Source organism: Streptomyces sp. NPDC045287 (assembly GCF_056432325.1).
Window position 1 is genome coordinate 1 of sequence record NZ_JBWKJG010000003.1, and the last position, 113,698, is coordinate 113,698.

The 113,698-nt window shown below is 73.1% G+C and carries 105 protein-coding genes, 1 rRNA gene and 1 pseudogene (1 of these 107 cut by a window edge); 69 read left to right on the forward strand and 38 right to left on the reverse strand.

The features are described 5' to 3' along the window. The first annotated feature begins 148 nt into the window (after positions 1 to 148). The 9 genes from rrf to AC07D6_RS05845 all read left to right on the forward strand — a co-directional run bounded on the left by rrf (position 149) and on the right by AC07D6_RS05845 (position 7,305). A 5S ribosomal RNA gene (rrf, locus tag AC07D6_RS05805) occupies positions 149 to 265 on the forward strand. 70 nt (positions 266 to 335) lie between these two features. Beyond that, positions 336 to 980: an HAD family hydrolase gene (locus AC07D6_RS05810; protein ID WP_479042359.1), complete on the forward strand. Its 645-nt coding sequence runs from the start codon at positions 336 to 338 to the stop codon at positions 978 to 980. Between the two features lie 43 nt (positions 981 to 1,023). After that, positions 1,024 to 2,274, forward strand: coding sequence for an MFS transporter (locus AC07D6_RS05815; RefSeq protein WP_479042361.1), 1,251 nt, complete (start codon positions 1,024 to 1,026; stop codon positions 2,272 to 2,274). Next, complete coding sequence (locus tag AC07D6_RS05820; RefSeq protein ID WP_315876635.1) at positions 2,243 to 3,424, forward strand: acetoin utilization protein AcuC; 1,182 nt, start codon at positions 2,243 to 2,245, stop codon at positions 3,422 to 3,424. The genes AC07D6_RS05815 and AC07D6_RS05820 overlap by 32 nt, the downstream gene beginning before the upstream one ends. Positions 3,425 to 3,510: 86 nt before the next feature. Beyond that, positions 3,511 to 4,326: a phosphatase gene (locus AC07D6_RS05825; protein ID WP_315876636.1), complete on the forward strand. Its 816-nt coding sequence runs from the start codon at positions 3,511 to 3,513 to the stop codon at positions 4,324 to 4,326. A gap of 127 nt (positions 4,327 to 4,453) precedes the next feature. Beyond that, entirely contained in the window at positions 4,454 to 4,666 is a 213-nt protein-coding gene (locus AC07D6_RS05830; protein WP_058944276.1) for a helix-turn-helix domain-containing protein, read from the forward strand. Between the two features lie 144 nt (positions 4,667 to 4,810). Next, complete coding sequence (locus AC07D6_RS05835) at positions 4,811 to 4,909, forward strand: 30S ribosomal protein bS22 (protein ID WP_003948845.1); 99 nt, start codon at positions 4,811 to 4,813, stop codon at positions 4,907 to 4,909. 186 nt (positions 4,910 to 5,095) lie between these two features. Then, a complete protein-coding gene (locus tag AC07D6_RS05840) occupies positions 5,096 to 6,193 on the forward strand; it encodes an NAD-dependent epimerase/dehydratase family protein (protein WP_479042959.1) in 1,098 nt (365 codons plus the stop codon). A 2-nt stretch (positions 6,194 to 6,195) separates the two neighbouring features. Beyond that, the gene (locus AC07D6_RS05845; protein ID WP_479042364.1) at positions 6,196 to 7,305 is read left to right on the forward strand and encodes a lysophospholipid acyltransferase family protein; all 1,110 of its coding nucleotides are present in this window, start codon (positions 6,196 to 6,198) and stop codon (positions 7,303 to 7,305) included. Positions 7,306 to 7,378: 73 nt separating this feature from the next. On the opposite strand, the gene AC07D6_RS05850 is transcribed toward AC07D6_RS05845, so the two are convergent. The 3 genes from AC07D6_RS05850 to AC07D6_RS05860 form a co-directional block, all read right to left on the reverse strand. After that, entirely contained in the window at positions 7,379 to 8,590 is a 1,212-nt protein-coding gene (locus AC07D6_RS05850; RefSeq protein ID WP_479042366.1) for a DUF5667 domain-containing protein, read from the reverse strand. 318 nt (positions 8,591 to 8,908) lie between these two features. Further along, positions 8,909 to 9,691, reverse strand: coding sequence for an ECF subfamily RNA polymerase sigma factor, BldN family (locus tag AC07D6_RS05855; protein ID WP_315876642.1), 783 nt, complete (start codon positions 9,689 to 9,691; stop codon positions 8,909 to 8,911). Positions 9,692 to 10,036: 345 nt separating this feature from the next. After that, positions 10,037 to 10,975, reverse strand: a complete 939-nt coding sequence (locus AC07D6_RS05860) for an HAD family hydrolase (RefSeq protein ID WP_315876643.1) — start codon at positions 10,973 to 10,975, stop codon at positions 10,037 to 10,039. A gap of 111 nt (positions 10,976 to 11,086) precedes the next feature. Between AC07D6_RS05860 and AC07D6_RS05865 the strand changes: the two genes are divergently transcribed. The 5 genes from AC07D6_RS05865 to AC07D6_RS05885 all read left to right on the forward strand — a co-directional run bounded on the left by AC07D6_RS05865 (position 11,087) and on the right by AC07D6_RS05885 (position 16,480). Further along, on the forward strand, positions 11,087 to 11,356 hold the full coding sequence (locus AC07D6_RS05865) for a glutaredoxin family protein (RefSeq protein WP_479042369.1): 270 nt from the start codon (positions 11,087 to 11,089) through the stop codon (positions 11,354 to 11,356). 327 nt (positions 11,357 to 11,683) lie between these two features. Continuing rightward, positions 11,684 to 12,478 (forward strand): redox-sensing transcriptional repressor Rex, encoded by a 795-nt coding sequence (locus AC07D6_RS05870; RefSeq protein ID WP_315876646.1) that lies wholly within the window; start codon positions 11,684 to 11,686, stop codon positions 12,476 to 12,478. After that, positions 12,475 to 13,830 carry a glutamyl-tRNA reductase gene (locus AC07D6_RS05875; RefSeq protein ID WP_479042372.1) on the forward strand — a complete coding sequence of 452 codons (1,356 nt, stop codon included), beginning with the start codon at positions 12,475 to 12,477 and terminating at the stop codon, positions 13,828 to 13,830. Before AC07D6_RS05870 ends, AC07D6_RS05875 begins: the two co-directional genes overlap by 4 nt. Then, the gene (hemC, locus tag AC07D6_RS05880; protein ID WP_479042375.1) at positions 13,827 to 14,819 is read left to right on the forward strand and encodes a hydroxymethylbilane synthase; all 993 of its coding nucleotides are present in this window, start codon (positions 13,827 to 13,829) and stop codon (positions 14,817 to 14,819) included. The genes AC07D6_RS05875 and hemC overlap by 4 nt, the downstream gene beginning before the upstream one ends. Then, on the forward strand, positions 14,816 to 16,480 hold the full coding sequence (locus AC07D6_RS05885; RefSeq protein WP_479042377.1) for a bifunctional uroporphyrinogen-III C-methyltransferase/uroporphyrinogen-III synthase: 1,665 nt from the start codon (positions 14,816 to 14,818) through the stop codon (positions 16,478 to 16,480). The genes hemC and AC07D6_RS05885 overlap by 4 nt, the downstream gene beginning before the upstream one ends. An 88-nt stretch (positions 16,481 to 16,568) precedes the next feature. On the opposite strand, the gene AC07D6_RS05890 is transcribed toward AC07D6_RS05885, so the two are convergent. Beyond that, positions 16,569 to 16,829, reverse strand: coding sequence for a DUF397 domain-containing protein (locus AC07D6_RS05890; RefSeq protein WP_479042379.1), 261 nt, complete (start codon positions 16,827 to 16,829; stop codon positions 16,569 to 16,571). Further along, positions 16,826 to 17,659 carry a helix-turn-helix domain-containing protein gene (locus AC07D6_RS05895; protein ID WP_479042381.1) on the reverse strand — a complete coding sequence of 278 codons (834 nt, stop codon included), beginning with the start codon at positions 17,657 to 17,659 and terminating at the stop codon, positions 16,826 to 16,828. The genes AC07D6_RS05890 and AC07D6_RS05895 overlap by 4 nt, the downstream gene beginning before the upstream one ends. A gap of 158 nt (positions 17,660 to 17,817) precedes the next feature. Here AC07D6_RS05895 and AC07D6_RS05900 point away from each other — a divergent pair, with 158 nt between their 5' ends. The 4 genes from AC07D6_RS05900 to AC07D6_RS05915 all read left to right on the forward strand — a co-directional run bounded on the left by AC07D6_RS05900 (position 17,818) and on the right by AC07D6_RS05915 (position 21,609). Further along, on the forward strand, positions 17,818 to 18,312 hold the full coding sequence (locus AC07D6_RS05900) for an ATP-binding protein (protein ID WP_479042385.1): 495 nt from the start codon (positions 17,818 to 17,820) through the stop codon (positions 18,310 to 18,312). 341 nt (positions 18,313 to 18,653) lie between these two features. Continuing rightward, complete coding sequence (locus tag AC07D6_RS05905) at positions 18,654 to 19,748, forward strand: helix-turn-helix domain-containing protein (protein ID WP_479042388.1); 1,095 nt, start codon at positions 18,654 to 18,656, stop codon at positions 19,746 to 19,748. A gap of 140 nt (positions 19,749 to 19,888) precedes the next feature. Further along, positions 19,889 to 20,887 carry a porphobilinogen synthase gene (hemB, locus tag AC07D6_RS05910; RefSeq protein WP_479042391.1) on the forward strand — a complete coding sequence of 333 codons (999 nt, stop codon included), beginning with the start codon at positions 19,889 to 19,891 and terminating at the stop codon, positions 20,885 to 20,887. Between the two features lie 95 nt (positions 20,888 to 20,982). Further along, the gene (locus AC07D6_RS05915) at positions 20,983 to 21,609 is read left to right on the forward strand and encodes a restriction endonuclease (RefSeq protein WP_479042393.1); all 627 of its coding nucleotides are present in this window, start codon (positions 20,983 to 20,985) and stop codon (positions 21,607 to 21,609) included. On the opposite strand, the gene AC07D6_RS05920 is transcribed toward AC07D6_RS05915, so the two are convergent. The 6 genes from AC07D6_RS05920 to AC07D6_RS05945 all read right to left on the reverse strand — a co-directional run bounded on the left by AC07D6_RS05920 (position 21,593) and on the right by AC07D6_RS05945 (position 26,037). Beyond that, the gene (locus AC07D6_RS05920) at positions 21,593 to 22,339 is read right to left on the reverse strand and encodes a hypothetical protein (RefSeq protein WP_479042396.1); all 747 of its coding nucleotides are present in this window, start codon (positions 22,337 to 22,339) and stop codon (positions 21,593 to 21,595) included. The genes AC07D6_RS05915 and AC07D6_RS05920 overlap by 17 nt on opposite strands. Next, positions 22,336 to 22,872 carry a SigE family RNA polymerase sigma factor gene (locus AC07D6_RS05925; protein WP_315876669.1) on the reverse strand — a complete coding sequence of 179 codons (537 nt, stop codon included), beginning with the start codon at positions 22,870 to 22,872 and terminating at the stop codon, positions 22,336 to 22,338. The genes AC07D6_RS05920 and AC07D6_RS05925 overlap by 4 nt, the downstream gene beginning before the upstream one ends. 112 nt (positions 22,873 to 22,984) lie before the next feature. Then, entirely contained in the window at positions 22,985 to 23,608 is a 624-nt protein-coding gene (locus AC07D6_RS05930) for a hypothetical protein (RefSeq protein WP_479042399.1), read from the reverse strand. Between the two features lie 108 nt (positions 23,609 to 23,716). Then, positions 23,717 to 24,256, reverse strand: coding sequence for an SRPBCC family protein (locus tag AC07D6_RS05935; protein WP_479042401.1), 540 nt, complete (start codon positions 24,254 to 24,256; stop codon positions 23,717 to 23,719). Positions 24,257 to 24,571: 315 nt separating this feature from the next. Then, on the reverse strand, positions 24,572 to 25,504 hold the full coding sequence (locus AC07D6_RS05940) for a M64 family metallopeptidase (protein WP_479042960.1): 933 nt from the start codon (positions 25,502 to 25,504) through the stop codon (positions 24,572 to 24,574). Between the two features lie 2 nt (positions 25,505 to 25,506). Continuing rightward, the gene (locus AC07D6_RS05945) at positions 25,507 to 26,037 is read right to left on the reverse strand and encodes a hypothetical protein (protein ID WP_479042404.1); all 531 of its coding nucleotides are present in this window, start codon (positions 26,035 to 26,037) and stop codon (positions 25,507 to 25,509) included. A 363-nt stretch (positions 26,038 to 26,400) separates the two neighbouring features. Between AC07D6_RS05945 and AC07D6_RS05950 the strand changes: the two genes are divergently transcribed. Next, a complete protein-coding gene (locus AC07D6_RS05950; RefSeq protein WP_315876675.1) occupies positions 26,401 to 26,670 on the forward strand; it encodes a DUF1876 domain-containing protein in 270 nt (89 codons plus the stop codon). Positions 26,671 to 26,943: 273 nt separating this feature from the next. On the opposite strand, the gene AC07D6_RS05955 is transcribed toward AC07D6_RS05950, so the two are convergent. Then, positions 26,944 to 27,687, reverse strand: coding sequence for a DUF4232 domain-containing protein (locus AC07D6_RS05955; protein ID WP_479042406.1), 744 nt, complete (start codon positions 27,685 to 27,687; stop codon positions 26,944 to 26,946). 310 nt (positions 27,688 to 27,997) lie between these two features. On the opposite strand from AC07D6_RS05955, the gene AC07D6_RS05960 reads away from it, so the two are divergent. Beyond that, positions 27,998 to 29,674, forward strand: a complete 1,677-nt coding sequence (locus AC07D6_RS05960; RefSeq protein WP_479042408.1) for a helix-turn-helix domain-containing protein — start codon at positions 27,998 to 28,000, stop codon at positions 29,672 to 29,674. Between the two features lie 194 nt (positions 29,675 to 29,868). On the opposite strand, the gene argS is transcribed toward AC07D6_RS05960, so the two are convergent. Then, positions 29,869 to 31,656 carry an arginine--tRNA ligase gene (gene argS / locus AC07D6_RS05965; protein WP_479042409.1) on the reverse strand — a complete coding sequence of 596 codons (1,788 nt, stop codon included), beginning with the start codon at positions 31,654 to 31,656 and terminating at the stop codon, positions 29,869 to 29,871. A 249-nt stretch (positions 31,657 to 31,905) separates the two neighbouring features. Between argS and lysS the strand changes: the two genes are divergently transcribed. Next, positions 31,906 to 33,660, forward strand: a complete 1,755-nt coding sequence (gene lysS, locus AC07D6_RS05970; RefSeq protein WP_315876679.1) for a lysine--tRNA ligase — start codon at positions 31,906 to 31,908, stop codon at positions 33,658 to 33,660. 592 nt (positions 33,661 to 34,252) lie between these two features. Here lysS and AC07D6_RS05975 read toward each other — a convergent pair. The 3 genes from AC07D6_RS05975 to AC07D6_RS05985 form a co-directional block, all read right to left on the reverse strand. Further along, entirely contained in the window at positions 34,253 to 35,716 is a 1,464-nt protein-coding gene (locus AC07D6_RS05975; protein ID WP_479042412.1) for a DUF2637 domain-containing protein, read from the reverse strand. Between the two features lie 123 nt (positions 35,717 to 35,839). Continuing rightward, positions 35,840 to 36,583, reverse strand: a complete 744-nt coding sequence (locus AC07D6_RS05980) for a DUF3558 family protein (protein ID WP_315876681.1) — start codon at positions 36,581 to 36,583, stop codon at positions 35,840 to 35,842. Positions 36,584 to 36,765: 182 nt separating this feature from the next. Further along, complete coding sequence (locus AC07D6_RS05985; RefSeq protein ID WP_479042415.1) at positions 36,766 to 37,713, reverse strand: DUF3558 domain-containing protein; 948 nt, start codon at positions 37,711 to 37,713, stop codon at positions 36,766 to 36,768. A 171-nt stretch (positions 37,714 to 37,884) separates the two neighbouring features. Between AC07D6_RS05985 and AC07D6_RS05990 the strand changes: the two genes are divergently transcribed. Continuing rightward, positions 37,885 to 39,078, forward strand: a complete 1,194-nt coding sequence (locus AC07D6_RS05990; RefSeq protein ID WP_479042417.1) for an RtcB family protein — start codon at positions 37,885 to 37,887, stop codon at positions 39,076 to 39,078. Between the two features lie 283 nt (positions 39,079 to 39,361). Here AC07D6_RS05990 and AC07D6_RS05995 read toward each other — a convergent pair whose 3' ends face one another. Then, a complete protein-coding gene (locus AC07D6_RS05995; protein WP_315876684.1) occupies positions 39,362 to 40,123 on the reverse strand; it encodes an SDR family NAD(P)-dependent oxidoreductase in 762 nt (253 codons plus the stop codon). A gap of 165 nt (positions 40,124 to 40,288) precedes the next feature. On the opposite strand from AC07D6_RS05995, the gene AC07D6_RS06000 reads away from it, so the two are divergent. After that, positions 40,289 to 40,762, forward strand: coding sequence for a hypothetical protein (locus AC07D6_RS06000; protein WP_315876685.1), 474 nt, complete (start codon positions 40,289 to 40,291; stop codon positions 40,760 to 40,762). Between the two features lie 105 nt (positions 40,763 to 40,867). Here AC07D6_RS06000 and AC07D6_RS06005 read toward each other — a convergent pair whose 3' ends face one another. Further along, positions 40,868 to 42,352 (reverse strand): FAD-dependent oxidoreductase, encoded by a 1,485-nt coding sequence (locus AC07D6_RS06005; protein ID WP_479042420.1) that lies wholly within the window; start codon positions 42,350 to 42,352, stop codon positions 40,868 to 40,870. 128 nt (positions 42,353 to 42,480) lie between these two features. Here AC07D6_RS06005 and AC07D6_RS06010 point away from each other — a divergent pair, with 128 nt between their 5' ends. Continuing rightward, positions 42,481 to 43,143: a TetR/AcrR family transcriptional regulator gene (locus AC07D6_RS06010; RefSeq protein WP_479042423.1), complete on the forward strand. Its 663-nt coding sequence runs from the start codon at positions 42,481 to 42,483 to the stop codon at positions 43,141 to 43,143. A gap of 40 nt (positions 43,144 to 43,183) precedes the next feature. On the opposite strand, the gene AC07D6_RS06015 is transcribed toward AC07D6_RS06010, so the two are convergent. The 4 genes from AC07D6_RS06015 to AC07D6_RS06030 all read right to left on the reverse strand — a co-directional run bounded on the left by AC07D6_RS06015 (position 43,184) and on the right by AC07D6_RS06030 (position 46,114). Then, complete coding sequence (locus tag AC07D6_RS06015) at positions 43,184 to 43,918, reverse strand: Mut7-C RNAse domain-containing protein (protein WP_479042425.1); 735 nt, start codon at positions 43,916 to 43,918, stop codon at positions 43,184 to 43,186. Positions 43,919 to 44,144: 226 nt separating this feature from the next. Continuing rightward, positions 44,145 to 44,894: a phosphodiesterase gene (locus tag AC07D6_RS06020; protein ID WP_479042427.1), complete on the reverse strand. Its 750-nt coding sequence runs from the start codon at positions 44,892 to 44,894 to the stop codon at positions 44,145 to 44,147. Positions 44,895 to 44,963: 69 nt separating this feature from the next. Then, positions 44,964 to 45,482 (reverse strand): GNAT family N-acetyltransferase, encoded by a 519-nt coding sequence (locus AC07D6_RS06025; protein ID WP_315876690.1) that lies wholly within the window; start codon positions 45,480 to 45,482, stop codon positions 44,964 to 44,966. After that, positions 45,482 to 46,114 (reverse strand): hypothetical protein, encoded by a 633-nt coding sequence (locus tag AC07D6_RS06030; protein WP_479042428.1) that lies wholly within the window; start codon positions 46,112 to 46,114, stop codon positions 45,482 to 45,484. Before AC07D6_RS06030 ends, AC07D6_RS06025 begins: the two co-directional genes overlap by 1 nt. A 436-nt stretch (positions 46,115 to 46,550) precedes the next feature. On the opposite strand from AC07D6_RS06030, the gene hemL reads away from it, so the two are divergent. The 7 genes from hemL (at position 46,551) to ccsB (ending at position 54,360) form a co-directional block, all read left to right on the forward strand. Further along, positions 46,551 to 47,867, forward strand: coding sequence for a glutamate-1-semialdehyde 2,1-aminomutase (hemL, locus tag AC07D6_RS06035; RefSeq protein WP_315876692.1), 1,317 nt, complete (start codon positions 46,551 to 46,553; stop codon positions 47,865 to 47,867). Next, a complete protein-coding gene (locus AC07D6_RS06040) occupies positions 47,864 to 48,553 on the forward strand; it encodes a histidine phosphatase family protein (protein ID WP_315876693.1) in 690 nt (229 codons plus the stop codon). Before hemL ends, AC07D6_RS06040 begins: the two co-directional genes overlap by 4 nt. A 153-nt stretch (positions 48,554 to 48,706) precedes the next feature. Beyond that, entirely contained in the window at positions 48,707 to 49,978 is a 1,272-nt protein-coding gene (locus AC07D6_RS06045) for a polysaccharide deacetylase family protein (RefSeq protein WP_315876694.1), read from the forward strand. Positions 49,979 to 50,055: 77 nt separating this feature from the next. Then, a complete protein-coding gene (locus AC07D6_RS06050) occupies positions 50,056 to 50,670 on the forward strand; it encodes a TlpA family protein disulfide reductase (protein WP_479042431.1) in 615 nt (204 codons plus the stop codon). Between the two features lie 3 nt (positions 50,671 to 50,673). Next, positions 50,674 to 51,411, forward strand: coding sequence for a cytochrome c biogenesis CcdA family protein (locus tag AC07D6_RS06055; protein WP_479042434.1), 738 nt, complete (start codon positions 50,674 to 50,676; stop codon positions 51,409 to 51,411). Between the two features lie 7 nt (positions 51,412 to 51,418). Beyond that, on the forward strand, positions 51,419 to 53,269 hold the full coding sequence (gene resB / locus AC07D6_RS06060) for a cytochrome c biogenesis protein ResB (protein WP_479042436.1): 1,851 nt from the start codon (positions 51,419 to 51,421) through the stop codon (positions 53,267 to 53,269). Continuing rightward, entirely contained in the window at positions 53,266 to 54,360 is a 1,095-nt protein-coding gene (ccsB, locus tag AC07D6_RS06065; RefSeq protein ID WP_479042438.1) for a c-type cytochrome biogenesis protein CcsB, read from the forward strand. Before resB ends, ccsB begins: the two co-directional genes overlap by 4 nt. 322 nt (positions 54,361 to 54,682) lie before the next feature. Here the strand turns inward: ccsB and AC07D6_RS06070 are convergent, their stop codons facing one another. The 3 genes from AC07D6_RS06070 to AC07D6_RS06080 all read right to left on the reverse strand — a co-directional run bounded on the left by AC07D6_RS06070 (position 54,683) and on the right by AC07D6_RS06080 (position 58,965). After that, positions 54,683 to 56,254 carry a type 1 periplasmic-binding domain-containing protein gene (locus AC07D6_RS06070; protein ID WP_479042440.1) on the reverse strand — a complete coding sequence of 524 codons (1,572 nt, stop codon included), beginning with the start codon at positions 56,252 to 56,254 and terminating at the stop codon, positions 54,683 to 54,685. A gap of 5 nt (positions 56,255 to 56,259) precedes the next feature. After that, a complete protein-coding gene (locus tag AC07D6_RS06075) occupies positions 56,260 to 58,401 on the reverse strand; it encodes a hypothetical protein (protein ID WP_479042442.1) in 2,142 nt (713 codons plus the stop codon). Between the two features lie 150 nt (positions 58,402 to 58,551). Continuing rightward, on the reverse strand, positions 58,552 to 58,965 hold the full coding sequence (locus AC07D6_RS06080) for a PLD nuclease N-terminal domain-containing protein (RefSeq protein ID WP_479042444.1): 414 nt from the start codon (positions 58,963 to 58,965) through the stop codon (positions 58,552 to 58,554). A gap of 217 nt (positions 58,966 to 59,182) precedes the next feature. Here AC07D6_RS06080 and AC07D6_RS06085 point away from each other — a divergent pair, with 217 nt between their 5' ends. From AC07D6_RS06085 to AC07D6_RS06105, 5 genes are all read left to right on the forward strand, one after another. Beyond that, positions 59,183 to 60,634: a menaquinone biosynthesis decarboxylase gene (locus AC07D6_RS06085; protein ID WP_315876702.1), complete on the forward strand. Its 1,452-nt coding sequence runs from the start codon at positions 59,183 to 59,185 to the stop codon at positions 60,632 to 60,634. Next, on the forward strand, positions 60,631 to 61,125 hold the full coding sequence (locus AC07D6_RS06090; RefSeq protein ID WP_479042447.1) for a hypothetical protein: 495 nt from the start codon (positions 60,631 to 60,633) through the stop codon (positions 61,123 to 61,125). Before AC07D6_RS06085 ends, AC07D6_RS06090 begins: the two co-directional genes overlap by 4 nt. Beyond that, on the forward strand, positions 61,122 to 62,042 hold the full coding sequence (gene mqnP / locus AC07D6_RS06095) for a menaquinone biosynthesis prenyltransferase MqnP (RefSeq protein ID WP_479042449.1): 921 nt from the start codon (positions 61,122 to 61,124) through the stop codon (positions 62,040 to 62,042). Before AC07D6_RS06090 ends, mqnP begins: the two co-directional genes overlap by 4 nt. Before the next feature lie 43 nt (positions 62,043 to 62,085). Further along, positions 62,086 to 62,646, forward strand: a complete 561-nt coding sequence (locus AC07D6_RS06100; RefSeq protein WP_479042451.1) for a Uma2 family endonuclease — start codon at positions 62,086 to 62,088, stop codon at positions 62,644 to 62,646. A gap of 225 nt (positions 62,647 to 62,871) precedes the next feature. Further along, the gene (locus AC07D6_RS06105; RefSeq protein ID WP_479042453.1) at positions 62,872 to 63,552 is read left to right on the forward strand and encodes a UbiX family flavin prenyltransferase; all 681 of its coding nucleotides are present in this window, start codon (positions 62,872 to 62,874) and stop codon (positions 63,550 to 63,552) included. Between the two features lie 19 nt (positions 63,553 to 63,571). Here AC07D6_RS06105 and AC07D6_RS06110 read toward each other — a convergent pair whose 3' ends face one another. After that, positions 63,572 to 63,730, reverse strand: a complete 159-nt coding sequence (locus AC07D6_RS06110) for a hypothetical protein (RefSeq protein ID WP_315876707.1) — start codon at positions 63,728 to 63,730, stop codon at positions 63,572 to 63,574. A gap of 114 nt (positions 63,731 to 63,844) precedes the next feature. Between AC07D6_RS06110 and AC07D6_RS06115 the strand changes: the two genes are divergently transcribed. The 9 genes from AC07D6_RS06115 to AC07D6_RS06155 all read left to right on the forward strand — a co-directional run bounded on the left by AC07D6_RS06115 (position 63,845) and on the right by AC07D6_RS06155 (position 72,801). Continuing rightward, positions 63,845 to 64,300: an Lrp/AsnC family transcriptional regulator gene (locus AC07D6_RS06115; RefSeq protein WP_315876708.1), complete on the forward strand. Its 456-nt coding sequence runs from the start codon at positions 63,845 to 63,847 to the stop codon at positions 64,298 to 64,300. Between the two features lie 108 nt (positions 64,301 to 64,408). After that, positions 64,409 to 65,572 carry an aminofutalosine synthase MqnE gene (gene mqnE / locus AC07D6_RS06120; RefSeq protein WP_479042455.1) on the forward strand — a complete coding sequence of 388 codons (1,164 nt, stop codon included), beginning with the start codon at positions 64,409 to 64,411 and terminating at the stop codon, positions 65,570 to 65,572. 309 nt (positions 65,573 to 65,881) lie between these two features. Next, positions 65,882 to 66,409: a GNAT family N-acetyltransferase gene (locus AC07D6_RS06125; RefSeq protein ID WP_315876710.1), complete on the forward strand. Its 528-nt coding sequence runs from the start codon at positions 65,882 to 65,884 to the stop codon at positions 66,407 to 66,409. A gap of 71 nt (positions 66,410 to 66,480) precedes the next feature. Then, entirely contained in the window at positions 66,481 to 66,774 is a 294-nt protein-coding gene (locus AC07D6_RS06130) for a DUF4229 domain-containing protein (protein ID WP_315876711.1), read from the forward strand. 361 nt (positions 66,775 to 67,135) lie between these two features. Continuing rightward, entirely contained in the window at positions 67,136 to 68,452 is a 1,317-nt protein-coding gene (locus AC07D6_RS06135; RefSeq protein WP_315876712.1) for a dicarboxylate/amino acid:cation symporter, read from the forward strand. Between the two features lie 364 nt (positions 68,453 to 68,816). Continuing rightward, positions 68,817 to 69,416 carry a TetR/AcrR family transcriptional regulator gene (locus AC07D6_RS06140; RefSeq protein WP_479042458.1) on the forward strand — a complete coding sequence of 200 codons (600 nt, stop codon included), beginning with the start codon at positions 68,817 to 68,819 and terminating at the stop codon, positions 69,414 to 69,416. Positions 69,417 to 69,554: 138 nt separating this feature from the next. Continuing rightward, positions 69,555 to 71,432, forward strand: a complete 1,878-nt coding sequence (locus tag AC07D6_RS06145; protein ID WP_479042460.1) for an AMP-dependent synthetase/ligase — start codon at positions 69,555 to 69,557, stop codon at positions 71,430 to 71,432. A gap of 125 nt (positions 71,433 to 71,557) precedes the next feature. After that, the gene (locus tag AC07D6_RS06150) at positions 71,558 to 72,109 is read left to right on the forward strand and encodes a flavodoxin family protein (protein WP_479042462.1); all 552 of its coding nucleotides are present in this window, start codon (positions 71,558 to 71,560) and stop codon (positions 72,107 to 72,109) included. A 227-nt stretch (positions 72,110 to 72,336) separates the two neighbouring features. Further along, complete coding sequence (locus tag AC07D6_RS06155; RefSeq protein ID WP_479042465.1) at positions 72,337 to 72,801, forward strand: hypothetical protein; 465 nt, start codon at positions 72,337 to 72,339, stop codon at positions 72,799 to 72,801. Between the two features lie 165 nt (positions 72,802 to 72,966). Here the strand turns inward: AC07D6_RS06155 and AC07D6_RS06160 are convergent, their stop codons facing one another. Both AC07D6_RS06160 and AC07D6_RS06165 read right to left on the reverse strand, forming a co-directional pair. After that, positions 72,967 to 73,377 (reverse strand): DnaJ family domain-containing protein, encoded by a 411-nt coding sequence (locus AC07D6_RS06160; protein ID WP_315876715.1) that lies wholly within the window; start codon positions 73,375 to 73,377, stop codon positions 72,967 to 72,969. A 408-nt stretch (positions 73,378 to 73,785) separates the two neighbouring features. Then, positions 73,786 to 73,989: a cold-shock protein gene (locus tag AC07D6_RS06165; RefSeq protein WP_003967102.1), complete on the reverse strand. Its 204-nt coding sequence runs from the start codon at positions 73,987 to 73,989 to the stop codon at positions 73,786 to 73,788. Positions 73,990 to 74,272: 283 nt separating this feature from the next. Here AC07D6_RS06165 and AC07D6_RS06170 point away from each other — a divergent pair, with 283 nt between their 5' ends. After that, positions 74,273 to 75,133, forward strand: coding sequence for a menaquinone biosynthetic enzyme MqnA/MqnD family protein (locus AC07D6_RS06170; protein ID WP_479042468.1), 861 nt, complete (start codon positions 74,273 to 74,275; stop codon positions 75,131 to 75,133). Between the two features lies 1 nt (position 75,134). Here AC07D6_RS06170 and AC07D6_RS06175 read toward each other — a convergent pair whose 3' ends face one another. Beyond that, entirely contained in the window at positions 75,135 to 76,208 is a 1,074-nt protein-coding gene (locus tag AC07D6_RS06175; protein ID WP_479042471.1) for an alpha/beta hydrolase, read from the reverse strand. Between the two features lie 207 nt (positions 76,209 to 76,415). Here AC07D6_RS06175 and AC07D6_RS06180 point away from each other — a divergent pair, with 207 nt between their 5' ends. The 4 genes from AC07D6_RS06180 to AC07D6_RS06195 all read left to right on the forward strand — a co-directional run bounded on the left by AC07D6_RS06180 (position 76,416) and on the right by AC07D6_RS06195 (position 81,040). Continuing rightward, positions 76,416 to 78,335: a serine/threonine-protein kinase gene (locus tag AC07D6_RS06180; protein ID WP_479042473.1), complete on the forward strand. Its 1,920-nt coding sequence runs from the start codon at positions 76,416 to 76,418 to the stop codon at positions 78,333 to 78,335. Positions 78,336 to 78,398: 63 nt separating this feature from the next. Further along, positions 78,399 to 79,598 carry a cyclic dehypoxanthinyl futalosine synthase gene (mqnC, locus tag AC07D6_RS06185; RefSeq protein WP_479042475.1) on the forward strand — a complete coding sequence of 400 codons (1,200 nt, stop codon included), beginning with the start codon at positions 78,399 to 78,401 and terminating at the stop codon, positions 79,596 to 79,598. Positions 79,599 to 79,608: 10 nt separating this feature from the next. Next, entirely contained in the window at positions 79,609 to 80,220 is a 612-nt protein-coding gene (locus tag AC07D6_RS06190) for an imidazolonepropionase-like domain-containing protein (protein ID WP_479042477.1), read from the forward strand. 118 nt (positions 80,221 to 80,338) lie between these two features. Continuing rightward, the gene (locus AC07D6_RS06195) at positions 80,339 to 81,040 is read left to right on the forward strand and encodes a demethylmenaquinone methyltransferase (protein ID WP_315876722.1); all 702 of its coding nucleotides are present in this window, start codon (positions 80,339 to 80,341) and stop codon (positions 81,038 to 81,040) included. Positions 81,041 to 81,274: 234 nt separating this feature from the next. Here the strand turns inward: AC07D6_RS06195 and AC07D6_RS06200 are convergent, their stop codons facing one another. Beyond that, positions 81,275 to 81,835 (reverse strand): GNAT family N-acetyltransferase, encoded by a 561-nt coding sequence (locus AC07D6_RS06200; protein ID WP_479042479.1) that lies wholly within the window; start codon positions 81,833 to 81,835, stop codon positions 81,275 to 81,277. Positions 81,836 to 81,931: 96 nt separating this feature from the next. On the opposite strand from AC07D6_RS06200, the gene AC07D6_RS06205 reads away from it, so the two are divergent. Then, positions 81,932 to 83,218: a geranylgeranyl reductase family protein gene (locus tag AC07D6_RS06205; RefSeq protein ID WP_479042482.1), complete on the forward strand. Its 1,287-nt coding sequence runs from the start codon at positions 81,932 to 81,934 to the stop codon at positions 83,216 to 83,218. A 416-nt stretch (positions 83,219 to 83,634) separates the two neighbouring features. Here AC07D6_RS06205 and AC07D6_RS06210 read toward each other — a convergent pair whose 3' ends face one another. Beyond that, entirely contained in the window at positions 83,635 to 84,486 is an 852-nt protein-coding gene (locus AC07D6_RS06210; protein ID WP_479042484.1) for a C40 family peptidase, read from the reverse strand. Between the two features lie 718 nt (positions 84,487 to 85,204). Here AC07D6_RS06210 and AC07D6_RS06215 point away from each other — a divergent pair. Genes AC07D6_RS06215 through nuoN form a run of 14 tightly spaced genes read left to right on the forward strand, consistent with a single transcriptional unit; the run spans position 85,205 to position 101,215 of the window. After that, a complete protein-coding gene (locus AC07D6_RS06215; RefSeq protein ID WP_010470881.1) occupies positions 85,205 to 85,564 on the forward strand; it encodes an NADH-quinone oxidoreductase subunit A in 360 nt (119 codons plus the stop codon). Between the two features lie 19 nt (positions 85,565 to 85,583). Then, complete coding sequence (locus AC07D6_RS06220) at positions 85,584 to 86,138, forward strand: NuoB/complex I 20 kDa subunit family protein (RefSeq protein ID WP_315876726.1); 555 nt, start codon at positions 85,584 to 85,586, stop codon at positions 86,136 to 86,138. Next, positions 86,135 to 86,872: an NADH-quinone oxidoreductase subunit C gene (locus AC07D6_RS06225; protein ID WP_479042487.1), complete on the forward strand. Its 738-nt coding sequence runs from the start codon at positions 86,135 to 86,137 to the stop codon at positions 86,870 to 86,872. The genes AC07D6_RS06220 and AC07D6_RS06225 overlap by 4 nt, the downstream gene beginning before the upstream one ends. Beyond that, positions 86,869 to 88,203, forward strand: a complete 1,335-nt coding sequence (locus AC07D6_RS06230; RefSeq protein ID WP_315876729.1) for an NADH-quinone oxidoreductase subunit D — start codon at positions 86,869 to 86,871, stop codon at positions 88,201 to 88,203. Before AC07D6_RS06225 ends, AC07D6_RS06230 begins: the two co-directional genes overlap by 4 nt. Positions 88,204 to 88,220: 17 nt before the next feature. Then, complete coding sequence (gene nuoE, locus AC07D6_RS06235) at positions 88,221 to 89,060, forward strand: NADH-quinone oxidoreductase subunit NuoE (protein ID WP_479042961.1); 840 nt, start codon at positions 88,221 to 88,223, stop codon at positions 89,058 to 89,060. Continuing rightward, a complete protein-coding gene (gene nuoF, locus AC07D6_RS06240; protein WP_479042490.1) occupies positions 89,060 to 90,409 on the forward strand; it encodes an NADH-quinone oxidoreductase subunit NuoF in 1,350 nt (449 codons plus the stop codon). The genes nuoE and nuoF overlap by 1 nt, the downstream gene beginning before the upstream one ends. After that, entirely contained in the window at positions 90,406 to 92,910 is a 2,505-nt protein-coding gene (locus AC07D6_RS06245) for an NADH-quinone oxidoreductase subunit G (protein WP_479042492.1), read from the forward strand. Before nuoF ends, AC07D6_RS06245 begins: the two co-directional genes overlap by 4 nt. Further along, entirely contained in the window at positions 92,907 to 94,274 is a 1,368-nt protein-coding gene (gene nuoH / locus AC07D6_RS06250; RefSeq protein ID WP_315876733.1) for an NADH-quinone oxidoreductase subunit NuoH, read from the forward strand. The genes AC07D6_RS06245 and nuoH overlap by 4 nt, the downstream gene beginning before the upstream one ends. Then, entirely contained in the window at positions 94,264 to 94,917 is a 654-nt protein-coding gene (gene nuoI, locus AC07D6_RS06255; protein ID WP_315876734.1) for an NADH-quinone oxidoreductase subunit NuoI, read from the forward strand. The genes nuoH and nuoI overlap by 11 nt, the downstream gene beginning before the upstream one ends. Further along, positions 94,914 to 95,741 carry an NADH-quinone oxidoreductase subunit J gene (locus AC07D6_RS06260; protein WP_315876735.1) on the forward strand — a complete coding sequence of 276 codons (828 nt, stop codon included), beginning with the start codon at positions 94,914 to 94,916 and terminating at the stop codon, positions 95,739 to 95,741. Before nuoI ends, AC07D6_RS06260 begins: the two co-directional genes overlap by 4 nt. Then, positions 95,738 to 96,037 (forward strand): NADH-quinone oxidoreductase subunit NuoK, encoded by a 300-nt coding sequence (gene nuoK / locus AC07D6_RS06265; RefSeq protein WP_315876736.1) that lies wholly within the window; start codon positions 95,738 to 95,740, stop codon positions 96,035 to 96,037. Before AC07D6_RS06260 ends, nuoK begins: the two co-directional genes overlap by 4 nt. Before the next feature lie 14 nt (positions 96,038 to 96,051). After that, positions 96,052 to 97,992 carry an NADH-quinone oxidoreductase subunit L gene (gene nuoL, locus AC07D6_RS06270; RefSeq protein ID WP_479042495.1) on the forward strand — a complete coding sequence of 647 codons (1,941 nt, stop codon included), beginning with the start codon at positions 96,052 to 96,054 and terminating at the stop codon, positions 97,990 to 97,992. A 5-nt stretch (positions 97,993 to 97,997) separates the two neighbouring features. Beyond that, entirely contained in the window at positions 97,998 to 99,569 is a 1,572-nt protein-coding gene (locus AC07D6_RS06275) for an NADH-quinone oxidoreductase subunit M (RefSeq protein ID WP_315876738.1), read from the forward strand. Then, a complete protein-coding gene (gene nuoN / locus AC07D6_RS06280; protein WP_315876739.1) occupies positions 99,566 to 101,215 on the forward strand; it encodes an NADH-quinone oxidoreductase subunit NuoN in 1,650 nt (549 codons plus the stop codon). Before AC07D6_RS06275 ends, nuoN begins: the two co-directional genes overlap by 4 nt. A 150-nt stretch (positions 101,216 to 101,365) precedes the next feature. On the opposite strand, the gene AC07D6_RS06285 is transcribed toward nuoN, so the two are convergent. Then, positions 101,366 to 101,911, reverse strand: a complete 546-nt coding sequence (locus tag AC07D6_RS06285; protein WP_315876740.1) for a hypothetical protein — start codon at positions 101,909 to 101,911, stop codon at positions 101,366 to 101,368. Between the two features lie 287 nt (positions 101,912 to 102,198). On the opposite strand from AC07D6_RS06285, the gene AC07D6_RS06290 reads away from it, so the two are divergent. Next, positions 102,199 to 103,197: a helix-turn-helix transcriptional regulator gene (locus AC07D6_RS06290; RefSeq protein ID WP_479042499.1), complete on the forward strand. Its 999-nt coding sequence runs from the start codon at positions 102,199 to 102,201 to the stop codon at positions 103,195 to 103,197. Positions 103,198 to 103,254: 57 nt separating this feature from the next. Continuing rightward, positions 103,255 to 104,085 (forward strand): dioxygenase family protein, encoded by an 831-nt coding sequence (locus AC07D6_RS06295; RefSeq protein WP_315876743.1) that lies wholly within the window; start codon positions 103,255 to 103,257, stop codon positions 104,083 to 104,085. A gap of 89 nt (positions 104,086 to 104,174) precedes the next feature. On the opposite strand, the gene fahA is transcribed toward AC07D6_RS06295, so the two are convergent. Further along, positions 104,175 to 105,410, reverse strand: a complete 1,236-nt coding sequence (fahA, locus tag AC07D6_RS06300; protein WP_479042502.1) for a fumarylacetoacetase — start codon at positions 105,408 to 105,410, stop codon at positions 104,175 to 104,177. Positions 105,411 to 106,301: 891 nt separating this feature from the next. Here fahA and AC07D6_RS06305 point away from each other — a divergent pair. Beyond that, complete coding sequence (locus tag AC07D6_RS06305) at positions 106,302 to 107,312, forward strand: polyprenyl synthetase family protein (RefSeq protein WP_315876745.1); 1,011 nt, start codon at positions 106,302 to 106,304, stop codon at positions 107,310 to 107,312. Between the two features lie 163 nt (positions 107,313 to 107,475). After that, positions 107,476 to 108,723, forward strand: a complete 1,248-nt coding sequence (locus AC07D6_RS06310) for a DUF2092 domain-containing protein (RefSeq protein WP_479042504.1) — start codon at positions 107,476 to 107,478, stop codon at positions 108,721 to 108,723. Between the two features lie 294 nt (positions 108,724 to 109,017). Here the strand turns inward: AC07D6_RS06310 and AC07D6_RS06315 are convergent, their stop codons facing one another. The 5 genes and pseudogenes from AC07D6_RS06315 to AC07D6_RS06335 form a co-directional block, all read right to left on the reverse strand. Then, positions 109,018 to 110,343 (reverse strand): M28 family peptidase, encoded by a 1,326-nt coding sequence (locus tag AC07D6_RS06315; protein WP_479042507.1) that lies wholly within the window; start codon positions 110,341 to 110,343, stop codon positions 109,018 to 109,020. Between the two features lie 219 nt (positions 110,344 to 110,562). Further along, positions 110,563 to 111,002 (reverse strand): annotated as a pseudogene (locus AC07D6_RS06320) (VOC family protein). Positions 111,003 to 111,238: 236 nt separating this feature from the next. After that, a complete protein-coding gene (locus tag AC07D6_RS06325) occupies positions 111,239 to 111,823 on the reverse strand; it encodes a hypothetical protein (RefSeq protein WP_479042509.1) in 585 nt (194 codons plus the stop codon). Between the two features lie 344 nt (positions 111,824 to 112,167). Continuing rightward, positions 112,168 to 113,151: an EamA family transporter RarD gene (rarD, locus tag AC07D6_RS06330; RefSeq protein ID WP_315876750.1), complete on the reverse strand. Its 984-nt coding sequence runs from the start codon at positions 113,149 to 113,151 to the stop codon at positions 112,168 to 112,170. Positions 113,152 to 113,308: 157 nt separating this feature from the next. Continuing rightward, positions 113,309 to 113,698, reverse strand: the final stretch of a protein-coding gene (locus AC07D6_RS06335) for an SDR family oxidoreductase (protein ID WP_479042511.1). The gene runs 474 nt beyond the window's last position; only the last 390 of its 864 coding nucleotides appear in the window; its start codon lies beyond the right edge, outside the window — the gene reads right to left on this strand; the stop codon is at positions 113,309 to 113,311.

Below are 113,698 nucleotides of genomic sequence, written 5' to 3' on the forward strand. Positions count from 1 at the left end.
GTTGATAGGCCGGATATGGAAGCCCAGTGATGGGTGGAGTTGACCGGTACTAATAGGCCGAGGGCTTGTCCTCAGTTGCTCGCGTCCACTGTGTTAGTTCTGAAGTAACGAACTCCCGTGCTGGTTGAGTTCGATATCTTCATAGTGTTTCGGTGGTCATAGCGTTAGGGAAACGCCCGGTTACATTCCGAACCCGGAAGCTAAGCCTTTCAGCGCCGATGGTACTGCAGGGGGGACCCTGTGGGAGAGTAGGACACCGCCGAACAATTCTTCAGCCTCGGTCCAGGGAACCTCGTTCCCCGGACCGAGGCTTTTTTTGTGCTTAGGGTGGGTTCATGCGCTACGACCTGGTCATATTCGACAACGACGGTGTCCTCGTGGACAGCGAGCCCCTCTCCAACGCCATCCTGGCCGGTTACCTGACCGAACTGGGCCACCCCACCACGTACGAGGAATCCCTCCGCGACTACATGGGGGGCGCCACGCACCGCATCCACGACACCATCCTCGAACGGACCGGGCAGCGACTGCCCGACGATTTCGACGAGACCTTCCACGCCCGGGTCTTCGCCGCCTTCGAACGCGACCTCATCGCCGTCGCCGGAGTGACCGACGTCCTCGGCAAGCTCGTCGCCGACGGCGTGCCCTACTGCGTCGCCTCCTCCGGCAGCCACGAACGGATCCGCGTCGGGCACCGCAAGACCGGCCTCGACCTGTGGTTCACGCCCGGCACCGTGTTCAGCGCCCAGGACGTCGGCCGTGGCAAGCCCGCCCCCGACCTGTTCCTCCACGCGGCCGAACGGATGGGGGCCGCCCCCCAGCGGTGCGCCGTCGTCGAGGACAGCCCCCTCGGCGTCCAGGCCGCCCGCGCCGCCGGCATGGACGTGTACGCCTTCACCGCCATGAGCACCCCCGACGAACTCCCCGGTGCCCACGGCTACTTCGACGACATGACCCGGCTGCCCGCGCTCCTCCTGTGACACCCCTGTCCGGCGGACCGTCACCGCCGTACCCTCTCCGGCCATGACCGAAGCGCGGCTGCGGCGCGCGCGGCGCGCGCTGGCCCTCTCCTTCCTCGCGCAGGGCACCGCCTTCGCGCTGCTCGTCACCCGCGTCCCCGCCGTCCAGCAGCAGTACGGCATCCCCGACGCCCACCTGCCCGTCCACCTCGCCGGCGTGCCCCTGCTCGCCGGGCTCGGCAGCGTCGCCACCGGTGCCCTCGTCACCCGCGTCCCCGCCCGTACCGTCCTGCGGTGGGCGCAGCCCGTCGTGCTCCTCGCGCTCGCCGGGATCGGCGTCGGCGGGCGGGCGTGGCAGCTGGGCGTCGCCCTCGGCGTGTTCGGACTCGCCGCCGGCGCGCTCGACGCGTCCATGAACATGCTCGGCGTCAGCCTCCAGCGGGAGTACGGGCGGAGCATCATGCTCGGCCTCCACGCCGCGTACAGCCTCGGCGGGATCGCCGGCGCGGGCCTCGCCTGGGGCGGCGCCCGGCTCGGATTGCCGCTCGACCGGTTCTACCCGCCCCTCGTCCTGCCGCTGCTGGCCGTCGTCCTCCTCGCCGGCCGCCGGTACGGCGACCGGCGGATCGACGGCACCCAGCCCGGCACCCCGCTCCGTACCCCGTCCCGTACCCCGCCCCGCGCCGGGGGCGGGCGGCGCCCGGCCGGGCGGACCCTGCTGCCGCTGTGCCTCGTCGCGGCGTTCGCGTACGTCGGGGACGCCACCGTCTCCCACTGGAGCGCCACCTACCTCCGGGACGTCCTCGGCGGCTCCGAGGCGTTCGCCACCCTGCCGTACAGCGCGTACATGGCCACCACCCTGCTCGGGAGGGCCGTGGGCGACCTCGTCGTGCGGCGGTACGGGGCCGTCGCCGTCGTGCGGGGCGGCGCCCTCCTCGCGTCCGGCGGGTTCGCCGCCGTCGCCGCGGCGCCCGGGCCGTGGACCGGGCTCGCCGGGTTCGCCGTCCTCGGGCTCGGGCTGAGCGTCATCGTCCCGCAGACCTTCGCCGCCGCCGGGCGGCACGCCACCGCCGCCGGGCACGGCCCACCGGCCGCCGACGCGGCCGTCGCGCGGCTCAACGCCTCCACCTACGCCGGCCTCCTCGTCGGGGCGCCGCTCGTCGGTGCCCTCGGCGAGGCGTGGAGCCCGCGCTGGGCCATGGTGGTGCCGCTCGTGCTCGTGCTGGCGGCGCTCCCGTACGCCGGTTCCTTCGCCGGGCGCACCGACCGATACGGTGGCGGTCATGAGCGGCCGCGCACTGTTGATGTGGGATGACGCAGTAACCGGGTACGACTTCGGCCCCGGCCACCCCATGGACCCCGTACGGCTCGCGCTGACCATGGAGTTGGTGCGGGCCCTCGACGTCGACCGGGCCGTCGACATCAGGTCCGCCAGGCCCGCCGGGGACTCCACGCTGCGGCTCGTCCACCGCGAGGACTACGTCGCCGCCGTGCGCGCCGCGTCCGCCGACCCGGCCCGCGCCGACCAGGCGTACGGGCTGGGCACCGCCGACGACCCGGCGTTCCCCGGCATGCACGAGGCGTCCGCCCGCATCGCCGGGCTGTCCGTCGGCGCCGCCGAGGCCGTGTGGCGCGGGGACGCCGCCCGCGCCGTCAACTTCACCGGCGGCCTCCACCACGCCATGCCCGGGGCCGCCGCCGGGTTCTGCGTCTACAACGACGCCGCCCTCGCCATCGCCCGGCTCCTCGAACTCGGGGCCGAACGCGTCGCCTACCTCGACGTGGACGTCCACCACGGCGACGGCGTGCAGGCCGTGTTCCAGGACGACCCGCGGGTCCTCACGATCTCCCTCCACGAACACCCCCGCACGCTCTTCCCCGGCACCGGATGGCCCGAGGAGACCGGCCGGGGCCCCGGCGAAGGCAGCGCCGTCAACATCGCCCTGCCCGCCGGGACCGGCGACGCCGGCTGGCTGCGGGCGTTCCACGCCGTCGTCCCCGAACTGCTCGCCGACTTCCGGCCGCAGGTCCTCGTCACCCAGCACGGCGCCGACACCCACTTCGAGGACCCGCTCGCCCACCTCGCCGTCTCCCTCGACGCCCAGCGGGCCGTCCAACTGGCCTGCCGGGGCCTGGCCGACGAACACGTCGAAGGCGGTCGCTGGGTGGCCCTCGGCGGTGGCGGCTACGCGGTCGTCGACGTCGTACCGCGGTCCTGGGCGCACCTCGTGGGCATCGCCGCCGGGGCCGACGTGCCGCCCGAGACGGCCGTCCCGCAGTCCTGGCGGGACGTCGTGTACGCGCGGACCCGGCTGCCCGGGCCGCGGCGCATGACCGACGGGCGGTGGCCCGTCACCTGGCGGCCCTGGGAGGACGGCTACGATCCCGAGGACCGGCTCGACCAGGCCGTCCTGGCGACCCGCAAGGCCGTGTTCCCGCTGCGCGGGCTCCTCGTCCAGCCGTGACGGGGGGCAGGGCGCCGTTAGGCCGACCGTGCGGTGCCCGGCCGTTCCCGGCGCGGCGCCCGGTCCCGTGCGGCACCATCGACGGAGTGCTGAGTACCGGGGCGCTGCGCGCGCACCTGCTGGCGGCCGGACTGGCCGGGCCCGTCGCCACCGCGCGCGAGAAGAGCCTGCGAAACTACCGGCTGTTCGCCGCCCGCGACCCGCGGGTCACGCTCGGGCTCGCCCCCGAACGGCGGTGGGACGAACGGGACCTGCTGCGGCTCATGGCCGACAGGTGCGGGGTGTCCGAGGACCCCGGGCACCGCACCGGGCAGGATGTCATCGATCCCGAGCGGACCCTCGACGCGCTGGACGCGTTCGCGGGGCGGCTCGCCGCCGCCGCCCGGCGCCGCGCCCCCGTGCTGTTCGGGACCGGGCACCCCCACCGGCTGCTGGGCTTCTACGCCACGTTGGCAGACGCCCTGTCGTCGGCAGGCTGTCCCGTTCTCACCCCCGCGCAGGGGAGATGTATCGACATAACGACCCGATTCGGCGTACGTACCCACCGTCTCGACTACGCCCGGGGAGTCGCGCTCGTACGGGAACCGCGGGGCGAAGGCGCCGGTTGTGAGCCCGGCGTGCACACCCACTCGCCCCTGCCGGTCAGGGTCGCTCTCGGGGCCGCGGCCGAGGCCGGTGGGCCCCTTCCGGAGCTGGTGGTGGGGGACCACGGATGGGTCTGCGGGGCAGGTCAGCTAGGCATCGAGGCCATCGGGCTGGCCGACACGGACGACCCCGCGCTGTTCGTCGGGGAGGCCGAGGGGCAGGTGGCGGTCGCCGTGCCGCTCGACGACGCGGTGCGGTCCGATTACTACCGCCCGCTTACTCGCTATGTACTCAATCGGGCGTGTCTGTCACCGTAGGCGGCGGGTGGCTGCTCCTCTTCCCCACCCGTATCAACCGCCCCTAGTCTGGGGAGTGAGCGCACGGCGACGAAGAGTCACCGGAGGGGAAGCCGGTGACGTCATGTGCGGAAGGTACAGGTGGGTCATGGTTGCTGCTGGCGAGACTCCTCTCAACGAGGTCAAGTTCCTCACCGTGGCGGAAGTCGCCTCGGTGATGCGCGTGTCGAAGATGACGGTGTACCGGCTGGTGCACAGCGGTCATTTGCCGGCGATTCGGGTGGGGAGGTCCTTCCGGGTGCCAGAGCAGGCGGTGCACGAATACCTCCGCGAGTCCTTCGTGGGGGTGGAGACCGCGTAGTCCGGAGTCCTTTCACCGCCCTCGGATTACGAGCTCGGCGCTCTGGCGGGTAGGCTAGGCCGACGTAGGTCGTGTGGGCCCAGACGCCCCGCACCGAGATCCCCGCTCATGCGGGGGTGTTCCGAGAAGTGAGCGAGGGTAGTCGTGGGCTCTGTTATCAAGAAGCGGCGCAAGCGGATGGCGAAGAAGAAGCACCGCAAGCTTCTGAAGCGCACCCGTGTTCAGCGCCGTAACAAGAAGTAAGCGGCGGCTGTACGTGCGCCTCGCGGCCCTCCCACCGGTTCCGGTGGGAGGGCCGCGGTCATGTTCCGGCCGTTTCCGGGGGCTCCGGTTCCGGACGTTCCGGGGGCCGTGGCCGTCGTGGAGCGGCACGGACCGGTTACGGTGGCAGCCACACGCGTCGCGGGGACCGAACGGAAGGCGCTGAACGTGGGCAGGGTCGTGCTCGTCACCGGGGTGGCCAGGCAGCTCGCCGGCCGTTTCGTACGGCGCGTCGTGCGCGATCCCGGTGTCGACCGGGTCGTCGCGGTGGACGCGGTCGCCCCCGAGCACCCGCTGGACGGCGCCGTTTTCGTCCGCGCCGACATCAGGCAGTTCGCCATCGGCCGCGTCCTGGCCGAGCACGGCGTCGACACCGTCGTCCACATGGACGTCTCCGCGTCCCCGCCGGCGGGCGGGGGCGGCCGGGCCGCGGCCAAGGAGACCAACGTCATCGGCACGATGCAGTTGCTCGGCGCCTGCCAGAAGTGCCCCACCGTCGGGCGCGTCGTCGTCCGCTCCAGTACCGGCGTGTACGGCTCCGCCCCGCGCGACCCGGCGGTCTTCACCGAGACGACCCCGCCCAAGTCGCTGCCCGGCGGCGGCTTCGCGAAGGACGTCGCCGAGGTCGAGGGGTACGTACGGGGCTTCGCCCGGCGCCGCCCCGACGTCGCCGTGTGCGTGCTGCGCTTCGCGAACATCCTCGGTCCCGGCGCCGACTCCCCGCTGGCCCAGTACTTCTCGCTGCCGGTGCTGCCCACGGTCCTCGGGTACGACCCGCGGCTCCAGTTCGTCCACGAGGACGACGTGCTCGACGTGCTGCGCATCGCCTCGTCGGAGCCGCGCCGCGGCACGCTCAACAGCGGGACGTTCAACATCGCCGGGGACGGGGTGCTGACCCTGTCGCAGTGCGCCCGGCGCCTGGGCCGGCCGACGCTCCCGCTGCTGCCGCCGGCCGTCACCTGGGCCGGTACGGCCCTGCGGACGTTCGGGGTGAGCGACTTCTCACCCGAGCAGATCCGCCTCCTCACGCACGGCCGGGTCGTCAGCACGGTCCAGATGCGCGAGACCCTCGGGTTCGACCCCACCTACACGACGGCGGAGACCTTCGCGGACTTCGTACGGCACCGGGGGCCCGGCCTGCTGCCGCCGGCCGCGCTGGCGGCGGCCGTCGACGGGGTGGCGGCCAGGCTCGGCGACGGTGTGGCCGCGCGGACGGCGCGGACGGCGAAGCGGCGTGGAACCGCCGGGACAAGGAGCGCGGGCTAACGATGGCGGACGCCAAGGTCATCCCCTTCGACGAGGACCGGCCGCGCGGCGGTGCGCCCCGCACGGGCCGCAGGAGGGCCTCCCCGGGCGCTCCGGCCCGCCCGGTGACCCCGCTGCCGGGACAGGCCGCTCCGGAGGCGCCCGGGCCGCGGGGCGACGGGCACGCCCCGCACCCGCCGGAGGCCGGGGACGCCGGGGCCGGACAGGACGCCAGGGCCGGACAGGACGCCAGGGCCGGGCGGGAAGCCGAGGTGGGGCGGGACGCCGGGGGCGGTGGCTGGGAGCGGCGGATCGCGGGCGGTCTGGCGTTCCTGCGGCGCCGCGTCACCGGCGCCTACGAGGTCGACGAGTTCGGCTTCGACGAGGAGCTCACCGACCAGGTCCTGATGTCGCTGCTGCGGCCCCTGTACGAGAAGTACTTCCGGGTGGAGGTGCGGGGCGTCGAGAACATCCCGGCCGAGGGCGGCGCCCTGGTCGTGGCGAACCACTCGGGGACGCTGCCGCTGGACGGGCTGATGATGCAGGTCGCCGTCCACGACCACCATCCGGCAGGCCGTCACCTGCGGCTGCTCGCCGCGGACCTGGTGTTCATGCTGCCCGTCGTCAGCGAACTGGCCCGGAAGGCCGGGCACACGCTGGCGTGCGCGGAGGACGCGGAGCGGCTGCTCCAGCGCGGTGAGGTCGTCGGGGTGATGCCGGAGGGCTTCAAGGGGATCGGGAAGCCGTTCGGCGAGCGGTACAAGCTGCAGCGGTTCGGGCGGGGCGGCTTCGTGTCGACGGCGCTGCGCGCGGGCGTGCCGATCGTGCCGTGCTCGATCGTCGGCGCGGAGGAGATCTACCCCATGGTCGGCAACGCCAAGACGCTGGCGCGGCTGCTGGGCCTCCCGTACTTCCCGATCACGCCGACGTTCCCGTGGCTGGGTCCGCTGGGCGCGCTGCCGCTGCCCACGAAGTGGACGATCCAGTTCGGCGAGCCGATCCCGACGGACGGGTACGCGCCGGAGGCGGCGGAGGACCCGATGCTGATGTTCAACCTGACGGACCAGGTGCGGGAGCAGATCCAGCACACGCTGTACAAGCTGCTGGTGCGCCGCCGGTCGGTGTTCTTCTGACCGTACGGGTACGGGTACGGCGTCGGGCGCCGCTCCGTGGGGAGCGGCGCCCGGTTCCGTGCCGTACGCGTCGCTAGCGGACGTCCTCGCCGTCGATGCCGAGGCCCGGGAGGATGCCGGGGAGCAGCGGCGGGAGGGTCACGTCGGGCTCGGTCGCCGGGGACTCCTGGAGGCCGTCCTGGGCGGGCGGTGCCGATGTGCTCGGACCGTCCGGGTCGAGGAGGCCGCCCGTGCCGCCGCCGAGGAGGCCCTCGTCCGTGGCCCTGCTCGAACTGTCGGACGGGCCGGGCGTGCCGTCCGTGCCGTCGGTGCCGCCCGAGGGCTGGGCGTGCGGGCTGGACGGGACCTGGCTGGAGGGGCCGGGGCCGGTCGAGCCGTCGGTGGCGCCGGGCCGGCCGGGGCCGCGACCGTTCTTCTCCGGGGTGTCGGGAAGCTGTGACTTGAGCGGGGCGACCTGTTGGTCTATGGCGTCGAAGACGGACGTCACCTGGTCGCGCACGTCGGTCAGCTGGGGCGGGAGCTTGGCGCGCAGGCCGTCCCACGTGCCGCGGTGGCTGCGGGCGAACGAGTCGAGGGTGGCCATGGGGGCGATGCGGCCGTCCCGCTCGTAGGCGAGGCGGAGCAGGCGGTGGCCTTCGGACACGTGGTGCTGCATGCCGCTGAGCGTGCGGCGGATCTCGTTCAGCGACTCGTGGTCCAGTTCGCCGGACCGGACGCGTTCCAGCAGGCGGCGGGCCTCGCTGAGCCGGGTGGAGGCGTGGTCGAGGTGGATCTCGCCGCGGTCGGCGTCGTCGTCGGCGAGGCCGAGCTTCAGGTCTTCCATGCCCCGCTTCAGCCCGTACAGGGAGTCACCGGGGAGGGCGTCGGAACTGGCGGCGGCGACTCCGCCGAACGCGCCCGCCGCCACGCCCACGGTGAGGCCGCCGGCGGCCAGGCCCTTCGACCAGCGGCTGCGGGGCCGCAGTCTGCGGAGGGCACCGGCGCGGTGCGCGCCGCGACCGCTCGACGTCCGCTGCTCGGGGACCGTGGGGTCCGCGGGCGCGTCGCCAAGGGCCGTGCCCTCCTGGAACATCGCTTCCATGGCGGCGACGAGCTGGGCCCGCTGCACCGCCTTCACTTCGGGGTCCATGGTGGGCTTCGGCAGTTCGCCGAGGCCGTTCGCCAGGGCCAGGAGCCGACTCTGCTCGCTGGGTTGGGCCGACGCCTCGGGCTGCTGGGCCGCCTGTTCTTCCAGGGCCTGGGCGAAGGCGTTCGCCCGCCGGTGCGCCGATACGTTCGCGATCACTGGCGGCACCTCCTCTCGTCATGACGGTCGACTCCCCAGGGGGTCCGGAAGGTTGCACGCGTCGAACACATCCACACGGACGGGTGGACGGCTGTGGACGGGGTGCGACCAGAGGGAGCCTGCGTCCCGCACAACGAGTGTCGCGGCACTTGGGTTACGGACGGAAGATGATCGGACCAGCGCGTCATGAGGCGGTCACCAGGGGTGAGTTGGCGGGGAGGGGGGCCGGTCGGGGCGGCGGCGGGACGGGGGACGCAAGACGGGGACGGGATGGGGGACGGGGCGGGGCGGGGACGGGTGGGGACGGGGCCCGGTGGGTCAGCGGGCGTCTTCGGGGAGCAGCCGGGCGAGCGTGCGCACGGCGCGGTACTGGAGGGTCTTGATCGCGCCCTCGTTCTTGCCCATCACGCGCGCGGTCTCGGCGACGGACAGGCCGTGCAGGAAGCGGAGCGTGACGCACTCCTGCTGCTGGGGATTGAGCTTGCGGACGGCTTCGAGCAGGGCGGCGTTGGAGAGGGACTCCAGGACGGAGTCCTCGGGGCTGCGCTCGACCTCGTTGGCGTCGAGCATCTCACCCGTGGTCACTTCCAGCCGGAACCGGCTCGATTTGAAGTGGTCGGCGACCAGGTTGCGCGCGATCGTGACCAGCCAGGCGCCGAAGTCGCGGCCCTGCCAGGTGAAGGTGGAGATCCGGCGGAGGGCGCGCAGGAAGGTCTCGCTGGTCAGGTCCTCGGCGGTCGCCCTGCCGCCGACGCGGTAGTAGATGTAGCGGTAGACGGTGTCGCTGTACTGGTCGTAGAGACGGCCGAAGGCCTCGGCCTCGCCGGCCTGGGCGCGTTCGACCAGCTCCATCATGCGGCCGCTGTCGCTGTCGGCGGTGGGTCGGCGGGCGGTGGTCGAGGCGCCCGCGCCGCTCCGGGCGCTCCTTCTTCCGACGGCCGCGGCACCGCCGTCGGCCAGGGCGTAGCAGGGACCGGCGGGGACTGGTACGGCGAATGCGGGGACGGCGTACGCGGTGGGGACGAAGCCGCGCAAGTGGTCGAGGACCGTCGCGCGCAGCGTAGCCAGGCCCGAGGCGTCAACCCCGACGTGTGGGTACACGGGACTCCCAGAGGCAGAGCTTCCATCACGTGCAGTGCGGGACCTTTCACTCGTCGTGGCGACGTGTGGGGGGTTCCGTATGCGTCTGAGGAGAATAACGCTTCGTACAGGGAGTGCTACGCCGAGTTGCTCAAATCGCCGTTTCGGTCGTTTCTGTTGCGTTTAAAGAGCGCAGCGTGTCGCGCTTGACCGCCGCTTTTTGAGCGAATTTATTCGACTTCTGTCTGTCCAGGGGGCGTGTTCTGGCCGAATGCGTCGGGCGCGACTGGCGCCCGATTTCGGCGGGTAGGCCCCCTCGAATGGCGTCGCCCGCGTCCGCGCCCGAGTCCCCGCCCGAGCCGGTGGTCAGCGGCGGCGGCGGTGCAGGGCCACCGCGGCGGCCGTGCCGCCCGCCAGCGCGCCCACGCCCGCGGCGGCGGGGATCCCGACCTTCGCGGCCTTGCGGCCCGTCCGGTAGTCGCGCAGCCGCCACTCCCGCTCCTTGGCGTACCGGCGCAGCTTCGCGTCCGGGTTGATCGCGTACGGGTGGCCGACCAGCGACAGCATCGGGATGTCGTTGTGCGAGTCGCTGTACGCCGCGCAGCGGTCCAGGTCCAGCCCCTCCGCGGCGGCCAGGGCCCGTACGGCCTCCGCCTTGGCCGGGCCGTGCAGCGGTTCGCCGACCAGGCGGCCGGTGTACACGCCGTCGACGGACTCGGCGACCGTGCCCAGCGCGCCGGTCAGCCCGAGCCGCCGGGCGATGATCGTTGCCGTCTCCACGGGCGCCGCGGTGACGAGCCACACCTTCTGTCCGGCGTCCAGGTGCGCCTGGGCGAGGGCGCGGGTGCCGGGCCAGATCCGGTCGGCCATGTACTCGTCGTAGATCTCCTCGCCGATGGTCGCGAGCTCGGAGACGCGGTGGCCCTTGACGATGGACAGGGCGCTCTCGCGGGCGTTCTGCATGTGCTCCGGGTCCTCGACGCCGGCCAGCCGGAACCATGCCTGCTGCCAGGCGAACCGGGCCAGCTCGCGGCGCTGGAAGAACTTCCGCTTGTACAGGCCGCGGCCGAAGTGGAAGAGGGCGGCGCCCTGCATGACCGTGTTGTCCAGGTCGAAGAACGCAGCCGCGCGGGCGTCGCCGCGGACGGGGAACTCGACCTCCGGTTCCGCTTGCGCCAGCGCCCGGTCGAGGAGCTCCAACTGTTGGGAGGTCTTGCGCGCCGCCTCCGCCGCGGCCTCGCCGGCCAGCACGCTGCGCGCCGTGGCGGGGCGCCTACGAGGGGAGAGCCATCCGAGTGCGGCCATGTCGTGAGCATAGCCAGTGCGTCCGCCACCGCCCGACTTGTGGGACGCCCCCGTGTGAACCCTCGGCGGCGGAGGGGTGAAGCGGCACGCCGGGGCGCGGACAATGGGCGCATGTTCGGACGTACGAAGAAGAGGCCCGCCGGTCCGCGGACCGTCACGCTCATCGGGAAGCCCGGGTGCCACCTGTGCGACGACGCGCGCGCGGTGGTCGAGCGCGTCTGCGCGGAGACGGGCGCCGTGTGGGAGGAGAGGGACATCACACGGAACGAGGCGCTGCACCGGGCCTACTGGGAGCAGATCCCCGTCGTGCTGGTGGACGGCGAACAGCACACGTTCTGGCGGGTGGACGAGGCGCGGCTGCGGGAGGCGCTGTCGGGGTGACCGGGAGCCGGCCGGGCCGGTTCGGGGGCGAGGCTTGCGCGCGGCGGCGCCGACGATGGCCGAAGGCGGTTACCATCGGATGCTTTTTGTTCGGTTTCGGGGGCGTCATCGTAGGGAGTGTGTACGGCTTTGCCCTATCCGAAGATCGAACGCGCTGAGGCTTCCGATGGTTCCGCGATGGCGCGAACGGGTCGCGTGACCCCGGTCACTTTGCGCGGACAAAGCGGACATCATCTTTGTGCACGCGTTCACAAAGACATAGCCTGCTGTCGACGGGGCGGTCTTGGGACGGGCCGCCCGCAGCCCCGCTCATCCCGCAGGAGCACCGTGGCAACTGGCCGAACTCACCGACCGGCGACCCGTAGCCGAGGCATCCCCGAGGCCACCGTCGCCCGCCTTCCGCTGTACCTGCGGGCGCTCACCGCCCTGTCGGAGCGGTCCGTACCCACGGTCTCGTCCGAGGAGCTCGCCGCGGCCGCCGGGGTCAACTCCGCCAAGCTGCGCAAGGACTTCAGCTACCTCGGCTCCTACGGCACGCGCGGCGTCGGCTACGACGTCGAGTACCTCGTCTACCAGATCTCCCGCGAGCTGGGCCTGACCCAGGACTGGCCGATCGTCATGGTCGGCATCGGAAACCTCGGCGCGGCCCTCGCCAACTACGGCGGTTTCGCGTCCCGGGGCTTCCGGGTGGCGGCGCTGATCGACGCCGACCCGTCCATGGTCGGCAAGCCCGTCGCGGGCATCCCCGTCCAGTACATCGACGACCTCGAAAGGATCATCGAGGAGAACGGCGTCTCGATCGGCGTCATCGCCACGCCCGCCGGCGCCGCCCAGCAGGTCTGCGACCGGCTCGTCGCCGCGGGGGTCTCCTCCATCCTGAACTTCGCGCCGACCGTCCTGTCCGTCCCGGACGGCGTCGACGTGCGCAAGGTCGACCTGTCGATCGAACTCCAGATCCTCGCCTTCCACGAGCAGCGCAAGGCCGGTGAGGACGGGGCCGTCGGCGAGGCCGGCCTCCCGTCCGCCGCCGCCGTGCGCGCCGCCGCCCCGGCGACCGCCCCCGCGGCGACCGCGGGCCGCAAGGGACCGGACGGGGACGTCCCCGCCGTGATGCCGGCATGAGCCTCCTCGTCGTCGGCCTCAGCCACCGCAGCGCGCCCGTCAGCGTGCTGGAGCGGGCCTCCCTCGACTCCGACACGCAGAACAAGCTGCTCCAGGACGCCCTCGCCGCCGAGCCGGCCGTCGAGGCCGCCGTCCTGGCGACCTGCAACCGCATCGAGCTCTACGCCGACGTGGACAAGTTCCACGCCGGTGTCGCCGAGCTGTCCACGCTGCTCGCCCAGCACAGCGGCGTCGGCCTGGAGGAGCTCACGCCCTTCCTGTACGTGCACTACGAGGACCGGGCCGTCCACCACCTGTTCTCCGTGGCCTGCGGCCTGGACTCGATGGTCGTCGGCGAGGGCCAGATCCTCGGCCAGATCAAGGACGCCCTCGCGCGCGCCCAGGAGCTGCACACCGCGGGCCGCCTGCTGAACGACCTGTTCCAGCAGGCCCTGCGGGTCGGCAAGCGCGCCCACAGCGAGACCGGGATCGACCGGGCCGGGCAGTCCCTGGTCACCTTCGGCCTGGAGCAGCTCGCCGTGGGCAGCGTGGACGTACCGGCCTGGGCGAAGGGCAAGCGCGCCCTCGTCATCGGCGCCGGCTCCATGTCGTCGCTCGCCGCGGCGACCCTCGCCCGCGCCGGCGTCGACGAGATCGTCATCGCCAACCGCACGGCCGAGCGCGCCGAGCGCCTCGTCCAGATCCTCACCGAGCCCGGTGGCACGGGCGTCGCCGCCCGCGCCGTCCGCATGTCCGCCGTCGGCGAGGAGCTGGCCCGCGCCGACGTGGTCGTCTCCTGCACGGGCGCGACCGGCCTGGTCCTGAACGGCCCGGCCGTCGAGACCGCCATGACGGGCCGTAGGGCCCCGCTGGCCCTGCTCGACCTGGCCATGCCCCGCGACATCGACGCCGCCGTGCACCACATGGTGAACGTCCGGCTCGTCGACATCGAGTCCCTCGCCGAGGCGTCCGCCGACGCGCCCATGGCCGCCGACGTCGACCAGGTCCGCGGGATCGTCGCCGACGAGGTCGCCGCCTTCGGCGCCGCCCAGCGCGCCGCGCACATCACCCCGACCGTCGTCGCCCTGCGCACGATGGCCGCCGATGTCGTCGCCGGTGAGATGGCCCGCCTGGAGGGGCGGCTCCCCGGCCTCGACGAGAAGCAGCGCGCCGAGATCACCCAGACGGTGCGCCGCGTCGTCGACAAGCTGCTGCACGCGCCGACCGTGCGCGTGAAGCAGCTCGCCAGCGAGCCCGGCGGTGCCGGGTACGCCGACGCGCTGCGCACACTCTTCGACCTCGACCCGGAGACGGTCGCCGCCGTCTCGCGGGCCGACCTGACTGACGCCGACGTGAACCGAGGGCGAGTATGACCGAGAGGGCCCAGAGCACCCAGAGGGCACTGAAGCTGGGAACCAGGCGCAGCAAGCTCGCCATGGCCCAGTCCGGGCACGTCGCGGACGCCGTCCGCCGACTGACCGGCCGCCCCGTGGAGCTCGTCGAGATCACCACCTACGGGGACGTCTCCCGCGAGCACCTCGCGCAGATCGGCGGCACGGGCGTCTTCGTCACCGCGCTGCGCGACGCGCTGTTCGCCGGCGAGGTGGACTTCGCCGTCCACTCCCTCAAGGACCTGCCGACCGCGCAGCACGACGACCTCGTGCTCGCCGCGATCCCGGTCCGCGAGGACCCGCGCGACGTGCTCGTCGCCCGCGACGGGCTTCCGCTCGCGGAGCTGGCCGCGGGCGCGCGGGACGGCGTCATCCGCGTCGGCACCGGCGCGCCGCGCCGGATGGCGCAGCTCAACGCGTACGCCCGCGACCACGGCCTGCGCATCGAGACCGTCGCCATCCGGGGGAACGTCGACACCCGCGTCGGCTACGTCCGCAGCGGCGAGCTCGACGCGGTCGTCCTGGCCGCCGCCGGGCTGAACCGGCTCGGCCGGATCGACGAGGTCACCGAGTTCCTGCCGTTCGACGTCGTGCTGCCCGCCCCGGGCCAGGGCGCCCTCGCGGTCGAGTGCCTGTCCGCCGACGCCGACCTGGTCGCCGCGCTCGCCCAGCTCGACGACGCGCACACCCGCGCCGCCGTGACCGCGGAGCGGTCCCTGCTCGCCGCCCTGGAGGCCGGCTGCTCCGCCCCCGTGGGCGCGCTCGCCGACCTGCCGGCCGGCGAACAGGATGTTCATGAGATGCGCCTGCGCGGCGTCGTCGGCACGACCGACGGCTCCACGCTGGTGCAGTTGTCCACCACCGGTCCCGTACCCACGTCGCACGACGACGCGGTGGCCCTCGGTCGCGAACTCGCGGCCGAGATGCTCGCCAAGGGCGCGGCCGGTCTTATGGGGGAGCGAGCACTTTGAGCCCCACCACTGCATCCAAGGCTTCCTCGGCGTTCTCCGCGTACGGGCACGTCACCTTCCTCGGCGCCGGTCCCGGTGATCCGGGGCTGCTGACTCTGCGCGCCGTCGAGGCGCTGGCGGGCGCGGACGTACTGATCGCCGAGCCCGAGGTGCTCGACGTCGTACGCGGCCACGCGCGGGCGGGGGTGAGCACGCCCGAGCTGACGGTCGTTGACGACGCGTCAATGACCGCCGGAGTCCCGGTGTTGAGGGACGCCGCCAATCTTGTCATGGAGGCCGCGCGGGGCGGCAAGCGGGTGGTGCGTGCGCTGAGCGGCGACCCGGGGCTCGACGGTGACGCGGGCGCCGAGATGCTCGCCTGCGCCGCCGCCGGCATCCCCTTCGAGGTCGTGCCCGGCGTCGCCACCGCGGTCGGCGTGCCCGCGTACGCCGGCGTGCCGCTGCGCGACGCCCAGGGCGCGGACGTCCGGTTCGTGGACGCCCGCACCGCGAGCGACCGCTGCTGGACCGAGGTCGGTGCGTCCGACGGCACGGTGGTGGTGTCCACGACGCTGGACTCCGTCGCCTCCGCCGCCGGTGAGCTCGTCGCGGCCGGCCGCAAGCCGGACACGCCGCTGACCGTCACCGTCGCCGGGACGACCACCCGGCAGCGGACGTGGACCTCGACGCTCGGTTCGATCGCGCAGACGCTGAAGCAGGCGAAGGTGCTGCCGTCCCCGGAGGGCCACCGGCCCGTCATAGCCGTGGTCGGTGAGCGCAGCGCCGCCGCCCAGCGCGACCAGCTCGCGTGGTTCGAGTCCAAGCCGCTGTTCGGCTGGAAGGTCCTCGTCCCGCGCACCAAGGAGCAGGCGGCGTCGCTCTCCGACCAGCTCAGGTCGTACGGTGCCGTGCCCAGCGAGGTCCCGACCATCGCCGTCGAGCCGCCGCGCACCCCGCAGCAGATGGAGCGCGCGGTCAAGGGCCTCGTCACGGGCCGCTACGAGTGGATCGCCTTCACCTCGGTGAACGCCGTGAAGGCCGTCCGTGAGAAGTTCGAGGAGTACGGGCTCGACGCCCGCGCCTTCGCCGGGATCAAGGTCGCGGCGGTGGGCGAGCAGACCGCGAAGGCCCTGATCGACTTCGGCGTCAAGCCGGACCTGGTGCCGAGCGGGGAGCAGTCCGCGGCGGGGCTGCTGGAGGACTGGCCGCCGTACGACCCGGTCTTCGACCCGATCGACCGGGTGTTCCTGCCGCGCGCCGACATCGCGACCGAGACCCTCGTGGCCGGGCTGATCGAGCTGGGCTGGGAGGTCGACGACGTCACGGCGTACCGGACCGTGCGCGCGTCGCCGCCGCCGGCCGAGACCCGCGAGGCGATCAAGGGCGGCGGCTTCGACGCGGTGCTGTTCACGTCGTCGTCGACCGTGCGGAACCTGGTCGGCATCGCGGGCAAGCCGCACAACGTGACGGTGATCGCCTGCATCGGCCCGGCGACCGCGAAGACGGCGGAGGAGCACGGCCTGCGCGTGGACGTGCTGTCCCCGGAACCGTCCGTGACGAAGCTGGCGGAGGCACTGGCGGAGTTCGGCGCGAAGCGCCGCGCGGCGGCACTGGAGGCGGGCGACCCGGTCACCCGCCCCTCGGAGCGCCGCCCGGGCGCCCGGCGGCGCCGCACGACGTAGGACCCGCGGCTCCGGCCCCGGCCCCGGAGGGCACGCGTACGGCCCCGCACCCGTGGACTCGGGTGCGGGGCCGTACGCGTTCGCGCGATCAGTTCCCGGAGGCGTACGGCAGGAAGGCGGCCCAGGTGGCGGGGGCGAGGGCGAGGCGGGGACCGGCGGGGTTCTTGGAGTCGCGGACGAGGATCCGGCCGGGGGCAGTGGCCACCTCGACGCAGGAGGGGGTGTCCGCCCCGCTGTAGCTGCTCTTTACCCAGGCGACTTCGACGCAGGACGGGCCGTCCGCTGTGCTGTAGCTGCTCTTTATCCACTCCAGCTCGGTACCAGCTCCGTCAGATGGCTTGAGGCTCATGTTTCTCCCCGCAGTTTCTCGATGAGGCCGAGCGACTCTCGTGGTGTGAGAGCTTGCGCCCGGATGATCCCATAGCGCATGTCGAGAGCCGTGGTCTCTTTGGGACCTGAGAAGACACGGCTTGTGAGTGGTGCTTCGCTGAGTCCCATGGTCCCTCCGTCCCTGAGTTTGAGCAGTCGGAACGAACCGTCGAGACCTGAGTTCTCCTCTCGTCTGAGAGGCAGGACTTGCAGGTCGACGTTCCGGAGCCGAGCAACTTCCGACAGCCGTTCGAGTTGCCCGCGCATCACCATCTTGCCTCCGATGAGTCGGCGCAGAGTCGCCTCGCACAGCACAAAGCTGAAGAGTGGCCTGGCTGTTGCGTTTCCCACGATCGCCTGGCGAGCCATCCGGCCAGCTACCTGCTGTTCCAGTTGCTCTTCGGTGTAAGGCGGTCTGCGGGAGGCGAACACGGCCCGCGCATACTCCTCGGTCTGCAGCAAGCCGTCGATGACCGAGTTGTTGTAGGAGCAGATCTCGACCGCTTCGGCCTCCAGCCGCTTCACGTCCCGTACCTTCTTCGGGTACCGGATCTCCGCCAGGTCCCCCTTCATCGCCGCGATCTTGCCGCCCGCCTCCAGCACCTCGTCCGCCCGGTCCAGGTACTCCGGCCGGGGGATGCGCCGCCCTCGCTCCACCGACGAGACCAGTTCCTCCCCGTACCCGATGGCCGCGCCGAACTCCGCCTGCGTCAGCCCGGCCGCCTCGCGCCAGAGCTTGAGTTGTCGGGCCACGGCCTTGATGACGGCCCCGACCTCGTCGTCGTCCGCCTCCACGTCCCAGTCGCTCACGTCCCGCCCTCCCGTCGAGCCCTCCCCGGTCCAACTCCGCGCGCCCCCGCCCGGTCACCCCGTACCACCCGGACAGAACCGGACGGCGCGCGGACAGATCCCCTTCGCACGGGCCGCCTTCCTTCACAGGCTACGCACACGTGGACACGCTGGGTCACATGAATCCTCAAAACGCTCTCACCAGCGGTTCCGTCGTCGAGGCGGCGACTCCCGTCCTGCTGCGCCGGTTCACCGTGCCGCTCTCCGCCACCCGTCGCGGCGCCCGTCTCGCCCGGCTGCTCGCGGCCCAGCAGTTGCAGGACTGGGGACTGCCGGTGGATCCGGTGCGGCACGTCGTGGCGGAGTTGGTGGCGAACGCCGTTCTGCACGGCCGCGTACCCGGGCGGAGCTTCCGTCTGACGCTCTCCGCCGCCGCGTCGGGGACGCTGTGCGTCGAGGTCACCGACACCCGGGACGACCGGTTGCCCGTCCGGGGCCGAGCGGGCGCGGAGGCGCTCGCCGAGTCGGGGCACGGGCTGCTGTTGGTCGAGGAGTTGGCGGACCGCTGGGGCGTGCGCACCGGGCCGGTGCCGTGCAAGACGGTGTGGGCGGAGCTGGATCTCGCGCCCCACCGGTGGCCTGCGGGCCAGGGCGCGGGGGACTTCGACGGGTGAGGGGGCGCGGGCTGTTGGTGCGTGGGTGTCGTTCGTCGTGAGCGTCGGTCTCGGGCGGTGGTCCGCGCACCGGAGCCGGGTGGGGCGGGAGCCGGGGCGGCGGGCGGTAAAAGACCTAAGAACCCGGGGAAAAAACCAACCCAACCAACCAAACCTCGCGTAGGTCACCCGGCCGGGTGAAATCGGCGGGAGTGGGTGGTGCGGCGGTGGTTCGGGGGTGCAGGCTCGCCCCGAGGCCGAGGTGAACTCGGCGCTCCCACAAGGCACATATGCATCGGCCCCCGCCGGGACGGCAATCCCAGTGCGAGGGCCTGACCAACGAGGAAGAAGAGACCTTCCCCATGGCTGAGACGAAGCCTAGCGCCGCCCCGTGCCCGAAGCAGGGCGTTCGACGGACCACCACCCCCTCCGGGGTCATCCACGTACGCACGTACCAGTCCGGGCAGTACGTGGTCGTCGGCAACCACCTCGCCCAGCACCACGACCTGTCGCTGACCGCGATCGGGCTGGCGACCCACATCCTGTCGGTGCCCGAGGGCACCCCCGTCGACATCCGCAGCCTCGCCGAGCGCTTCCCCGAGGGACGGGACCGGATCGCCTTCGCACTGCGGGAGCTGGAGGCGCACGGCTACCTGGAGCGGGTCCGCGAACACACCGAGGCGGGCCGCCTGGTCACCCGGACGTACGCCCACCACACGCCGCTCGCCGCGCGGGTGGCCGCCTCGGCCGTCCCCGCACCCCGCCGCGCCGGCGCCGGGCGCATGGTGACGGAGCGGGCCGGGGTGAGGGCCGGGGCCGGGGGCCAGGCCGGGGCCGGGGGGCGTGGCTCGGTGGAGGGCGCGGACGCGCCCGAGGGCCCGCAGGAGGACGACCAAGCCCCTGGTGGTCCGGACACCCCGGCGGGTGCCTCGGAGGCGGGCACTTCGGAGGCGCGGACAGGGGCCCTTGGGGTGCGGGCGGGTGTCCTGGGCGCTCCCGCGCCCGTGGAACCGTCTCCCGACGGACCGGGCGGGCGGTACGAAGAGGCGGTCGCCCTCCTCGCGGGCCTGCGCCGCGCGGACGAGCGCCTCACCCTGTCCCTGCGGGACGTGCGCAGGCTGGCCCCGGGTGTCATCGACTGGTTCGCGCGGGGCGCCACCCCGGCCGCCGTCCGCCGTACGCTGACCGCCGACCTGCCCGCCGTCATGAAGCACCCGGCGGGCGTGCTCGCCTACCGCCTCCGCGAACTGCTGCCCCCGCCGCTGCCCAGCGCTCCGACGCCGCCGGACGCGGCGGCGAGCACGGGCGGCGCCACCCGCCCGTACCCCTTCCAGGACTGCGACGGCTGCGAACGGGTCTTCCGGGCACCGGAAGGAGGCCGCTGCCGCGACTGCCGATCCGGTACGGATGGGGCGGACGTGACGAGCGGTGCGGGCGTGGCGGTACGCGCGGCCTGAAGGCCGGGGCGGCGGACGGTGGGTGCGGTGGTGATCGCGCCGGCCCTGCCGTGCGCGGTCGGTTCGGCCTGCGGCGGGCCTCGCGGCGCGCCGACTCCGCGTCGGCAAAGGCACGGGTGGGGCGGGCGTAGCGTGAGGGCATGACTGCGTACGGATCCTTTCCCGGGGCGCGGCCGCGGCGGCTGCGCACCACGCCGACCATGCGGCGGATGGTCGCGGAGACCCGCCTGCACCCCGCCGACCTGATCCTCCCCGCCTTCGTCCGCGAGGGCGCCACCGAACCGGTGCCGATCCAGGCCATGCCGGGGGTCGTGCAGCACACCCGTGACACGCTGCGGAAGGCCGCGGCGGAGGCCGTCGAGGCGGGCGTCTCGGGGATCATGCTGTTCGGCGTGCCGGAGGAGTCCAAGAAGGACGCGGCGGGTACGGCCGGGACCGACCCGGACGGCATCCTCCAGGTGGCCATCCGGGACGTGCGGGCCGAGGTCGGCGACGAGCTGGTGATCATGTCGGACCTGTGCCTCGACGAGTACACCGACCACGGCCACTGCGGCGTCCTCGACTCCGAGGGCCGCGTCGACAACGACGCCACGCTGGAGCGGTACGCCGAGATGGCGCAGGTCCAGGCCGACGCGGGCGTCCACGTGGTGGGCCCCAGCGGCATGATGGACGGTCAGGTCGGCGTGATCAGGGAGGCGTTGGACACGATCGGCAAGGAGGACGTGTCGATCCTGGCGTACACCGCCAAGTACGCCTCCGCCTTCTACGGGCCGTTCCGCGAGGCGGTCGGCTCCTCCCTGCGCGGCGACCGCAAGACGTACCAGCAGGACTCGGCGAACGTCCGCGAGTCGATGCGCGAGCTGGCGCTCGACCTGGACGAGGGCGCCGACATGGTGATGGTGAAGCCCGCGGGCCCGTACCTGGACGTCCTGGCGAAGATCGCGGACGCGGTGGACGTGCCGGTCGCGGCGTACCAGATCAGCGGTGAGTACGCGATGGTCGAGGCCGCCGCGGAGAGGGGCTGGATCGAGCGGGACAAGGCGATCCTGGAGTCCCTGACCGGCATCAAGCGGGCGGGCGCGCACATGATCCTCACGTACTGGGCGACCGAGGTCGCGCAGCGGCTGCGGCGGGACTGACCCGGAACCCTCCCGTGACCGGCCTCCGCCGTGTTCCCCACGCCCCACGGCGTGGGAAGGACGAGAGGGGGTCGGTCTCGGGGAGGGGAACGCGCGTGGACACCGTGGTGCGGGTGTTACTGGGGTGCGGTGTGATGGTGGCCGTCTACCTGTACTGCGCGCGCGAGACGGAAGAGGACCGCGGCCTCCTCCCGCGCCTCCGGGCGGAGTGGGAGCGGCGCGAACGGCTGCGGAGCCTGCCGGAACCGGCGGACGACATGGACGACTTGCAGTTCATGGAGTACGTCGCCGGTCTGTGCCGTCGCGACGGCTGCGCCGACATGCGGCGGGTCGGCGGGCCCGCGGACCTGGGCCACCTCCTGGTCGGCCGGCTGCCGGACGGCCGGACACTGGCCGTCAAGTGCTGGCGGACCGTGGGCAGCAACCCGTTCGTCAACCGCCGCCGCCTGCGGGAGTTCGACGAGGCGGCGCGTGCGGAGCTCGGCGCCGAGGCGACCGTCTTCGTGGCCGTCGGTGAGATCACCCGTGGGGCCCGCAGGTTCGCCGCCCGCCGCAGGCCGCTGCTGGTCGACCTCGACCTGCTCGAACCCTGGAGCCGGGGCACCCCGTTGACCCCGCTGCTGGGGGACGCCGCGCGACCGCGACGGTTCCGCCGGCTCGGGACCGGGTCCCGGTCGGCGGCGCGTCGGCGGGCGCGGCGCCCGGTCAGGGGAAAGTCGTGATGAGCCGGCTCGACGCGTCGTAGAGGGCCAGCTTCTCGCCGCTGCCACCGTCGCCGGACGGGTCGGGCGGGGTGGTGGCGTACCAGACGCCCCAGCCGGGTTCGCCGGGGAGTTCCAGGAGCGTCGCGGTGGTCCTGCGGCCGGCGGTGTCGGTGAGTTCGAGGCGGGCGGCGTTCTTGGTGCCGTAGTAGAGGCCGGAGTGGAAGACGCCCTTCTCGTCGCCCGTCGACTGGTGGCTGATGCCCGGCTGGGACAGGTCGATGTTGCCATCGGTGACGCTGCGGAAGTTCTCGTAGCCGTCCGGGCCCGACCAGTACTTGCCGTTCCGGGTGAGCCAGACCTTCCAGCCGCCCCCGGCGTCCACCCGCTCGCCCGGCGCGACGACCCTCGGCGGCTTCGCGGACGGGGACGTGGACGGGGAGGGCGACGGGGACGGGCCGACGGGCCGGTTCGCTCCTTTCTCCAGGGCCGGCGGCGACGCCACGGACGGGGGGTCCGAGGGCGCCAGGGTGTGGAGCAGGGCGAGCGTCATCGCCGTCACCGTGAGCGCGCAGCCCGTGGTCAGGGCCGTCGTACGGCGGCGGCGCCGGGCGCGGCCCGCCCGCTCGATGGCGGCCAGCGGGACCGGGGCGGGGGTGATGTCGTGGGCCGCTTCGGCGAACACCGCGCGGAGCTTCCGGGCGGCATCGGCCGCCTCGTCTTCCGTGCGCGTCGGGGGCTCGGGGATCATCGCTGGGCTCCGGGGGAGGCGTGGAGGCGGGGGGCGAGTACGGGATGGGTGCGCAGCGCCTCCAGCCCGCGCCGGGCGTGGGTCTTGACCGTGCCGAGCGAGCAGTTCAGCACCTCCGCTATGTCCTGCTCGTTCAGGTCCTCCCAGTACCGCAGCACCATCACGGCGCGCTGGCGCGGGGACAGGTCGGCGAGCGCCGCCATGAGGGCGGTGCGCTGGTCGATCGTGTCCGCGTGGCCCGCGTGGGCGTGCCGGGCGGTGTCCGGCAGCAACGGCATCAGCAGGTGGACGACCCGTTTCCTGCGGAGGCGGCTGAGGTTGTTGTTGACCAGGGCCCGGCGCACGTACGCGTCGATCTCGTCGCGGGGGACCTTCCGCCAGCGCGCGTACACCTTCACCAAGGTGGTCTGAACCAGGTCCTCCGCCTCGTGGTAGTCGCCGGTGAGGAGCCGGGCCGTGCGCACCAGGCGGGGCCAGGCCGCCGTGGCGAAGGCGGCGAAGTCGGTGGCCTCGGAGTCGGACTCGTGCGGCACGGTGCGGAACCTCGCGTTCGTACGGCGGTGGGGCGGGGCGGCGACGGGTGCTCCGTGGACTCCGCGGCAGGGCCCACCCCGTGTCGGGCCCTGCCGCGGAGGAGGGGGTGGGTCAGAAGTCCCGTGCGGGCAGCTCTGCTAGGAGCTTGCCGGTGCGGTCGTACAGGGCCACGCCCGGGCCGCCGCCGGTCGACGGCGGCGTGTGCACGTACCAGGCGCCCCAGCCGGGCCTGCCGGGCAGCTCGACCAGGGACGCGGGGGTCCGCGTGCCGTCGGCGGCGACCAGCTCGATGCGGGCGGCCTTCTTGGTGCCGTAGTACACGCCGGAGTGGAAGACGCCGTCCTGGCCGCCCTCCGACTGGTGGCTGACGCCCGGCTGGGACAGGTCGAGGTTGCCGTCGACGACGCTGCGGAAGTTCTCGTACCCGTCCGGGCCCGCCCAGTGCTTGCCGTCGCGGGTCAGCCACAGCGTCCAGCCGCGGCCGGCGTCGACGCGCTCACCGGACCGGACGACGCGCACGTCCGACGCCGGGCGCCGCGCCTCCTGCCGCGGGGCGGGGACGGTGGCGGCGATGGTGGCGGCGGGGGCGGCGACGGAGGTGGCGGCGGGGACGGGGGCGGTGCGGGCGGTCGGCGCGGTGGTGTCCCGCGCTGTGGCGGCGTACGCCCCGGCCGGCACGCCCACCAGCATGGCGGCCACGGCGGCGACGGCCGCGTACTTCTTCGTCCGGGTCATGGGTGCGGATCTCCTCGGGAACTGCGGGTGGACTCGACGGAGGGGCGCCTCTCCACCCGTACAAACTCCCGGCGCGGCGGACCCGGATGACACCGCCGCGCGGAATTCTCAGCGGAGGTCCGGCCGCTCGGCCAGGGACCTGATGCCGTCGAGGGTGGCCGCCATGTTCGCGCGCAACTCCTCCAGGCGGGTCGCGACGATGGCCTCCTCGCGGTCCGGGGCGCGGTCGATCGCGAGGCTGACGCCGGAGCGGGCCGGGCCCAGGCGGGCGGAGTGGGACAGGAGGGTCGTGCCGCCGGGGGCGGGGGACAGGTCGAAGCGCCAGGTCGCCAGGGGGCGGCCGGGGTCGGGGGCGTCGTCGCCGAAGCGTCCGTCCGGGTCGGTGACGGCCCACGCGAAGGAGCGGTGCTCGACCAGTTCGACGATGTGGGAGTGGGTGCGCCAGGTGCCGACGAGGGGGTGGGAGTTGTGGCCCTCGAAACGGGCCCCGAGGGCGGGGGCGGCGGCGCCGTCGAGCCAGACGGCGCGCTGGAGTTCGGGGCTCAGGCGGGCGGGGAGGCCGATGTCCGTCACGAGGTCCCAGACGCGGGCGGGCGGTGCGGCGACGGGGGTCTCGGCGGTCGCGGTGGGGCCGTCTTCGTAGCGCATGCGGGGAGCGTAGGACGGGCCGCCGCACGGGGGGCCGCCTTCCCGGCGGAGGTGGTGGAGGTCACCCGCGACGGGTCGCCGCCGGTGCGCGGGCCGACTCCCGCTCGCGCTCCGGCGGTGGTGGCCGGGGGTGGACGGGGGCGGGGCCGGTGTGGGGCGGCGGGGCCGACGCGGGCTCGGCCGGTGTGGGGGCGGGAGTCGGCGCGGGTGCGGCCGGTGTGGGAGGGCGGGGTGCGGCCGGTGTGGGTCGGTGTGGGAGGGCGGGGTCGGAGGGCGGCGGCTCGGCCCCGTCAGACGGGTCGGACCCTCCTGTCGCTACCGGGCCGGAAGACCTCCGGGTGCCTCGGTGCCCTCGTGAACGCCCACCTGGCCGGCCGTGACCGGCAGGTAGGGCCGGAGGGTCTGGCGGATCCGCCGCTTGCAGACCGCGCAGAAGGGATGGCCCAAGGCCCGCATCATGCAGGTGAACTGGGGCCGGTAGGCGTCGCAGTGGTAGTAGTGGGCGCCCTCGAAGGCGCCGACCGTGGCGGCCGGGACCGGGCTCGGCCGGGGGTCGCACCGCGTGCAGTCCGGGTTGTCCGTCGTCGGCATGGCGGTGGACGAGGCGATCAGGTCCCGCCACTTGTTCGTCGCCCGGTTGGCGTTGACGGTGACGTTGGGCTGGGCGGGCTCGATGGCGGGGTGGTGGTTGCGGTCGGTGTCCACGCCGCAGCCGAGGTAGTACTCGTACTCGTCCGCCAGGCCGAAGGCCGTGTGCCCCATCTCGTGCAGGGCGATGTCGACGGCGCCCGACGCGAGGGAGTAGACCGCCACCGAACCGCCGGAGCCGCCGTACACGGTGGAGTTCACGACGACCATCACCATGCTCCACTGCGGAACCTGGTTGCCCGCGACCGTCAGCGCTGTGGTGTTGTTGACGACCAGCAACCGGCGGGCCCCGTTGTTGCAGAAGGACGCGTCGAAGTACGTCCGTGCCGTCGCCCCGGAGCCGCCGCACGCCGCGGGGTCGTCGGCGCCGTTGTCGGTCGAGCTGACGTCCACGCGGTACACGTTGACGGCGCGGAACAGCGAGTCGAAGGGCGGGGTGGTGCGGAGCCTGTTCACGAACGACTGGACGTCGTTGCCGAATTTGCCCAGCAGCGTGCGGGTGTAGCCGTCACCCATGATCACTAGGTTCCAGCGCTGTGCCGCCGGCCCGTTGTCAACGATCTTCGTGGTGCCGATGACGGTTCCGTCGGCGGTGGTCATCGTCACCGCCCCCTCTCGTCGGCGTCCGGGCCCTGGTCCGTGTCCGGGGCCCGGCCCGTGCTCGGGTCCCGGTTCGCGTCCGGGGCCTCGCCGGTGTCCGGTACGTCGTCCGTCCCCGGCCGCAGGGCGAACCGGGCCGTCTCGGACGCGGGGGCGGGCGCCGGACCGGCTCCGCGGTCGAGCGGACCGCTGAAGAGCGCGACATGGTCCGCAGCCTCGATGTCGGGCACCAGGATCGCGAAGGTCCCCCGGGGCGTCTCCACCGGGACCCTGGCGATCGACCGGTCGGGGTCCTCGGAGAAGACCTCGGCGTCGTACCGTACGGGATCGTGGAGGACGCGACGGTACAGGACGTTGTGCTCGGCGTCGCGGACTTCGACCCAGAAGCCCTGCGTCGCCCGCAGGTCCTCCCCCCGGTCGCCGGGCGGCGGAGTCGTCTCCAACCGCTGACGCGAGACGAGACGGATGTCCGGGCCCTCGTACTCGAAGATCAGCCGTACTGCGTGTGGGGAGTCGTTGTCAGCGGCCGTCACGGTCGTTCACCTTCTCCGTGCGGACGGGGACGCCTGTCTCGTCGGCGTCCCTGGTGGTGGGTCTTTTCAGTCTTTCACCGGGGTCCGTGGCCGCAACCACACGCGTGCTGCGGTGCTGCGGTGGTCCGGGCGTACCGGGGCGAACGGTCTCCTCGGTCTGGAGACCCGAGGACCCGGGCGAGCCCGGGGCGGGCCTGCGGGAACACGGGGGCGGGCGCTGTCCGGTGCCGGGATGCCGGTGGAGCGGCCCTACCAGCGGCGGCCCGCCCCCGTGGCGGGCGCGGGCCGGCTCGTCGGGGACGCGGAGGGGCGGAGTGCGGTGAGGCGGAGCACCCTGGAAGGGAGGTACTGGAGGTGTTCCGTATGCACACGCTAGTCGGATGGCACGTCGACATGGAGTTCCAGGAGGACGGCAACCGGACCAAGGCCGCCGCGCTCGTGCGGCTCGGGGACGGGACCGAGGTGCGGGGGCACGGGCAGGCACAGCGCCACCCGTCCGACTCCGGGCAGTTGCGGGTCGGCGAGGAGATCGCCGGCGCACGCGCGCTGATGGACATCGGCACGCAGCTGCTGCAGAAGGCCCACGTCGAGATCGACGAGGCGAAGGGGAAGCCGTCGCATCCGTTGATGTGAGGCCCGTCCCTGGTCCCGGAGCTGTCCCTGGTCCCGGAGCCGGGTCGGGTGCGTGCTCCGGGCCGGGGGCTGTGCCGATCTGGGACCCGAGCCGGGTGCGTGCTCCGGGCCGGGGCCTGTGCCGATCTGGAACCCGGGTCGGGTGCCTGCGCCGGGCTTGGTCTTGGCGTGGGTCGGGGCCCGGGCGCAGGCCCGAGGAGGCGGCGTCCCCTGACGCCGCCCCCTTGAGCGGTGAACGGTTGATCGACGAACCGTTGACCGGTGGATGGTCGATCAGTAGGTGAGGGCGTCGTCCATCGTGGCCTGCCAGTACGACACGGCCGCGTCGTCGGTCATGTAGGTGCTCGCCGGGAGCTTCACCACGGCGGGCGAGCCGACCGAGCCGGAGGCGTCGCGCGAGGCGAACAGGACGGCGAGCCGCTTGGCGACGCGGCCGTTGGCCTCCTCCGGCGCGCGCTCGCCGCTCAGCACGACCGAGGCGTAGGCGGACTCGCCGGGGGCGAGGGTGACGACGGCCTGCGGGCGGCTCCCCTCGATGAACGGCACGGCCGCCTGCGCGTCGTCGAAGCGGAGGAGCGGCGCGGCGTACACCAGGCACGTGCGGGAGCCCGTGTTGGTGGCGGTGAGCAGCAGGTGGTTGATCGGGCGGGCCGGCTGGACGGCGGTCACCCTGGTGTTGTCGCCGGTGCAGGTGGTGAAGGAGGCGGGGTCTCCGGCGCCGCCCTTCCCGGCGGGGGCCGCGGGCTTGGCCTTGTCGCCGCTGCCGCTGCTGTCCTTGCCGGTGCCGGTGCCGGTGCCGCTGCTGCCGCCCTTCGCTCCGGCGGGGGAGACGGAGCCCGCGGGGGCGGGGGCCTGGGCGGCCGGGCCGCTCGGCGCGGTGGAGGCGGCGGCGGCCGGGGCGGCGGAGGGGGCGGCGCCCGCGTCGGAGCCGTCGCCGTTCTGGCAGGCGGTGAGCGAGAGCGCGGCCAGGAGGGCGGTCGCGGCGGCGGCGGTGGTGCGGGTGCGGAAGGTGCGCATGATGGTTCGTACTCCCCGTTGGTGGTGCGGTCAGTGACGGTTGATCAGTGAGATGAGGATCGCCGTGCAGACGATCAGAACGCCGACGGCACAGGCGTCGACGAGGTCGAGGCGGTAGCGGGACCGCATCGGTGCTCCTGTCTCCGTGGTGCTGGACACACCGTGCCGGGCAGCGTGATCCCGGGGCAATCGACGCGGGACAATGAGGAACGCTGGAATGCTGGAACGTCTCTGACCTGCGGCTCCGTCAGGTGCCTGGAACGCGTTCCTGGAACGGTGCAGTGGAGGGGGAGGCTGGGTGGAGACCGGGATGGAAGGCTTCGCGGAGGCGCTGCGGGGGCTCAAGGAGCGCTCCGGGCTCAGTTACGGTGCGCTCGCCAAGCGGGCGCACATGAGCACGTCGACGCTGCACCGCTACTGCAACGGTGACGCCGTGCCGACGGAGTTCGCCCCCGTGGAGCGGCTCGCGCGGCTGTGCGGGGCGTCCCGCGACGAGATGGTGGCGCTGCACCGGCGCTGGATCGTCGCCGACGAGGCCCGGCGCCGCGGCCGTACTGCCCCGCCGGAGGCGCCGTCGAAGGCGTCGCCGGAGGCGCCGGCACCTGGACGGCCGGGGAGAGCCGCCGGTCCGGGAGGCGCACCGGTGGTGGAAGGGGAGGGAGCTGTTCCGGAGCCTTCCCCCGTGGGGGAGCGGCCGGGGGCGGCGGCGGAACCCGCGCGGGACGACTCCACGGCTGTACCTGCCGAGCCGGCCAGGCCGGCCAGGCCGGCCGAGCCTGCTGAACCGGCTGAACCGGCTGAGCCCGTCGAACCGGCCGAGCCCGCCGAGCCTGCTGAACCGGCCAGGCCCGCCGAACCCGCCAAGCCCGCCGAGCCGGCCGACTCGGCTGGTCCCGCCGGTCGGCCCCGTGCGGTGCCGTCCGCCGGCCCGGCCGGGCCCGGTGGGGCCCCGGCCGCAGGCTCCGACTCCGACTCCGACCCCGTGGCCGTCATCGTGCCCGGGCCCGCCCGGCGGCCCGGTGGCGTCCGGTCCCGGCGGCGGGTCCGCCTCGCCGCCGCGGCGGCCGTCGTCGCCCTGGCCGCCTCCGTCGCGCTCGCCGTGACGATGGACTCCCGCGCGCCGAAGGACACCATCGCCGTGGACGACGAGCAGCGCACCGCATCGGCCCCGCCCCTCGCCCCCACCGGCTCCGCCGGTCCGAGCGCCTCCGCGACGCCGTCATCATCCGGCCCGTCCGGCACTTCCAGCCCCTCCGTCACCGCGACTCCCGCCCCCACCACGGCCCCGGCCACCGCCGCGCCCGGGCCGTCCGGGGCCGCGTCCCCGCGCGGAGCCGCGCCGGAGCGGCGCGACGGCGGCGTACCGCTGACCGTCGACGTGCGCCCGTACGTCTGGCGCGACCCGTGCAGCCAGATGTACGTGCTGGACCGGCCGCCCGCCCAGGTCCCGCCGCCGCCCTCGGAGCAGGGCGCACGCGACTGGGTCACCCCGCTGGGCGGGGTGCCCGGCGGGGACATGCTGATGGAGCTGACCGTGCAGGCCGCGGGCGACGAGACGGTGGTGCTGCACGCGCTGCACGTACGGGTGGTGAAGAAGGACGCGCCGCTGCCCTGGAACGCGTACACGATGGGTGTGGGTTGCGGCGGTGAGATGAGGCCCATGAGCCTCGACGTCAACCTGGACGCGGCGAGCCCGCGCACCGTGCCCGTCGCGGGGCTGCAGGGCGACCGGGAGATCCCGGCGAGCGACTTCCCGTACAAGGTGTCCGCGGACGACCCCCAGATGCTGCGGGTCACGGCGCACACCGCCGGGCACTTCGTGCGCTGGTACCTGGAACTGGAATGGAGCAGCGGGGGGCGGCGGGGGACGCTGCTCATCAACGACCGCGGCCGGCCCTTCGCGACGAGCGCGACCACGGGGCGCCCCACCTTCGACCACCCGCTGGGCGGCAACGGGTGGATCCCGCACGCGACGGGAGAGGGCTGACGGGCGACCTGCCCCGGGCTGATGAGCGGCTTGCCCTGGACTGACGGGCGACCTGTCCCGGGCTGACGGGCGGCCTGCCCCCGGATTGACGGGCGGCCCGTCCGGTCGCCGTGCCGCGCGGGCGCGGCGACCGGAGGCGGGCGTCAGAGGCGCTCGGGCGTCAGAGGCGCTCGGGCGTCAAAGGCGCTCGGGTGTCAGAGGCGCTCGGGCGTCCGGATGCCGAGCAGCGCCATGCCCTGGCGGAGCGTGCGCGCGGTCAGGTCGCACAGGAACAGGCGGTTCTCCACCTGCTCCGGCGTCGGCGCCTTGAGGACCGGGCACTCCGCGTAGAACGTCGTGTACAGCGATGCCAACTGGTACAGGTACGCGGCCAGCTTGTGCGGCTCGTACGACGCGGCCACCTCGGTGAGCGTCTCCCCGAACCGGTCCAGGTGCAGGCCCAGCGCGCGCTCCGCCGGGGCCAGCTCCAGCTCCGGGTGGGCGACCGGCTTCGCGTCGCCGGACTTGCGGACGATCGACCGGATACGCGCGTACGCGTACTGGAGGTAGACCGACGTGTCGCCGTTCAGCGACACCATCTGGTCCAGGTCGAACTTGTAGTCGCGGGACGCGGACGTCGACAGGTCCGCGTACTTGATCGCGCCGATGCCGACCTGGGCGCCGCGCTCGGCGATCTCCTCCTCGGTGAGGCGCTCGGCCTCGGGCAGGCTCTCGGACTTCTCCCGGACGACCGCCGAGGCGCGCTCGATCGCCTCGTCCAGCAGGTCCACGAGCCGGACCGTCTCGCCCTCACGGGTCTTGAACGGCTTGCCGTCCTTGCCGAGGACCGTGCCGAACGCCAACTGGACGGCCTTCACGTCGTCGCCCAGCCAGCCCGCCCGGCGCGCCGTCTCGAAGACCATCTTGAAGTGCAGCGACTGCCGCGCGTCCACCACGTACAGCAGCGTGTTCGCGCCCAGGTTCTGCACGCGGTCGCGGATCGCGGACAGGTCCGTCGCCGCGTAGCCGTAGCCGCCGTTCGACTTGCGGACGATCAGCGGGACCGGCTTGCCGTCCGGGCCCTTCACGTCGTCGAAGAACACGCACAGCGCGCCCTCCGAGCGGACCGCGACGCCCGACTCCTCCAGGAGGCGGCACGTCTCGTCCAGCATGTCGTTGTAACCGGACTCGCCGACCACGTCCGGGTCGTGGATCTCCATGTCCAGCTTGTTGAAGACCGAGTAGAAGTAGATCTTCGACTCGTCGACGAAGCGCTGCCACAGCCGCATCGTCTCCGGGTCGCCGGACTGCAGCAGGACCACCCGGTCGCGGGACCGCGCCTTGAACTCCTCGTCGGAGTCGAACAGCGCGCGCGACGCCTTGTACAGCCGGTTCAGGTTCGACATGGCCTCCTCGCCGGAGGTCTGCGTGTCGTCCGTGTCCGCCTTGTGGTCCAGCTCGTGAGGATGCTCGATCAGGTACTGGATGAGCATGCCGAACTGGGTGCCCCAGTCGCCGATGTGGTGGCGCCGGATCACCTTCTCGCCCGCGAACTCCAGGATCTGCACCATCGCGTCCCCGATGACGGCGGACCGCAGGTGGCCGACGTGCATCTCCTTCGCCACGTTCGGCTGGGCGTAGTCGATGACCGTCGTGCCCGGCTCCTCCGCGTACGGCACGCCGAGGCGGTCGTCGGCGGCGCGGGCCGCCAGCGTGTCGACGATCGCCCGGTCGCTGACCGTGACGTTGAGGAAACCGGGGCCGGAGACCTCGACCTCCTTCAGCACGTCGTCCGCCGAGAGCGCCCCGACGACCTTCGTCGCCAGCTCGCGCGGGTTGCCCTTGAGCTTCTTCGCGAGCGCCAGGATGCCGTTGGCCTGGAAGTCGGCCCGGTCGCTTCGTCGCAGCAGCGGGTCGGCGGCACCGGCCTCCGGCAGGGCTGCCGAGAGGGCGTCCGCGAGGCGCTGCTGCACGGTCGAAGCGAGAGAAGGGACCGAGGCCATGAGCTTCCGTTCCTGTTTCGGGGTCTGTGGTTTCCGGGCTGTGCCGGTGTCGTGCTATTCCGGTTGTCAAGTGTCCCATGGCCGAGCAACCTCTTTCCCACGGCTTCCCCGCCCTGTGGACAACCGGCGGACCACGGACGATCCCGCCTGTGGACAACCTCCGGTCCGGTCGTCCCGTCTGGGAGAATGGCCGAGGGGCGACGCCGCCCCGGGACCAGCCCTTCGAAACCCGCATAGAACACCAAGGACGTGCCGATCGTGGCTCAGAGCAGCACCGAGACCGACTGGGTCTCCCGTTTCGCGGACGAGGTCATCGCCGAGTCGGAGCGACGTGCGCCTGGCAAACCGGTCGTCGTCGCCTCCGGTCTCTCTCCGTCCGGCCCCATCCACCTCGGCAACCTCCGCGAGGTCATGACCCCGCACCTGGTGGCCGACGAGATCCGCCGCCGCGGGCACGAGGTCCGGCACCTGATCTCCTGGGACGACTACGACCGCTACCGCAAGGTCCCGGCCGGCGTCCCCGGCGTCGACGACTCCTGGGCCGAGCACATCGGCAAGCCCCTGACGTCCGTCCCGGCCCCGGCCGGCTCCCCGCACGCGAACTGGGCGGAGCACTTCAAGGCCGCCATGGTCGCGTCGCTCGCCGAGCTGGGCGTCGAGTTCGACGGCATCAGCCAGACGGAGCAGTACACGGGCGGTGCCTACCGCGCGCAGATCCTGCACGCGATGAGGCACCGCGCCCAGATCGACGCGATCCTCGACCGGTACCGGACGAAGGACAAGACCACCGGCCAGCCCAAGGCCAAGGTGCAGCAGAAGCAGCAGAAGCCGGTCGACGAGGCCGAGCTGGAGGCCGCCGAGGGCTCCGGCGCGGCCAGCGAGGACGACGGCTCGGGCGGCGCCGGCGGCTACTACCCGTACAAGCCGTACTGCGGGCGCTGCGAGCGCGACCTGACGACCGTCACGGCGTACGACGACGAGACGACCGAGATGGCGTACACCTGCGTCTGCGGCTTCTCCGAGACGGTGCTGCTGAACGAGTTCGACCGCGGCAAGCTGGTCTGGAAGGTCGACTGGCCGATGCGCTGGGCGTACGAGGGCGTGATCTTCGAGCCCAGCGGCGTCGACCACTCGTCGCCCGGCTCGTCCTTCGTCGTCGGCGGGCAGATCGTCCGCGAGGTCTTCGACGGCGTCCAGCCGATCGGCCCGATGTACGCCTTCGTCGGCATCTCCGGCATGGCGAAGATGTCGTCCTCCAAGGGCGGCGTGCCGACGCCGGCGGACGCGCTGAAGATCATGGAGGCGCCGCTGCTGCGCTGGCTGTACGCGCGCCGCAGGCCCAACCAGTCCTTCAAGATCGCCTTCGACCAGGAGATCCAGCGGCTCTACGACGAGTGGGACAAGCTGGAGGCCAAGGTCGCGGACGGCACGGCGCTGCCGGCCGACGCCGCCGCGCACTCGCGGGCCGTCCGCACGGCCGCCGGCGAGCTGCCGCGCACGCCGCGCCCGCTGCCGTACCGGACGCTCGCCTCGGTCGTGGACGTCACCGCCGGACACGACGAGCAGACCCTGCGCATCCTCAGCGAGCTGGACCCGGCGAACCCGCTGACGTCGCTGGACGAGGCGCGGCCGCGGCTGGACCGCGCGGAGAACTGGATCACCACGCAGGTCCCGGCCGAGGCCCGCACCATCGTGCGCGACGAGCCCGACACGGAGCTGCTGGGCTCCCTCGACGACGAGGGCCGCGAGTCGCTGCGGCTCCTCCTGGAGGGCCTGGACAGCCACTGGTCGCTGGACGGCCTGACGACGCTCGTCTACGGCGTCCCGAAGGTCATGGCCGGTCTGGAGCCGGAGGCGAAGCCGACGCCGGAGCTGAAGGTGGCCCAGCGCGACTTCTTCGCCCTCCTGTACCGCCTCCTCGTCAGCCGGGACACGGGCCCCCGCCTCCCGACGCTGCTCCTGGCGGTCGGCGCGGACCGCGTCCGCAAGCTGCTGGGCGCGTGACACGAGGGGCGGCGCGCCCCGGATGACGGACGAGGGGCCCCACCCGTTGCGGGTGGGGCCCCTCGTCCGTTGTTCGTCGTCTGTCGTCTGTCGTCTGTCGTCTGTCGTCCGTGGCCCGTGGTCGCGCCGTTCGTTGCCCGCCGTCGCGTCGTTCGGGCGAGGCGGGGTTGCGGTCCGCGTACGGCGGGGTGATGGGATGGGCGCGGGAGCCTCGCGGCACGAGGGAACCCACGGCGGCACTGGATGGTTCGTGGGGGTGCGGAGGGCGCTGGGCATCGCCGGGCGGGAGTTCGGGGAGCGGGTGCGGGGCTGCGCTCCCCGGGCGAGGGAGCCACGCCCCTGTACGGCGCCGTCGCCGGGGGCGGCTGGGGTGACGGGTCGGTCGCTCTGGGGCGGCCGTTGCCGGGACGTCGTCGCCAGAGCCGCTGTCGTCGGGGTGGCTGCTGCCGGGTTGGCTGGTGTCGGGACTGCCGTCGTCGGGGTGGCTGCTGCCGGGTTGGTCGTCATCGGGGCTGCCGTCGTCGGGGTGGTCGTCGCCGTCTGCCGGGGGCGGCCGGGCGCCGCGGCCCGTTGATCCGGGCCGGGCGGCCGGTCAGGCGATGTGCTCGGCTTCCAACTCGGCCTGGTACCGGGTGATGAAGTCCGGGAGCAGCCTGCGGAGCAGGGGCACGGCGCGGGGGTGCTGGAGGCCGTACGCCTCCGAGAGGAGGAGGGCGAGGGTGTCGGCGCTCGGCGGGTTGTCGTTCTCCCCGACGTACTCCTGGAACGCCCCGTACGCCGCGCGGACGTACTCGTCCTCCTCCGCCTCCGGGACGCGGGCGGACGCCTCGGCGTTCGCCGCCGGGTCGTACGAACCGGCGTAGGCGGTGTCCTGGGGGAGCTTGGGCGCGGAGAACCAGGGGCTGACGTGGTTGGCCGGGACGGCGTGCGACTCCGGCTGGGGCGCGGGCTGCGGGTGGGACTCCGGCTGAGGCTCCGGTGCGGGCTGCGGCTGGGGAGCCGGCTGCGGTTCCGGCTGGCGTGCGGGCTGCGGCTGGGGCTCCGACGCGGGCTGCGGGTGGGGGGCCGGGGCCGGGTGCGACTGCGGGTGGGCCTGCTGGTGCTGGTCCGGGGCTCGGTGCTGGGCCGGGGGCTGGGCCTGCTCCTGAGCGTGGGCCGGTGCCGGTGCCGGGGCTTGAGCTGGAGGCTGGGTCCGGTCCTGGCCGGGTGCCTGGGGCCGGGCGGGCACGGACTGCGGTGCCCGGACCTGCGGTTCCGGCTGCACGGGCGCCACGGGCCGGGGCCCGGAGGGCTCCGCCTGGGGGAGTTCCGCCACCGGGGCGGCCACCAGCGGCGCGGGTGCCTGGTGGGCCGCCGGGTTCGGGGGCAGCAGCACCGGTTCGATGCCCGCCGCCGCCAGGCCCGCCGGGGCGGTCTCCGCGAGCGGTACGCCGTACTTCGCGAGGCGCAGCGGCATCAGCGCCTCCACCGGCGCCTTGCGCCGCCACCCGCGACCGAACCGGGCCTGGAGGCGCGCCTGGTAGATCAGCCGGTCCTGCTCCAGCTTGATCACCTGCTCGTACGACCGCAGCTCCCACAGCTTCATCCGCCGCCACAGCCGGAACGTCGGCACGGGCGACAGCAGCCACCGGGTGAGCCGTACGCCCTCCATGTGCTTGTCGGCCGTGATGTCCGCGATCCGGCCCACCGCGTGCCGGGCCGCTTCGACGGCCACGACGAACAGCATCGGGATGACGGCGTGCATCCCCACACCGAGCGGATCCGGCCATGCGGCGGCGCCGTTGAAGGCGATCGTCGCGGCGGTCAGCAACCATGCCGTCTGGCGCAGCAGCGGGAAGGGGATCCGGAGCCAGGTCAGCAGCAGGTCCAGGGCCAGCAGCACGCAGATGCCCGCGTCGATGCCGATCGGGAAGACCAGGGAGAAGTCGCCAAAACCTTTGTTCTCCGCGAGTTCCCGCACTGCCGCGTACGAGCCCGCGAAGCCGATCGCAGCGATGATCACGGCGCCGGCGACGACGACACCGATCAGAACGCGGTGCATCCGTGTCAGTTGCATCGCGGCCACCCGCGGTTCCCTCCCCTGGTTCGCATGCGCTTTCGCGGGCACAGCCTGGCACACGCGTACGGGACCCGGCCGCCCGGGGGAGGCCGGATCCCGTCGTTCTGCCGCTGTCGGGCGTTATTTGTTGGCGGCGGCCACGGCGGCGACGGCGTCCTTGACGGCCTTCACCGTGCCCTCCATCACGTCGCCCGCGGCCGGGGCCTTGGCGCCCGCGTAGCCGGTGCCGTTGTAGGAGACGGTGATCAGCACGTTCTCCGTGCGGACCACGATCACGCCGTAGCGGAAGGTCTCATCGGTCTTCTTCAGGGAGTAGCTGACGGCGCGGGCCTGGTCCCCGACGCCCGGCACGGGCGACGTCCGCACGTCGATGGCGCCCTCAGTCGCCTTCGCCTCGTCGACCTTGCCCGAGTACTTCTCCTGGGCGCGCTCCTCGCCGCTGCCGAGCGTCGGATCGGAGTCGAAGCGCAGCAGCGAGACGTCCAGCCAGCGGTAGTCGGAGCCCTTGACGCCCCTGTCCTTCAGGCCGTTCCACGAGCAGTTCCCGCGGTTGTTCAGGTCGGAGGACCTGCCGGGCGTGCCGGACTTCTTCTTCACTGCCGGTACGAGGTCCTCGACCGTCTTCGCGGTGATGGCCTTGCACGCGTCCGGCAGCTTGGCGAACTTCGCCGGGGCGACGCTCGGCGAGGGCGCCGCCGACGTGGTGGGCGCCGCCGGAGAGCCGGACGCCGCGGACGCGGAGGGCGACGCGGACGCGGACGCGCCGGAGCCGGAGTCGTCCGACGAGCAGCCGGCGGCGACGAGCATCACCGGGACGGCGGCGCAGGCGAGTATGCGGGTGAGACGCGGGGCTGATCGGTGCATGGTTCCTTCAGTCGCTCTGTCGCTTGTCGTACGAGTCGCTCGTACCGGCCCGCCATGCGGTCCGGTCGTACGGTCCGGGCGATCCGGCCCGGCCACGGTAGCCCGTCCGGGCGCCCCGCCGGGGGCCGTCGGCGCACCCCGGCACGCGCCGGGGCGCGGTGCGCCGGCGCCCGGGGCGCGGCTCACTCCTCGAACCGCTCGGCCAGACGGTGTGCCAGTTGCCACGCCTTCTCCTGCAGTTCCTCACTGTCCGGAACCTCCCCGACACGCGTGGGCTGGGCCGCGTACCGCACGGTCACGATCACGTTCGATGTGCGGAACACCACGCTGACGACGCGCTGCTGGGTGGCCGAACCGGCCGGGGCGAGGGTGTCGTCGAGGAACGCCGCGTCACCCAGGTCGGTCAGCGTCCGGGACTCCAGGCCCTCGGGGGGCGCGGAGGCCGTGGGGGAGGGCGCGCCGGGGGGAACGGTCTGCGGCTGCCGTCCGGCGACGGCGGGGGCGAGGGCGGTGCCCGGGGCGGTGGCGGAGGTGGTGCCGGGGGCGGTGGGACTGCCGGTCGGCCCGGCGGTCGGCTTGGTGGTCGGTCCGGTGGTGGGCCCGGTGGTGGGCCCGGCGGTCCCGGGCGCGGGGCTGGTGGCCGTGCCGGTGCCCGGGTCCGTGGCGGGGGGCGAGGCGGGGGTCAGGCCGGCGGCGGACTCCTTGGTCGTGTACACCTCCTGCGCCCGCGTCTCGTCGCTGACGGACGGGTCGTAAGAGACCACGCGCTCGAAGTCGAGGGTGAGGTGGTGGATGGCGTCCGGGCCGTCCGCCTTCCAGGTGCAGCCGACGCGGCGGTCCGTGTCGTACGTGACGGCGGCCGTCCCGCGCAGGACGCGGTCGCGTTGCTCGGCCGGCAGGGCGGTGACGGCGGGGAGCATGTCCTGCAGGGTGGCGTGGGGGACGGAACCGCACGGTTCGAAGAGGGTGCGGTAGCGGCCGGGCTGGGCGATGGGCCCGGCGGCGGTGCCCGCCTTGGCGTCGATGCCGGAACCACTCGTTCCGGATCCGGAACTGCATCCTGCGAGGGCGGTGGCGCTGAGTGCCGCGAGGAGCGCGGCCAGACCGGATGCGTACGCCCTTCGCTGCACGGTCCCGGGCTCCCTTCCCTGCGGTCACGGTGAAAACAGCTTGCCGGTGGTTGGCGGCCGGTGAACACAATGTGTATCGCACGCGCGCCGTTGCTGCCGGTCTGCTGTCACTTATGTCAGTTCTGGCACCGGATTTTGCGTTTTCTGACTTTTCTGGGGGACCGAAGAAGTATGTCGTACGTTGAGATGCCGGGGGCGAAGGTCCCCATCCGGATGTGGGCGGACCCCGCCACGGTGGAGGACGTCGCCCTCCGACAGCTGCGGAACACCGCGACCCTGCCGTGGATCGAGGGTCTCGCCGTGATGCCGGACGTCCACTACGGCAAGGGCGCCACGGTCGGGTCCGTCATCGCCATGCGCGGTGCGGTCTGCCCGGCGGCGGTCGGTGTGGACATCGGCTGCGGGATGTCGGCCGTCAAGACGTCGCTCACCGCGAACGACCTGCCGGGCGACCTGTCCGGACTGCGGTCGCGGATCGAGCGGGCGATCCCGGTGGGCCGGGGGATGCACGACGAGATGCTCGACCCCGGACGGCTCCGGGGCTTCACGGCGACCGGGTGGGACGACCTGTGGGCGCGGTTCGACGGCATCGCGGAAGCGGTCAGGTTCCGTCAGGAACGGGCTGCGAAGCAGATGGGAACGCTCGGAAGCGGTAACCATTTCGTCGAGGTCTGCCTGGATTCGACCGGATCGGTGTGGCTGATGCTGCACTCCGGGTCGCGGAACATCGGCAAGGAGCTCGCCGAGCACCACATCGGAGTCGCCCGGGGGCTGCCCCACAACCAGGACCTGATCGACCGGGACCTCGCGGTGTTCGTCGCCGACACGCCGGAGATGGCCGCGTACCGAAACGACCTGTTCTGGGCGCAGGAGTACGCCAAGTACAACCGCACGGTCATGATGGCGCTCCTGAAGGACGTGGTCCGCAAGGAGTTCACGAAGGCCGGGGTGACCTTCGAGCGGGAGATCTCCTGCCACCACAACTACGTGGCGGAGGAGCGGTACGACGGCATGGACCTGCTCGTCACCCGGAAGGGCGCGATCCGCGCCGGGAGCGGCGAGTACGGGATCATCCCCGGCTCCATGGGCACCGGCTCGTACATCGTGAAGGGCCTCGGCAACGAGAAGTCCTTCAACTCCGCCTCGCACGGAGCCGGCCGGCGGATGAGCCGGAACGCCGCCAAGCGCCGGTTCTCCACGCGGGACCTGGAGGAGCAGACGCGGGGCGTGGAGTGCCGCAAGGACTCCGGCGTCGTCGACGAGATCCCCGGCGCGTACAAGCCGATCGAGCAGGTCATCGACCAGCAGCGCGACCTGGTGGAGGTCGTGGCGAAGCTGAAGCAGGTCGTCTGCGTGAAGGGCTGAGCCACCCGCCCAGCCCGCTCGTTCGCCACCCGGCCCGGCCCGGCCCGGCCCGGCCCGGCCCGGCCCGGCCCGGCCCGGCCCGGCAGCCCCCGCCCGGCTTGGCCCGCCCGCTGGCTCGGCGGCTTGGTCTTCCCGGCCCGGCCCCCCGCTTGCTGGCCCGGCCACCTGGTCTTCCCGGCCCGGCCCGACTTGCCCCGCCCCAGCCCGACAACCCCACCCGGTGGCCTGACCCGCCCGCTTGACCTGCCCGGCCTGGCTCGGCCGTCCAGACGGTCCCGGCGGGTCAGCCCTCCCGGTGGACCTTCTGGTTCGACGCCTGGGCGCGGGGGCGGACGACCAGCAGGTCGATGTTGACGTGGGGCGGGCGCGTCACGGCCCAGGTGATCGTGTCGGCCACGTCATCGGCCGACAACGGGTCGGGCACGCCCTCGTAGACCTTCGCGGCCCGCTCCGTGTCGCCGCGGAACCGGGTGGTGGCGAACTCCTCCGTCTTCACCATGCCGGGCGCCACCTCGATGACCCGGACCGGCGTGCCGACGATCTCCAGGCGCAGCGTCTCGGCGAGCACCCGGGCGCCGTGCTTGGCGGCGACGTAGCCCGCGCCGCCCTCGTACGTGGCGTGGCCGGCCGTGGAGGAGACCACGACGACCGTGCCGGCGCCGCTCCCGGTGAGCGCGGGCAGCAGCGCCTGCGTCATGTGGAGCGTGCCGAGGACGTTCACCTCGTACATGCGGCGCCAGTCCTCGGGGTCGCCGGTCGCCACCGGGTCGGCGCCGAGCGCGCCTCCGGCGTTGTTGACCAGGACGTCGCAGCGGTCCAGGGAGTCCGCGAAGGCGTCGACGGCCGGACGGTCGGTGACGTCGAGGGCGTACGCCGTGGCCTGGTGACCGGCTTCGGTCAGCTCGGCGGCCAGGGCCTCGATGCGGTCCTTGCGGCGGGCGGTGAGGACGACGCGGTGGCCGGCCGCGGCCAGGTGGCGCGCGGTCGCGGCCCCGATGCCGCTGCTGGCTCCGGTGACGACGGCGACGGGCAGGGCGGCGGTCATGGTCTGCGGGCTCCTCGGGCCGGTGAGCGGTACGCCGCCAGGATAGGCGTCTTCCGCGACTGAGTGTGGTGTACATGATCATCACTTGGGGCGGTCGTGGGTCGGTGGGTCGAGGTCCGCGTGGCTGACGCGGGATGAAGGGCGGGAAAGCGGTATCTTCCGGGCATGATGGCGATGCGTAGGGCCGCTGCGGCGGTGTCCGTCGCGATGGCGGCGGTGTTCGGTGCGGGCAGTGGTGCAGGGGCGGTCGGCCCGGAAGCCGATGTGATGCACCACGGCTACGCCACGCTCTCCGGCGACCGGCTGGACGTGACGGTGCTGACACGGAACCAGGGGCCGTCCTCTCTGGAGGACATGACGTTCCGCGTGGAGGTGTCCGCGCCGGTCGTCTCGGTGGGCCGGAGGCTGCCGGCCGGCTGCGTGTGGGGCGGGGAGCGGGTCGTGCTGTGCTCGACGGGGCCGCTGGCCGCGGACGGCGAGCGGCGGGAGACCCTGCTGGACCTGCGGATCACGGGCGCGCCGCAGGAACTGACCGTGCGCGTGGACACGGCGTGGAACGGCGGCGCGACCGACGGCAGCCCCGACAACAACGACCACCGCGTGATCGTCCTGGCGACCGGAGACCCGTACGTGTTCTGACCGCCGCCCGACTGTCTGATCTGAGACGCCCCGGGTGATGGGGTACGGTCCGCGGTCGCCGAAGGGACGTGCGTCCGCGGCGCCCGGTCCCCGGCCGGGCGGCGTTCAGCCCCGGGCCCAGGCTATGTAGCCGTCGGGGCGGACCAGCAGGGCGCCGCGGCGGGAGGGGTTCGCCCACACGGCCCGTACGACCCCGCCGGGCGCGGCGGCGATCTCCGGAGCGGCCGGGTGCGTGTCCCGGGGGGCGACCAGGACGAAGGAGCCCGCGCGCAGCAGCTCGTACAGGCGGCCCTCGGCGAGCAGGAGGTCCGGGACGCGCCGCCCGGCGAGGCGGTGCGCACCGCGCCCGGCGGGGTAGGAGACGGCGATTCCGCTGAGCATGCCCGTCACGGCGGCGGAGACCGGCCGGACCGTGGTGACGAGTCGGGCGACGGCGGTACGGGCGGCGCGCCGGAGGGGCGTGCGGGCCATGGCGAGGCGGATGATCGTCCCGCTGCCGCGGACGACGGCCGTGCCGACCGGGTGCCGCTCGGCGTGGTAGCTGTCGAGGAGCGCCTCGGGGTCGTCCGTGTCGCCGCGCAGGACGGCGGCGAGCTTCCAGGAGAGGTTCGCGGCGTCCTGGAGACCGGTGTTCATGCCTTGGCCGCCGGCGGGGGAGTGGACGTGCGCGGCGTCGCCGGCGAGCAGGACGCGGCCCACGCGGTAGGCGGATACCTGCCGTTCGTCGCTGTGGAAACGGGAGATCCAGCGGGCATCGCGCATCCCGAAGTCGGAGCCGAGGGCGCGGCGGGCGATGCCGCGGATCTCGTCGAGGTCGGCGGGGACGTCGTCCGGGACCTGGTGGCGCCGGTCCCAGCCCATGACCCGGTACCAGCCGTCGCCGAACGGGGCGACGAACGCGAACGCGTCGCCGGTGCCGTTGGCGGCCAACACGTCCTCGGGGGGATCCGCCAGGCGGACGTCCGCCAGGACGAGCGAGCGGACCACGGAGCGGCCGGGGAACGGCAGGCCGAGCTGGTCGCGGACCGTGCTGCGGACACCGTCCGCGCCGACCAGGTAGCGGGCGCGGAGGCGTGTGACCGCGCCCCCGTCCCCCGGCGGGGCGAGCTCGGCGGTGACGCCTTCGGCGTCCTGGCGCAGGGCGCGCAGCGCCGTGCCGCGGCGGAACTCCACGCCGGCGGCCCGGGCGCGGCGCTCCAGCAGCCGCTCCACCTCGTACTGCGGGGTGACGAGCAGGTACGGGAAGCGGGAGCGCAGCCGCGAGAGGTCCAGTACCAGACTGCTGAACAGGCGCAGCCGGGTGAGGGTCGTGCCCGTTCCCACCAATTCGTCCGCAAGGCCGCGGGCGTCGAGGAGCTCCAGCGTCCGGGCGTGGACGCCGAAGGCGCGGGTGAGGTTGCCGGTCGCGTGGGGGCGGCGCTCGACGAGCGTGACGCGGAGTCCGGCCGAGGCGAGGTCGCCCGCGAGCAGCAGCCCGGTCGGACCCGCGCCCACGACGGCGACGTCCGTGTGCGCGCCGGTGCGGTCGCCCGGCTCGCCGGTCGTGCCCGTGCTGGTCGTGTCTGTGCCAGTCATGCCCGTGCTGGTCATGCCTGCCTCCTCAAGCCGACCCGAGTGGGTCAACGGTCGTTGGTCAACATTCGTTGGTCAACGCTTGTTGGCAAAGGTAAGCCGGGCGGGGCTGGCGTGTCAACACTTGTTGGCCTACAGTCGTTGGCGTGAAGGAAGACGCCGTCGTCGACACCCCGCCGACCCCCGCCCCCGCCCGTGCCCCGCGCCGCTCGGACGTCACCCGTGCCGCGATCCTCGCGGCCGCCCGCGAGCGGTTCGCCGCGGACGGCTACGAGCGCGCCACCATCAGGGCGATCGCCCGCGACGCGGGCATCGACCCGTCGATGGTCATGCGCTACTACGGCAACAAGGAGGGGCTGTTCGTCGCGGCCTCCGAGATAGACCTACGGATACCGAGGCTGGGCGCCGTGCCGTCCCGGCACGTCGGCGCCGTCCTCGTCACGCACTTCCTCGACCGCTGGGAGGCCGACGACGTCCTGACGGGCATGCTCCGCGTCGGCGTCACCAACGAGGCGGGCGCCGAGCGCATGCGGGAGATCTTCAAGGCCCAGCTCGGGCCGATGGTGGCGGGCGTCTGCCCCGACCCGGCGGAGGCCCCCCGCCGCGCCGCGCTCGTCGCGTCGCAGATCCTCGGCATGGCACTCGCCCGGTACGTGCTGCGGTTCCCGCCCGCGGCCACGATGTCGCGCGACGAGCTGATCGCCTGGCTCGCCCCGACGATCCAGCGGTACCTGACCGCAGAACGGCCGGAGCAGTCGGAGCAGTCGGAGTGGCCGGATCAGCCGCCGGAGGAGCTGGAGGAGTCGTAGGGGCCGGGCCGCGGCGGCCGGCCGTCAGGTCGCCGGGCCGTCAGGCCGCCGCGCCGCCGAACTCGCGGAGGGCCGTGCGGACGATGTCGTCCAGGCGGGCGTGGTGGGCGCCGCGCCAGTACACGCGGTCGCAGGCCGTACAGCGGGCGAACACGTCGTACGTGCGCTGCGTGCCGTGCTCCAGGCGCTCACGCACCTCGTCCTTGTCCGCCTCGGTCAGCACGCCGTTGCAGGCCGTGCAGCGGGTCCACGGAGCGAGGCGCGGGGCGAAGCGCTCCAGCACGTCGCGCAGTTGCTCGTCCGGGCGGTGGCTGTAGACGTACGCGCCCGCCCACAGCTCCCGGCGGCGCAGCAGCCCGCGGTCGCGCGAGAGCATCACGCGCCGCTCCCGCGCCGACTGCGCGGCCAGCGCGGCGTCGCCGATGTCCTCGCTCTCGTACGCGGCGTCGACGCCCAGCAGCCGCAGCCGCCGCGCGAGCGTGCCCAGGTGGACGTCGAGCAGGAACCGGAGCGGCGCCCCCGGCACCTCCTGGGGGCGCCGTACGCCCCGTACCTCGATCTCGTCGCCGGAGGCCGGCACGTGCGAGGCGGGGACCGGCTCGCCGGACACCAGCAGGGCGCCCACCTCGGTGAGCGGCACGCCGAGCGACTCGACGACGTGCCCGAGCGTCGACACGCCGTCCGTCACCAGGGCCGTACGACCGGCACGGCGGGGTGCCGGTACGAACAGGCCGAGTTCGGGCGCGAAGCTGATGTGGATCTCCGGTCCGTTCACGCGGCCAGGATGCCACCGGGCGGCCCGCCCCAGCCAGATCATTTCCAGGCCCCACCGCCCGGCCCCGGCTCCCGCCGCCCGCACCGGTCCGGCCTCCCCTGCCTGGCTCCGGCTCCCGCCGCACGGACCTGCCTGGGGTCGCTGTCCCGCCGGTCCCCGCCACCCCGCCAGTCCCTGCCGTGTCCGCCGGCCCCCCGCCGCCGGTCCCGCCCAGGAGGCGCCGTTCCTACGCCACCACCCTGAAGTGGGTCGTCACCCCGCCGTCCTCGTCCACCACGTGGAACGCCACCCCCGGCGGCGCCGCGCGGTCGGTGAAGCCCTCGCCCGCCTCCCACGGCATCCGCACCGTCGACACCACGCCCGGGGCCACCAGCAGCGGACGGCCGGCGAACACGGTCGCGGCCGGGGTGTGGGCGTGGCCCGCGAAGAGGGCCGGGACGTTCCGGCGCCCGGCCAGCAGGCGGGCCAGGTCGTCGGCGTTCAGGAGGTTCATCCCGTCCAGCACCGGGTGGCGCAGCGCGGCCGGCGGGTGGTGGAAGGCCGGCAGGGCGGGCGCGCCGGCCAGGTCGTCCAGGGTCCGCTCCAGCCAGTCGAGCGTCCGCGCGTCGAACCGGCCCGCGTCCTCGCCCGGGATCGTCGAGTCGCACATCAGCAGGGCGTGGCCCGCCACGTGGTGCACCCGGTTCACCGCCGCGCCGGGGTCCCCGGCGCCGTCCTCGCCCAGCAGGACCTTCCGGTAGGCGGCCCGGTCGTCGTGGTTGCCGGGGCAGGTGTACGCGGGCGCCCGCAGCCCCGCCAGCAGCTCCGCCGCCTGCGCGTACTCCTCGGGCGCCCCGTGGTCCGCGATGTCGCCCGTGACCAGGACCGCGTCGGGGCGCCGGGACAGGCCGTTCAGGTACCGGACGACGCGGACGGCGCGCTCCGTCGCGCGCTCGGTTCCGTCGAGATGCAGATCGCTGATGTGGGCCAGCAGCACGGGAGCCCCCCTGGACGCGCCTAATGGTTGGAACACTCTAAACCGTTAGTCCGGTGCGCGTCGCCCGGGTCACGCCTCAAGATCGAAGCGCCAGTCGTTGCTCGGCGTCAGCCGTCCCGCCGGGTACTCGAAGAGGCGCTCGCCCCGCAGTTCGAAACCCGCCTTGCGGCACACCGCGTTCGACGCGGCGTTCCGCACGGACGGGTAGGCGTGCAGGTACCGGTACATCCGCGCCTCGCGCGCCAGCGCCACCACCGCGCCCGCCGCCGCCGTGGCCACGCCGCGCCGCTGGAAGCCGGGCAGGACGCTCCACCCCGTCTCGTACACCCGCTCGCCGTCCCAGGTCAGCGGCCAGTACCCGATCGTGCCGACCGGCACCTCCCCGGGCAGCAGGACGACCCGGTACATCCGTCCGGCCTCCTTCGGGCCCCCGCTCATCTCCACGTACCGCCGGTGCCGCCGGGCCAGCCGCTCCTCGGTCTCCGGCCCGCCCAGGTACGCCGTCACCTCCGGCGCGTTGGCCGCCCGCAGCAGCGCGAAGTCGCCCTCCGACCAGGGGACGAGCCGCACGGGCGGCGCGGCGTCCATCAGGGCCAGACGAGACAGTACGGCTGGTGGCCCGCCTCGTGGAGCCGCACCGAGAAGTCCTGCCACTCGTGCAGCAACTGGTACACGTCGAACGCGTCGCGCGGCCCGCCCCGGTCCGGAACCGTCGACCAGATGAAGGCGGCGGCGCCCACGGACTCCTCGCCGACCCCGCGCAGCGGGTCGACGACCGTCATCGGCAGCTTCACCACCGCGTAGTCGGGGTGCAGCACCACCAGCTCCAGCGGCGGCACCTTGTGCAGGGGCATGCCCTGGAGGCCGGTCAGCACCATGGCGGCTATGGTCTCCGGCTTGATCTTGGTGAACATCCCGCCCATGCCGAGCTCGTCGCCGCCGAGCTCCTCGGGCCGCATCGAGATCGGCACGCGCGCGGCCGTCGCGCCGTTGGGCGCGCCGAAGTACTTGTAGGTCACCCCCATGCGTCCGCCCCTGCCCCCCAGGGGGTCCGCCCCCAGGGGCGCGCCTCCCGCGGGGACTTCCCGTTGGAAGCCGTCATCCCGTCGTACGGGCTCCCGCGGGGCGGGATCGTCCCGCTGTCGCCGGTGCCTCCCCCGCCGGGCACGCTCGGGGCCCAGATCGCCGGTCCCCTCGCCCAGTCCGCCACCGCGATGCATATCTCCACCCGACTGCTTGCAGGGTGACACGGCCCCCGCCGCGCGACCCGATCATCGTGTCAGTGACCTCCCCCGCGGGCGGGTGGTGAAACACCTGTCCGCAAGAACGTCCCGGCCTCTGACACCATGGTTTCCGTGAGCTCTCCCTATGACGCCCCAGTTTCGCAGACGCGGAGGGCCGGCGCCTTGCCGAAAACAGGGTCCGGAAACTCCGTGATCCCTCAGCTTCGCCCGAGCGGGGGAACGGCCTTGTGAAACAAGATCGTGAGGGAAGGCGTCGCGCCGAAGCAAGGCCGCCCGGCCGATCGTCGTGAAACCGGATGCCGTGAATAGGGAACACGGCTCGCACCGCCCCCGCGGGACCGTCCCGCCGCCGCCCCGGCGGCAGCGCCCGCACCAGCCGTCCGTCCACTCGTTCTCGCAGGTCAGGACCCCAGTGTCGTACTCATACGAAGCCCCAGTCTCACAGTCGCTCTTCGACCGCGCCTCCCAGGTGACGCCCGGCGGCGTGAACTCCCCCGTGCGCGCCTTCCGCGCCGTGGGCGGCACGCCCCGCTTCATGGTGTCCGGCACGGGCCCGTACCTCACCGACGCGGACGGGCGCGAGTACGTCGACCTCGTCTGCTCCTGGGGGCCGATGATCCTCGGCCACTCCCACCCCGAGGTCATCGCCGCCGTGCAGGAGGCCGTCGCGCGCGGCACCTCCTTCGGCACGCCGGGCGAGGGCGAGGTCGCGCTCGCGGAGGAGATCGTGGCGCGGGTCGCCCCGGTCGAGCAGGTGCGGCTCGTGTCCAGCGGCACCGAGGCGACCATGTCCGCGATCCGCCTGGCCCGCGGTTTCACCGGCCGCAGCAAGGTGATCAAGTTCGCGGGCTGCTACCACGGGCACGTGGACGCGCTGCTGGCCGCCGCCGGCTCCGGCGTCGCCACCTTCGGGCTGCCCGACACGCCCGGCGTCACGGGCGCGCAGGCCGGCGACACGATCGTGCTGCCCTACAACGACCTGGAGGCCGTCCAGGAGGCGTTCCACCGCCACCCGGGCGAGATCGCCTGCGTGATCACCGAGGCGTCCCCCGGCAACATGGGCGTCGTCCCGCCCCGCCCCGGCTTCAACCAGGGCCTCAAGGACGCCTGCGCGAAGAACGGCGCGCTGTACATCTCCGACGAGGTCATGACCGGCTTCCGCACGTCCAGGGCGGGCTGGTACGGCGTGGACGGCGTCGCGCCCGACCTGATGACCTTCGGCAAGGTCATGGGCGGCGGCTTCCCGGCCGCGGCGTTCGGCGGCCGTGCCGACGTCATGGCGCACCTCGCGCCGGCCGGCCCGGTCTACCAGGCGGGCACGCTCTCCGGCAACCCCGTCGCCACCGCCGCGGGCCTCGCGCAGCTGCGGCTGCTCGACGACGCCGCGTACGAGAAGGTCGACGCGGTCTCGCGGGAGATCCAGGGACTGGTGACGGACGCGCTGGCCAAGGAGGGCGTGGCCCACCGGCTGCAGAACGCGTCCAACATGTTCTCGGTCTTCTTCACCGACCGCGACGTCCGCGACTACGAGGACGCCAAGCGGCAGGAGTCCTTCCGCTTCACCGCGTTCTTCCACTCGATGCTGGCGCAGGGCGTCTACCTGCCGCCGTCCGCCTTCGAGTCGTGGTTCGTGTCGACGGCCCACGACGAGCGCGCCGTCGAGCGGATCGCCGCCGCGCTGCCCGCCGCCGCCCGCGCCGCGGCGGAGGCCACGGAGGGCGCGGCATGACGGACGTGCGGCCGGAGGAGGTGACCGTCGTCCACCTGATGCGCCACGGCGAGGTGCACAACCCGGACGGCGTCCTGTACGGCCGCCGCGCCGGGTACCACCTGTCGGAGCTGGGCCGCCGGATGGCCGACCGGGTCGCCGAGCACCTGGCCGACCGGGACATCGCGTACGTCGTGGCGTCCCCGCTGGAGCGGGCGCAGGAGACGGCGGAGCCGATCGCCGGGACGCACGGCCTGTCCCTGGCCACGGACGAGCGGCTGATCGAGGCGGGCAACGTCTTCGAGGGCAAGACCTTCGGCGTCGGCGACGGCGCCCTTCGCAGGCCGGGCAACTGGCGGCACCTGACCAACCCGTTCCGGCCGTCGTGGGGCGAGCCCTACGTCGACCAGGTCGTCCGGATGATGGGCGCGCTCGGCTCGGCGCGCGACGCGGCCCGCGGGCGCGAGGCGGTGTGCGTCAGCCACCAACTGCCCATCTGGATCGTGCGGAGCTTCGTCGAGCGGCGCCGGCTGTGGCACGACCCGCGGCGCCGGCAGTGCACCCTGGCGTCGCTGACGACGTTCACGTACCACGGCGACCAGATCGTCTCGGTCGGCTACAGCGAACCGGCCCGCGACCTCGTACCGGCGCACCTGCTCGCGGGCGCCAAGCCGGTGAAGGGGAAGTCGAAGGGATTTGGCGCCTGAGTTCCCGGGACGGCGGTCCCGGGGCGGGGTAACCGTTTCAGCACGCCGATAATCGTGTGATTATCGGCGGAACCCCGTTCCTCTTTTCCGCATCTCCCCGTGCGCCGGGCCGGAACCCCGCCCGGCGCACCCGGGAGCGGAAGGGGGAGCGGCATGCGCGCGGTCGGCCGGAGGGGACTGCTGGGGGCGGGGGTCGGCGTCGCGGCCGCGCTCGGAGCGGGCGGCTGCGGCGCCCCCGGTGACGGCCCCGGCGGCTCCGGCGGCGCCCGCGGGGCCGGTGACCGCGACGGCGGCGGGCGCGGTGGCGGACGTCCCGGAAAGGGCGGCGGTCCCGGCGGCGCGCCGCCCGGGCGCCTCCTCGGCGACGGCTCCACCGCCGACACCGGCGGGCAGCCCCACCAGCCCGCCCGCCCCGCCCCCCTCGAACCGGGCCGGACCCCGCCGCAGTTCGTGGTCTTCTCCTGGGACGGCGCCGGGGAGGTCGGGAACGGCCTCTTCCCGCGCTTCCTCGACCTCGCCAGGGATCACGGCGCGGCGATGACGTTCTTCCTCTCCGGGATCTACCTCCTCCCCGAATCGAAGAAGACCCTCTACCGCCCGCCGAACAACCGCCCCGGCGCCTCCGACATCGGGTACCTCACCGACGCGCACATCAAGGACACCCTGAAACACCTCCGCCGGGCGTGGCTCGACGGGCACGAGATAGGCACCCACTTCAACGGCCATTTCTGCGGCGGCCCCGGATCCGTCGGGAACTGGACCCCCGACGACTGGCGCGACGAAATCGAGCAGGCGGTGAAATTCGTCACCGAATGGAAGACCAACAGCGGCTGGACCGACCTCGACCCGCTCCCCTTCGACTACCGCAGGGAACTCGTCGGCGGCCGCACCCCCTGCCTCCTCGGCCAGGACGGCCTCCTGCCCACCGCCAGGAGGCTCGGCTGGCGCTACGACGCCTCGTCCCCCGGCGGCCGCCAGGTCTGGCCCGCCAGGCGGGAGGGCCTGTGGGACCTGCCCCTCCAGGCCGTGCCGTTCCCCGGCCGCTCCTTCGAGGTCCTGTCGATGGACTACAACATCCTCGCCAACCAGTCGAAGAACTCCACCCGGGGCGTGCCCTCCCGGTACCCCGGCTGGAAGAGGCAGGCCACCGAGGCGTATCTGGCCGGATTCACGCGCGCGTACGAAACGAATCGGGCGCCCTTCTTCATCGGCAACCACTTCGAGCAGTGGAACGGCGGGATCTACATGGACGCCGTCGAAGAGGCGCTCAAAGTCATGGCCGGAAAGGAGGACGTGCGCCTCGTCTCCTTCCGGCAGCTCGTCGACTGGCTCGACGCGCAGGACCCGAAGATCTTGAAGAAGCTCCGGTCCCTCGGGGTCGGAGAATCCCCGGCCGGCGGCTGGAACGCCTTCCTGCGGGCTTAACGGAGCTTCACAAGGGGCTTTACGGGCACTCAGGGGGGCGGCCAAGATCCGCGCAACGCCCATGCGAAACTTTTCACATGAGCCACAGCCGCGCCCACCGAGGCCTCCTGCTCACCGCCGGCGCCCTGGCGGCCGCGCTCGCGCTGACCGCGTGCAGCGGCAGCCCCAAGGGCACGTCCGGCGGTGGCGGCAACACCAACTTCGTCACCAACATCGGCGGCATCGCCACCATCGCCAAGGACGAGCGCCCCGCGCCCAAGGAGCTCGCGGGCGAGACGCTCGAAGGCGACCGGCTCGACGTCGCCGACTTCAAGGGCAAGGTCGTCGTCCTCAACCTGTGGGGCGACTGGTGCAACCCCTGCCGCGCCGAGGCCCCGCACTTCGCGAAGGTGGCAGGCGACCTCAAGTCCGAGGGCGTCGAGTTCGTCGGCATCAACACCCGCAGCGACAAGGGCAAGTCGATCAAGTTCGAGAAGGACTTCAAGATCCCGTACCCGAGCCTCTACGACCGGTACGGCAAGCTCGTCCTCAACGGCTTCCCCAAGGGCGCCGTCCACCCACAGGCGATCCCCTCGACGCTGGTCCTCGACCGCGACGGGAAGATCGCCGCACGGGCCCTGAAGGCGCTCTCCGAGAAGGAACTGCGCTCGATGATCGCCCCGGTGCTCGCCGAGAAGGCCGACGGGCAGTAGTCCATGAACGAGACGGTCTTCAGCGGGGCCCTCCTGCTGGCCCTGCCCGTCGCCGTCCTCGGCGGCCTGGTCTCCTTCTTCTCGCCCTGCGTGCTGCCCCTCGTCCCCGGCTACCTCTCGTACGTGACCGGGGTCACCGGCACCGACCTGGCCGAGGCGCGGCGCGGCCGGATGGTGCTCGGCGCCGGCCTGTTCGTCCTCGGCTTCTCCGCCGTCTTCGTCTCCGGCGGCGCCCTGTTCGGCTACTCGGGCCAGACGCTCCTGGAGTACCGCGAGGTCCTGAGCAAGGTCCTCGGCGTGGTCATGATCCTCATGGGCGTCTTCTTCATGGGGCTCATGCCGTGGCTCACGCAGCGCGAGTTCCGGTTCCACAAGCGGCCGGCCGCCGGCCTCGTCGGCGCGCCGGTCATCGGCGTGCTCTTCGGCATCGGCTGGACGCCGTGCATCGGCCCGACCCTCACCGCCGTCAACGCGCTCGCGCTCAACGAGGCCAGCGCCGGGCGCGGCGCGCTGCTCACCCTCGCGTACTGCCTCGGTCTCGGCGTGCCGTTCGTCGTCGCCGCCGTGGCCTTCCGCAGGGCGCTGGGCGCGTTCGGCTGGGTCAAGCGGCACTACGCCTGGGTGATGCGGATCGGCGGCGGCATGATGATCGCGACCGGTCTGCTCCTGCTGACCGGCGTGTGGGACGCGCTCGTGCAGGAGATGCAGAGCTGGTCCAGCAGCTTCCAGGTGGGGATCTGAGGTCACCATGAGCAACACCGAACAGACCGAACAGACCGAACAGACCGGTGGGCCCGGCGACCCCGGGCGGGCCGTACCGGACGAGCAGTCCCTCGGCGCCGCCGGCGAGCAGCTTTCCACCACCCCCGACCAGGCCCCCGAGCCCGCGTCGGCCGGGCTCCCGGCCCTCGGCCCCGTCGGCTGGATCCGCTGGTTCTGGCGGCAGCTCACCTCCATGCGGGTCGCGCTGATCCTGCTGTTCCTGCTCTCCCTCGGCGCGATCCCCGGCTCCCTCATCCCGCAGAACGGCGTGGACGAGACGAAGGTCAACGCCTTCAAGGAGTCCCACAGGACGCTCGCGCCGATCTACGAGAAGCTCCAGCTCTTCGACGTCTACAGCTCGGTGTGGTTCTCCGCGATCTACATCCTGCTGTTCGTCTCCCTCATCGGCTGCATCGTCCCGCGCAGCTGGCAGTTCGTCGGCCAGCTCCGCAGCCGCCCGCCGGGCGCGCCCAAGCGGCTCACGCGCCTCCCCGCGTACACGACCTGGCGCACGGAGGCCACGCCCGGGCAGGCCCGCGAGGCGGCGCTGAAGTTGCTGCGCAAGAGGCGCTTCCGGACCCATGTGGCGGGCGACGCGGTCGCCGCGGAGAAGGGCTACCTCCGCGAGGCCGGCAACCTCCTCTTCCACATCTCGCTCATCGTGATGCTCCTCGCCTTCGCCGCCGGGCAGCTCTTCCGGTCCGAGGGCGGCAAGCTGATCGTCGAGGGCGACGGCTTCGCCAACACGCTCAGCCAGTACGACGACTTCCGCTCCGGCCCGATGTTCTCCCTGGACGACCTGAGCCACTTCAGCTTCGAACTGAAGCAGTTCACCGGGACGTACGAGGCGACCGGGCCGCAGCGCGGCACCCCCCGCACCTTCGAGGCCGACATCACGTACGCGGAGAACGGCGGCCCGGACAAGAAGGCCGTGATCCGGGTCAACGAGCCGCTGGAGGTCGACGACACGAAGGTGTACCTGATCGAGCACGGGTACGCCCCCGTCGTCACCGTCCGGGACGGCAAGGGCGAGATCGTCAGCCGGGAAGCCGTGCCGCTGCTGCCGATCGACGCCAACGTCACCTCGCAGGGCGTCGTCAAGATCAAGGACGGCTACAGGGACAAGAACGGCAAGAGGGACCAACTGGGCATCCCGCTGTTCTTCGTGCCGACCTTCGCGGGCGAGGGCCAGGGGCAGATGTTCTCCGTGTTCCCCGCGGTCGTGGACCCGCGGCTGAGCGTCTCCGCGTACCGCGGCGACCTGCGCGCCGACTCGGGCGTGCCGCAGAACGTGTACCAGCTGGACACCAGCAAGATGACCCCGTTCAAGGACGCGAACGGCGACATCCTGAAGAAGCAGCTCAAGCCCGGCGAGACCTTCACGCTGCCGGACGGGGCCGGCTCGATCACCTTCGAGAAGGAGATCAAGGAGTGGGCCAGCTTCCAGATCAGCCAGCAGCCCGGCAACGGCTGGGCGCTGACCGGTGCCGTCGCCGCCATCCTGGGCCTCGTCGGCTCGCTGTTCATCCAGCGGCGCCGCGTCTGGGTGCGGGCCGTCGAGGGCGAGGACGGCGTGACCGTCCTGGAGATGGCGGGGCTGGGGCGGAGCGAGTCCGCGAAGCTCCCCGAGGAGCTGGCCGAGCTGGCGGCCGCGCTCCACTCCGTCGCGCCCACCGCGCCGCCCGCGCCCGCGGGGCACGAGCCGGCGGGCGACGAGCCCGCGGGCGACACGCCGGCGGACGACGCCGAGAACCGTGACGCCGCCGCCCACGACACCGTGGACGGCGACGCCGAACCCGCCGAAGAGGCTGTTCCTGCCGAAGGGGCATCGCAGTGACCATCGCCGCCGCCAACGAGAACCTGGCGCACATCAGCAACGTCCTCGTCTACTCGGCCATGGCCGTGTACACCCTGGCGTTCCTCGCGCACATCGCCGAGTGGGTGCTCGGCAGCCGCAGCAAGGTCGGCCGCACCGCAGCCGCCCTCACCGCCACCGGCGGCGCGTCCGCCGCGCCCGCCGTCCAGGTGCGCGGCAAGCAGGCCGCCGGGTCCGCCGGCACCGCCGTGCTCGACAGGCCCGCGATCGTCACGCGCGGCGCCGCCGGGGCGCGGAACGTCCCGGACGGCCCCGGCGCGGCCGCCGGCGACGAGAAGGGCGACCTGTACGGGCGCATCGCCGTGTCGCTCACCACGCTGGCGTTCCTGCTGGAGGCCGGCGGCGTCGTCTCCCGCGCCATGTCCGTGCAGCGGGCGCCGTGGGGCAACATGTACGAGTTCTCGCTGACGTTCTCCACCGTCGCGGCCGGCGCGTACCTCGCCTTCCTCCTCGCCGGGAAGAACGTCCGCTGGCTCGGCCTGCCCCTGGTCACCACCGTCCTCCTCGACCTGGGCCTCGCCACCACCTGGCTCTACACCGAGAGCGACCAGCTCGTCCCCGCCCTCGACTCGTACTGGCTGTGGATCCACGTCTCCACCGCGATCTTCTGCGGCGCGGTCTTCTACATCGGCGCCGTGACCACGCTGCTGTACCTGCTGCGCGACGGGTACGAGGCCAAGGTGGCGCGCGGCGAGACGCCGGGCGCGCTCAGCCGGTCGATCATGGAGCGGCTGCCCGCCGCCGCGACGTTCGACAAGTTCGCGTACCGCGTCAACGCGGCCGTCTTCCCGCTGTGGACGTTCACGATCATCGCGGGCGCCATCTGGGCCGGTGACGCGTGGGGCCGCTACTGGGGCTGGGACGCCAAGGAGGTCTGGTCCTTCATCACCTGGGTCGCCTATGCCGCGTACCTGCACGCCCGCGCGACGGTCGGTTGGAAGGGCCGCAAGGCGTCGTACATCGCGCTCATCGCCTTCGCCTGCTGGCTGTTCAACTACTACGGCGTGAACCTCTTCGTGAACAGCCTGCACTCGTACGCGGGCGTTCAGTGACCCCTCCGCGGCGGTAGCGGGCGGCGCGCCGCCGCGCGGCACCGGAGGAGTCGGCGGGCGCGCCGTCACGGTGGGTCGGCGCCGCCGGGGCCCGCGGTGACCGGCGCGTCCCGCGGTCCGCGGCCCTCCCCGGCCGCCCCGGGGAGGCCGTGCGGCCGGCCGCCGCGGATCGCGCCGGCCCCGGCTCCCGGCCGGGCGCCGCCGCCGGCGTGCCGGAGCCCCGGCCCGGCGGGGCGGTCCTCCCGCGCGGTCCCGGTGGCCCCGGCGGTCCCGCTGTGTCCGGGACGGTCACCGCGCGGCCTCCGGTCATGAGCGCCCCCGGCTATGAGCGGCTCCGGCCACGGGCGCACCCGTCATGGTCGGCCCCGGCCACGGGCGGCCCGCCCTCCGGCCACGCCATGGCCACGAACCGCGGCGTGCTCCGCGTGAGCTGAACCACCGGCACCGCCTTGTTGTACGGGTTGCCGTGGTTGTCCAGGCAGATCCAGCCGCTCGCGCCCGTCACCTTCAGGGAGCCCTTCACCCGCGGCCACTGCTCCGCCACGTCCCTGAGCGGCGGGACGTGGGCGCCCGTGGGCGTCGCCTCCCGGATGGCCCGTACGGCCATCGCCATCGCGTCGTGCGCGACGATCGCCTGCCCGTCCGTGAGCGTGACCCGCCCGATCGGCCCCACCGGTTCCTCCGCCACCTCGCCCAGCGTCCGTACGAACTCCGCGTACGCGTCCGCCGAGCCGCCCGTCGCCGGCGGCCGGTACCCGGCCCGCGCCCGCCAGGCGTCCGGGTGCGCCAGCGCCGCGTAACGGACCGTCAGCCCCGAGTCGAGCGCCGACCGGTCAAGCTGCGGGTCCGCGCCCAGGTACGAGCCCTCGTCGCCGGTCAGCACCGTGAACCGGCGCTCCGTGCAGCCGCGCGCGCCCAGCGCGTTGATGAACTGCCGCAGTTGCGTGTGGCGCCCGGCGAAGAACACCGTCTCCGCGCGCGTGTCGCACACCAGGTGCGTGATCTGCCGGAACGTGTTGGCCGTCGTGCCCTCGGCGTTCGGGTCGTCGGCGGACGTGAACAGCACCGGCTCGTACGGGGAGCGGGCCAGCAGGCTGGAGAACGCGTTCTTCAGGGAGTTCGTGTAGTAGTCACCGGTCCGCGTGTCGTGCACGAGCAGCGCCTTCGTCGCGTCCACCCGCCGGCCGAAGCCGGCGAGGGCGCGCGCCTCGTCGCCGTTGGTGGGGGAGACCCGGGCGAGGCCGGGGAAGCGGTTGCGGCCGGGACCGTTGGCGAGGTCGTCGGCGGTGATCGTGGTGCCCACGACGGCGATGCCGGCGCGGGTCAGCTCCCCGACCGCGTTCCGCACGGGGGTGCTGCTGGTCGCGATGCCCGACACGGCCCGCAACCGGTGCGGGGCGCCCGTCATGGCCTTCAACTGGTCGACGGCCGTCTTCCAGTGGACGTTGTCCTTGCCGGTGTTGGCGAGGAGGAGCCGTACCTTCGGGGACTCGTTGTTCCGCCGGTTGGCCCGGTACTGCTGTGCGAACGCGCCCTGCAGCTCGCCCCGGACCTTCTCGCGGAGCCCCGGGCTCGTCGACGACAGCGGGAGCAGCAGGGCGACCGTCGCGTACCGGCCCTCCTCCAGCGTGGCGTTCTCCCGCCCGATGGCCGCCGCGACCTGGGTCAGGTGCGGCTGGCCGAAGTCGTAGCCGTTCCCGGCGGTGGCGACGCCGACGCACTCGGCGCTGCCCGCGGGCCGGGCGACGCCCGGCGCGCACGACCGGTCCTCGGGCGTGGTGACGCGCTGCACGACGGTGACGGTGCCCCAGGCGAGCAGGGCCAGCACCACCGTACTGGTGACGATCTTCTGGCGGACGGTGTAGAAGACGCGGTACCGGAAGGGGTTCTCCATGCTCGTCAGGCTCCTTCCTCGCTGCCCGGCGACGACGGCGCACGCCAGGCCCGTATGTCCCTCGGCCAATGGGTGGCCGCGTCCCACAGCGGGAGGCTGCCGGTCAGGTGGCGGCCGGAGAGCTGGCGCAGCTCGTACGCCATCCGCTCGACCACGTCGTCGTCGGGCAGCGCCAGCGGATCGGTGAGCAGCCACACCGCGTGCAGCAGCCGCCGCACCGACTGGTGCAGGGCCCTGGTCCCCTCGTCGAGCCCGGCCAGCTCCTCGACCGGGCCCGGGTCCTGCCCGAGCGCCACCGCGCGGCGCGGGTCGGGGCCGGCGCGGTCCGGATCGCGCGGATACGGCGCGGACGCGACGAACAGCAGCCGGTCCAGCCAGCCGCCCACGTCCGGGTCCGGGAACGCCTCCCGCAGCGCGGTCACCGCGTCGCCCGTGCGCCCCAGCGCCAGCTCCTGGCGGAGCCGGTACGGGGTGGGGCGCGGGCCGTAGTGGGCGAGCAGCGTCTCGTGGACGGCCCGCCACGCCGCGTACGCGGGGGCGTCGCCGTCGTGGAAGCGGAGCCGGTGCAGGAGGAGGGCGCGCAGCAGCGGGTCGGTGACGAAGTACGAGGGCGCGGCACCCGCCCGCCCCCCGGTCCCGGTCCCGTCCCCGCCGGCCCCCGCCCCGCCGGGGCGCGCCGTCCCCGCCGGCCAGCCGTCCGCCCGCAGCGCGTCCCGCAGCCGCAGCGTCACGTCCCCCTCCACGGAGGCGGCCCGCAGCCGGGTGCGGGCCAGCACCCGCGCCGACTCCTCGTCGTGCGCGGCCGCCAGTACGGTCAGCGCGGCCGCCTCCTCGGGGCGCAGCTCCGGCAGCAGCACGTCCAGCAGCGTTTCGGCGACCGGCACGGCGGGGGAGTCCTCCCGCACCTCGACCGTCAGGTCCAGCAGCGCGCCCGGCGTGAGGGAGCCGCGCACCCCTGCCGGCGCCTCACCCGCGGCCCGCCCCAGCAGTGCCACGCCCACCGGCCGCCCGCCGGTCAGCCGGTGGACGCCGCCGGGCAGTTCGGGGGGCGTGCGGCCGGCCGGGTCGTACTGGTCGAACAGGCTCCGCGTCTGCGCGGCGCTCAGCGGCGTCAGCTCCACGGCGAGGACGCCCGACGTGATGTCCGTGCCGCGGGGGCAGGGCGCCCGGTGCGCGACCTCCGGCAACCTCAGCCGCGTCGCGCGGCGCAGCCCCTCGTGGTCCCGGTCGCGGGACGCCGCGATGACGACGACCTGGTCGCGGCGGCCGTCCGCGCGGTCCCGGAGGATCGGCTCGACGAGGCGGCGGCCCAGCGGGAGGTGGGCGTTGTCCAGCAGGACCACCGGTCGCCCGCGCCGCGTGCCGAGCCGGGTCAGGCCGACGTACGCGCGGCGCAGGTCCTCGACGAGCGCGCCGACGAGGAAGCCCTCCGCGCCGGCGCGGCGGGTGCCGCCCTGCGAGAAGTCCACGGCGAGCTGGCGCAGGCCGAGCTTGCCGTTGCCGCCGCCGCTGCGGTAGGCGCCGTACCAGGTCTCCGAGCGGCGCTGGGACCGGCCGAAGACGTCCTCCAGGAGGGTCTCCACCGTCGCCTCCGCGAGGACCCCGGCCAGCGGCGCGGCGCCGTCCACGACCGTCGCGGCGAGCTTCGCGAGGACCTTGCCGACCCAGGTGGAGGCCGCGCCGCGCGACTCGTCGACCGTCGACAGGACCGGTCCGAGGCGCTGGAGGTCGCGGCGGGCCCGCTCGTCGTCCTCCTGCGACCAGCTGATGCTCGCGACGGCGGCGAGGCCCAGCGCGAGGCGCGGGAACTGCACGGGCTTCGCCGACAGCACGCGCGGCGAGAGCTGCACGGCCAGCTCGGCGAGGGCACCGGTGACCGGGGACCAGCCGGGGCCGTGCTCGGCGGGCTCCTCCACGCGCGCGCAGTCGAGGAGGGCGAGCGGGGTGCCGCGGCGGTAGGCGTTGCGGATCTGCTTGAGCAGCGCGGTCTTGCCCATGCCGCGCCCGCCGGTGAAGACGGTGACGGGCGGGTCGTCGCCGTGCTCGTAGCGGACGCCGGAGAAGCCGTACGGGGCGAGGCCGGTCAGGCGCGCGACGAGACCGGACGGGTCCAGGACCGCCTCACGGCCGTACAGCTCTCTGTCCACCCGCCACCCCCGCGCAGCGTCAGCGTCAGCGTCACGGGAAACGTCCCGTCACACCTTCAGGGGGGCAGGATAGCCCTGGGCGATCGCGGCGTGGCGGAGTGTTTTCGAACTGATGCCGTACCCGTGCGCACCGGTGCGCGGCGGCGGCCGTCAGGGCTGCCGGGGGTCCTCGTCGCCCTTGCCCGTGCCGCCGTCGCCCTGTTCGCGGCGCTTCAGCTCCTCCTCGCGGCGGCGGAGGTCGGCCTCCCAGTCCTCGAGGAGGGACTCGTCCTTCCCGTTCTCCTCGCGCAGGGACTTCAGGAACTCGGGGTTGTCGTCGGGCGCCACCCATCCGGCGCGGTGGCCGCGGCGCCACTCACCGGGCGCACGGCCGCCGGCCGGGGCGCGCCGCGCCCTGCCCGCGACGAGCCAGACGACGGGGCCGACGATCCAGAACAGCAGGATGATGAAGACCCACGCCACCTTGGGCAGGTGCTTGGTCTCGTCCTCGGGGGTGTTCAGGCAGTCGATGAACGCGTAGATCGTCAGCGCGATCGGCAGGATGTACATCAGCGCCCTGAGCATGTGGGACAGCCCCCTGATTCCGCTGGCGGGCCGCGCGCGGCGGGCCCCGGTGACGTACCCAGGGTATCGGGTGCCCCCGGCCTCCCCTCCGCGCGCGCTTCCCGCACCCGCCGCCGCCCCGGACCGGGCCCGTCCGTCCCGTCGCCGTCCCGACCGCCGGGGCGAAACGCACGGGCCGGGCGCGGGGCGGAGGACGGGCTCCGGGATACTGGGGACCATGGCTTACGACGATCTCCGCTCGCTGCTCCGAGCGCTGGAGCGAGAAGGCGACCTCAAGCGCATCAAAGCCGAAGTCGACCCACACCTGGAGATCGGGGAGATCGTCGACCGGGTCCAGAAGGCCGGCGGGCCCGCGTTGCTGTTCGAGAACGTCAAGGGCTCCTCGATGCCCCTGGCGATGAACGTCTACGGCACCGACCGCCGCCTCCTCAAGGCCCTCGGCCTCTCCTCGTACGGGGAGATCGGCGACAAGGTCGGCGGGCTGCTCAAGCCGGAGCTGCCGAGCGGGTTCGTCGGCGTCCGCGAGGCGTTCGGGAAGCTCGGCGCGATGACCCACGTACCGCCGCGCAAGGTCAAGGACGCCCCCGTCCACGAGGTCGTCCTGCGGGGCGACGACGTGGACCTCGACCAGTTGCCCGCGCTGTTCACCTGGCCCAAGGACGGCGGCTCGTTCTTCAACCTGGGCCTCACCCACACCAAGCACCCCGAGACCGGCGTCCGCAACCTCGGCCTCTACCGCCTCCAGCGCCACGACCGCCGCACCATCGGCATGCACTGGCAGATCCACAAGGACAGCCGCAACCACTACCAGGTCGCCGCCCGCCGCGGCGAGCGGCTGCCCGTCGCCATCGCGTTCGGCACCCCGCCCGCCGTGACGTACGCGTCGACGGCGCCGCTGCCGGAGGACATCGACGAGTACCTGTTCGCCGGCTTCCTCCAGGGCAAGCGGATCGAGATGGTCGACTGCAAGACGGTCCCGCTCCAGGTCCCCGCGCACGCCGAGGTCGTCCTGGAGGGCTGGCTGGAGCCGGGCAGGACGCTGCCGGAGGGCCCGTTCGGCGACCACACGGGCTTCTACACGCCGCAGGAGGAGTTCCCGGCGCTCACCATCGACTGCGTCACGATGCGCCGGCGCCCCCTGCTCCAGTCGATCGTCGTCGGGCGCCCGCCGACCGAGGACGGGCCGCTGGGCCGCGCGACGGAGCGTTTCTTCCTGCCCCTCCTCAAGATCATCGTTCCGGACATCGTCGACTACCACCTGCCGGAGTCGGGCGGCTTCCACAACTGCGCGATCATCTCGATCGACAAGAAGTACCCGAAGCACGCCCAGAAGGTCATGCACGCCGTCTGGGGCGCGCACATGATGTCGCTGACCAAGCTCGTCGTGATCGTCGACTCCGACTGCGACGTGCACGACCTCCACGAGGTCTCCTGGCGCGCCCTCGGCAACGTCGACTACTCCCGCGACCTCACCGTCGTCGAGGGCCCCGTCGACCACCTCGACCACTCCTCGTACCAGAAGTTCTGGGGCGGCAAGGCCGGCATCGACGCCACCCGCAAGTGGCCCGAGGAGGGGTACGTCCGGGACGGCGGCTGGCCCGAGATGATCGAGTCCGACCCGGCGGTCGCCGCGAAGGTGACGCGGCGCTGGAAGGAGTACGGCCTGTGAGCCCCGTCCCCGTGGGCGGCCCGGCCCTCTTCATCGGCACCGACACGGCCTACGTGGCGCTCGTGCGCCCCGAGCTCGACCCGGCCGACCCGGGCGTCCGGCTGGCCGCCGAGCGGGCCGGGGTGGACCCCGAGGAGTTCGCGGGCGCCGGTGACGTCTGGGCGGTCATGGTCGAGGACGACGGCGAGGGCGACGGGTTCGAGCTGCCCGGCGTGCGGGACGCCGAACCGGCCGGTTTCGCCGAGCGGCTGCGCGCCGAACTCGCCGCCGCGTCCGCGCCCGGCGCCGCGCCCCGGCCGTTCACGGTCGACGGCGGCGCCGTGCTGCGCCTGGAGGCCCGTCCGGCCGGCGGGGCGGCGTACGCCTTCACGGCCCGCGTCACCCCGCCCGACGACGGCACCTCGCAGCCGCGCGCCGTGGAGACGGGCCCGGTGCCCACCGCCGAACTGCTGGCCGACCTCGACGCGTTCCTCGGGAGCCTCGCATCATGACGACCACCGACGGCGTCGCGGGCCCGGTCCCCGCGCGCCGGCCGACCGGCAGGGTGAAGGTCTTCCTGCGCCTGGTGATGATCGAACACTCGGTCTTCGCGCTGCCCTTCGCGTACATCGCCTCCCTCACGGCGATGTACCTGCACGGCGGGAGCGTCGACTGGTGGACGCTGCTCCTCGTCACCGTCGCCATGGTCGGGCTCCGCACCTTCGCCATGGCGTGCAACCGGATCATCGACCGGGAGATCGACGCCCGCAACCCGCGCACCGCCGGCCGCGAGCTGGTCACCGGCGCGATGTCCGTACGGTCCGCCTGGGCCGGCGCGCTCGTCGCCCTCGCCGTCTTCCTGGGCGCGGCGGCGCTGCTGAACCCGCTGTGCCTGGCGCTCGCGCCGATCGCGGTCGTCCCGATGGTGGTCTACCCGTACGGCAAGCGGTTCACGAACTTCCCGCACGCGATCCTCGGCCTGGCGCAGGCCATGGGCCCGGTCGGCGCGTGGCTCGCGGTCACCGGGGCGTGGTCGTGGGACGCCGTGGTGCTGGGCCTCGCCGTCGGCGTGTGGATCGGCGGCTTCGACCTGATCTTCGCGTGCCAGGACGTGCACGCCGACCGGGCGCACGGCGTCATGTCCGTGCCGGCCCGCTTCGGCATCCCGGCCGCGCTGTACGGGGCGCGGGGCGCGCACGCCGTCACGATGGGCCTCTTCGTCTGGTACGCGCTGCTGACCGGCGCGGGGCCGTGGTTCTGGGTCGGGCTGGCGATCGTCGCGTGCGCGTTCCTGTACGAGCACGCGATCGTACGGCCGGGCGACCTGTCGCGCCTGAACAGGGCGTTCTTCACGGTCAACGGCTTCATCGGCATAGCCCTGTTCGGGTGTGCCCTGATCGATCTCGTGGTACGCGGTCTGACCGTCTGAGTAGCGTCTGGCCTACCATCGGGGGCAGGACAGGGAGGCTGACGTGACCACCTCGCAGACCGAACACCTGCACTCGCAGCTCAGCCGGTTCGAGGACATGTTCCCCGGCTATCGGACCGAGATCGTCGAGGGCAACATCATGATGAGTCCGCTTCGCCCGTTCCACAACGAGACCATCCTGATGGTCTGGTCCCAGCTGAACCAACAGCTGGACCCGGAATGGGGGCTCGTGAGCGATGTGGCCTTCCCGTTCAGCGACGAGTTCGAGTTCTGCCCGGACCTCGCCCTCGTCCCCACCGCCGAGAAGAACCGCAACCTCAGCGCCTACTCCCCCGACCTGATCGAGCTGGCCGTCGAGGTCGTCTCGCCGAGCAGCGTGCGCAACGACTACGAGGTCAAGGACCGGCAGTACGCGGCCCGCGGCATCGCCCACTACCTGATCCTCGACCCGTGCAAGGGCCACCTCGCCACGCGCTGGAACCCCGGGCCCGAGGGCTACCGGGGCCGGGACGTCGTCCCGTACGGCGGCAAGGTCGTCGTCGACACGGGGATCGGCCGCCTCACGATCGACACCAGCGGCCTGCCCGTCGACCCCGGCGCCTGAGACCCGGCGGTCGAGGCCCGGCGGCTCTGGGACCCGCCGTTTGAGGCCGGGCGTCTGAGGCCGGACGTCTGCTCCGGCGCCCCCCGACCCGTGCCCCCCCGTGCCCGTCCCGGGGGTGTCCGCCGCCCGTCCCGGGGTGCCCGTCGGCCGTCCCGGGGGTGCCCGGGGGCCCGGAGCGGGCCCGCGCGCGGTGGCCGGGGGAGGCGGGCGGATAGGCTCGTCGCCGTGGAGCCGGTAGATGAGCAGCGTCGTCGTCCGTGGGTCGTCGGAGTGTCCGGTGCGTCCGGGACGCCGTACGCGGCAGCCGTACTGCGCGGACTGCTCGCGGCGGGGGAGAGCGTCGACCTGGTGGTGTCCCGCGCGTCGCGGCTGACGCTGCTGGACGAGACCGGGATCTCCTTCCGGGACGCGCGCTGGCGCGAGGACCTGGAGGAGTGGCTGTCGCGCGGCGCGGACGGCAAGCCGCGGACGTTCGACGTGGACGTGGCGGGGGCGGACATACGCCACTGGGCGGCGGGCGACCTCGCCGCGGGGCCGTCGTCGGGGTCGTACCCGGCGAAGGGGATGCTGATCGTGCCCGCGTCCACGGCCTGTGTGGCCGGGGTGGCGCTGGGCCTGTCGAAGGACCTGCTGCAGAGGTCGGCGAGCGTGGTGCTGAAGGAGCGCCGCCCGCTGGTCGTCGCCGTGCGGGAGACCCCGCTGAACGGGCAGACGCTCAAGCACCTGGTGGCGCTGGACGAGGCGGGCGCCGTGGTGCTGCCCGCCTCTCCGGCGTTCTACGCGGGGGCGACGCACATCCAGGACCTGGTGGACTTCGTCGCCGGACGGGTGCTGGACGCGGCGGGGGTGCCGCACCGGCTGTACCGCCGCTGGAAGGGGGAGCTCGGTGGCTCCCGGAAGGACTGACGGCCCGGCGTCGCCGGGGTCAGCGCCTCTTCGTGCGGATCGTCGTGGCGCGCCCCTCGCCGGCCGCCTCCTGGCGGGTCGTGGCGGCCGCCTTGCGGACACGCGAGCGATGGGCCTGCTCCTGCATGGAACGCATGTGGGCGTAGGCCATCTCGATCGTGTACACGGTGAGTGTCATCTCCTGAAGGATCGTCGTTGATCGTTTGAATGAATCACAGGGAAACAGCCCCTGTGTGCCTTAGATTCTACACCCGTACTGCTGAATTGCTGATTAATGGAAGGCTTCAGGTCTATGGACGCCGTGGATAGGCAGCTCATCCAGGCCCTGCGGGAGAACGGCAGGGCCTCGTACGCCGAACTCGGCCGCCTCGTGGGGCTCTCCGGGCCCTCCGTCACCGACCGCATCAACCGCCTGGAGGCGGCCGGCGTCATCACCGGCTACCGCGCGACCGTCGACGCCGCCTCCCTGGGCCTCGGCGTGACGGCGCTGATCGGCATCTCCCTGTCCGACGCCGCCGACCACGAGGACGTGGCGCGCCGGCTGAAGGACCTGCCGGAGATCGAGGACTGCTGGTTCATCGCGGGCGACGACTCGTACATGCTCAAGATCCGCGCCAGCGACGTGGACGGCCTGGAGAAGATCATCCGCCGGCTGTCCGGCACCAAGGGAGTGTCCCGCACCCGCACCACGATCGTGCTCTCCACCAAGTGGGAGAACCGCGTCGGGGACCTCCCGGAGCAGCCCTGACCCGTTGGCGGTGGTGGGTGACTCCGCCCCGGGGGCGGGGGAGTACGGTGGGTGGGGCCCGTTGGGCCGCAGGTGACGTTGGGTCGACGTAGTGGGAGGCGGAGCCGTATGGACGCGGGGCTCAAGCGCGAGCTGGAGGAGAAGGTCCGGTCCGGGGAGCGGCTGACCCGTGAGGACGGCATCGCCCTGTACGCGTCGGACGACCTCGCCTGGCTCGGCGGCCTGGCGCACGAGGTGCGCACGCGCAAGAACGGCGACGTGGTCCACTTCAACGTCAACCGGCACCTCAACATGACGAACGTGTGCACGGCGTCGTGCGCGTACTGCTCGTTCCAGCGGAAGCCGGGCGAGAAGGACGCGTACACGATGCGCATCGAGGAGGCCGTCCGCCTCGCCAAGGCGATGGAGTCGGACAACCTGACGGAACTCCACATCGTCAACGGGCTCCACCCCAACCTGCCGTGGCGCTACTACCCCCGGTCGCTGAGCGAGCTGAAGAAGGCCCTGCCGAACGTCTCCCTGAAGGCGTTCACGGCGACGGAGATCCACCACTTCGAGAAGATCTCCGGAATGCCCGCCTCCGAGATCCTCGACGAGCTCATCGACGCCGGCCTGGAGTCGCTGACCGGCGGCGGCGCGGAGATCTTCGACTGGGAGGTCCGCCAGCACATCGTCGACCACGACACCCACTGGGAGGACTGGTCGCGCATCCACCGGCTGGCGCACTCCAAGGGCCTGAAGACCCCGTGCACCATGCTGTACGGGCACATCGAGGAGCCCCGCCACCGCGTCGACCACGTGCTGCGCCTGCGCGAGCTGCAGGACGAGACCGGCGGCTTCCAGGTCTTCATCCCGCTGCGGTACCAGCACGACTTCGTCGACATGAAGGACGGCAAGATCCGCAACCGCCTCCAGGCGCGGACGACGATGGCCACCGGGGCGGAGGCGCTGAAGACCTTCGCGGTCTCGCGGCTCCTGTTCGACAACGTCCAGCACGTCAAGGTCTTCTGGGTCATGCACGGCCTCCAGACCGCGCAGCTCGCCCTCCAGCACGGCGCCGACGACATGGACGGCTCGGTCGTCGAGTACAAGATCACCCACGACGCGGACAACTACGGCACGCCGAACAAGCTCACGCGCGACGACCTGCTGGAGCTGATCCGCGACGCCGGGTTCCGCCCCGTGGAGCGGAACACGCGGTACGAGATCATCCGCGAGTACCCCGGCCCGGACGCCGCCCGCCGGGAGTCCCCCCAGCCCATGCGCCTCTGACCCGCCCGGGGCGGGCCCCGCCCCGGGACACCGCCGCCGGCGGCCCCGCGCCCGCGTCCCTCCTCGCCGGGGAGCGGCCCGGCGACCAGGGAGACCGCCGGCAAGGCGCTGGTCGGCTCCCGCTCACGGGTGACGGAGCGGCGCGGCGTCCTCCTGCCGTACGAGGGAGCGCGGCGAGTGCCCCGTCGCGACGGTCCGCCCCCTCGGCGGTCCTGCGCGCCGACGACCGCGACGAGGCGCACGCCGGGCCGGTCACCGACGTCCGGGTCGCCGCCCGCGTCCTCGGACGAGCCGCTTATCGTCGAGGGCATGGCGCTCAACTTCGTACTCGACCCGCCCGTCGACCGTCACCTCCGCGACGGTGTCCTCACCCTGTGGACGGACGTCACCAACGCCGGCGGCGCCGTCGGCTTCGTACCGCCCGTGACCCGCGAGGACGTCCGTCCGCAGTGGGTCCAGCACCTGGCCGCGATGGACGAGGGCCGCATGCGGCTGCTCGCCGGGTTCGACGAGGAGGACGGCTCCGTCGCCGCCACCGCGTTCCTCACCTCCAACACCCACCGCCTCATGGCCCACTGGGTGTGGCTGTACACCGTCATGGTCCACCCCCGCCACCACGGCAAGGGATACGGCCGCGCCCTGCTCGCCGCCTGCGAGGACGCCGCGCGCGGCATGGACGGCATCGAGGCGATCCGGCTGACCTGCCGGGGCGGCCTGGGCCTGGAGCGGTTCTACGCGTCGTGCGGCTACAAGGAGGTCGGCCGCGTCCCGGACGCCATCCGGGTCTCCGAGGACGACTACCGGGACGACGTCATCATGTTCCTCCCGTTGAACTGATCCATTCCGCCCGTGCTTCACTAGTCGGGCAGAACCGCGGTACGGAGTACGGAGAAGGAAGAAGGCCCATCGTGACCGCCACCACCAGGTCGAGCGCCACCCTCAAGTACACGCTCATGCGCCTCGGCGTCTTCGCCGGCTGCTTCGTCGTCCTCTACGCGCTGGTGTACTTCGGCCTCATCCCGCGCGGTCTCGGCGACTCCAACGCGCTGTGGGTGCTGCTCCTCTCCATCGTCGTGTCGGCGCCGCTCAGCTTCGTCCTGCTGCGCCGGCAGCGCGACGCGATGTCCGAGCAGATCGTCGAGCGGGTCGGCCACGCCAAGGCGCGGCTGGAGGCGAACCGCACGCAGGAGGACGGCGTATAAGGTTCGTCACACGACGCGCCCCCCTCGCCACCGCCCCGGACCGGAACGGACGTTCCCGCCCGGGGCGTTGTCATTCCCAGGCGTCCCACCCCACCCGCCTGTCAAAGAATGGCTTTGGGGTCCTCAAAGCCCAGGTGTTAACGTTCCTGTCATGAAGACCGCAGTGCGCCACCGCCACACGACCGCGAGCGTCCCGCTCGTGGCGCGCCTGCACGTCGATCTGTGCCTCTGCGCGTCCGCGGCCTGTCGCCGCGAGGTCTGAGCCCCCGCTCGCTTTGCGCCCGGCCGTCCCGCCCCCTTGCGCGGGCGCCGCCCTTGCCGTAATCCCTGACATCCGTACCCCCTCACGCCCTCCTGGAGTGTGTCCGTGTCCGCGCCCGCGCCCGCGTCCCCGCGCCGCATACCCAAGGTGCCCTTCTGGGCCCAGATCGTCGCCGGTCTCGTCCTCGGCGTGGTCCTCGGCTGGATCACCCGCAGCTACGACGTCCAGTGGCTGCACACCACCCTCGACAAGGTGGGCCACATCTTCGTCCAGCTGCTGAAGCTGGCCGTCGCCCCGCTGGTCTTCTTCGCGATCCTGGTGTCCATCACCAACCTGCGGAAGGTCAACAACGCCGCCCGGCTGGCCTCCCGCACGCTCCTCTGGTTCATGATCACGTCGCTGATCGCGGTCGTCATCGGCCTCGTCCTCGGCCTGCTCACCGACCCCGGCGCGGGCACCGGCCTGACCCCGAAGGACGGCCAGAAGCCGGAGAACGCCGGGTCCTGGCTGGACTTCCTCACCGGCATCATCCCGACGGACGTGATCACGCCCTTCACCGAGCTGAACGTCCTCCAGATCGTCTTCATGGCCGCCGTCGCCGGCATCGCCGCCCTCCAGCTCGGCGAGAAGGCCCAGCCGATCCTCACGTTCGCCGAGTCGGTGCTGGAACTGCTCCAGAAGGCCCTGTGGTGGGTCATCCGCCTCGCCCCGATCGGCACGGTCGGCCTCATCGGCTACGCGATCGCCGAGTACGGCTGGCACCTGATCGGCAAGTACGCCACCTTCACCGCCGACGTCTACATCGGCTGCGCGCTGGTGATCTTCGGTGTGTACCCGCTGCTGCTGGCGACGGTCGCCAAGGTCAACCCGCTGCAGTTCTTCAAGGGCGCCTGGCCCGCGATCCAGCTGGCCTTCGTCTCCCGCTCCTCCGTCGGCACCATGCCCGTCACGGTCAAGGTCACCGAGCGGCTCGGCGTGCCGAAGGAGTACACGTCCTTCGCCGTCCCGTTCGGCGCCACCACGAAGATGGACGGCTGCGCCGCGATCTACCCGGCCCTCGCCGCGATCTTCATCGCGCAGATCTTCGACGTGCAGCTGGGCGTCAAGGAGTACCTGCTCATCGCGCTCGTCTCGGTGATCGGCTCGGCCGCCACGGCCGGACTGACCGGTGCGACGGTCATGCTGACGCTGACCCTCTCCACGCTGGGCCTGCCCCTGGAGGGCGTCGGCCTGCTCATGGCGATCGACCCGGTCCTCGACATGATGCGCACGGCCACGAACGTCGCCGGACAGGCGCTCGTCCCGGTGATCGTCGCCGCGCGCGAGAAGATCCTCGACCTCGACGCGTACAACTCGGCGTCGGCCTCCCCGGTCGACGAGCACGAGACGCGGCAGGCGGCGCCGGTCGCGGCCTGACCCCCGTCCCTCCCCGCGGTGCCCCGTGCCCCCCGCCGAATCCCGGCGGGGGGCACGGGCGTTCGGTGCGGGCCCGCGGGCCCGCGGGCCCGTAGGCTTACCGGCTGCCGGGGACGAGGAGGGCGGGGCGCGCTTGAACGACACGGGGAACGCGAGGGCGGCGGGGACGGCGAGGGGCACGGGGGACGCGGGGGCCACGGAGGGCGGCACGGAGGTCGCGGGGGCCACGGAGGCTGCGGGGGTCACGGAGGGCGGCACGGGGGCCGCGGGGGCCACGGGAGCTGCGGGGCACGCGGACGGGACCGCCGGCGCCGGCGCCGCGCCGCGGGGCAGGCGGCTGCCGAGGGCGACGCGGGAGCGGCAGATGCTCGACGCCGCCGTGCGGGTCTTCGGCCGGCGCGGGTACCGGGCGGCGTCCATGGAGGAGATCGCCGAACTGGCGGGCGTGTCCAAGCCGCTGGTGTACCTCTACCTGAATTCCAAGGAGGACCTCTTCGCCGCCTGCGTGCGCCGGGAGGCCGCCGCCCTGACGGCCGCCGTCCGGGCCGGGGCGGGCGACCCGGAACCGGACGTCCCCGTCGACCGCAGGCTGTGGGCGGGCCTCACCGCGTTCTTCGCCCACACGGCCGGCAACCCGGACGGCTGGGCGGTGCTGCACCGCCAGGCCCGTACGAGCGGCGAGCCGTTCGCGGCGGAGGTCGCGGCGATGCGGGAGGAGATCACCGGCTTCGTCACCTCCCTGATCGTCACCGCGGCCCGCGAGGCCCACCAGGACCCGGCGCTCACGGCCCGCGACGTGGCGGGCCTCGCGCACGCCCTCGTCGGCGCGGCGGAGTCGCTCGCCGACTGGGCGAACACGACCCCGGACGTGACCGCCCGCGAGGCGGCGCGGACGCTGATGCGCTTCGCCTGGTCGGGCCTCGGCACCCTCGTACGCGACGGTGGCCGGGGGCCCCGGGGCTGAACGGCGCGGTACGGGACGGCGACCGGGGCATTGTCGGGGACCGTGGGGCGCCGCTAATTTACCGGCAAGTAAGTTGACTCGACCGTCAGCAACAGCCCCCGCCCACGGCACAACGGCCACCCATGCAAGGAGCCGCACGTGACAGTGGAACCGGTCCCCCCGCAGTGCGTCCGCGTCGACGGCGCGGTCCGCGAGGTCTCCGTACCCGCCCTCGCCCCGCCCGTGACGAGCGGCTCGCTCGGCGACATCCCCTTCGACAACGCCCGCGAGGACCCCACCGCCCCGGTCCTCAGCCGCAAGGACCGCGACGGCACCTGGCGGGACGTCACGGCTGCCGCCTTCGCCGCCGAGGTCCTGGCCGTCGCCAAGGGCCTGGCGGCCCACGGGCTGCGGCCCGGCGACCGGCTCGCCATCATGGCCCGGACGACGTACGAGTGGACGCTCCTCGACTTCGCCGCCTGGGCCGCCGGGCTGGTCACCGTCCCCCTCTACCCGACGTCCTCCGCCTACCAGGCGCGCTGGATCCTCCACGACTCGGGCGCGGCGGCGTGCGTCGTCGAGGACGCCGACCAGGCCCGCCTCGTCAGCACGGAGCGTCGCGGGCTCCCCGGCCTCGCCCACCTCTGGGCGCTCGACACGGGCGCCCTCGGCACCCTGCGGCAGGCCGGGGCGGACGTCCCCGACGAGGTGGTGGCCGTCCGCCGGGCGGGCCGCTCCCCCGACTCGCTCGCCACCCTCGTCTACACCTCCGGCACCACGGGCCGCCCGAAGGGCTGCGCCCTGACCCACGGCAACTTCTTCGCCGAGGTCGACAACGCGGTGGAGCTCCTGCACCCCGTCTTCAGGTCCGTCAGCAAGGACCCGGCGTCGACGCTCCTCTTCCTGCCCCTCTCCCACGTCCTGGGCAGGATGGTCGCCGTCGGCTGCCTGCGGGCGCGGGTCCGCCTCGCGCACGCCCCGTCGATCGCGGCGGACGACCTGCTGGCCGACCTGGCGGCCTTCCGCCCGACGTTCCTGGTGGCGATCCCGTACGTCCTGGAGAAGGTCTACAACACGGCGCGGGCGACCGCCGAGAGCATGGGCCGCGCCGCCTCCTTCGACCGCGCGGCGGCGGTCGCCCGGCGGTACGGGGAGGCGGTGGAGGCCGCCGAACACGGCACGGGCCCCGGCCCGTCGTACGCCCTGCGCGCCGCCCGCGCCCTCTACGACCCGCTGGTCTACCGCCGCATCCGGGCCGCGCTCGGCGGCCGGGTCCGGTACGCGATCTGCGGCGGATCACCGCTGGGCCGCCGCCTGGCGGCGTTCTACGAGGGCGCGGGCGTCTCGGTGTTCGAGGGGTACGGCCTGACGGAGACGACCGCGGCGTCCACGGTGACGCCCCCGCAGCGCCCCCGCCTCGGCACGGTCGGCTGGCCCCTGCCGGGCACGTCGGTCCGCATCGCGGAGGACGGCGAGGTCCTGCTGCGCGGCGGCCACGTCTTCACCGGCTACTGGAACGCCGGGGCCGCCGCCCCGGCGCCCGTCTCCCCGGACGGCTGGCTCCCCACCGGCGACCTCGGCGCCCTGGACGAGGACGGCTACCTCACCATCACGGGCCGCAAGAAGGACATCCTCATCACGACGGGCGGCAAGAACGTCGCCCCGGCCCCGCTGGAGGACCACCTCCGCGCCCACCCCCTGATCGACCAGTGCGTCGTCCTCGGCGACGGCCGCCCGTACGTCACGGCGCTGGTCACCCTCGACCGGGACGGCCTGGAGCACTGGCGCCGCGTCCACAAGAAGCAGGACACCCCGCTCCCGGCCCTGACCCGGGACGGAGCCCTCCTGGCCGCCCTCCAGCGAGCCGTGGACGACGCCAACCGCCTCGTCTCCCGCCCGGAGTCCATCCGCCGCTTCCGCGTCCTTTCGACCTCCTTCACCGAACGGGCCGGCCACCTGACCCCGTCCCTGAAACTCCGCCGGGAGGCCATCGCCCGCGACTTCGCGGCCGAGATCGAGGAGCTGTACGCGAACTGACGCCGGGACGGGACGGAATGAAACGCGGCCGGGACGGGTTGGGGTGATCGATTGGACGTTCTGCGCGGTGAGTTGACGGAGGGGAGCCTGTGGTGGGCGGGGGAGAGCGGGAGTTCCTTTTTCTGTTGGGGAGTACGCGGACGGGGGGCAACACCGAGCAGTTGGCGCGGCGGGCCGCCGCGGGGCTGCCCGAGGCGGTGGGGCAGCAGTGGGCGCGGCTGATCGATCTGTCGCTGCCCGGCTTCCGGGACCTGCGGCACTCCGGGGACGGCACCTACCCGTCGCCCGGGGGCGACGCGCGGTGGTTGCTGGACGCCACCCTGCGGGCGACCGACATCGTGATCGCCTCGCCGCTGTACTGGTACAGCCTCTCGGCTCCGGTCAAGAACTACCTGGACCACTGGGCCGGTTGGCTGCGCGTCCCGGGGCTGGACTTCCGGGCCCGCATGGCCGGCAAGACGCTGTGGGGCGTCACCGCCCTGGCCGACCAGGACCGGTCCGTCGCCGATCCGCTGGTCGGCACCCTGCGCCACACCGCCCGGTACATGGACATGCGCCTCGGCGGCGTCCTCCTCGGCAACGGCAACGCCCCGGGCCAGGTCCTGGCGGACGGCGACGCCCTGGAGGAGGCCGACACCTTCCTCTCCGACGCTTCCCTGACGGCCGTGGCGCCGTAGCGCGATCGGGGCCGCCCGGCCGGGGCCTTCTCCGGCCGGGCGGGGTGGGGATCTTCTCCGGAGGCGGTCGATTGGTCGGGTGACAGGCCGGCCCGGTACGCCGTCCGCGGCGGATACGAGCCGGTCCGGTGCGCCGTCGCCGTCCGCCCCGGGGAGAGCGGTCCTCCGCCCGTCCGGACCGCCCAGCCCGGTGCCCGGACGTCGGGCCCGCCCGTGCCGCCCGACGGGTGGCGGCGGGTGGACGAGCCGGGGCTGACCGGCTCCTTCGCCGTGCCGGACGGCTGGAAGCGGGTCGTCCGCAACGACGTCCAGAGCGCCCGGCGCTCCCCGGACGGCGCCTTCGACCTGAGCGTCGGGCGGGACAGCACGTACGGTTCGACTCCCGAGGCGCGGCGGCCGGGCAGCTCGGCCGGTACCGCCGGACCGGCGAGTCCTCCACGGCGGGCATCACGGCCGGGACGCACTCCACCCGGCAGGGCGGCCGGGACGCGCTGTGGCTGCAGATCGACTCCCACTGGGAGGGCCGGAGCGGGCCCCACAAGCGCGTCGAGCTGTTCGTCGCGGGCCGCGCCGGGCACGTCTACCAACTGCTGGTCGACACCGCCGCCACCTCCGCGAACCTCGCGGAGCGGCGCCGGCTGTTCGGGCTCGCCCGCGACCTGCTGACCGTCGACGCCGCCCCGCCGTCCTAGCCGCCCGAGCCCGGAGGGCACCGGGCGGTCCCGTGGCCCCCGACCGGTGGCCCGGGTCCGCACCCGACCCGCCCGCAGCGCGTCCCGGTGCCTCCGACCGCGGCGCGGGCGGCCGGGCGCGGGCGGCCGGGCGGCCGGGGCCTGGCCGAGAGCCTCCGGATCAGGTCACCGGGAGCGCCCGTCCCGGGCGGCCCGCCAGTCGCGCAGGAGCTCCTCCACGTCGAAGGGGGTCAGGTTCAGCGGCGGGCCCGGGGGCGGGCGGCGGATCGCGGCGGCGATCTTCTCGTTGACCTCCGCCACGATGCGGCGCACCTGGGACTCGGAGGCCGCGCGGCCCACCGCCTCCAGGGCGTCCTCGGCCTCCTTGCGGAGGGCCAGGGTCGGGGGGAGGGCGGACAGGCCCTCGCGGTTCATCTTGCCCTTGACCCACCACAGCTCGTCGTAGGGCGCCGTGTCGTCGGGCAGGGGCTTGCCGAGGCCGGAGAGGCGGGCGAAGTCACCGCGCTCGGTCGCCTCGCGGATCTGCCTGTCGACCCATGACTCGAAGGTGATCCCGGGGGGTTTGCGTTCGGTCATGCGCCCAGGGTAGGCCGCGGGGCCCGGGCCGGGCAGTAGGGACCGGGACAGGCCGCGGGGCCCGGGCCAGAGGCCCGCAGGACCCGGGGCCAAGGCCCGCCGGCCCGGGAATAGGCCGCGTAGGGACCGGTTCAGGCCGCCAGGGCCCGGTTCAGGCCGCCAGGGCGCGGGGCCCCGGCACAGGGCCCGGGTCGGGGCGCGCGGGACCCGGGTCAGGCCGTAGGACCCGGATAGGGCGCGGGGCGGGGCGTAGGGCCCGGAATGGGCCGCAGGCCCCAGGATGGACCGCGGGCCCCGGGACTTTCCGGAAAAGCCGGAAAAAGGCAGGGGTCCGCCTTCCGCGCCGAAACGCGGAAGGCGGACCCCTTGGGTACTGCTAAGTCGTGCGCGATCGCCGACCCTGCCCAATCAGGCCGGGGTGACGTTCTCCGCCTGCGGGCCCTTCGGGCCCTGCGTGACGTCGAAGTTCACGACCTGGTTCTCCTCGAGGGAGCGGAAGCCAGACGCGTTGATCGCGGAGTAGTGGACGAAGACATCCGGGCCGCCGCCGTCCTGGGCGATGAAGCCAAAGCCCTTTTCAGCGTTGAACCACTTGACGGTTCCGGTAGCCATAAGCCCTCCTTGGGCCAAAGGGTTGCCCTGCTCCAGAACCTGCAAAGAAGCCTGAAAACTACAAAAGCCTGCGGGTCACATGCTCCGCAGGCTCTGTACTGCAAGGGAAACCAAACTGCAACTTGCGTCGAGCGTAGCACGCGTTCTCCGCGGATGGGTAGAGGTGAAGATCACTCCCTTGTGAGGTCGCCCGGATGTTTGAACGCGGGGATATGGGGTCGGGGCGGTGCGGAGCGTCCACCCCGTGAGACGCCCCTGGCAGGGCGGGGTCTAGCCTCGCGATGTGGACACTTCTCGGCGGACCCGGCCGCGCGTCGGGCACATCCAGTTCCTGAACTGCCTGCCCCTCTACTGGGGGCTCGCACGCACCGGCACGCTGCTCGACCTGGAGCTGACCAAGGACACCCCGGAGCGGCTCAGCGAGCAGCTCGTCGACGGCACCCTCGACATCGGCCCGATCACCCTGGTGGAGTACCTGCGCCACGCCGACCGGCTGGTCGCCTTCCCCGACCTGGCCGTCGGGTGCGACGGGCCCGTCATGTCCTGCGTGATCGTCTCCCAGCTGCCCCTGGAGCGGCTGGACGGGGCGCGGGTCGCGCTCGGCTCCACCTCCCGCACCTCGGTGCGCCTCGCGCAGCTCCTGCTCGCCGAGCGGTACGGGGTCGCCCCCGACTACTACACCTGCCCGCCCGACCTGGGCCTGATGATGCAGGAGGCGGAGGCGGCCGTCCTGATCGGCGACGCCGCGCTGCGCGCCTCCCTGCACGACGCGCCGCGCCTCGGCCTCCAGGTCCACGACCTGGGGCTGATGTGGAAGGAGTGGACCGGCCTGCCGTTCGTCTTCGCGGTGTGGGCCGTGCGGCGCGACTACCTGGAGCGGGAGCCCGACGGGGTGCGGAAGGTCCACGAGGCGTTCCTCGCGTCGCGCGACCTGTCGCTGGAGGAGGTCGCCAAGGTCGCGGAGCAGGCCGCCCGCTGGGAGGCGTTCGACGCGGAACTGCTGGAGCGGTACTTCACCACCCTCGACTTCCGCTTCGGCGCCGAGCAGCTCGCCGGCGTACGGGAGTTCGCCCGCAGGACCGGCCCGACCACCGGGTTCCCCGCCGACGTGCGGGTCGACCTGCTCGGCGGCGCGGGGGGCTGAGTCACGGGGACGGGACGGGGGCGAGCATGTGCTCGCTGATCCACTGGATCGAGCCGTCCCCCATGCCCTTCACGTACGTCCGCGCGTTGTGGCCGCCGTCCTGGATGACCTCCAGGCGGGTCTTCACCGGGCCCTTGCCGTAGTTCCTGATGAAGGACCGCAGGTTCTGCAGGCCGGTTTCCCTCGTCCCGATCTGGAAGGCCAGGTACACGTCCTCGCCGGGCGAGGAGGGCCGGGTCGACAGGGCCTCGGCCAGTTTCTCCGGGTCGTTGGCGGCTTTCTCCGCGTCGTGCCCCGCCCACAGCGGCGAGTCCGGCACGGTGTCCGGACCCGAAGCGATCACCGCCTTGAACTTGTCCGGGTGTTTCAGCACCGACTTCAGGCCGACGAACGCGCCCGACGACGAGCCCATGAACGCCCAGCCGTCGCGCGAGGCGAACGTACGGAAATTCGCCTTGACGAAATCGGGAACGTCCTCCGTCATCCAGGTGCCCATCTTCTCCCGCCCCGGGATGTCGCTGCCGTCGTAGTAGTACGCGTCGTCCGGGTTGAGCACCGGCATCACGACGACGAACGGCAGGCTCTTTCCCTCCCTCGACCACCTGCTGATGCTGCTCTGCAACTTCAGGTCGGTGCCCATCCAGTAATTCCGCGGATAGCCGTTGCCCCCGGGCAGGGCGATCAGGACCGGGAAGCCGCTGTTCGCGTACCGGGGCTCGAAGTACTGCGGGGGCGCCCAGACCCACACCTTGCCCGTGAAGCCGGACTTCCGGCCCTCCAGGGTGGTGACGCCGATCTTCGTCCCGTCGTCGACGGTGTTCTCGGTCGTGAACTCCGCCTTCGGGCCGGTCGGCATGAGCGTCTTCGCGGCGGCCCCGCCGCCCCCGGGGCCCCCGGGGTGCCGTCCCCCGGCCCCGTCCCGGGCCCGGTCCTGGCCGCCCGGCGCGGTGGCGGCGGGGCCGGACGCCTCCGGCGGCGGCGTGTCGAACGAAACCGGTTCGCCCGAGCAGCCCGAGACCAGGGCGAGGGGGCCGAGGACGGCGGCGGCCACGAGGGACGTGAGCGGACGTTTCACGGGAAGCACTCCGGTTGCGGTGGGACGGGTTCGTCGGCGGGCCCGCGGCGGGGGCGGGGCGTTCTGCGGGCCGCGGTCAGGTAGAGGGCGCTGTCGGCGGGCCGGTTGGCCCCGCGGCGCGGGCAATCCCCGTGATCCCGCCCACCGGGGCCTCTACGCTGCTGTCCGGCACGTCGTACGGGCACGGGAGCGGGGGGAGCGGGGCGGATGCATCCGCTGGAGGCGGGCGAACCACGGGCGATCGGCCCGTACCGGCTGCTCGGCAGGCTCGGGTCGGGCGGCATGGGCCGCGTCTACCTGGCCCGCAGCGAGGGCGGGCGCACCGTGGCCGTGAAGGTCGTGCACCCGCACTTCGCGCTGGACGGGGAGTTCCGCGCCCGGTTCCGCCGGGAGGTCGAGTCCGCCCGGCGCGTCGGCGCCCGCTGGACCGCGCCCGTCCTGGACGCCGACCCGGACGCGCCGGTGCCGTGGGTCGCCACCGGGTACGTCGCCGGGCCGTCCCTCAGCCAGGCCGTCACCGCCCACGGGCCGCTGCCCGAGCGGTCCGTACGGGTACTGGGCGCCGGACTGGGCGAGGCCCTCGCCGCCGTCCACGCGCTCGGGCTGGTCCACCGGGACGTGAAGCCGTCGAACGTGCTGCTCGCCCTCGACGGGCCGCGGCTGATCGACTTCGGCATCGCCCGCGCCACCGCCGCCAGCGCGTCGCTCACCTCCACCGGGGTGTCCGTCGGCTCGCCCGGCTACATGTCGCCCGAGCAGATCGTCGGCAAGGCGGGCGGGAGCGGGGTGACCGGGGCGTCGGACGTCTTCTCGCTGGGCGCGGTCCTCGCGTACGCGGCGACCGGCACCGCGCCGTTCTCCGGCGACTCGTCGGCGGCGCTCCTGTACAAGGTCGTCCACGAGGAGCCCGAGCTGGACCCGTCGCTGACCGGTCCGCTGCGGGACCTCGTCACCGCGTGCCTCGCCAAGGACCCGGGCGCCCGGCCCGCCCCCGCCGACCTGGCCGCCGCGCTCGTGCCGGGCGGCGCGGCCGGGGCGGCGGGAGGGGCGACGACCGGGGCGGCGGCGGGCGGGTGGCTGCCGGCCGCGGTGGTCGAGGAGGTCAGCCGGGCGGCGGTACGGCTGCTGGACCTGGAGCCTGCGGGGGCGGACGCCGGGGCGTCGGGACCGGTGCCGTTCAGCAGCCCGGCGGTCGCGCCCGGCCCCGGCCCCCTGCCGCACGAGGCGCCCCGGCCCGCGGTGCCCTCCGGTTCCGGCCCGGGGGGCCGGCCGCCCGCCGCGGGCCCGGGGAGCGCCGGGGATCGCGGAACCGCCGCGAACGCACGGGGGACCGCGGACCCTTGGGGCACCGTGGACCCCCGAGCCACCGTGGGCCCTTGGGCCACAGAGGACCCCCGGGCCACCGCGGACCCCCGGGTCACCGTGGACCCTTGGGCCACCGCGGACCCCTGGGACGCCGCAGGCCCAGGGGCCGTGGACCCGCGGGGTGTCGCGCACCTGCCCACCGCGGACGCCGTCCCGCCGCCCCGGAGGCCACCCGTCTCCGTCTCCGCGACCGTCGCCTCGGAGCCCGCCGGGCCCCGGGGCGGGCGGAGGCTCAGCTGCACCCTCGCCCTCGCCGTCGCGGGCGCCCTCGCCGGGGTGACCGTCGGCGCGGCCGTCCTGTTCGACCTGCTGCCGGGCGGCGCGAACGACACCGCCCACCGGCCGCCCACCTCCGACAGCGGCACGTCCGCCCCGGCCGCCACCGCCCCGGCGGGCGCCGCCGTGCCGAAGGCGTTCGTCGGCACGTGGAAGGGGCGCGTCACGGCCGACGTCGGAGCCCTCGGGGAGATCCCGGCGGGCACGTTCACCGTGGCCCTCAAGGGCGGCAGGGCCGGGCAGGAGGTCGGCACGGTCACCCAGCACGACATCCTCGGCAACCTCATCTGCGAGGACACCCTGGTCCTGCGCACCGTCACCGCCGACACCCTCGTCACCGACGGCTCGGCGAGCGACGCGTCCACCGGCGTGTGCACCGGGGGGACCCACACCGTGACCCTGCGCCTGAAGGGCGGGAAGCTCCACTACGCCTCCGACGACGCCCGCGCCGGGCGCCCGCGCGCCACCCTGGACCGCGCGGAATAGCCGTCAGGGCCCTGGCGTACGCTGGTCCGGTCCGTCCGCAAGCTGGCGAAAGGTACGCACCCGGTGACCGAGAAGGCCGACCTCCAGTCCGTTCTCGACCGCGCCGCCGCCGGTGGGCGGATCACCCCGGAAGAGGCGCTCGACCTCTACCGCTCCGCGCCCCTGCACGCGCTCGGCGCCGCCGCCGACGCCGCCCGGCGCCGCCGCTACGCCGGTACGGAGCACATCGCGACGTACATCATCGAGCGCAACATCAACTACACCAACGTCTGCGTCACGGCCTGCAAGTTCTGCGCCTTCTACGCCCCGCCGAAGGACACCGCCAAGGGCTGGACCCGCGACCTCGACGACATCCTGCGCCGCTGCGCCGAGACGGTCGAGCTGGGCGGCACGCAGATCATGTTCCAGGGCGGCCACCACCCCGACTTCGGCGTGGAGTACTACGAGGAGCACTTCGCCGCCATCAAGGAGGCGTTCCCGCAGCTCGTCATCCACTCCCTGGGCGCCTCCGAGGTCGAGCACATGGCGCGGATCTCCGGCGTGACCGCGGAGGAGGCCATCCGCCGCATCCACGCCGCCGGCCTCGACTCGTTCGCCGGCGCGGGCGCCGAACTGCTGCCGGAGCGACCGCGCAAGGCGATCGCCCCGCTCAAGGAGTCCGGCGAGCGCTGGCTGGAGATCATGGAGATCGCCCACAACCTGGGCGTCGAGTCGACGTCCACGATGCTGATGGGCACCGGCGAGACGAACGCCGAGCGCATCGAGCACCTGCGGATGATCCGCGACGTCCAGGACCGGACGGGCGGCTTCCGCGCGTTCATCCCGTACACGTACCAGCCGGAGAACAACCACCTGAAGGGCCGGACGCAGGCCACGCTCTTCGAGTACCTGCGCATGATCGCCATCGCGCGGCTGTTCCTCGACAACGTCGCCCACATCCAGGGCTCCTGGCTCACCACGGGCAAGGAGGTCGGCCAGCTCTCGCTGCACTACGGCGCCGACGACCTCGGCTCGATCATGCTGGAGGAGAACGTCGTCTCCTCCGCCGGCGCCAAGCACCGCTCCAACCGGCTGGAGATCATCGACCTCATCCGGAAGGCGGACCGCGTCCCGGCGCAGCGCACGACGACGTACGAGCACATCGTCGTCCACGACGACCCGGCGAACGACCCGGTCGACGACCGCGTCGTCTCGCACATCTCGTCCACGGCCCTCGAGGGCGGCACGGCGCACCCTGAGCTGAAGCTGCTGGGCGCCAACTGAGCGGACCGGCGTGCTGACCCTTCACGTGGCCGCCGCCACCGGCGGGGCCGTGCTGGTCGAGGGGGCGCGGATCGCCGCCCTCGGGCCGTACGAGGAACTGGCCGCCGCCCACCCGGCCTCCCGGGTGCGGCGCTGGCCCGGCGTCCTCACCCCGGGGCTGCTCAACCCCCACGGCCCCGAACTGCTGGAGCGGACCTACCACCCCGACCCCCGCGAGGCCGGCGAGCTGGGCACCGGGCCGATCAGCGACCCGGCCGTACTGGCCTCCCTCGGCATGACCGAGGCCCGCTGGGGCGCCAGCGCGCGGCGCGGCGCGCAGCGCCTGCTCGCCCACGGCACGGTCGCCGTGGCCGGCGAGCCGCGCGTGCGCGCGGTGGCGGACGCGGTGCGGCGCCTGGGGCTCGACGTGCGTCCCCGCTCGGGGCCGCCGGAGGGCGTGCCGTCCCTGGACCCGTTCGCCCCGGGAAGCGGCCCGCCGACGTGGATGCCCGGCCTGCGGGCGGGCGGGCCCGCTCGGTTCGCCGTCTTCGACGTGCGGGACGCGGCCGAACTGCCCGAGCGGGGCGCCGCCGCGTGCGTGGCGACCGTCCTCGGCGGACGACTCGTCCACCGGGCGGTGTGACCGTGCGCGGTGGGTGGCTCGTCCACGGGGTGGTGTGACCGTCCTCCGCGGGCGACCCGTCCACCAGGGGGTGTGACCGTGCGCGGGCGGGGCGGAAGCCGCCTGCTTGAATGGGCCCGTGACCCGAGCAACGCTGGACAAGCAGCCGCACGAAGTCGCCTCGATGTTCGACCACGTCGCGGCGAACTACGACCTCACCAACGACGTGCTCTCCCTCTTCCAGGACCGGCGCTGGCGCAAGGAGGTGGCGCGGGCCGTCGACGCCCGGCCAGGCCAGCGGGTCCTCGACCTCGCGGCGGGCACCGGCACGTCCTCGATGCCGTTCGTGGAGGACGGCGCGTACGTCGTGCCGTGCGACTTCTCCCTCGGCATGCTGCGCGAGGGCAAGAAGCGCAACCCGTGGCTGCCGCTGACCGCCGGCGACGCGATGCGGCTGCCGTTCCGCGACGGCGCCTTCGACGCGGTGACCATCTCCTTCGGGCTGCGCAACGTCCACGACACGGGAACGGCGCTGCGCGAGCTGTACCGGGTGACCAGGCCGGGCGGACGCGTCGTGATCTGCGAGTTCTCGCACGCGACGTGGGCGCCGTTCCGGAAGGTGTACGAGGAGTACCTGATGCGGGCCCTGCCGCCGGTCGCCCGTGCCGTGTCGTCCAACCCGGACGCGTACGTGTACCTCGCCGAGTCCATCCGGAGCTGGCCCGGGCAGCGGGAGTTGGCGGGGTTGCTCCAGGACGCCGGCTGGTCGAAGGTGGCCTGGCGGAACCTGTCCGGCGGGATCGTGGCACTGCACCGGGGCACCAAGCCGCCGGCCGCGTAAGGGATCCGCCGGCGCGCGCCCCACCGGGAGGTCAGGGGGCCCGGCCCGGTCCCCGGTACCCGGAGCGGCCCACGGCGTCGCCCTGCGGGCCTCCTCCCCCGAGGGGGCCCGCTTCCGTGTGCACGGCGGCCGGGAGCGGCCGGCGACCGCCACCGCGCCCGCCGGCCGCCGCGCGGGAGCGCGACCGGTCCGGGGCCCGCGGGGCCTTCGGCGCCGCGCTCCCCGCACGGGCGCTCAACGAAGCGGAACGGGCGCCCCCTGGAGCTCCAGGCCGAAGCAGTGGCCCAGTTCGCCGTCCCGGCCGGGGATCGGCCGGGTGTCCTGGAGCTCCATGCCCAGGCGGCGGGTGACCGCCACGGACCGCTCGTTGCGCGCGTTCACCACGGCGACGACGCGCTCGACACCCGCCTCCCGCACGCGCGCCAGCGTCTCGCGGGCGGCGGCCGTCGCGTACCCCCTGCCCCACGCCGCGCGGGCCAGGCGCCAGCCGATCTCGATCTCGCCCACGGGCCCCCACGGGTGCGGCCACGGCTGGGCGCCGGTGAAGCCGATGACCTCGCCCGCCCCGTCCAGCAGCGTCCACAGGCAGAAGCCGCGCTCGGCGTCGTGGCGCCGCTGCCGGGCGGTGAACTCGTGGTACACGGACAGCTCGGCGGACCGGCCGCCGTGGAACTCCATCACCTCGGGGTCGTCGAAGACGCGGTGCCACGCGTACGCGTCCTCCTCCGTCGGCACGCGCAGGCGGAAGGCCGGCCCTCCGGCGGGCCGGGCGGCGGCGTCGAGCAGCTCGGTCATCGAGGGTGCCCTTCGGGTCGGGGAACGGCGGGTCCCCATAGACTGCCCACGTCCCGTGCTTTCGGCACGCCATTTCGAGCCCCGGGAGAACTCGCCGTGACCGAGACCCCCTCCGAACACACCGCAGATGTGATCGTCGTCGGGGCGGGCCCGGCGGGCTCCACCACCGCGTACCACCTCGCGAAGGCCGGCCTCGACGTCCTGCTGCTGGAGAAGACCGCCTTCCCGCGCGAGAAGGTGTGCGGCGACGGGCTCACCCCCCGTGCCACCAAGCAGCTCGTCGCGATGGGGATCGACATCTCCGAGGAGGCCGGCTGGCTGCGCAACAAGGGCCTGCGCATCATCGGCGGAGGCGTCCGCCTCCAGCTCGACTGGCCCGAGCTGGCCTCGTACCCGGACTACGGACTGGTCCGCAAGCGCGACGACTTCGACGAGCAGCTCGCCCGGCAGGCGCAGAAGGCCGGCGCCCGGCTGTACGAGCGGTGCAACGTCGGCGAGCCGGTCACCGACCCCCGTACCGGCCGGATCACGGGCGTCCACGCCAAGCTGGGCGAGGAGAAGACGCCGGTCACGTTCCGCGCCCCGCTCGTGGTCGCCGCCGACGGCAACTCCAGCCGTCTGTCCCTCGCGATGGGGCTGCACCGGCGCGAGGACCGGCCGATGGGCGTCGCCGTCCGCACGTACTTCACGACCCCCCGCCACGAGGACGACTACCTGGAGTCCTGGCTGGAGCTGTGGGACCGCCGCGGCCCCGGCCCGGACCGCCTGCTGCCCGGCTACGGCTGGATCTTCGGCATGGGCGACGGCACGTCCAACGTCGGCCTGGGCATCCTCAACTCGTCCTCCGCCTTCCGCGAGCTGGACTGGCGGGAGGTCCTCAAGGCGTGGTGCGCGTCCATGCCGGAGGACTGGGGCTTCACGCCGGACAACATGACGACGCCGATCCGGGGCGCGGCCCTGCCGATGGCGTTCAACCGGCAGCCGCACTACACGCGCGGGCTGCTGCTCGTCGGCGACGCGGGCGGCCTGGTCAACCCGTTCAACGGCGAGGGCATCGCGTACGCCATGGAGTCCGGGCAGCTCGCCGCCGACGTGATCGTCCAGGCGCACGCCCGCTCGACGGACGCCCAGCGGGAACGCGCCCTGCACTCCTACCCCAGGGTCCTCAAGGACACCTACGGCGGCTACTACACGCTGGGCCGCGCCTTCGTGAAGCTGATCGGCAACCCGAAGGTCATGAAGATCGCCGCGCAGCGCGGCCTGACGCACCCGGTGCTGATGCGGTTCACGCTGAAGATGCTCGCCAACCTGACGGACCCGACCGGCGGCGACGCCATGGACCGCATCATCAACGGCCTGTCGAAGGTCGCCCCGAAGGCCTGATCGCTCCGTACGGGCATCGGCGGCGCCCATCGGCGGGACCGTCGAAGACCGCCCCGAAGGCATGGTCACCCCAGTCGCGCGCCCGCCGTCCCGGAGGGCGGGAACGACCCGCGGCGGGCCGTGGGGGAGATCCCCACGGCCCGGGTGAAGTGGCGTCGTGGGTTCGCCGCCGTGCCCGGGCCGCTGCGCTCCCCGATCCGCTCGACGGGCGGGGCGGTGGATTCCAGCGGGCTCCGCGCCCGCGCGACGCGCTGCTGGACCACCGCACCGGGAGCTGATGGCGAAGGCCGTCGCGGACGGCTACGGGCGGCTCGTCGAGGCGTTCCGCGGGGCCTGACCGCCCCGGACGTACGGCGAGGGCCGCCGCTCCCACCCCGAGCGGGGGAGCGACGGCCCTTCGGCGTGGTGCGGCGGCGTCAGAGGATGCGGACGGCGCCGGACGGCGGGTCCCAGTCCAGGGACTGCTGGACGACCCCGGTGCTGGGGTTCTGCGCGCCGACGTACATGCCGCCGCCGACGTAGATGGCGACGTGGTACGAGCCGCTGCGGCTGCCCCAGTAGAGGATGTCGCCCGGCTGGAGGTCGCCCAGCGAGACGGAGGTGCCCATGCTCGACTGGGAGCTGGAGACGCGCGGCAGGTCGATGTTGGCCTGGCGGTAGGCGGCCTGGACGAGGCCGGAGCAGTCCCAGGCGTTGGGGCCCGTGGCGCCCCTGACGTACGCGTCGCCGATCTGGGCGCGCGCGAAGGCGACGATGGCGGCGGCCGAACCGGTCGCCGTGGAGTTGGAGCTGGAGCTGGAGCCGGCGCTGGAGGAGCCGCTGTCGCCGACGGACGACGACGCGGACAGGGTGGTGGTGCGCTCGGCGGACCGGGAGGCGCGCTCCTGGGCCTCGGCGCGGGCCTTCTCCTCGGCCTCCTTGGCCTTGCGCTCGGCCTCGGCCTTGCGCTCCGCCTCGGCCTTGGCCTTCTTGGCGTCCTTCGCCGCCTTGGCGGCCGCTGCGTCCTCCTGCGCCCGCAGGTCCTGGGCGAGGGCGTCCTGCTCGGTCGACTCCGCGGAGGCGGCGACGGCGGTGGACAGCGCGCCCGACAGGTCCATGTTCGTGAGCGTGGGCATCTCGATGGTCTCGGTCACCGGCTCGGCCTGAGCCGGCGACGCGGCCACCGCGATGGTGCTGAGGACGCCACCGGCAACTCCGGCACGCAGCGCGAGCTTCGACGAGCTGCGGCGCGGCTTCCGGTGGCTGGGTATGTGAGCGGTGTGGGACATGAGACAACCGCTATCAGGGCTCGGCGGTTCCCTTCAAGAAACGTGTGTTGCGCCACAGTTGTGCCCGGAAGGGCCGAATCCGGTTCCTGGCGCCCTTTATTGACGTCGTAACGGACATTTCAGGCTCACGCGATCACGCCCGTGATCATGGGTTTTCCGCGAAACGTCCGAATTGCCGCCCGCCTACCACTGGTTGGCGAAGTTGGCCAACCCCGCTTTTCCGTCCGCTCGCGACGAGTGGTGCAGGTCACATTCGCGCGCCCGGCGCTTGCGCTCCGCGCTCGTGAACGGGTGCACGCGTCCACTTCCGTCCCGCCGGGCCCCCGCACGGGTGGGGTGAGCTCCTTTATCACTCGGACGCGTCCATCACGAATTTGCGTGTACGTACCAGGATTTGATAGTGCAAGAACCCTCCGACCAGCGTTTTCCGGCGCCGATGTCACATATCGTGGCTACTCGATCACCTCTGGTGCGAAGTTTGGCGTTCATCCGCGTTCATGATCGTTCGCCAGGTGGTGGAGATCACAAAGTCGTTGCCGTATCCCGTGTCGCAGATCACAGATCGACGGGCATAGGATGCGTTGCAGTCGGGCTTGTGAACTGCCTCACATGTAAGCGATCTTCCGGGGGTCCCCGATCACCCGGGGCTCCTTCGAGGCGGCGAGACGGATGCCCGGTGCGGTCCAACGGTCAAGGACGACTGGAAGGAGCGAGGAGCGTGAATGCGTACACGCCCATCCTCGTGCTCGGCGCCCTCGGGGCAGCTTTTGCGATCTTCTCCGTGGTCATGGCCACGCTCATCGGCCCGAGGAAGTACAACCGGGCGAAGCTCGAGGCGTACGAGTGCGGCATCGAGCCCACCCCGACGCCGGCCGGAGGTGGCCGCTTTCCGATCAAGTACTACCTGACGGCGATGCTCTTCATCGTCTTCGACATCGAGATCGTCTTCCTCTACCCCTGGGCGGTCACGTTCGACGCCCTGGGGCTTTTCGGGCTCGTGGAGATGCTCCTCTTCGTGCTCACGGTCTTCGTCGCCTACGCGTACGTGTGGCGGCGCGGCGGCCTGGAATGGGACTGAGGGGCTGAAGGGCACAGTCATGGGACTCGAAGAGAAGCTGCCGAGCGGATTTCTGCTGACGACGGTCGAACAGGCCGCGGGATGGGTGCGCAAGTCGTCCGTCTTCCCCGCGACCTTCGGCCTCGCCTGCTGCGCCATCGAGATGATGACGACCGGCGCCGGCCGGTACGACCTGGCGCGGTTCGGAATGGAGGTCTTCCGCGGCTCGCCGCGCCAGGCCGACCTGATGATCGTGGCCGGCCGGGTCAGCCAGAAGATGGCCCCGGTGCTGCGCCAGGTCTACGACCAGATGCCCGACCCGAAGTGGGTGATCTCCATGGGCGTCTGCGCCTCCTCCGGAGGCATGTTCAACAACTACGCGATCGTGCAGGGCGTCGACCACGTCGTACCGGTCGACATCTACCTGCCCGGCTGCCCGCCCCGCCCCGAGATGCTGCTGGACGCGATCCTCAAGCTCCACCAGAAGATCCGTACGTCCAAGCTCGGCGTCAACGCGCGCGAAGCGGCCCGCGAGGCGGAGGAGGCGGCGCTCAAGGCCCTCCCGACGATCGAGATGAAGGGGCTGCTCCGGTGACCGACCAGTCGAGCCAGCCGAACCCCGACAAGGAGCTCGGCGCGCAGAACCTCCCCGGCCGCCGCGGCGACCAGGGGGAGGAGATCCGCGTCCAGCGCGGCATGTTCGGCGCCGCGAACGGCGGGGACACCTCCGGCTACGGCGGCCTCGTCCGCTCCATCCGCCTCCCCGGCCAGGCCACCCGGCCGTACGGCGGGTACTTCGACGAGGTCGCCGACGAGCTGGAGGGCGCCCTGGAGGAACAGGGGATCGTCCCCGAGAACGCCATCGAGAAGACGGTCGTCGACCGGGGCGAACTCACCTTCCACATCGCGCGCGAGCACCTCGTCCGCGTCGCCCGGACCCTGCGCGACGACCCGGCCCTGCGCTTCGAGCTGTGCCTGGGCGTCAGCGGCGTCCACTACCCGGGCGACAAGGGCCGCGAACTGCACGCGGTCTACCACCTGCGCTCGCTCACCCACGGGCGGCGACTGCGCCTGGAGGTCAGCGCGCCCGACAGCGACCCGCACGTCCCGTCGCTCGTCGCCGTCTACCCGACCAACGACTGGCACGAGCGCGAGACGTACGACTTCTTCGGGCTGATCTTCGACGACCACCCCGCCCTCACCCGGATCATGATGCCGGACGACTGGCAGGGCTTCCCGCAACGCAAGGACTACCCCCTCGGCGGGATCCCCGTCGAGTACAAGGGCGCCCAGATCCCGGCTCCGGACCAGCGGAGGTCGTACTCGTGACCACCCCCCCCTCCACCCCGCAGGCGGAGGCCCGCGAGACCACCGAGGGCACCGTCTACACCGTCACCGGCGGCGACTGGGACGAGGTCGTCCAGTCCGCGGCCAAGGCCGACGACGAGCGGATCGTCGTCAACATGGGTCCCCAGCACCCGTCCACGCACGGCGTGCTGCGGCTCATCCTGGAGATCGACGGCGAGACCGTCACCGAGGCCCGCTGCGGCATCGGCTACCTCCACACCGGCATCGAGAAGAACCTCGAGTACCGGACCTGGACGCAGGGCACCACCTTCGTCACGCGCATGGACTACCTGACGTCGTTCTTCAACGAGACGGCGTACTGCCTCGGCGTGGAGAAGCTGCTCGGCGTCGAGGACCAGGTCCCCGACCGGGCCACCGTCATCCGGGTCCTGCTCATGGAGCTCAACCGGCTCTCCTCGCACCTCGTGTGCATCGCCACCGGCGGCATGGAGCTCGGCGCCACCACGATCATGATCTACGGGTTCCGGGACCGGGAGATGATCCTGGACCTCTACGAGCTGATCACCGGCCTGCGCATGAACCACGCGTTCATCCGTCCCGGCGGCCTCGCCCAGGACCTGCCGCCCGGGGCCGTCGACCAGATCCGCGAGTTCGTCAGGACGATGCGGAAGAACCTGCCGGAGTACGACAAGCTCGCCACCGGCAACCCCATCTTCAAGGCCCGCATGCAGGACATCGGCTACCTGGACCTCGCCGGCTGCATGGCCCTCGGCGCCACCGGGCCCATCCTGCGCTCCGCGGGGCTCCCGCACGACCTGCGCCGGGCCGAGCCGTACTGCGGCTACGAGACGTACGAGTTCGACGTGCCGACCGCCGACACGTGCGACGCCTACGGCCGGTTCCTGATCCGGCTGGAGGAAATGCGGCAGTCGCTGCGCATCATCGAGCAGTGCCTCGACCGGCTCGCCCCCGGCCCGGTCATGGTCGCCGACAAGAAGATCGCCTGGCCCGCCCAGCTCGCCCTCGGACCCGACGGCCTCGGCAACTCCCTCGACCACATCAAGAAGATCATGGGCACCTCCATGGAGGCCCTGATCCACCACTTCAAGCTGGTCACCGAGGGCTTCCGGGTCCCCGCCGGACAGGCGTACGCCGCCGTCGAGTCCCCCAAGGGCGAGCTGGGCGCGCACGTCGTCTCCGACGGCGGCACCCGCCCCTACCGGGTCCACTTCCGCGACCCGTCCTTCACCAACCTCCAGGCCATGGCGGCGATGTGCGAAGGCGGCCAGGTCGCCGACGTCATCGTCGCCGTCGCGTCCATCGACCCCGTGATGGGAGGCGTCGACCGGTGACCGACGTCCAACTGGGGATGCCCGAACTCCCCGCCCCCGACTACCCCGCCGACGTGCGCGCCCGGCTCGAAGCGGACGCCCGGGAGGTGATCGCCCGCTACCCGGACTCGCGCTCCGCGCTGCTGCCGCTGCTGCACCTGGTGCAGTCCGAGGAGGGCCACGTCACCCGCACCGGCATGCGCTTCTGCGCCGAGGTGCTGGGGCTGACCACCGCCGAGGTCACCGCCGTCGCCACCTTCTACACGATGTACCGGCGCAAGCCGAGCGGCGACTACCAGGTGGGCGTCTGCACCAACACGCTCTGCGCCGTCATGGGCGGCGACGCGATCTTCGACGAGCTCAAGCGGCACCTCGGCGTCGGCAACCAGGAGACCACCGACGACGGCAAGGTCACCCTCGAACACATCGAGTGCAACGCCGCCTGCGACTTCGCGCCCGTCGTGATGGTCAACTGGGAGTTCTTTGACAACCAGACCCCCGAGAGCGCCAAGCGCCTCGTCGACGACCTGCGCGCGGGCCGCCCCGTCACCCCGACCCGCGGCGCGCCCCTGTGCACGTTCAAGGAGACCGCCCGCATCCTCGCCGGCTTCCCCGACACGAGGCCCGGCGCGGTCGAAGCCGGCGGCGGCGCGGGCCCGGCCTCCCTCATCGGCCTGAAGCTCGCCAAGGGCGAGGCCCTCCCGCCCCGCGTCGTCCACCCGCGCGGCGAGGCGGCCGAGGCGGACCACAGCGGCCCGGCGCCCCACGACGGCCCCGTGCCGGGCTCCGGCCACCTCAGCTCGCACGACGCACCACAACAGACCTCCGCGTCCGACCCGAAGCACCCGGCGGGCCCGGTCAGCGGGGAGGGGGAGTGATGACCTTGGCACCCGCCATCGGGGAGACCAGCCCCGAGAAGCTGCTCTCACCGGTCCTGTCCGCCTTCTGGGACGAGCCCCGCCCCTGGACCCTGGACACCTACCGGCGCCACGACGGCTACGAAGGGCTGCGCAAGGCCCTCGCCATGACCCCCGACGACGTCATCGCGTACGTCAAGGACTCCGGCCTGCGCGGCCGCGGCGGCGCGGGCTTCCCCACCGGGATGAAGTGGCAGTTCATCCCGCAGGGCGACGGCAAGCCGCACTACCTCGTCGTCAACGCCGACGAGTCGGAACCCGGCACCTGCAAGGACATCCCCCTCCTCTTCGCCAACCCGCACTCCCTCATCGAGGGCATCGTGATCGCCTGCTACGCGATCAGGTCCTCGCACGCCTTCGTCTACCTGCGCGGCGAGGTCGTCCCCGTCCTGCGCCGCCTCCACGAGGCCGTCCGCGAGGCGTACGAGGCGGGCTACCTCGGTCGGAACGTCCTCGGCAGCGGCCTCGACCTCGAACTGACCGTGCACGCCGGAGCCGGCGCGTACATCTGCGGCGAGGAGACCGCCCTGCTCGACTCGCTGGAGGGCCGCCGCGGCCAGCCCCGACTGCGTCCCCCCTTCCCCGCCGTCGCCGGTCTGTACGCCTGCCCCACCGTCGTGAACAACGTCGAGTCCATCGCGTCGGTCCCCGCCATCCTCCACCGGGGCAAGGACTGGTTCCGGTCGATGGGCAGCGAGAAGTCCCCCGGCTTCACGCTGTACTCGCTGAGCGGCCACGTCGCCGCCCCCGGCCAGTACGAGGCCCCGCTCGGCATCACGCTGCGCCAGTTGCTCGACATGAGCGGCGGCATGCGGCCCGGCCACCGGCTGAAGTTCTGGACGCCGGGCGGCTCGTCGACGCCGATGTTCACCGACGAGCACCTCGACGTGCCCCTCGACTACGAGGGCGTCGGCGCCGCCGGGTCCATGCTCGGCACCAAGGCGCTCCAGTGCTTCGACGAGACGACCTGCGTCGTCCGCGCCGTGACCCGCTGGACCGAGTTCTACGCCCACGAGTCCTGCGGCAAGTGCACCCCCTGCCGCGAGGGCACGTACTGGCTGGTGCAGCTGCTCCGCGACATCGAGGCGGGCAAGGGCAAGCCGTCCGACCTCGACAAGCTCGCCGACATCGCCGACAACATCAACGGCAAGTCGTTCTGCGCCCTCGGCGACGGCGCCGCCTCGCCGATCTTCTCCTCCCTGAAGTACTTCCGCGAGGAGTACGAGGAGCACATCACCGGCAGGGGATGCCCCTTCGACCCGGCCAGGTCGACCGCCTGGGCGGACAACCACGTGGAGGTGACGGCATGACCGTCATGGCATCGAACCCCGCCGGCGGCGGGGCCGCCCCGGTGCCGCCGGAGGACCTGGTCACGCTGACCATCGACGGCGTCGAGGTCTCCGTCCCGAAGGGGACGCTGGTCATCCGGGCCGCCGAGCAGATCGGCATCGAGATCCCCCGGTTCTGCGACCACCCCCTCCTCGACCCGGCCGGCGCCTGCCGCCAGTGCATCGTCGAGGTCGAGGGCCAGCGCAAGCCCATGGCCTCGTGCACGATCACGTGCACGGACGGCATGGTGGTGAAGACCCAGCTCACCTCGAAGGTCGCCGAGAAGGCCCAGGTCGGGGTGATGGAGCTGCTGCTCATCAACCACCCCCTGGACTGCCCCGTCTGCGACAAGGGCGGCGAGTGCCCCCTGCAGAACCAGGCCGTCTCGCACGGCCGGGCCGACTCCCGCTTCGAGGGCCGCAAGCGGACCTACGAGAAGCCCGTCCCGATCTCCACGCAGGTCCTCCTCGACCGCGAGCGGTGCGTGCTCTGCGCCCGCTGCACCCGCTTCTCCCAGCAGATCGCCGGCGACCCGATGATCGAGCTGGTGGAGCGCGGCGCCCTCCAGCAGGTCGGCACCGGCGAGGGCGACCCCTTCGAGTCGTACTTCTCCGGCAACACCATCCAGATCTGCCCGGTCGGCGCCCTCACCTCCGCGGCGTACCGGTTCCGCTCCCGCCCCTTCGACCTGGTCTCCAGCCCCTCCGTGTGCGAGCACTGCGCCGGCGGCTGCGCCACCCGCACCGACCACCGGCGCGGCAAGGTCATGCGGCGGCTCGCCGCCAACGACCCGGAGGTCAACGAGGAGTGGCTGTGCGACAAGGGGCGCTTCGCGTTCCGGTACGCACAGCAGCGGGACCGCCTCACCACGCCCCTCGTGCGCGGCGACGACGGCGCCCTGCGGCCCGCGTCGTGGCCGGAGGCGCTCCGGGCGGCGGCGCGCGGCCTGGTCCGCGGCCGCACCGGCGTCCTCGCCGGCGGGCGGCTCACGGTGGAGGACGCCTACGCGTACGCCAAGTTCGCGCGCGTGGTGCTCGACACGAACGACATCGACTTCCGCGCGCGCGTGCACAGCGGCGAGGAGGCCGACTTCCTGGCCGCCCGGGTCGCCGGGCACGGTCGCGACCTGGACGGCCGCGGCGTCACGTACGGCACGCTGGAGAAGGCGCCCGCCGTGCTGCTCGCCGGGTTCGAGGCGGAGGAGGAGGCGCCCGGCGTCTTCCTGCGGCTGCGCAAGGCGTGGCGCAAGCACGGGCAGCGCACGTACGCCATCGCCCCGTACACGACCCGCGGCCTGGAGAAGGCGGGCGGCACGCTGCTGCCCGCCGCGCCCGGCACGGAGACCGAGTGGCTGGACGCCCTCGCGGCCGGCGCCGACCTCGCGGGGCCGGGCGCCGCGGCGGCACGGGCCCTGCGCGAGGAGGGCGCCGTCATCCTCGTCGGCGAGCGCCTCGCCGGCGTGCCGGGCGCGCTGTCCGCCGCCGTACGGGCCGCCGCCGCGACCGGCGCCCACCTGGCGTGGATCCCGCGCCGGGCCGGTGAGCGCGGCGCGGTCTGGGCGGGCGCCCTCCCGACGCTGCTGCCCGGTGGCCGCCCGGCCACCGACCCGCGGGCCCGCGAGGAGACGGCGACCGCGTGGGGCGTACGGGAACTGCCGCACCGCTACGGGCGCGACACGGGCCAGATCGTGGAGGCCGCCGCCACCGGCGAGCTGGGCGCGCTGCTCGTCGGCGGCGTCGACGTGGCGGACCTTCCGGACCCGGCACGCGCGCGTGAGGCGCTCGACGCGGCGTTCGTCGTGTCGCTGGAGCTGCGGCCCGGCGAGGTCACCGAGCGGGCCGACGTGGTCCTCCCGGTCGCGGCGGTCGCGGAGAAGGCCGGCACGTTCCTCAACTGGGAGGGACGGGTCCGGATGTTCGAGGCGGCGCTGAAGCCCGAGCACCTGGCGAACGCGCTGCCGCCGGCCGACGCGCGCGCCCTGCACATGCTCGCGGACGCGATGGACGTGCACTTCGGCCTGCCCGACCTGCGGACCGTGCGGCGCGAGATGGACCGGCTCGGCGCGTGGGACGGCGGGCGGGCCGACGACCCCGCCGAGGCCCGGCTGCCGCTGCCCCGCGCCGGCGAGGGCGAGGCCGTCCTGGCCGGCCACCGGATGCTGCTCGACCTGGGCCGCCTCCAGGAGGGCGACGAGGCGCTCGCCGGGACCCGGCACGCCGCGCTCGCCCGCCTGTCGCCCGCCACGGCCGCCGAGACCGGCGTCGAGGACGGCGACCTGCTCCGGGTGACCGGCCCGGCCGGCTCCGTCGAGCTGCCGCTGCGGGTGACCGAGATGCCCGACCGGGTGGTGTGGCTGCCGCTCCGCTCGACCGGCGGCGGCGTCCTGTCGGACCTGGGCACGGCCCCCGGCCGCCTGGTCCGCCTCGCCCCGGCCGCCCCCCACCCATCGGACTCGACGGACTCGACGGAGGTGCGCGCATGAACCCGGCCCTCCTCGCGGCCGAGGACCTCTCCATGTTCGGCCGCGACCCCTGGTGGCTCGTGGTGCTCAAGGCGGTCTTCTGCTTCGCCTTCCTCATGGTCACCGTGCTGATCTCCATCGTGATGGAGCGCAAGGTCGTCGCGTGGATGCAACTGCGCGTCGGCCCCAACCGGCACGGCCCCTGGGGCCTCCTCCAGTCCCTCGCGGACGGCGTCAAGCTGATGTTGAAGGAGGACGTCGTCGTCAAGCGGGCGGACAAGGTCGTCTACGTCCTCGCCCCGATCGTCGCCGCCGTCCCGGCGTTCATGGCGATCGCCGTGATCCCCTTCGGTCCGGCGGGCAACGAGGTATCGATCCTCGGCCAGCGGACCACGATGCAGCTGACCGACCTGCCGATCGCGATGCTGTACATCCTCGCGGTCGCCTCCGTCGGCATCTACGGCATCGTCCTCGCCGGTTGGTCGTCCGGCTCGACGTACCCGCTGCTCGGCGGGCTCCGCGCCTGCGCGCAGATGATCTCGTACGAGATCGCGATGGGCGCGGCCTTCGCCTCCGTCTTCCTCTACTCCGGGTCCATGTCGACCTCGGCGATCGTCGACGCGCAGGCGGACCGCTGGTTCGTGGTGCTGCTGCCGGTGTCGTTCCTGATCTACATGGTGACGATGGTCGGCGAGACCAACCGGGCCCCGTTCGACATGCCGGAGTCCGAGGGCGACCTGGTCGGCGGCTTCAACACCGAGTACAGCTCCATCAAGTTCGCGATGTTCATGCTGGCCGAGTACGTCAACATGGTCACCGTCTCGGTCGTCTCGGTCACCCTCTTCCTGGGCGGCTGGCGCGCCCCGTACCCGATCTCGGGGCTGTGGGAGGGCGCGAACCACGGCTGGTGGCCGATGCTCTGGTTCATCGGCAAGGTCGTGCTGCTGCTGTTCCTCTTCGTCTGGCTGCGCGGCACGCTGCCCCGCGTCCGCTACGACCAGTTGATGAAGCTCGGCTGGAAGGTCCTCATCCCCGTCTCGGTCGTGTGGCTGATGCTCGTCGCGACCGTGCGCGCCCTGCGCAACGAGAACGTCGCGTTCCAGTCGATCGTGCTGTACGTCGCCGCCGCGGTCCTGGCGGTGCTGCTGCTGTCCTTCGTCGCCGACATGTTCCGCGACCGGAAGGCGAAGGCCGCGGGCGGCCCCGAGGAGACCGCGCAGACCGGTGAGTTCGACCCGATGGCCGGCGGGTTCCCGGTGCCGCCGCTGCCCGGGCAGACCCTGCCGCCGGTGCCGCGGCGACGGCCGCGCGGTGAGGGCGAGCTGATTGTCAGTGGCCCGGCAGATACTGCGAGTGACGGAAAGGAGACGGACGGTGTCTACTGAATCATCCCGGGGGGACACCCCACGGACCCCCTTCCAGAACCCGGTGGCCGGCTTCGGCGTGACCTTCAAGGCCATGTTCAAGAAGCGGCTGACGGAGCAGTACCCGGAGCAGCAGAAGACGACGGCGCCCCGCTTCCACGGCAGGCACCAGCTCAACCGCCATCCGGACGGGCTGGAGAAGTGCGTCGGCTGCGAGCTGTGCGCCTGGGCGTGCCCCGCCGACGCCATCTACGTGGAGGGCGCGGACAACACCGACGAGGAGCGCTACTCGCCCGGCGAGCGGTACGGCCGCGTCTACCAGATCAACTACGCCCGCTGCATCCTGTGCGGGCTGTGCATCGAGGCGTGCCCGACGCGGGCGCTGACCATGACGAACGAGTTCGAGCTCGCCGACAGCTCCCGCGAGAACCTGATCTACACCAAGGAGCAGCTCCTCGCGGGCCTCCAGGAGGGCATGGTCGACACGCCCCACGCCCTCCACCCGGGGACGGACGAGCAGGACTACTACCGGGGCCTGGTCCACGAGGCGGCGCCGGGCACGGTCCGGCAGGTCGCGGTCAGCAAGGGCGAGCAGCCCCCGCAGGAGGCCGCGTCGGACTTCGGCGGGAACGAACCCGCGTCCGAGAAGGTGATCGGGGCATGACCGCGAACACGCTGGCCGCCGCCTACACCACCTCGACCGGTGAGGCCGTGCAGTTCTGGCTGCTCGGCACGGTCGCGGTGATCGGCGCGCTGTGCACCGTACTGATGCGCAAGGCCGTGCACAGCGCGCTGTGCCTGGCCGGGACCATGGTCGTCCTGGCGGTCTTCTACCTCGCCAACGGCGCGTACTTCCTGGGTGTCGTGCAGGTCGTGGTCTACACGGGCGCGATCATGATGCTGTTCCTCTTCGTCGTGATGCTCGTCGGCGTCACCGCCGCCGACTCGCTGAAGGAGACCATCAAGGGCCAGCGCTGGCTGGCCCTGCTGTGCGGGCTCGGCTTCGGCGCCCTGCTGATCGCCGGCATCGGCCGCGCCTCGTTGGACACGTTCAACGGCCTGGGCACGGCGAACGCCGGCGGCAACGTCGAGGGCCTGGCGACGCTGCTGTTCACCAAGTACGTCTTCGCCTTCGAGATCACGGGCGCGCTGCTCATCACGGCCGCGGTCGGCGCGATGGTGCTGACGCACCGGGAGCGCACCGAGCGGGCCCGCACGCAGCGGGAGCTGTCGGAGCAGCGGGTGCGCGAGGGCAAGCAGCTCCCGCCGCTGCCGGCACCCGGCGTGTACGCCCGGCACAACGCCGTGGACGTCGCCGGCCTGCTGCCGGACGGCACCCCGTCCGAGCTGACCGTGAACCGCACGCTGCGGGCGCGCGGGCAGGTCCGTGACGTCTCGGCGCAGGCGCTGGAGGACCTGCGGGCGCTGGAGCAGCGCGCCGAGGAGCGGCTAGGCCGCCGGCGGGACGGAGAGGAGGCGGCCAAGTGAATCCCGTCAACTACCTGTATCTCGCCGCCCTGTTGTTCACCATCGGCGCGGCCGGGGTGCTGATCAGGCGCAACGCGATCATCTTGTTCATGTGCGTGGAGCTGATGCTCAACGCCTGCAACCTGGCGCTGGTCGCGTTCTCCCGGCTGCACGGCAACCTGGACGGCCAGATCATCGCCTTCTTCACGATGGTCGTCGCCGCCGCGGAGGTCGTGGTCGGGCTGGCGATCATCGTGTCCCTGTTCCGTGCCCGCCATTCGGCCTCGGTCGACGACGCCAGCCTGATGAAGCTGTAAGGGGTCGCTGAATCGTGGAGAACCTGATCGCGCTGCTCGTCGCGGCGCCCCTGCTCGGAGCGGCCGTCCTGTTGTGCGGCGGCCGGCGGCTGGACGGGGCCGGGCACTGGCTCGGCACGCTGCTCGCCGCGGCCTCCTTCGTCGTCGGCGCGGTGCTCTTCGCCGACATGCTGGGGAAGGGCGCGGAGGACCGGGCCCTGCACCAGAGGTTGTTCAGTTGGGTGCCGGTCGAGGGCTTCCAGGCGGACATCGCCTTCCAGCTCGACCAGTTGTCGATGACGTTCGTCCTTCTCATCACCGGGGTCGGCACGCTCATCCACGTCTACTCCATCGGCTACATGGAGCACGACGAGCGCCGCCGCCGCTTCTTCGGCTACCTGAACCTGTTCCTCGCGGCGATGCTGCTGCTCGTCATCGCCGACAACTACCTGCTGCTGTACTTCGGCTGGGAGGGCGTGGGCCTCGCCTCGTACCTGCTGATCGGGTTCTGGCAGCACAAGCCGAGCGCGGCGACGGCCGCGAAGAAGGCGTTCCTGGTCAACCGCGTCGGTGACATCGGCCTCTCCGTCGCGATCATGCTGATGTTCACCACCTTCGGGACGTTCGCCTTCGGGCCGGTGCTCGACTCGACCGGCGAGACGTCCGAGGGCATGCTGACGGCGATCGGGCTGATGCTGCTGCTCGCCGCCTGCGGCAAGTCCGCGCAGGTGCCGCTGCAGTCCTGGCTCGGTGACGCGATGGAGGGCCCGACCCCCGTGTCGGCGCTCATCCACGCGGCGACGATGGTGACGGCCGGCGTGTACCTGATCACCCGTTCCGGTGCGATCTTCAACGCGGCGCCGGACGCGCAGCTCGCCGTCGTGGTGGTCGGCGCGGTCACGCTCCTCTTCGGTGCGATCGTCGGTTGCGCGAAGGACGACATCAAGAAGGCCCTCGCCGGTTCGACGATGTCGCAGATCGGCTACATGGTCCTCGCGGCCGGCCTCGGCCCGATCGGCTACGCCTTCGCGATCATGCACCTGGTGACGCACGGCTTCTTCAAGGCCGGTCTGTTCCTCGGCGCCGGATCGGTCATGCACGGCATGAACGACGAGGTCGACATGCGCAAGTACGGCGGCCTGCGGAAGTACATGCCCGTCACGTTCGTGACGTTCGGCCTCGGCTACCTGGCGATCATCGGCTTCCCCGGCCTGTCGGGCTTCTGGTCCAAGGACAAGATCATCGAGGCGGCGTTCGCGAAGGGCGGCGCCGAGGGCTGGATCCTCGGCGCGGTCACCCTGCTCGGCGCCGGGATCACCGCGTACTACATGACCCGCGTGATGATCATGACGTTCTTCGGGGAGAAGCGCTGGCAGCCCGCGCCCGACCCGGACGCGGCGGCCGACGTCGAACCCGGTGCCCAGGCGGCGCCCGGCGCGATGCCGCACCCGCACGAGTCCCCGAAGTCCATGACCGTCCCGATGGTCCTGCTGGCCTTCGGATCGGTCTTCGCGGGCGGGCTGTTCTCGCTGAACAGCGCGTTCGTCACCTGGCTGGAGCCCGTCACGGACTTCGACCACGGCCACCCGCCGATCGGCGCCGGGGTCATCACCACGGCGACGGTCGTCGTCCTGCTGATCGGCGTCGGCATCGCGTACGCGCAGTACGGGCGCAGGCCCGTGCCCGTGGTCGCGCCGCGCGGCTCGCTGCTCACCCGGGCGGCCCGCCGCGACCTCCTCCAGGACGACTTCAACCACGTGGTCCTGGTGCGCGGCGGCGAGCACCTCACCCGCTCGCTGGTCTACGTCGACCACACCCTCGTCGACGGCGTCGTCAACGGCACGGCGGCGGCGATGGGCGGTCTCTCCGGCCGGATGCGCAAGCTGCAGAACGGCTTTGCCCGCTCCTATGCGGTCTCGATGTTCGGAGGTGCTGCGGTGCTGATCGCCGCGACCCTGCTGATGAGGGCGGTGTGACCGCGATGTCCTTTCCCCTCCTGACCGCGACGGCGTTGCTGCCGGCGGCCGGTGCGATCGTCACCGCCGCCGTCCCGGCCGCCCGGCGCACCGCCGCCAAGTGGCTGGCGCTGCTGTTCTCGCTCGGCACGCTCGCGCTCGCCGTGGCCGTCCTGGTCCGCTTCGACCCCGGCGGCGAGCGGTACCAGCTCACCGAGTCGCACGCCTGGATCAAGGACTTCGGGGTGCGGTACGAGCTCGGGGTGGACGGCATCGGCGTGGCGCTGGTCGCGCTCACCGCGCTGCTCGTGCCGTTCGTCGTCCTCGCCGGGTGGCACGACGCCGACCCGCTGGAGACGAAGTCGAAGCGATGGCGGCCCACGCAGGGCTTCTTCGCCCTGATCCTGATGGTCGAGGCGATGGTGATCCTCTCCTTCGAGGCCACCGACGTCTTCCTCTTCTACATCCTCTTCGAGGCCATGCTCATCCCGATGTACTTCCTCATCGGCGGCTTCGGGGACCGCGCCCACGCGGGCGGCGACGACAGGGCGGCCGCCCAGCGGTCGTACGCCGCGGTGAAGTTCCTGCTCTACAACCTGGCCGGCGGGCTCGTCATGCTCGCCGCCGTGATCGGGCTGTACGTCGTCGCGGGGAACTTCTCGCTCACCGAGATCGCCGCCGCCCGGGCGAGCGGCGAGCTGGAGATGGCGACCAACACGGAGCGGCTGCTGTTCCTCGGCTTCTTCTTCGCGTTCGCCGTGAAGGCCCCGCTGTGGCCGCTGCACACCTGGCTGCCCAACGCGATGGGGGAGTCCACGGCGCCGGTCGCGGTGCTCATCACGGCCGTCGTCGACAAGGTCGGCACGTTCGCGATGCTCCGCTACTGCCTCGGCCTGTTCCCGGAGGCGTCGCGGTGGGCCACGCCGGCGATCATCGTCCTCGCCCTGGTCAGCATCGTCTACGGGGCGCTGCTCGCGGTCGGCCAGCGGGACATCAAGCGCCTGATCGCGTACGCGTCGATCTCCCACTTCGGCTTCATCATCCTGGGCATCTTCGCGATGACCAGCCAGGGCCAGAGCGGCGCCACGCTCTACATGGTCAACCACGGCATCTCGACGGCCGCGCTGATGCTGGTCGCCGGGTTCCTGATCTCGCGGCGCGGCTCGCGCCTGATCGCGGACTACGGCGGCGTGCAGAAGGTCGCCCCGGTCCTCGCGGGCACCTTCCTCGTCGGCGGCCTGGCCACGCTGTCGCTGCCGGGCCTCGCGCCGTTCGTCAGCGAGTTCCTGGTCCTGGTCGGCACGTTCGCCCGGTACCCGGTCGCGGGGGTCGTCGCCACCACCGGCATCGTCCTGGCGGCGCTCTACACACTGGTGCTGTACCAGCGGACGATGACCGGTCCGGTGAAGGAGGAGGTCCGGGCCATGCCCGACCTGCGGCCGCGCGAACTGGCCGTGGTGGCCCCGCTGATCGCGCTGCTGCTCTTCCTCGGCGTCTACCCGAAGCCGCTCACCGACATCGTCAATCCGGCGGTGCGGCACACCATGTCCGACGTACAGCAGAAGGACCCCCGGCCCGATGTGGAGGCGGCCAAGTGAGCACTACGGACTTCCACACCCTGTGGACGACGGCCGCCGAACCGCTCGGCAAGATCCCCGCGCCGGAGATCGAGTACGCCCAACTGGCCCCGGTCCTCATCGTGGTCGGCGCGGCGATCCTCGGCGTCCTCGTGGAAGCCGTCGTCCCGCGCCGCGCCCGGTACCACACGCAGCTCTTCCTCAGCGGCGTGGCGCTCGCCTGCGCGTTCGCCGCGGTCGTCGGCCTCGCCCTCACCGGGCACGGCACGACGAAGGCGCAGATCTCCGCGATGGGCGCCATCGCCGTCGACGGGCCGGCGCTCTTCCTCCAGGGCACGATCCTGCTGACCTCGCTCGTCGCGGTGTTCACCTTCGCCGAGCGGCGGCTCGACCCGGCCCGCCACGGCCACCGCGTCGACTCGTTCGCCGCCGAGGCCGCCGCCGTGCCGGGCAGCGACCACGAGAAGGCCGCGGTCAAGGCCGGGTTCACCACCACCGAGGTGTTCCCGCTGGTGCTGTTCGCCATCACGGGCATGCTCGTCTTCCCGGCCGCCAACGACCTGCTGACGCTGTTCATCGCGCTGGAGGTCTTCTCGCTGCCGCTGTACCTGCTGTGCGCCGTCGCCCGCCGCAAGCGGATGATGTCGCAGGAGGCCGCGGTCAAGTACTTCCTGCTCGGCTCGTTCGCCTCCGCGTTCCTGCTGTTCGGCATCGCCCTGCTGTACGGCTACGCGGGCTCCGTCTCGTACGCCCGGATCGCGGACGTCGTGGGCGGCGCGGTCGGCACGGTCGACCCGGCGCTCGCGGCGACCATGAGCAACGACGTGCTGCTGCTCATCGGCTTCGCGATGGTGATGATGGGGCTGCTGTTCAAGGTGGGCGCCGTGCCGTTCCACATGTGGACACCGGACGTCTACCAGGGCGCCCCGACCCCCGTCACGGGCTTCATGGCGGCGGCCACCAAGGTCGCGGCGTTCGGCGCGATGCTGCGCCTGCTCTACGTGGTCCTGCCGGGGCTGCGCTGGGACTGGCGGCCCGTCATGTGGGGCGTCGCCATCGTCACGATGCTGGCCGGCGCGATCGTCGCGATCACGCAGACCGACATCAAGCGGCTCCTCGCCTACTCGTCGATCGCCCACGCGGGTTTCATCCTGGCGGGTGTCATCGCCGCGACGCCGTCCGGGATCTCGTCGACGCTGTTCTACCTGGCGGCGTACTCCTTCGTGACGGTCGGCGCGTTCGCGGTGGTCACGCTGGTGCGGGACGCGGGCGGCGAGGCGACGCACCTGTCCAAGTGGGCGGGGCTGGGACGGCGTTCGCCGCTGGTGGCGGCGGTCTTCGCGGTGTTCCTGCTGGCGTTCGCCGGCATCCCGCTGACGTCCGGCTTCTCCGGCAAGTTCGCCGTGTTCAAGGCGGCGGCCGAGGGAGGAGCGGGCGCGCTGGTGGTGGTCGGTGTGATCGCGTCGGCGATCGCCGCGTTCTTCTACGTCCGGGTCATCGTGCTGATGTTCTTCAGCGAGCCGCACCCGGAGGGGCCGACCGTGGCCGTGCCGTCGCCCCTGACGATGACGGCGATCGGCGTGGGGGTCGCGGTGACGCTGGTGCTGGGCGTCGCCCCCCAGTACTTCCTGGACCTCGCGGGCCAGGCGGGGGTGTTCGTCCGGTAGCCGGTGTTCCGGAGGCGTACGGGACGCGTACGCGCGCGTACGGACGGCCGGGCGGGGTGCGGGCGGCGCCCCCCGCCCGGCCGTGTCGCGCGCGGCCCGCCCCTCCGGGCGGCCCGCCCCTCCGGGCGGCCCGCCCGGGGGCGGTGCGGGTCACTTCTCCGCGGGGCAGCGCACGTCGGGGTTCCACTCGTGGAACATCCCCTTCGGGTTGGGCTTGTGGATCCACACGTGCAGGTCGTAGTGGGCCTTGACACCGGCCTCGACACCGGGCGACGGCCCGAGGAAGGGCTGGCCGAACATCGTCGGCCGGTCGTCGTCGGTCGCGAGGTCCTGGTCGGCGTCCTCGACGAACCACTCCACCCCGACCAGCCGCAGCGTCCCGTCCTCGGCCTTCTCGTACATGAGGGCGGCGGGTTTCGCCGGATCGGTCGTGTTGTTGTGTGCCTTGTTGACGTAGTGGTACCCCATGCCGCCCTCGCCGGCGCGGGCGATGCAGCCGCGCAGCGGCAGGTAGCCGTCCGCGACGGCCCGCTCGACCCGGTGGTACTTCTGCGTCGCGCTGTACGCCGTCATCAGGTCGGCGCGCACGGTGGTGTCGTCGTCGGGGGCGGCCGCCGCGGGTGCCGGGCCCGCCAGGAGCGCCAGGGGGACGAGAGCGGTGACGGCGACGGCGGACAGGGGCCCTTTCGGCTTCATGCGCTGCTCCTCGGGGGACGGAGGGGGGTGCCTCCGGGCGCCCGGCGGGTCCGGGCGGGTTCGGACGGGTCCGGGCGGGCTCTTTCCGTGCCCCGCCCCCAGCAGCATGTGCCGGGCCGCCCCCCGCCCGCATCCGGAGTCGGCCATAGGGCGGAAAGCGCCCTGTCCCACGGGTCATGTCCATGGCATGGTGCTCCTGGGAACTGGTTCAGACCAGTCGCGGACCGCGGCGGGCCACGGCAGGCCGCGCCCGGCCGCGGCGACGACGAGGAGGGGCGCGGGCGACGATGCGCGGCACCACGGTCCTACCGGGGGAGAACGACACGGCCGGACAGCCGGAGGCGCTGCCTATGCACCGCCTCGAAGTCCCGATGCCCGACGCGGTGCCGTTCGCGGTCGGCACGTTCGACACGATCGGCCCCATGGCCCGGGCCGCCTTCCCGCACCGGCACACCTTCTACGAGATCGTGCACGTCACCGCCGGGCGCGGCGCCCACGTGACCGACCTCGCCCGCTGGCCGCTGCGCCCGCCCCACCTGGGCTTCCTCGTGCCCGGCCAGATCCACCACTGGGAGGGCGCGGCCGGGGTGGACGGCTCCGTCGTCCTGTTCACCGAGGACTTCCTGCTCGACCACCCCGGTGACCGCGCCCTGCTGCGCCTCCTCGCCGAGCGGCCCTGGCCCACCCTCGACGAGCGGTCCGCCGCCCAGGCCGCGCGGCTGCTGGCCGACCTCCACGACGAGTACGGCCGCGGCGCCGAGGGCTGCTCCTCCGTGCTGCGCGCCCTGCTGCACGTCCTCGTCGTCCGCGCGGCGCGGCTGTACGGCACCGGGCCCGCCGCCCACGGCCGGCCCGGCACCCGGCCGGGCGCCGTCGCCGAGGAGTTCACGCGGCTGATCGGCCGCGGCGACCCGGCCCTGTGGTCGGTGGGGGCCTGCGCCGCGCGCATCGGCGTCACCCCCGGCCACCTCACCGACGCCGTCAAGGCCGCGACCGGCCGCACCCCGGGGCAGTTGGTCCGCGAAGCCCGCGCCCACGAGGCGAAACGGCTCCTCGCCCGCACCGACCTGACGGTCCGGCAGGTGGCGGGCCGGGTCGGCTTCGACGACGCCGCGTACTTCTGCCGCTTCTTCCGCCGCGAGACCGGCGTCAGCCCCGGCGACTTCCGGCGCGGCGCCGAGGCGCGCGGCGGGGGAGCGGCGCCGGGCGGCGGGGGGACCGGGGGTCGGGGGCGCGCCCGCGATATTCACCACGACGACCGTGTCCAGTCCATCGTCCGTCCGTGACGGCGTGCGTAGGTTCGGTGCCGTTCCCCTGACCCCCCCTCCCGACGAGGAGCAGGCATGGACGACCACGACGAGCCCCGCACCGGGCACCCCTCCCGCAAGGCCGTGCTGCGCGCCGCCCTGGCGGCCGGTGTCGCCGCCCCCGCGGTGTTCATGGGCGCGCCGGCACTGGCCCGGGCCACCGCCGCCTCCCCCGGCGCCCGCCCGGCCCTGACCCCCACCTGCGACGACGGCGACGACCCCACGCCGCCGCAGATGGAGGGCCCCTACTTCAAGCCCAACTCCCCCCGCCGCACGTCACTGCTGGAATCGGGCACCCCCGGCGTGCGCCTCACCGTCTCCGGGTACGTCTTCGGGCTCGGCTGCAGCCCGATATCCGGCGTCCTGCTCGACTTCTGGCAGGCCGACAACAACGGCGCCTACGACAACACCGGGTTCCGCTTCCGCGGCCACCAGTACACCGACGCGCAGGGCGCGTTCCGCCTCACCACGATCGTGCCGGGGCTGTACCCGGGGCGCACCCGCCACATCCACGTCAAGGCGCAGGCGCCCGGCCGCCCGGTGCTGACCACGCAGCTCTACTTCCCGAACGAGCCCCGCAACGCGACGGACTCGCTGTTCGACCCGCGGCTGCTGATGACCGTGCACGACGCGGGCGGCGCCCGGGAGGCGGCGTTCGACTTCGTCCTGAACGTGCCGCAGTCGCCGGGCCCGAGCCCCACCCCGACCACCCCGCCGCCCGGTGGCGGCACGTGGGCGGTGGGCACGGCCTACCGGGCCGGCGACCGGGTCACGTACGGCGGGCGCGGCTACGTCTGCCTCCAGCCCCACACCGCCCAGACCGGCTGGGAGCCGCCGAACGCACCCGCCCTGTGGCGGGCCGAGTGACCATCGCGGGACGCGGCTGAACCCGAGGGGGGAGCCGCACGGGCCCGGCACCCGGAGCCGGGGTGCCGGGCCCTTCGACGTCCGGAGGGTCAGACGGCGGGCGTGATCCGTCCGGTGACCTCGCCCAGGCCGACCTTCACGCCGTCCGGGCCGGGCGCCCACGCGGTGAGCGTGACCTCGTCGCCGTCCTCCAGGAACGTCCGCTTCCCGGTGGACAGGTCGAGCGCGTCCCGCCCATTCCACGTCAGCTCCAGCAGCGAGCCGCGCTGGTGCGTCTCGGGCCCGCTGACCGTGCCCGAGCCGTACAGGTCGCCGGTGCGCAGCGACGCGCCGTTGACGGTCATGTGCGCCAACTGCTGCGCGGCCGTCCAGTACATGGTGGAGAACGGCGGCTCGGCGACGACCTCGCCGTTGATCTCCACGGTGATGTGCAGCTCGTACCCGCCGGGCTCGTCCTCGTCCGCGTCGTCCAGGTACGGCAGCAGCGGGAAGTCGCGGGCCGGAGGGGCCACACGGGCCGCGTCCAGGGCCTCCAGCGGCGTCACCCACGCCGACACCGACGTGGCGAAGGACTTGCCGAGGAACGGGCCCAGCGGCACGTACTCCCACGCCTGGATGTCGCGCGCCGACCAGTCGTTGAGGAGCGTCAGCCCGAAGACGTGCTCCCGGAAGTCGCCCAGCGCCACCGGGCGGCCCGTCTCCGACGGCGTGCCGACGACGAAGCCCACCTCCGCCTCGATGTCCAGCTTCGTGGACGGCCCGAAGACCGGCGCCGGGTCGGCCGGCGCCTTGCGCTGCCCGGAGGGGCGCACCACGTCGGTGCCGGAGACCACGACGGTGCCGGACCGGCCGTGGTAACCGATCGGCAGGTGCTTCCAGTTGGGCGTGAGCGGCTCGCCGTCCGGGCGGAACATGCGGCCGACGTTCGACGCGTGGTGCTCGCTCGCGTAGAAGTCGACGTAGTCGGCCACCTCGTACGGCAGGTGCAGCGTCACCGCGTCCAGCGGGTGCAGCAGCGGCTCGACGTCCGCGCGGTGCGCGGGCGACGTCAGCCACGCCGTCAGCGCCCGGCGCACGTCGCGCCAGACCGTGCGGCCCGCCGCCATCAGCGGGTTGAGGGAGGGCTGGGCGAGCAGGCCGGCGTACGACGAGCCGAGCGCGTGCGCCGCGGCCCCGGCGTCCAGGACGTGGCTGCCGATCCGGACGCCGACCCTGCGGCGGCCGGGTTCGTCGGCGGTCGAGAACACGCCGTACGGGAGGTTGTGCGGGCCGAAGGGGTCGCCTTCGGCGAGGTCGAGCGGGCTCGGTGAGGGCTGCTCGGGCATCGGTGCTTGCCTCGCTTTCCACGTGTGTGGGGGACACGTTACGACCGAGGCGCGCGCTTCTCCCAGGCGCGGCGGGGGAGTGCCTCGTCACCCCCGCGGCACACGGGTTCCGCCGTGCTCCGGGGGCGGAGGAACGGCCACCCGCGCCGGCCGCCCCGCGCGCGGGAGGGGGCGCTGTGGCCGTACCGGGGACCAAGGCGTCGAGGCCCCCTTCCCACGCGCGCCGGAGGTGGCACGGGCACCGGGGACGCCGAGGTGGGGGTGGGAGCCACCCTCCGCGCGCGGGAGGCAGGTCCTCCACACCGCCAGCAGGGCTGGCGAGGAGGCGGGACGCCGCCCCCGCGCGGGAGGTCAGGTCCGTTCCGCGTCACCGGCGGCAGGTGGCGGACGGGGCGACGTAGCCCGCCACGGAGACGAGCCGCCCCCGCACGCGGGAGGAGCGGGAGGAGGGTGAGCGGCGGCGTGCCGCGTACCACGGCGGTCCGGCCGCTCCCCCGCGCGCAGGAGGCGGGTCGCCGGGCTTCCGACCGACCCCTCGGGGCCGGGTCAGCCGCTCCCACGCGCGCGGGAGGCGGATCCTCGTCGACTCCCTCGGCCCGGGCCCTTGCCGGCCGCTCCCACGCGCGCGGGAGGCGGATGCCGTCCGGGAAGGGGACGGAAAGGGACGGAAGGGGAGCGTCTGTGTGATCCGCCTCATGCGGCACGGGGGTGTGGGCGCCCGGAGCGGCCCCTCCACGCGCGTGGATCCGGCCGTATGCGCCGATCGCGAACATACCGGGGGTGGCGGGAAGGTGCCCACGGCGATCCAAACGGGACCGGATACGCTGACGTGAGTGAATCCAGCGACACGTCGACAATCCGTGTGATCGTCCGCAGACAGGAGACCCCCTCGTGACCGCAGTCGGGCCGTTCGGGCTGAGCGTGCGGGACCAGGCTCTCGAAGCCGATGTCCAGACAGGGTTGGCGGCTGTCGAGGCCGGACTGCTCGACGCCACCAAGAGCGACGTGCCGTTCATCACGGAGGCGGCGCAGCACCTGGTACGGGCGGGCGGCAAGCGCTTCCGTCCGCTGCTCGCGATGCTCGCCGCGCAGTTCGGCGACCCGCACGCGCCCGGCGTCGTCCCGGCGGCCGTGGTCGTCGAGCTCACCCACCTGGCCACGCTGTACCACGACGACGTGATGGACGAGGCGCTCGTACGACGCGGTGTGGAGAGCGCCAACACGCGCTGGGGCAACTCGGTCGCCGTCCTCACGGGCGACTTCCTCTTCGCGCGCGCGTCGCACATCCTGGCGGACCTCGGCCCCGAGGCGGTGCGCATCCAGGCGGAGGCGTTCGAGCGGCTGGTCACGGGCCAGATCCTGGAGACCGCCGGCCCCCGCGACGGGAACGACCCGGTCGAGCACTACCTGGACGTCATCGCCGGCAAGACCGGCTCCCTGGTCGCCGTCTCCGGCCGGTTCGGCGCGATGATGGCGGGCGCCGGGGAGCGGTTCACGGAGATCCTGACGCAGTACGGCGAGCGGCTGGGCGTGGCGTTCCAGCTGGCCGACGACGTCCTGGACATCGCCTCGGACTCCCACGAGTCGGGCAAGACGCCCGGCACCGACCTGCGCGAGGGCATCGCCACCCTGCCGGTCCTCCACCTGCGCGCCCTGGCGGAGCAGCACGGCCGGGCCGAGGACGTGGAGCTGGTCGAGCTCCTGGAGGGCGACCTCACGGACGACGCCCGCCACGCCGAGGCGCTGCGCCGGCTGCGCGTCCACCCCGCGCTGGAGCTGGCCCGCCGCGACACGGTGCGGTACGCGCAGGAGGCGCGGGCGATGCTGGCCCCGCTGCCGGACGGGTACGCGAAGGCCGCGCTCGTCGAGCTGTGCGACCTGGTGGTGCACCGGGCGGGCTGAACCGGGTGCCCGCGCGCGTGAGCGGGGCGTTCGGAGCCGTATGGGGGAAGACCCTGACACCGGGTCATCCCAGAGGGGTACGGCAGGTTGATGCCGCGGTCTGATGCTTTCGCGGAGCCGGTCGGGTGGAATGGTCGTACCAGACCACGGAGGTAGCGCAGACATGGCACCGAACGACAGCGACGCACAGACCCCGCGGCCCGCGCGCCGGACAGTGGCGCGGTACGCGGTCCCGGTCGCGGTGGCGGGGGTGGCGGCGGCGACCATCGGGCTCGTCCCGGCGCTCGCGGCTTCCGGTGACCCGGACCTGCCGAAGATCACCGCGCAGGAGCTCGTCGAGAAGATAGCCGCGTCGGACGTCCAGCACGTGTCCGGCACGGTGAAGGTCACCACGGACCTGGGCCTGCCGTCCATCGCCGGCCTCGGCGACCTGCTGGGCGACCGTGCCGCGGCCGAGTCCGCCGACGCGCAGCTCATGCGGTTCGCGACCGGTACGCACACGCTGAAGGTCGCCGCGGACGGCCCGGACCGCCAGCGCCTGACCGTCCAGGACGGCGGCGACGAGTACACCCTCGTGCGCAACGGCGCGGAGACCTGGGTGTACGACAGCAAGTCCGGCAAGGTCCTGCACGACGTGGACGCCGCCCCCGGCAGCGGGGCGGGCGGCCGGGACGCCGACGGCGCCGACGGGCCCCCGGTCACGCCGAAGGAGCTCGCGGCCCAGGCGCTGGCGGCGGTCGACGAGACGACGTCGGTCACCGTCGACGGCACGGCGCGGGTCGCCGGGCGCGACGCGTACCAGTTGGTCGTGAAGCCCGAGCAGAGCGGGTCCACGATCGGTTCGGTGAAGGTCGCGGTCGACGCGGAGAACGGCGTCCCGCTGAAGTTCACGCTCACGCCGAGCGGCGGCGGCGCGGCGGCGGTCGACGTCGGCTTCACCAAGGTCGACTTCGGGAAGCCGGACGCGTCGGCGTTCACGTTCACGCCGCCGAAGGGCGCCGAGGTCACCGAGGCGGACGAGGCGCGCGAACCGGCCGCCGAGCTGAAGGAGAAGGACCGCAAGGCGCTGGAGGAGGGCCTGAAGGAGCTGGAGGGCCGGGGTGGCGAGCCGGGCCTGAACGTCATGGGCGAGGGCTGGACCACGGTCGTCGAGCTGGCCGGACCGGGTGGCGGCGCCCCGGCGGGCGCGCCCGAGGGCGGTGCCGCGTCGGAGGAGCTGCCCGCCGGGGCGCAGCAGTTCCTGGACGGCCTGGGCAGCAGGGTCACCGGTGAGTTCGGCTCGGGCATGGTCTTCAAGACCCGCCTGGTCAACGCCCTGATGACGGACGACGGCCGGGTGTACGCCGGCGCCGTGACCGAGAAGGCGCTGGTCGCGGCGGCGAACGACGCCGCGAAGCAGGCCGTGAAGTAGGCCGCGCCGCGGGTGCGCGGGCCGGGGCCCGCCGCACAGGCACGGCGGGCCCCGGCCCGCCGCCTCCGGTCCGCCGCCTCCGGTCCGCCGCCTCCGGTCCGCCGCCTCCGGTCCGCCGCCTCCGGTCCGCCGCTCCTGGCGCGTACGCCGTCCCCGGCCTGTACGCCCTTCCCGGCTCGTGGTGCCGCCCCCGGCCGGGGAGGCCGGGGGCGGAGGTCGCCGGAGCCCGGCGGCTCGGGAGGCCGGGGCTCCGGCGGCTCGGGAGGCCGGGGCTTCGTTCGGGGGCCCGGCGGCTCAGAAGGTCAGCGAGAAGGCGCTGATGTAGCCGGTGTCGTACGGCCCCACGTCCTGGACCCGCAGTCGCCAGGTGCCGTTGGCGACCTCGCTGGACGCGTCGACCGTGTACGTCTCCTGGACGTTGTCGGCGGAATCGTTGCCGGAGTTCTTCAGCCGGTACGCCGTGCCGTCCGGGGCGAGGAGGTCGATGACGAGGTCGCCGCGCCAGGTGTGGACGATGTCCACGCCGACCTTCAGCGCGGCCGGGGCGTTGCCGGTGCGGCCGCTGACGGTGACGGACGAGGTGACGGCGGCGCCGTTGTCCGGGATCGCCACGTCGGCCGTGTTCTGGTACGTGTCACCGGTCGGCGGTTCGGTCGTCCCGGCGGACAGCGTCCACACGGCGTGCGCGAGGGCGTCGCTGTTGCGGTCCAGCGCCGTGTCGTTGATGTTGGCCGTCGTGTCGCACGACGAGTGGTAGCAGCGGTCGAAGGACTGTCCCGCCGTACCGCCCCACTTCTGGGCCTGCGCGGCGGTCTTCGTCCGGCTGGCGCCGGTGAACAGCCCGCCGACCGGGACCCCGGCGCTCTTGAACGGGGCGTGGTCGGAGCGCCCGTCGCCCTCGGTCTCGATCTCCGTGGCGACGCCGATGCCGGTGAAGTAGTCCTTGAAGGTCTTCTCGATGGTCGGGTCGTCGTCGTAGACGAAGTAGCCCGGGTTGGGCGATCCGATCATGTCGAAGTTCATGTAGCCGCTCAGCTTGGAGCGCTCGGTGGCCGGCAGGTTCGCGACGTAGTACTTCGAGCCGACGAGGCCCAGCTCCTCGGCGCCCCACCAGGCGAACCGCAGGTGCTTGGCGGGCTTGAACCCGGCGCGGGACACGGCGAGCGCGGTCTCCAGGACGGCGGCGGAACCGGAGCCGTTGTCGTTGATGCCGGCCCCGGAGGAGACCGAGTCCAGGTGGGCGCCGGCCATGAGGACCTGGTTCGGATCGCCGCCGGGCCAGTCGGCGATCAGGTTGTAGCCGGTGGCGCCGCTGGACGTGAACTGCTGGAGGGTGGTGGTGAACCCGGCGGCGTCGAGCTTCGCCTTCACGTAGTCGACCGACGCCTTGTAGCCGGGGCGGCCGTGGGCGCGGTTGCCGCCGTTGGCGGTGGCGATCGACTGGAACTGGGTGAGGTGCGCCTTGACGTTCGCCAGCGGGACGTCCGGGGCGGCGGCCGTACCGGCGGGCGTCGCGGGCGACGTGCGGGCCGTGGTGGGAACGGCGGTGGCGGCGGGCGCGGCGGTGGCGAGCAGGCCCGCGAGGGCGAGGACGGTGGCCGCGGCGGTGCGTCTGGGCATGCGGGACACGGAGTGCGTCATGTGGGGGCTCCGGGATTCCGTACGGGGATGGGGACGGAACGTGCGAGACGCCCCGCGAGGGCTGTTCGCGGGGCGTTGGAGCTGTGGTGCGTGTGACCGGTCTGCTCAATCGTGCGGTGTTGAATGTACAGCGACAATTCATCCGCGCGTCAAGGGCGGTTTCCGGTCACCGGAGCCCGCATATCGGACGGTTCGGCGCTACTGCACGCAGAACTCGTTTCCCTCCGGGCCGGCATGACGGTCCACCGGCCGCCCTGCCCCTCCGGCCGGGCGACCCCCGCGGCCCGGTCCCGCCCGGGGCCCGCGTGCGCGTCGATGCGGAGCCGGTTCTTGGCCGCCTTCTCCTCCGGGACGCGCTGGAACGGCAGGCGGCGGCCCAGGCCGACGTCCGCCCCCCTCCCCTCCTCGCAGGGGTTGTCCGGATGGCGGACGGCGGCCGGATCCCGTCACGCCCGGCGGCCGCACACCTCGACCGTCAGGCCGGCCGGCGCGTGCCCCAGGTCGAGGAGCCGCTCGATGGGCGCGTCGCGGTCCTCGACCGCGTGACCCGGCGTCCGCGCCCAGAGGTCGACCCGGGTGTGCGGGTCGGCCGCGTCGATCACGGGCTTCCAGTGGAGTGTCGTCGTGCGGCCGTTCATCGGGCTTGCGTGACGGAGTCCGCCACAGGCGTCGTCCCGCGCGCGCCGGAGGGCTCCCCCTGCCGCTTCGACCCGGGGCGCCCCGCCCCGGAGCCGCTGCCGACCGGCGGGCCCGCCCCGGCGGCCCGCCGTGAGGCGTTGGACCCGCCGGACGGGCTGCGGGCCCGGACCGCCGCCGGGGCCGCCTCAGCTCCGGGCCGCACCTCGCCGCGCCGTCGAAGGATCCACGTCCCGGGTCATCGGCGCGGATCCGGTTCCCGCGGCACGCCGGGGTCCTCGTCCGGCGGGTACTCCTCGACGATCTCGCGCACGTCGGGGTCCGTGGAGGCGAGCGCGGCGCGGCGCCACTGGTCCATGAGGCGGGTGTCGCCGATGTCGTCGAGGGTCAGTGCCAGGGCGCGCATCGCGAGGGAGTCCGTGACCTCGCTGTCGTCCCGCAGGGTCGCGGCGACCAGTGGGGCGAGGTCGTCGTGGAGATCGGTGGTCCTGCTCAGGGTCCGCAGGATCTCGCGGCCGAAGATCCCCGGCTTGTTGATGCTCAGGCAGTACTCGTACAGCTCGGGCACCAGGGCCCGGACCACGTGCGGGTGGTCCGCGCCCACCTCGCGCAACAGGCCCAGGGCCTCCTGTGAGCCCCGGCCCGTGTCCAGCGCCCTCCTGAGCACCGGCACCGGATCGGCCGCGAGGAACCGGCCCCTCGCGGCCGCGTGCCGCTCTTTCGCCTCGTCCAGTTCCCTTTCGAGCGCGTGACGTTCGCGGTCCGCCTCCAAGAGCTCTTTCCAGGCCCGCTGCGCCTCGGGTTCCTCGCTGTCGTCGAACAAGACGTCCCGTAAGGTGTCGAGCCAGCCCACGCCTTCCCCCCTGCTGTCCGCGGCGTCATCGGCGCTCCGCTTCCCACAGCGCCTTCTGAGCGTTCTGAGCCTTCTAAGCCTTCTAAGCCTTCTGGGGGGCAGACAGCCGCGAATCCGCGAAGGTTGTCCTCCCGCCACCGCGAAACGCGGAGGGACGCGAACGACGGCGCACCCATCGACTCCCCCTCCGCCCCGGCCGCCGCGGCTCCACGGACCGCCGCGGCAACCGCCGCGAGGCCCGCGCACCGCACCCGTACGGACTCTCGACACCGAGCCCCTACGGGCTCCTGGCGCCGCCCCGCCCGGGGCCGGTCTCAGGAGCGGGGGGCCTCCGCCGCGGCGGGCTCCGGGGCGGTGGCCTTCGCCGCCGCCCGGGCCGCCAGCCGCACGGCCTCCGCCCGCGTCCGCCGCGCACCGCGCAGGGCGTCCCACGTGAGCAGCGTCAGCGCCAGCCACACCAGCCCGAACCCGGCCCACCGCTCCGGCGGCATGGCCTCCCGGAAGTACAGCACCCCCACCAGGAACTGGAACACGGGCGCCAGGTACTGCAGCAGCCCCAGCGTCGACAGCGGCACGCGGATCGCCGCCGCGCCGAAGCACACCAGCGGCACCGCCGTGACCAGGCCCGTCGACACGAGCAGCGCCGTGTGCCCCGCCCCCGCGGCGCCGAACGTGGAGGACCCCTGGAGGCCCAGCCACACCAGGTAGCCGACGGCCGGTAGGAACAGGACGGCCGTCTCGGCGCCCAGCGACTCCAGCCCGCCCAGGTTGACCTTCTTCTTCACCAGCCCGTACGTCGCGAAGGAGAACGCCAGCACCAGCGAGATCCACGGCGGCCTGCCGTACCCGACCGCCAGCACGACCACCGCCACGAAGGCGATGCCGACCGCCGCCCACTGCGCCGGGCGCAGCCGCTCCTTCAGCAGGACGACGCCCATGGCGATGGTGACCAGCGGGTTGATGAAGTACCCGAGGGACGACTCGACGACGTGGCCGGCGTTCACGGCCCAGATGTAGACGCCCCAGTTCGTGGTGATCACCGCTGCCGCGACCGCGATGAGCCCCATCTTCCTCGGCTGCCGCAGCAGCTCGGGTATCCACGCCCAGCGCCGCATGACCAGCAGCGCGAGCGCCACGGCCACCAGGGACCAGGCCATGCGGTGGGCGACGATCTCCACCGCGCCCGACGGTTCCAGCAGGGGCCAGTACAGGGGGAAGAGGCCCCAGGCGCCGTAGGCCCCGATCCCGTAGAGGAGTCCCGCCTTCTGGTCGCCCCCGCCGCCGCTCCTCGCCGCCACTGGCCGCCCCGCTTCCTGTCCCGGACGTCACCGTCCCGCGCCGCGCTGTCCGCTCGACGGTAGCGCCGCGCGGGACGGCGTGTCATGCCCGTATCGCCATACGGTCATGACGTGTCCGTTCCGGGGGCCGCCCTCGGACGCGGCCCCGGGGCGCCCGCTACAGGGCCTTCAGCGCGGCGGCGACCGTCTCGGCGAGCGGGGTCGTCGGCCGGCCGATGAGCCGGGACAGGTCGCCGCTGGTCCCGGCCAGCCGGCCGCGCGCGATGGCCTCGTCGACGTCGACGAGGATCGCGGCGACCGGCTCGGGCACGCCCGCGCCGGTCAGGATCCCGAGGTGGGTCTCGGCGGGCACGTCGGTGTACGCGATGTCCCGGCCGGTCTGCCGGGAGAGCTCCGCCGCGTACTCGGCGAACGACCACGCCGTGTCGCCGCTCAGCTCGTACGCCGCGCCGAGGTGGCCGTCCTCCGTCAGGACGGCGGCGGCCGCGACCGCGTAGTCGGCGCGGGCGGCGGAGGCCACGCGGCCCTCGCCCGCGTTGGCGACGAC

Coding starts and splice junctions, on each gene's coding strand:
- AC07D6_RS05810 (WP_479042359.1), top strand. CDS start 336: ATGCGCTACGACCTGGTCATATTCGACAACGACGGTGTCCTCGTGGAC.
- AC07D6_RS05815 (WP_479042361.1), top strand. CDS start 1,024: ATGACCGAAGCGCGGCTGCGGCGCGCGCGGCGCGCGCTGGCCCTCTCC.
- AC07D6_RS05820 (WP_315876635.1), top strand. CDS start 2,243: ATGAGCGGCCGCGCACTGTTGATGTGGGATGACGCAGTAACCGGGTAC.
- AC07D6_RS05830 (WP_058944276.1), top strand. CDS start 4,454: ATGGTTGCTGCTGGCGAGACTCCTCTCAACGAGGTCAAGTTCCTCACC.
- AC07D6_RS05845 (WP_479042364.1), top strand. CDS start 6,196: ATGGCGGACGCCAAGGTCATCCCCTTCGACGAGGACCGGCCGCGCGGC.
- AC07D6_RS05860 (WP_315876643.1), bottom strand. CDS start 10,975: ATGGCCGCACTCGGATGGCTCTCCCCTCGTAGGCGCCCCGCCACGGCG.
- AC07D6_RS05865 (WP_479042369.1), top strand. CDS start 11,087: ATGTTCGGACGTACGAAGAAGAGGCCCGCCGGTCCGCGGACCGTCACG.
- AC07D6_RS05875 (WP_479042372.1), top strand. CDS start 12,475: ATGAGCCTCCTCGTCGTCGGCCTCAGCCACCGCAGCGCGCCCGTCAGC.
- hemC (WP_479042375.1), top strand. CDS start 13,827: ATGACCGAGAGGGCCCAGAGCACCCAGAGGGCACTGAAGCTGGGAACC.
- AC07D6_RS05890 (WP_479042379.1), bottom strand. CDS start 16,829: ATGAGCCTCAAGCCATCTGACGGAGCTGGTACCGAGCTGGAGTGGATA.
- AC07D6_RS05900 (WP_479042385.1), top strand. CDS start 17,818: ATGAATCCTCAAAACGCTCTCACCAGCGGTTCCGTCGTCGAGGCGGCG.
- AC07D6_RS05905 (WP_479042388.1), top strand. CDS start 18,654: ATGGCTGAGACGAAGCCTAGCGCCGCCCCGTGCCCGAAGCAGGGCGTT.
- hemB (WP_479042391.1), top strand. CDS start 19,889: ATGACTGCGTACGGATCCTTTCCCGGGGCGCGGCCGCGGCGGCTGCGC.
- AC07D6_RS05920 (WP_479042396.1), bottom strand. CDS start 22,339: ATGATCCCCGAGCCCCCGACGCGCACGGAAGACGAGGCGGCCGATGCC.
- AC07D6_RS05930 (WP_479042399.1), bottom strand. CDS start 23,608: ATGACCCGGACGAAGAAGTACGCGGCCGTCGCCGCCGTGGCCGCCATG.
- AC07D6_RS05935 (WP_479042401.1), bottom strand. CDS start 24,256: ATGCGCTACGAAGACGGCCCCACCGCGACCGCCGAGACCCCCGTCGCC.
- AC07D6_RS05940 (WP_479042960.1), bottom strand. CDS start 25,504: ATGACCACCGCCGACGGAACCGTCATCGGCACCACGAAGATCGTTGAC.
- AC07D6_RS05950 (WP_315876675.1), top strand. CDS start 26,401: ATGCACACGCTAGTCGGATGGCACGTCGACATGGAGTTCCAGGAGGAC.
- AC07D6_RS05955 (WP_479042406.1), bottom strand. CDS start 27,687: ATGCGCACCTTCCGCACCCGCACCACCGCCGCCGCCGCGACCGCCCTC.
- AC07D6_RS05960 (WP_479042408.1), top strand. CDS start 27,998: ATGGAAGGCTTCGCGGAGGCGCTGCGGGGGCTCAAGGAGCGCTCCGGG.
- argS (WP_479042409.1), bottom strand. CDS start 31,656: ATGGCCTCGGTCCCTTCTCTCGCTTCGACCGTGCAGCAGCGCCTCGCG.
- AC07D6_RS05975 (WP_479042412.1), bottom strand. CDS start 35,716: ATGCAACTGACACGGATGCACCGCGTTCTGATCGGTGTCGTCGTCGCC.
- AC07D6_RS05980 (WP_315876681.1), bottom strand. CDS start 36,583: ATGCACCGATCAGCCCCGCGTCTCACCCGCATACTCGCCTGCGCCGCC.
- AC07D6_RS05990 (WP_479042417.1), top strand. CDS start 37,885: ATGTCGTACGTTGAGATGCCGGGGGCGAAGGTCCCCATCCGGATGTGG.
- AC07D6_RS05995 (WP_315876684.1), bottom strand. CDS start 40,123: ATGACCGCCGCCCTGCCCGTCGCCGTCGTCACCGGAGCCAGCAGCGGC.
- AC07D6_RS06000 (WP_315876685.1), top strand. CDS start 40,289: ATGATGGCGATGCGTAGGGCCGCTGCGGCGGTGTCCGTCGCGATGGCG.
- AC07D6_RS06005 (WP_479042420.1), bottom strand. CDS start 42,352: ATGACCAGCACGGGCATGACTGGCACAGACACGACCAGCACGGGCACG.
- AC07D6_RS06025 (WP_315876690.1), bottom strand. CDS start 45,482: ATGGACGCCGCGCCGCCCGTGCGGCTCGTCCCCTGGTCGGAGGGCGAC.
- AC07D6_RS06030 (WP_479042428.1), bottom strand. CDS start 46,114: ATGCATCGCGGTGGCGGACTGGGCGAGGGGACCGGCGATCTGGGCCCC.
- AC07D6_RS06040 (WP_315876693.1), top strand. CDS start 47,864: ATGACGGACGTGCGGCCGGAGGAGGTGACCGTCGTCCACCTGATGCGC.
- AC07D6_RS06045 (WP_315876694.1), top strand. CDS start 48,707: ATGCGCGCGGTCGGCCGGAGGGGACTGCTGGGGGCGGGGGTCGGCGTC.
- AC07D6_RS06050 (WP_479042431.1), top strand. CDS start 50,056: ATGAGCCACAGCCGCGCCCACCGAGGCCTCCTGCTCACCGCCGGCGCC.
- AC07D6_RS06055 (WP_479042434.1), top strand. CDS start 50,674: ATGAACGAGACGGTCTTCAGCGGGGCCCTCCTGCTGGCCCTGCCCGTC.
- resB (WP_479042436.1), top strand. CDS start 51,419: ATGAGCAACACCGAACAGACCGAACAGACCGAACAGACCGGTGGGCCC.
- AC07D6_RS06070 (WP_479042440.1), bottom strand. CDS start 56,254: ATGGAGAACCCCTTCCGGTACCGCGTCTTCTACACCGTCCGCCAGAAG.
- AC07D6_RS06080 (WP_479042444.1), bottom strand. CDS start 58,965: ATGCTCAGGGCGCTGATGTACATCCTGCCGATCGCGCTGACGATCTAC.
- AC07D6_RS06085 (WP_315876702.1), top strand. CDS start 59,183: ATGGCTTACGACGATCTCCGCTCGCTGCTCCGAGCGCTGGAGCGAGAA.
- mqnP (WP_479042449.1), top strand. CDS start 61,122: ATGACGACCACCGACGGCGTCGCGGGCCCGGTCCCCGCGCGCCGGCCG.
- AC07D6_RS06110 (WP_315876707.1), bottom strand. CDS start 63,730: ATGACACTCACCGTGTACACGATCGAGATGGCCTACGCCCACATGCGT.
- AC07D6_RS06115 (WP_315876708.1), top strand. CDS start 63,845: ATGGACGCCGTGGATAGGCAGCTCATCCAGGCCCTGCGGGAGAACGGC.
- mqnE (WP_479042455.1), top strand. CDS start 64,409: ATGGACGCGGGGCTCAAGCGCGAGCTGGAGGAGAAGGTCCGGTCCGGG.
- AC07D6_RS06125 (WP_315876710.1), top strand. CDS start 65,882: ATGGCGCTCAACTTCGTACTCGACCCGCCCGTCGACCGTCACCTCCGC.
- AC07D6_RS06140 (WP_479042458.1), top strand. CDS start 68,817: ATGCTCGACGCCGCCGTGCGGGTCTTCGGCCGGCGCGGGTACCGGGCG.
- AC07D6_RS06160 (WP_315876715.1), bottom strand. CDS start 73,377: ATGACCGAACGCAAACCCCCCGGGATCACCTTCGAGTCATGGGTCGAC.
- AC07D6_RS06165 (WP_003967102.1), bottom strand. CDS start 73,989: ATGGCTACCGGAACCGTCAAGTGGTTCAACGCTGAAAAGGGCTTTGGC.
- AC07D6_RS06180 (WP_479042473.1), top strand. CDS start 76,416: ATGCATCCGCTGGAGGCGGGCGAACCACGGGCGATCGGCCCGTACCGG.
- AC07D6_RS06200 (WP_479042479.1), bottom strand. CDS start 81,835: ATGACCGAGCTGCTCGACGCCGCCGCCCGGCCCGCCGGAGGGCCGGCC.
- AC07D6_RS06210 (WP_479042484.1), bottom strand. CDS start 84,486: ATGTCCCACACCGCTCACATACCCAGCCACCGGAAGCCGCGCCGCAGC.
- AC07D6_RS06220 (WP_315876726.1), top strand. CDS start 85,584: ATGGGACTCGAAGAGAAGCTGCCGAGCGGATTTCTGCTGACGACGGTC.
- nuoE (WP_479042961.1), top strand. CDS start 88,221: ATGCCCGAACTCCCCGCCCCCGACTACCCCGCCGACGTGCGCGCCCGG.
- nuoF (WP_479042490.1), top strand. CDS start 89,060: ATGACCTTGGCACCCGCCATCGGGGAGACCAGCCCCGAGAAGCTGCTC.
- AC07D6_RS06245 (WP_479042492.1), top strand. CDS start 90,406: ATGACCGTCATGGCATCGAACCCCGCCGGCGGCGGGGCCGCCCCGGTG.
- nuoH (WP_315876733.1), top strand. CDS start 92,907: ATGAACCCGGCCCTCCTCGCGGCCGAGGACCTCTCCATGTTCGGCCGC.
- AC07D6_RS06260 (WP_315876735.1), top strand. CDS start 94,914: ATGACCGCGAACACGCTGGCCGCCGCCTACACCACCTCGACCGGTGAG.
- AC07D6_RS06275 (WP_315876738.1), top strand. CDS start 97,998: ATGTCCTTTCCCCTCCTGACCGCGACGGCGTTGCTGCCGGCGGCCGGT.
- AC07D6_RS06285 (WP_315876740.1), bottom strand. CDS start 101,911: ATGAAGCCGAAAGGGCCCCTGTCCGCCGTCGCCGTCACCGCTCTCGTC.
- AC07D6_RS06290 (WP_479042499.1), top strand. CDS start 102,199: ATGCGCGGCACCACGGTCCTACCGGGGGAGAACGACACGGCCGGACAG.
- AC07D6_RS06295 (WP_315876743.1), top strand. CDS start 103,255: ATGGACGACCACGACGAGCCCCGCACCGGGCACCCCTCCCGCAAGGCC.
- fahA (WP_479042502.1), bottom strand. CDS start 105,410: ATGCCCGAGCAGCCCTCACCGAGCCCGCTCGACCTCGCCGAAGGCGAC.
- AC07D6_RS06310 (WP_479042504.1), top strand. CDS start 107,476: ATGGCACCGAACGACAGCGACGCACAGACCCCGCGGCCCGCGCGCCGG.
- AC07D6_RS06315 (WP_479042507.1), bottom strand. CDS start 110,343: ATGCCCAGACGCACCGCCGCGGCCACCGTCCTCGCCCTCGCGGGCCTG.